This is a genomic window from Nocardioides mangrovi (assembly GCF_020073815.1).
GTDB classification, from domain to species: domain Bacteria; phylum Actinomycetota; class Actinomycetes; order Propionibacteriales; family Nocardioidaceae; genus Nocardioides; species Nocardioides mangrovi.
The window spans coordinates 1-111,998 of record NZ_JAIQZJ010000004.1; the positions used below are offsets into that span (position 1 = coordinate 1).

Annotated in this window: 113 protein-coding genes (1 of these 113 running past the window's edge); 61 read left to right on the forward strand and 52 right to left on the reverse strand. The window is 72.5% G+C overall.

Features of this window, described 5'->3' with window-relative positions; translation table 11 throughout:
- The 8 genes from K8U61_RS08795 to K8U61_RS08835 all read left to right on the forward strand — a co-directional run.
- Positions 1-1,100 (forward strand): formimidoylglutamate deiminase (locus K8U61_RS08795; protein WP_224122632.1); only part of this gene is annotated, 1,100 nt, incomplete at its 5' end.
- A gap of 38 nt (positions 1,101-1,138) precedes the next feature.
- Positions 1,139-2,245, forward strand: coding sequence for an imidazolonepropionase (hutI, locus tag K8U61_RS08800; protein ID WP_224122848.1), 1,107 nt, complete (start codon positions 1,139-1,141; stop codon positions 2,243-2,245).
- Between the two features lie 96 nt (positions 2,246-2,341).
- Entirely contained in the window at positions 2,342-2,491 is a 150-nt protein-coding gene (locus K8U61_RS08805; protein ID WP_224122633.1) for a hypothetical protein, read from the forward strand.
- A gap of 83 nt (positions 2,492-2,574) precedes the next feature.
- Entirely contained in the window at positions 2,575-5,514 is a 2,940-nt protein-coding gene (locus K8U61_RS25250) for a helix-turn-helix transcriptional regulator (protein WP_308043126.1), read from the forward strand.
- 88 nt (positions 5,515-5,602) lie between these two features.
- Entirely contained in the window at positions 5,603-5,872 is a 270-nt protein-coding gene (locus K8U61_RS08820) for a hypothetical protein (protein ID WP_224122634.1), read from the forward strand.
- Positions 5,873-6,985 (forward strand): JmjC domain-containing protein, encoded by a 1,113-nt coding sequence (locus K8U61_RS08825; protein WP_224122635.1) that lies wholly within the window; start codon positions 5,873-5,875, stop codon positions 6,983-6,985. It begins immediately after the preceding gene.
- Positions 6,982-7,893, forward strand: coding sequence for a ferredoxin family protein (locus tag K8U61_RS08830; protein WP_224122636.1), 912 nt, complete (start codon positions 6,982-6,984; stop codon positions 7,891-7,893). The genes K8U61_RS08825 and K8U61_RS08830 overlap by 4 nt, the downstream gene beginning before the upstream one ends.
- Positions 7,890-9,290, forward strand: a complete 1,401-nt coding sequence (locus tag K8U61_RS08835; RefSeq protein ID WP_224122637.1) for an FAD-binding oxidoreductase — start codon at positions 7,890-7,892, stop codon at positions 9,288-9,290. Before K8U61_RS08830 ends, K8U61_RS08835 begins: the two co-directional genes overlap by 4 nt.
- Here the strand turns inward: K8U61_RS08835 and K8U61_RS08840 are convergent.
- Positions 9,287-9,994 (reverse strand): SDR family NAD(P)-dependent oxidoreductase, encoded by a 708-nt coding sequence (locus K8U61_RS08840; RefSeq protein WP_224122638.1) that lies wholly within the window; start codon positions 9,992-9,994, stop codon positions 9,287-9,289. The two genes, K8U61_RS08835 and K8U61_RS08840, sit on opposite strands and share 4 nt — an antisense overlap.
- A gap of 91 nt (positions 9,995-10,085) precedes the next feature.
- Between K8U61_RS08840 and K8U61_RS08845 the strand changes: the two genes are divergently transcribed.
- Genes K8U61_RS08845 through K8U61_RS08855 form a run of 3 tightly spaced genes read left to right on the forward strand, consistent with a single transcriptional unit; the run spans position 10,086 to position 12,963 of the window.
- Positions 10,086-11,450 carry a flavin-containing monooxygenase gene (locus K8U61_RS08845; RefSeq protein WP_224122639.1) on the forward strand — a complete coding sequence of 455 codons (1,365 nt, stop codon included), beginning with the start codon at positions 10,086-10,088 and terminating at the stop codon, positions 11,448-11,450.
- Positions 11,447-12,067, forward strand: a complete 621-nt coding sequence (locus tag K8U61_RS08850; RefSeq protein WP_224122640.1) for a TetR/AcrR family transcriptional regulator — start codon at positions 11,447-11,449, stop codon at positions 12,065-12,067. The genes K8U61_RS08845 and K8U61_RS08850 overlap by 4 nt, the downstream gene beginning before the upstream one ends.
- On the forward strand, positions 12,064-12,963 hold the full coding sequence (locus tag K8U61_RS08855) for an alpha/beta hydrolase (protein WP_224122641.1): 900 nt from the start codon (positions 12,064-12,066) through the stop codon (positions 12,961-12,963). The genes K8U61_RS08850 and K8U61_RS08855 overlap by 4 nt, the downstream gene beginning before the upstream one ends.
- Positions 12,964-12,966: 3 nt before the next feature.
- On the opposite strand, the gene K8U61_RS08860 is transcribed toward K8U61_RS08855, so the two are convergent.
- The 5 genes from K8U61_RS08860 to K8U61_RS08880 form a co-directional block, all read right to left on the reverse strand.
- Positions 12,967-13,626: a class E sortase gene (locus tag K8U61_RS08860; RefSeq protein WP_224122642.1), complete on the reverse strand. Its 660-nt coding sequence runs from the start codon at positions 13,624-13,626 to the stop codon at positions 12,967-12,969.
- The gene (locus K8U61_RS08865) at positions 13,623-14,996 is read right to left on the reverse strand and encodes a hypothetical protein (protein ID WP_224122643.1); all 1,374 of its coding nucleotides are present in this window, start codon (positions 14,994-14,996) and stop codon (positions 13,623-13,625) included. Before K8U61_RS08865 ends, K8U61_RS08860 begins: the two co-directional genes overlap by 4 nt.
- Before the next feature lie 343 nt (positions 14,997-15,339).
- Positions 15,340-16,203: an alpha/beta fold hydrolase gene (locus K8U61_RS08870; protein ID WP_224122644.1), complete on the reverse strand. Its 864-nt coding sequence runs from the start codon at positions 16,201-16,203 to the stop codon at positions 15,340-15,342.
- A gap of 75 nt (positions 16,204-16,278) precedes the next feature.
- Positions 16,279-17,112, reverse strand: coding sequence for an alpha/beta fold hydrolase (locus K8U61_RS08875; RefSeq protein WP_224122645.1), 834 nt, complete (start codon positions 17,110-17,112; stop codon positions 16,279-16,281).
- Positions 17,113-17,256: 144 nt separating this feature from the next.
- Positions 17,257-19,971: a helix-turn-helix transcriptional regulator gene (locus K8U61_RS08880; RefSeq protein WP_224122646.1), complete on the reverse strand. Its 2,715-nt coding sequence runs from the start codon at positions 19,969-19,971 to the stop codon at positions 17,257-17,259.
- 101 nt (positions 19,972-20,072) lie between these two features.
- Here K8U61_RS08880 and K8U61_RS08885 point away from each other — a divergent pair, with 101 nt between their 5' ends.
- A complete protein-coding gene (locus K8U61_RS08885) occupies positions 20,073-21,476 on the forward strand; it encodes a cytochrome P450 (RefSeq protein ID WP_224122647.1) in 1,404 nt (467 codons plus the stop codon).
- On the opposite strand, the gene K8U61_RS08890 is transcribed toward K8U61_RS08885, so the two are convergent.
- On the reverse strand, positions 21,457-21,825 hold the full coding sequence (locus tag K8U61_RS08890) for a VOC family protein (protein ID WP_224122648.1): 369 nt from the start codon (positions 21,823-21,825) through the stop codon (positions 21,457-21,459). The genes K8U61_RS08885 and K8U61_RS08890 overlap by 20 nt on opposite strands.
- A 113-nt stretch (positions 21,826-21,938) precedes the next feature.
- On the opposite strand from K8U61_RS08890, the gene K8U61_RS08895 reads away from it, so the two are divergent.
- The 4 genes from K8U61_RS08895 to K8U61_RS08910 all read left to right on the forward strand — a co-directional run bounded on the left by K8U61_RS08895 (position 21,939) and on the right by K8U61_RS08910 (position 24,915).
- Positions 21,939-23,195, forward strand: coding sequence for an MFS transporter (locus tag K8U61_RS08895; RefSeq protein ID WP_224122649.1), 1,257 nt, complete (start codon positions 21,939-21,941; stop codon positions 23,193-23,195).
- A 61-nt stretch (positions 23,196-23,256) separates the two neighbouring features.
- Positions 23,257-23,652 carry a hypothetical protein gene (locus tag K8U61_RS25420; RefSeq protein WP_224122650.1) on the forward strand — a complete coding sequence of 132 codons (396 nt, stop codon included), beginning with the start codon at positions 23,257-23,259 and terminating at the stop codon, positions 23,650-23,652.
- The gene (locus K8U61_RS08905) at positions 23,649-24,404 is read left to right on the forward strand and encodes a sulfite exporter TauE/SafE family protein (RefSeq protein WP_224122651.1); all 756 of its coding nucleotides are present in this window, start codon (positions 23,649-23,651) and stop codon (positions 24,402-24,404) included. The genes K8U61_RS25420 and K8U61_RS08905 overlap by 4 nt, the downstream gene beginning before the upstream one ends.
- A gap of 91 nt (positions 24,405-24,495) precedes the next feature.
- On the forward strand, positions 24,496-24,915 hold the full coding sequence (locus K8U61_RS08910) for a hypothetical protein (protein ID WP_224122652.1): 420 nt from the start codon (positions 24,496-24,498) through the stop codon (positions 24,913-24,915).
- Here the strand turns inward: K8U61_RS08910 and K8U61_RS08915 are convergent.
- Genes K8U61_RS08915 through K8U61_RS08935 form a run of 5 tightly spaced genes read right to left on the reverse strand, consistent with a single transcriptional unit; the run spans position 24,816 to position 28,528 of the window.
- Positions 24,816-25,442 (reverse strand): DUF1684 domain-containing protein, encoded by a 627-nt coding sequence (locus K8U61_RS08915; RefSeq protein ID WP_224122653.1) that lies wholly within the window; start codon positions 25,440-25,442, stop codon positions 24,816-24,818. The two genes, K8U61_RS08910 and K8U61_RS08915, sit on opposite strands and share 100 nt — an antisense overlap.
- Positions 25,439-26,197, reverse strand: coding sequence for an amino acid ABC transporter ATP-binding protein (locus tag K8U61_RS08920; protein WP_272491953.1), 759 nt, complete (start codon positions 26,195-26,197; stop codon positions 25,439-25,441). The genes K8U61_RS08915 and K8U61_RS08920 overlap by 4 nt, the downstream gene beginning before the upstream one ends.
- Entirely contained in the window at positions 26,194-27,672 is a 1,479-nt protein-coding gene (locus tag K8U61_RS08925; protein ID WP_224122654.1) for an ABC transporter substrate-binding protein/permease, read from the reverse strand. The genes K8U61_RS08920 and K8U61_RS08925 overlap by 4 nt, the downstream gene beginning before the upstream one ends.
- Positions 27,673-27,731: 59 nt before the next feature.
- Positions 27,732-28,019, reverse strand: coding sequence for a DUF1540 domain-containing protein (locus K8U61_RS08930; protein WP_224122655.1), 288 nt, complete (start codon positions 28,017-28,019; stop codon positions 27,732-27,734).
- Positions 28,020-28,072: 53 nt separating this feature from the next.
- Positions 28,073-28,528 carry an anthrone oxygenase family protein gene (locus K8U61_RS08935; protein ID WP_224122656.1) on the reverse strand — a complete coding sequence of 152 codons (456 nt, stop codon included), beginning with the start codon at positions 28,526-28,528 and terminating at the stop codon, positions 28,073-28,075.
- Between the two features lie 86 nt (positions 28,529-28,614).
- Here K8U61_RS08935 and K8U61_RS08940 point away from each other — a divergent pair, with 86 nt between their 5' ends.
- Positions 28,615-29,547, forward strand: coding sequence for an AraC family transcriptional regulator (locus K8U61_RS08940; RefSeq protein ID WP_224122657.1), 933 nt, complete (start codon positions 28,615-28,617; stop codon positions 29,545-29,547).
- Between the two features lie 153 nt (positions 29,548-29,700).
- Here the strand turns inward: K8U61_RS08940 and K8U61_RS08945 are convergent, their stop codons facing one another.
- The 5 genes from K8U61_RS08945 to K8U61_RS08965 all read right to left on the reverse strand — a co-directional run bounded on the left by K8U61_RS08945 (position 29,701) and on the right by K8U61_RS08965 (position 34,969).
- A complete protein-coding gene (locus K8U61_RS08945; protein WP_224122658.1) occupies positions 29,701-30,774 on the reverse strand; it encodes an NAD(P)H-dependent amine dehydrogenase family protein in 1,074 nt (357 codons plus the stop codon).
- 7 nt (positions 30,775-30,781) lie between these two features.
- The gene (locus tag K8U61_RS08950) at positions 30,782-31,939 is read right to left on the reverse strand and encodes a sulfotransferase family protein (RefSeq protein ID WP_224122659.1); all 1,158 of its coding nucleotides are present in this window, start codon (positions 31,937-31,939) and stop codon (positions 30,782-30,784) included.
- Positions 31,940-31,955: 16 nt separating this feature from the next.
- Complete coding sequence (locus K8U61_RS08955; RefSeq protein WP_224122660.1) at positions 31,956-32,795, reverse strand: SDR family oxidoreductase; 840 nt, start codon at positions 32,793-32,795, stop codon at positions 31,956-31,958.
- Positions 32,792-33,946, reverse strand: coding sequence for a DUF1214 domain-containing protein (locus K8U61_RS08960; protein ID WP_224122661.1), 1,155 nt, complete (start codon positions 33,944-33,946; stop codon positions 32,792-32,794). The genes K8U61_RS08955 and K8U61_RS08960 overlap by 4 nt, the downstream gene beginning before the upstream one ends.
- Before the next feature lie 144 nt (positions 33,947-34,090).
- Entirely contained in the window at positions 34,091-34,969 is an 879-nt protein-coding gene (locus tag K8U61_RS08965; protein WP_224122662.1) for a TIGR03619 family F420-dependent LLM class oxidoreductase, read from the reverse strand.
- A 46-nt stretch (positions 34,970-35,015) separates the two neighbouring features.
- Here K8U61_RS08965 and K8U61_RS08970 point away from each other — a divergent pair, with 46 nt between their 5' ends.
- From K8U61_RS08970 to K8U61_RS08980, 3 genes are read left to right on the forward strand one after another with little or no spacing between them, the layout of a single operon-like run.
- Positions 35,016-35,441 (forward strand): nuclear transport factor 2 family protein, encoded by a 426-nt coding sequence (locus K8U61_RS08970; protein ID WP_224122663.1) that lies wholly within the window; start codon positions 35,016-35,018, stop codon positions 35,439-35,441.
- A gap of 9 nt (positions 35,442-35,450) precedes the next feature.
- Positions 35,451-35,933, forward strand: a complete 483-nt coding sequence (locus K8U61_RS08975) for a nitroreductase/quinone reductase family protein (protein WP_224122664.1) — start codon at positions 35,451-35,453, stop codon at positions 35,931-35,933.
- A 45-nt stretch (positions 35,934-35,978) separates the two neighbouring features.
- A complete protein-coding gene (locus K8U61_RS08980; RefSeq protein WP_224122665.1) occupies positions 35,979-36,578 on the forward strand; it encodes a hypothetical protein in 600 nt (199 codons plus the stop codon).
- 10 nt (positions 36,579-36,588) lie between these two features.
- On the opposite strand, the gene K8U61_RS08985 is transcribed toward K8U61_RS08980, so the two are convergent.
- Positions 36,589-36,930 carry a hypothetical protein gene (locus tag K8U61_RS08985; RefSeq protein WP_224122666.1) on the reverse strand — a complete coding sequence of 114 codons (342 nt, stop codon included), beginning with the start codon at positions 36,928-36,930 and terminating at the stop codon, positions 36,589-36,591.
- Between the two features lie 8 nt (positions 36,931-36,938).
- Positions 36,939-37,859, reverse strand: coding sequence for an EamA family transporter (locus K8U61_RS08990; protein WP_224122667.1), 921 nt, complete (start codon positions 37,857-37,859; stop codon positions 36,939-36,941).
- 139 nt (positions 37,860-37,998) lie between these two features.
- Here K8U61_RS08990 and K8U61_RS08995 point away from each other — a divergent pair, with 139 nt between their 5' ends.
- Together K8U61_RS08995 and K8U61_RS09000 are read left to right on the forward strand one after the other, a co-directional pair.
- The gene (locus tag K8U61_RS08995; protein ID WP_224122668.1) at positions 37,999-38,496 is read left to right on the forward strand and encodes a universal stress protein; all 498 of its coding nucleotides are present in this window, start codon (positions 37,999-38,001) and stop codon (positions 38,494-38,496) included.
- Between the two features lie 5 nt (positions 38,497-38,501).
- Positions 38,502-39,008, forward strand: coding sequence for a MarR family winged helix-turn-helix transcriptional regulator (locus K8U61_RS09000; RefSeq protein ID WP_224122669.1), 507 nt, complete (start codon positions 38,502-38,504; stop codon positions 39,006-39,008).
- Here the strand turns inward: K8U61_RS09000 and K8U61_RS09005 are convergent.
- The 5 genes from K8U61_RS09005 to K8U61_RS09025 form a co-directional block, all read right to left on the reverse strand.
- Complete coding sequence (locus K8U61_RS09005; protein WP_224122670.1) at positions 38,996-39,769, reverse strand: hypothetical protein; 774 nt, start codon at positions 39,767-39,769, stop codon at positions 38,996-38,998. The two genes, K8U61_RS09000 and K8U61_RS09005, sit on opposite strands and share 13 nt — an antisense overlap.
- Positions 39,766-41,019 carry a hypothetical protein gene (locus tag K8U61_RS09010; protein WP_224122671.1) on the reverse strand — a complete coding sequence of 418 codons (1,254 nt, stop codon included), beginning with the start codon at positions 41,017-41,019 and terminating at the stop codon, positions 39,766-39,768. Before K8U61_RS09010 ends, K8U61_RS09005 begins: the two co-directional genes overlap by 4 nt.
- Entirely contained in the window at positions 41,016-41,291 is a 276-nt protein-coding gene (locus K8U61_RS09015) for a hypothetical protein (RefSeq protein WP_224122672.1), read from the reverse strand. The genes K8U61_RS09010 and K8U61_RS09015 overlap by 4 nt, the downstream gene beginning before the upstream one ends.
- A complete protein-coding gene (locus K8U61_RS09020; RefSeq protein WP_224122673.1) occupies positions 41,288-41,599 on the reverse strand; it encodes an SAV_915 family protein in 312 nt (103 codons plus the stop codon). Before K8U61_RS09020 ends, K8U61_RS09015 begins: the two co-directional genes overlap by 4 nt.
- A 68-nt stretch (positions 41,600-41,667) precedes the next feature.
- Entirely contained in the window at positions 41,668-42,513 is an 846-nt protein-coding gene (locus K8U61_RS09025) for an aldo/keto reductase (protein WP_224122674.1), read from the reverse strand.
- A 38-nt stretch (positions 42,514-42,551) separates the two neighbouring features.
- Here K8U61_RS09025 and K8U61_RS09030 point away from each other — a divergent pair, with 38 nt between their 5' ends.
- The 8 genes from K8U61_RS09030 (at position 42,552) to K8U61_RS09065 (ending at position 51,934) form a co-directional block, all read left to right on the forward strand.
- On the forward strand, positions 42,552-42,989 hold the full coding sequence (locus K8U61_RS09030) for an NUDIX hydrolase (protein WP_224122675.1): 438 nt from the start codon (positions 42,552-42,554) through the stop codon (positions 42,987-42,989).
- Positions 42,990-43,144: 155 nt separating this feature from the next.
- Positions 43,145-44,998 (forward strand): molecular chaperone DnaK, encoded by a 1,854-nt coding sequence (gene dnaK / locus K8U61_RS09035; protein WP_224122676.1) that lies wholly within the window; start codon positions 43,145-43,147, stop codon positions 44,996-44,998.
- The gene (gene grpE, locus K8U61_RS09040) at positions 44,995-45,540 is read left to right on the forward strand and encodes a nucleotide exchange factor GrpE (RefSeq protein WP_224122677.1); all 546 of its coding nucleotides are present in this window, start codon (positions 44,995-44,997) and stop codon (positions 45,538-45,540) included. The genes dnaK and grpE overlap by 4 nt, the downstream gene beginning before the upstream one ends.
- Before the next feature lie 64 nt (positions 45,541-45,604).
- On the forward strand, positions 45,605-46,795 hold the full coding sequence (gene dnaJ, locus K8U61_RS09045) for a molecular chaperone DnaJ (RefSeq protein WP_224122678.1): 1,191 nt from the start codon (positions 45,605-45,607) through the stop codon (positions 46,793-46,795).
- Between the two features lie 66 nt (positions 46,796-46,861).
- The gene (locus K8U61_RS09050) at positions 46,862-47,305 is read left to right on the forward strand and encodes a heat shock protein transcriptional repressor HspR (RefSeq protein ID WP_224122679.1); all 444 of its coding nucleotides are present in this window, start codon (positions 46,862-46,864) and stop codon (positions 47,303-47,305) included.
- 216 nt (positions 47,306-47,521) lie between these two features.
- Positions 47,522-48,082 (forward strand): hypothetical protein, encoded by a 561-nt coding sequence (locus tag K8U61_RS09055; protein WP_224122680.1) that lies wholly within the window; start codon positions 47,522-47,524, stop codon positions 48,080-48,082.
- A 123-nt stretch (positions 48,083-48,205) separates the two neighbouring features.
- A complete protein-coding gene (clpB, locus tag K8U61_RS09060; protein WP_224122681.1) occupies positions 48,206-50,800 on the forward strand; it encodes an ATP-dependent chaperone ClpB in 2,595 nt (864 codons plus the stop codon).
- 12 nt (positions 50,801-50,812) lie between these two features.
- The gene (locus tag K8U61_RS09065; protein ID WP_224122682.1) at positions 50,813-51,934 is read left to right on the forward strand and encodes a hypothetical protein; all 1,122 of its coding nucleotides are present in this window, start codon (positions 50,813-50,815) and stop codon (positions 51,932-51,934) included.
- On the opposite strand, the gene K8U61_RS09070 is transcribed toward K8U61_RS09065, so the two are convergent.
- Positions 51,823-52,980 carry a pyridoxal phosphate-dependent aminotransferase gene (locus tag K8U61_RS09070; protein WP_224122683.1) on the reverse strand — a complete coding sequence of 386 codons (1,158 nt, stop codon included), beginning with the start codon at positions 52,978-52,980 and terminating at the stop codon, positions 51,823-51,825. The two genes, K8U61_RS09065 and K8U61_RS09070, sit on opposite strands and share 112 nt — an antisense overlap.
- 32 nt (positions 52,981-53,012) lie before the next feature.
- Between K8U61_RS09070 and pyrE the strand changes: the two genes are divergently transcribed.
- The gene (gene pyrE / locus K8U61_RS09075; protein ID WP_224122684.1) at positions 53,013-53,537 is read left to right on the forward strand and encodes an orotate phosphoribosyltransferase; all 525 of its coding nucleotides are present in this window, start codon (positions 53,013-53,015) and stop codon (positions 53,535-53,537) included.
- Between the two features lie 3 nt (positions 53,538-53,540).
- Here pyrE and K8U61_RS09080 read toward each other — a convergent pair whose 3' ends face one another.
- On the reverse strand, positions 53,541-54,281 hold the full coding sequence (locus tag K8U61_RS09080) for a DedA family protein (protein ID WP_224122685.1): 741 nt from the start codon (positions 54,279-54,281) through the stop codon (positions 53,541-53,543).
- A 107-nt stretch (positions 54,282-54,388) separates the two neighbouring features.
- Here K8U61_RS09080 and K8U61_RS09085 point away from each other — a divergent pair, with 107 nt between their 5' ends.
- Positions 54,389-55,027, forward strand: coding sequence for a TrmH family RNA methyltransferase (locus tag K8U61_RS09085; RefSeq protein ID WP_224122850.1), 639 nt, complete (start codon positions 54,389-54,391; stop codon positions 55,025-55,027).
- Between the two features lie 9 nt (positions 55,028-55,036).
- Here K8U61_RS09085 and K8U61_RS09090 read toward each other — a convergent pair whose 3' ends face one another.
- From K8U61_RS09090 to K8U61_RS09120, 7 genes are read right to left on the reverse strand one after another with little or no spacing between them, the layout of a single operon-like run.
- Positions 55,037-55,450 carry an NUDIX hydrolase gene (locus tag K8U61_RS09090; RefSeq protein ID WP_224122686.1) on the reverse strand — a complete coding sequence of 138 codons (414 nt, stop codon included), beginning with the start codon at positions 55,448-55,450 and terminating at the stop codon, positions 55,037-55,039.
- On the reverse strand, positions 55,447-56,166 hold the full coding sequence (locus tag K8U61_RS09095; protein ID WP_224122687.1) for a septum formation family protein: 720 nt from the start codon (positions 56,164-56,166) through the stop codon (positions 55,447-55,449). The genes K8U61_RS09090 and K8U61_RS09095 overlap by 4 nt, the downstream gene beginning before the upstream one ends.
- 39 nt (positions 56,167-56,205) lie before the next feature.
- A complete protein-coding gene (locus K8U61_RS09100) occupies positions 56,206-56,724 on the reverse strand; it encodes a SigE family RNA polymerase sigma factor (protein ID WP_224122688.1) in 519 nt (172 codons plus the stop codon).
- On the reverse strand, positions 56,721-57,548 hold the full coding sequence (locus K8U61_RS09105) for a hypothetical protein (RefSeq protein WP_224122689.1): 828 nt from the start codon (positions 57,546-57,548) through the stop codon (positions 56,721-56,723). Before K8U61_RS09105 ends, K8U61_RS09100 begins: the two co-directional genes overlap by 4 nt.
- 33 nt (positions 57,549-57,581) lie before the next feature.
- On the reverse strand, positions 57,582-58,055 hold the full coding sequence (locus K8U61_RS09110; RefSeq protein ID WP_224122690.1) for an SLOG cluster 4 domain-containing protein: 474 nt from the start codon (positions 58,053-58,055) through the stop codon (positions 57,582-57,584).
- Positions 58,056-58,064: 9 nt separating this feature from the next.
- Positions 58,065-58,559, reverse strand: a complete 495-nt coding sequence (locus K8U61_RS09115) for a SigE family RNA polymerase sigma factor (RefSeq protein WP_224122691.1) — start codon at positions 58,557-58,559, stop codon at positions 58,065-58,067.
- Entirely contained in the window at positions 58,556-59,176 is a 621-nt protein-coding gene (locus K8U61_RS09120; RefSeq protein WP_224122692.1) for a hypothetical protein, read from the reverse strand. The genes K8U61_RS09115 and K8U61_RS09120 overlap by 4 nt, the downstream gene beginning before the upstream one ends.
- Positions 59,177-59,322: 146 nt before the next feature.
- Between K8U61_RS09120 and fbaA the strand changes: the two genes are divergently transcribed.
- On the forward strand, positions 59,323-60,354 hold the full coding sequence (gene fbaA / locus K8U61_RS09125) for a class II fructose-bisphosphate aldolase (protein WP_224122693.1): 1,032 nt from the start codon (positions 59,323-59,325) through the stop codon (positions 60,352-60,354).
- Between the two features lie 69 nt (positions 60,355-60,423).
- On the opposite strand, the gene K8U61_RS09130 is transcribed toward fbaA, so the two are convergent.
- Positions 60,424-61,935, reverse strand: coding sequence for a DHA2 family efflux MFS transporter permease subunit (locus K8U61_RS09130; protein ID WP_224122694.1), 1,512 nt, complete (start codon positions 61,933-61,935; stop codon positions 60,424-60,426).
- A 38-nt stretch (positions 61,936-61,973) separates the two neighbouring features.
- Here K8U61_RS09130 and K8U61_RS09135 point away from each other — a divergent pair, with 38 nt between their 5' ends.
- Positions 61,974-62,402 (forward strand): DUF3151 domain-containing protein, encoded by a 429-nt coding sequence (locus K8U61_RS09135; protein WP_224122695.1) that lies wholly within the window; start codon positions 61,974-61,976, stop codon positions 62,400-62,402.
- On the opposite strand, the gene K8U61_RS09140 is transcribed toward K8U61_RS09135, so the two are convergent.
- Complete coding sequence (locus K8U61_RS09140) at positions 62,375-63,289, reverse strand: LysR substrate-binding domain-containing protein (RefSeq protein WP_224122696.1); 915 nt, start codon at positions 63,287-63,289, stop codon at positions 62,375-62,377. The genes K8U61_RS09135 and K8U61_RS09140 overlap by 28 nt on opposite strands.
- Before the next feature lie 70 nt (positions 63,290-63,359).
- Here K8U61_RS09140 and K8U61_RS09145 point away from each other — a divergent pair, with 70 nt between their 5' ends.
- A complete protein-coding gene (locus K8U61_RS09145; protein WP_224122697.1) occupies positions 63,360-64,313 on the forward strand; it encodes a YeiH family protein in 954 nt (317 codons plus the stop codon).
- On the opposite strand, the gene lysS is transcribed toward K8U61_RS09145, so the two are convergent.
- On the reverse strand, positions 64,303-65,985 hold the full coding sequence (gene lysS / locus K8U61_RS09150; protein ID WP_224122698.1) for a lysine--tRNA ligase: 1,683 nt from the start codon (positions 65,983-65,985) through the stop codon (positions 64,303-64,305). The two genes, K8U61_RS09145 and lysS, sit on opposite strands and share 11 nt — an antisense overlap.
- Before the next feature lie 317 nt (positions 65,986-66,302).
- Here lysS and K8U61_RS09155 point away from each other — a divergent pair, with 317 nt between their 5' ends.
- Positions 66,303-67,292, forward strand: a complete 990-nt coding sequence (locus K8U61_RS09155; RefSeq protein ID WP_224122699.1) for a helix-turn-helix transcriptional regulator — start codon at positions 66,303-66,305, stop codon at positions 67,290-67,292.
- Positions 67,293-67,384: 92 nt separating this feature from the next.
- On the opposite strand, the gene K8U61_RS25425 is transcribed toward K8U61_RS09155, so the two are convergent.
- Positions 67,385-68,296 (reverse strand): diacylglycerol/lipid kinase family protein, encoded by a 912-nt coding sequence (locus K8U61_RS25425; RefSeq protein WP_224122700.1) that lies wholly within the window; start codon positions 68,294-68,296, stop codon positions 67,385-67,387.
- 144 nt (positions 68,297-68,440) lie between these two features.
- On the opposite strand from K8U61_RS25425, the gene K8U61_RS09165 reads away from it, so the two are divergent.
- The 3 genes from K8U61_RS09165 (at position 68,441) to purB (ending at position 72,599) form a co-directional block, all read left to right on the forward strand.
- Positions 68,441-69,739, forward strand: a complete 1,299-nt coding sequence (locus tag K8U61_RS09165; protein ID WP_224122701.1) for an adenylosuccinate synthase — start codon at positions 68,441-68,443, stop codon at positions 69,737-69,739.
- On the forward strand, positions 69,739-71,040 hold the full coding sequence (purD, locus tag K8U61_RS09170; protein WP_224122702.1) for a phosphoribosylamine--glycine ligase: 1,302 nt from the start codon (positions 69,739-69,741) through the stop codon (positions 71,038-71,040). The genes K8U61_RS09165 and purD overlap by 1 nt, the downstream gene beginning before the upstream one ends.
- 131 nt (positions 71,041-71,171) lie before the next feature.
- Complete coding sequence (purB, locus tag K8U61_RS09175; protein WP_224122703.1) at positions 71,172-72,599, forward strand: adenylosuccinate lyase; 1,428 nt, start codon at positions 71,172-71,174, stop codon at positions 72,597-72,599.
- Between the two features lie 6 nt (positions 72,600-72,605).
- Here the strand turns inward: purB and K8U61_RS09180 are convergent, their stop codons facing one another.
- Positions 72,606-74,054, reverse strand: coding sequence for an MFS transporter (locus tag K8U61_RS09180; protein WP_224122704.1), 1,449 nt, complete (start codon positions 74,052-74,054; stop codon positions 72,606-72,608).
- A 32-nt stretch (positions 74,055-74,086) separates the two neighbouring features.
- Here K8U61_RS09180 and K8U61_RS09185 point away from each other — a divergent pair, with 32 nt between their 5' ends.
- Positions 74,087-74,356, forward strand: coding sequence for an acylphosphatase (locus K8U61_RS09185; RefSeq protein WP_224122705.1), 270 nt, complete (start codon positions 74,087-74,089; stop codon positions 74,354-74,356).
- Positions 74,357-74,368: 12 nt separating this feature from the next.
- On the opposite strand, the gene K8U61_RS09190 is transcribed toward K8U61_RS09185, so the two are convergent.
- Positions 74,369-74,986: a hypothetical protein gene (locus K8U61_RS09190; RefSeq protein WP_224122706.1), complete on the reverse strand. Its 618-nt coding sequence runs from the start codon at positions 74,984-74,986 to the stop codon at positions 74,369-74,371.
- A gap of 58 nt (positions 74,987-75,044) precedes the next feature.
- On the opposite strand from K8U61_RS09190, the gene K8U61_RS09195 reads away from it, so the two are divergent.
- The 4 genes from K8U61_RS09195 (at position 75,045) to K8U61_RS09210 (ending at position 78,597) form a co-directional block, all read left to right on the forward strand.
- On the forward strand, positions 75,045-75,623 hold the full coding sequence (locus K8U61_RS09195) for an antibiotic biosynthesis monooxygenase (RefSeq protein WP_224122707.1): 579 nt from the start codon (positions 75,045-75,047) through the stop codon (positions 75,621-75,623).
- Between the two features lie 101 nt (positions 75,624-75,724).
- Positions 75,725-76,609, forward strand: coding sequence for a phosphoribosylaminoimidazolesuccinocarboxamide synthase (locus tag K8U61_RS09200; RefSeq protein WP_224122708.1), 885 nt, complete (start codon positions 75,725-75,727; stop codon positions 76,607-76,609).
- Entirely contained in the window at positions 76,610-77,011 is a 402-nt protein-coding gene (locus tag K8U61_RS09205) for an SRPBCC family protein (RefSeq protein ID WP_224122709.1), read from the forward strand.
- Positions 77,008-78,597: a long-chain-fatty-acid--CoA ligase gene (locus K8U61_RS09210; RefSeq protein WP_224122710.1), complete on the forward strand. Its 1,590-nt coding sequence runs from the start codon at positions 77,008-77,010 to the stop codon at positions 78,595-78,597. The genes K8U61_RS09205 and K8U61_RS09210 overlap by 4 nt, the downstream gene beginning before the upstream one ends.
- Here K8U61_RS09210 and K8U61_RS09215 read toward each other — a convergent pair.
- Together K8U61_RS09215 and K8U61_RS09220 are read right to left on the reverse strand one after the other, a co-directional pair.
- Positions 78,590-79,213, reverse strand: a complete 624-nt coding sequence (locus K8U61_RS09215) for a dihydrofolate reductase family protein (protein WP_224122711.1) — start codon at positions 79,211-79,213, stop codon at positions 78,590-78,592. The two genes, K8U61_RS09210 and K8U61_RS09215, sit on opposite strands and share 8 nt — an antisense overlap.
- A 40-nt stretch (positions 79,214-79,253) precedes the next feature.
- The gene (locus K8U61_RS09220; RefSeq protein WP_224122712.1) at positions 79,254-79,769 is read right to left on the reverse strand and encodes a YflT domain-containing protein; all 516 of its coding nucleotides are present in this window, start codon (positions 79,767-79,769) and stop codon (positions 79,254-79,256) included.
- A 36-nt stretch (positions 79,770-79,805) separates the two neighbouring features.
- Between K8U61_RS09220 and purS the strand changes: the two genes are divergently transcribed.
- The 3 genes from purS to K8U61_RS09235 are packed head-to-tail and all read left to right on the forward strand — an operon-like array spanning position 79,806 to position 81,176.
- Entirely contained in the window at positions 79,806-80,057 is a 252-nt protein-coding gene (gene purS / locus K8U61_RS09225) for a phosphoribosylformylglycinamidine synthase subunit PurS (protein WP_224122713.1), read from the forward strand.
- Positions 80,054-80,722 (forward strand): phosphoribosylformylglycinamidine synthase subunit PurQ, encoded by a 669-nt coding sequence (gene purQ, locus K8U61_RS09230; protein ID WP_224122714.1) that lies wholly within the window; start codon positions 80,054-80,056, stop codon positions 80,720-80,722. Before purS ends, purQ begins: the two co-directional genes overlap by 4 nt.
- Before the next feature lie 10 nt (positions 80,723-80,732).
- Positions 80,733-81,176 (forward strand): DUF3817 domain-containing protein, encoded by a 444-nt coding sequence (locus K8U61_RS09235; RefSeq protein WP_224122715.1) that lies wholly within the window; start codon positions 80,733-80,735, stop codon positions 81,174-81,176.
- Positions 81,177-81,223: 47 nt separating this feature from the next.
- Here K8U61_RS09235 and K8U61_RS09240 read toward each other — a convergent pair whose 3' ends face one another.
- Both K8U61_RS09240 and K8U61_RS09245 read right to left on the reverse strand, forming a co-directional pair.
- A complete protein-coding gene (locus K8U61_RS09240) occupies positions 81,224-82,618 on the reverse strand; it encodes a glycoside hydrolase domain-containing protein (protein ID WP_224122716.1) in 1,395 nt (464 codons plus the stop codon).
- Positions 82,619-82,859: 241 nt separating this feature from the next.
- Positions 82,860-84,320, reverse strand: coding sequence for an MFS transporter (locus K8U61_RS09245; protein ID WP_224122717.1), 1,461 nt, complete (start codon positions 84,318-84,320; stop codon positions 82,860-82,862).
- A 121-nt stretch (positions 84,321-84,441) separates the two neighbouring features.
- Between K8U61_RS09245 and K8U61_RS09250 the strand changes: the two genes are divergently transcribed.
- The 3 genes from K8U61_RS09250 (at position 84,442) to K8U61_RS09260 (ending at position 88,109) form a co-directional block, all read left to right on the forward strand.
- Positions 84,442-84,990: a TetR/AcrR family transcriptional regulator gene (locus K8U61_RS09250; protein ID WP_224122718.1), complete on the forward strand. Its 549-nt coding sequence runs from the start codon at positions 84,442-84,444 to the stop codon at positions 84,988-84,990.
- A 61-nt stretch (positions 84,991-85,051) separates the two neighbouring features.
- Complete coding sequence (gene purL / locus K8U61_RS09255; protein ID WP_224122719.1) at positions 85,052-87,292, forward strand: phosphoribosylformylglycinamidine synthase subunit PurL; 2,241 nt, start codon at positions 85,052-85,054, stop codon at positions 87,290-87,292.
- A 34-nt stretch (positions 87,293-87,326) separates the two neighbouring features.
- Positions 87,327-88,109, forward strand: coding sequence for an alpha/beta hydrolase family protein (locus K8U61_RS09260; RefSeq protein ID WP_224122720.1), 783 nt, complete (start codon positions 87,327-87,329; stop codon positions 88,107-88,109).
- A 70-nt stretch (positions 88,110-88,179) separates the two neighbouring features.
- On the opposite strand, the gene K8U61_RS09265 is transcribed toward K8U61_RS09260, so the two are convergent.
- The gene (locus K8U61_RS09265) at positions 88,180-88,620 is read right to left on the reverse strand and encodes a hypothetical protein (RefSeq protein WP_224122721.1); all 441 of its coding nucleotides are present in this window, start codon (positions 88,618-88,620) and stop codon (positions 88,180-88,182) included.
- 22 nt (positions 88,621-88,642) lie between these two features.
- Positions 88,643-89,203 (reverse strand): helix-turn-helix domain-containing protein, encoded by a 561-nt coding sequence (locus K8U61_RS09270; RefSeq protein ID WP_224122722.1) that lies wholly within the window; start codon positions 89,201-89,203, stop codon positions 88,643-88,645.
- 67 nt (positions 89,204-89,270) lie between these two features.
- On the opposite strand from K8U61_RS09270, the gene K8U61_RS09275 reads away from it, so the two are divergent.
- The 3 genes from K8U61_RS09275 to K8U61_RS09285 are packed head-to-tail and all read left to right on the forward strand — an operon-like array spanning position 89,271 to position 91,877.
- The gene (locus tag K8U61_RS09275; protein WP_224122723.1) at positions 89,271-90,239 is read left to right on the forward strand and encodes an NAD(P)/FAD-dependent oxidoreductase; all 969 of its coding nucleotides are present in this window, start codon (positions 89,271-89,273) and stop codon (positions 90,237-90,239) included.
- Positions 90,236-90,910, forward strand: a complete 675-nt coding sequence (locus tag K8U61_RS09280) for an SAM-dependent methyltransferase (protein WP_224122724.1) — start codon at positions 90,236-90,238, stop codon at positions 90,908-90,910. Before K8U61_RS09275 ends, K8U61_RS09280 begins: the two co-directional genes overlap by 4 nt.
- Before the next feature lie 25 nt (positions 90,911-90,935).
- A complete protein-coding gene (locus tag K8U61_RS09285; RefSeq protein ID WP_224122725.1) occupies positions 90,936-91,877 on the forward strand; it encodes a helix-turn-helix transcriptional regulator in 942 nt (313 codons plus the stop codon).
- A 4-nt stretch (positions 91,878-91,881) separates the two neighbouring features.
- Here the strand turns inward: K8U61_RS09285 and K8U61_RS25255 are convergent, their stop codons facing one another.
- Positions 91,882-93,123 carry a methyl-accepting chemotaxis protein gene (locus K8U61_RS25255; RefSeq protein ID WP_308043131.1) on the reverse strand — a complete coding sequence of 414 codons (1,242 nt, stop codon included), beginning with the start codon at positions 93,121-93,123 and terminating at the stop codon, positions 91,882-91,884.
- Between the two features lie 159 nt (positions 93,124-93,282).
- Positions 93,283-94,521, reverse strand: a complete 1,239-nt coding sequence (locus K8U61_RS09295; RefSeq protein ID WP_224122726.1) for an MFS transporter — start codon at positions 94,519-94,521, stop codon at positions 93,283-93,285.
- An 82-nt stretch (positions 94,522-94,603) separates the two neighbouring features.
- Here K8U61_RS09295 and K8U61_RS09300 point away from each other — a divergent pair, with 82 nt between their 5' ends.
- From K8U61_RS09300 to K8U61_RS09310, 3 genes are read left to right on the forward strand one after another with little or no spacing between them, the layout of a single operon-like run.
- A complete protein-coding gene (locus K8U61_RS09300) occupies positions 94,604-95,170 on the forward strand; it encodes an ArsR/SmtB family transcription factor (protein WP_224122727.1) in 567 nt (188 codons plus the stop codon).
- Positions 95,170-95,505, forward strand: a complete 336-nt coding sequence (locus tag K8U61_RS09305) for a sterol carrier family protein (protein WP_224122728.1) — start codon at positions 95,170-95,172, stop codon at positions 95,503-95,505. The genes K8U61_RS09300 and K8U61_RS09305 overlap by 1 nt, the downstream gene beginning before the upstream one ends.
- A 9-nt stretch (positions 95,506-95,514) precedes the next feature.
- A complete protein-coding gene (locus K8U61_RS09310; protein WP_224122729.1) occupies positions 95,515-96,849 on the forward strand; it encodes a dipeptidase in 1,335 nt (444 codons plus the stop codon).
- A gap of 6 nt (positions 96,850-96,855) precedes the next feature.
- On the opposite strand, the gene K8U61_RS09315 is transcribed toward K8U61_RS09310, so the two are convergent.
- Positions 96,856-98,616 (reverse strand): sensor histidine kinase, encoded by a 1,761-nt coding sequence (locus K8U61_RS09315; protein ID WP_224122730.1) that lies wholly within the window; start codon positions 98,614-98,616, stop codon positions 96,856-96,858.
- Between the two features lie 60 nt (positions 98,617-98,676).
- Here K8U61_RS09315 and K8U61_RS09320 point away from each other — a divergent pair, with 60 nt between their 5' ends.
- Entirely contained in the window at positions 98,677-101,001 is a 2,325-nt protein-coding gene (locus tag K8U61_RS09320; protein WP_224122731.1) for a molybdopterin cofactor-binding domain-containing protein, read from the forward strand.
- Positions 101,002-101,009: 8 nt separating this feature from the next.
- Entirely contained in the window at positions 101,010-101,498 is a 489-nt protein-coding gene (locus K8U61_RS09325; protein ID WP_224122732.1) for a (2Fe-2S)-binding protein, read from the forward strand.
- Positions 101,499-101,519: 21 nt separating this feature from the next.
- On the opposite strand, the gene K8U61_RS09330 is transcribed toward K8U61_RS09325, so the two are convergent.
- A complete protein-coding gene (locus tag K8U61_RS09330; protein WP_224122733.1) occupies positions 101,520-103,295 on the reverse strand; it encodes a sensor histidine kinase in 1,776 nt (591 codons plus the stop codon).
- 100 nt (positions 103,296-103,395) lie between these two features.
- On the opposite strand from K8U61_RS09330, the gene purF reads away from it, so the two are divergent.
- From purF to K8U61_RS09345, 3 genes are all read left to right on the forward strand, one after another.
- Positions 103,396-104,940 (forward strand): amidophosphoribosyltransferase, encoded by a 1,545-nt coding sequence (gene purF, locus K8U61_RS09335; RefSeq protein ID WP_224122734.1) that lies wholly within the window; start codon positions 103,396-103,398, stop codon positions 104,938-104,940.
- Between the two features lie 9 nt (positions 104,941-104,949).
- Positions 104,950-106,014, forward strand: coding sequence for a phosphoribosylformylglycinamidine cyclo-ligase (purM, locus tag K8U61_RS09340; RefSeq protein WP_224122735.1), 1,065 nt, complete (start codon positions 104,950-104,952; stop codon positions 106,012-106,014).
- A 156-nt stretch (positions 106,015-106,170) separates the two neighbouring features.
- Positions 106,171-106,359, forward strand: a complete 189-nt coding sequence (locus K8U61_RS09345; protein WP_224122736.1) for a DUF3073 domain-containing protein — start codon at positions 106,171-106,173, stop codon at positions 106,357-106,359.
- 164 nt (positions 106,360-106,523) lie between these two features.
- Here K8U61_RS09345 and K8U61_RS09350 read toward each other — a convergent pair whose 3' ends face one another.
- The 3 genes from K8U61_RS09350 to K8U61_RS09360 all read right to left on the reverse strand — a co-directional run.
- Complete coding sequence (locus K8U61_RS09350) at positions 106,524-107,597, reverse strand: Glu/Leu/Phe/Val family dehydrogenase (protein ID WP_224122737.1); 1,074 nt, start codon at positions 107,595-107,597, stop codon at positions 106,524-106,526.
- A 79-nt stretch (positions 107,598-107,676) separates the two neighbouring features.
- Complete coding sequence (locus tag K8U61_RS09355; RefSeq protein WP_224122738.1) at positions 107,677-108,924, reverse strand: hypothetical protein; 1,248 nt, start codon at positions 108,922-108,924, stop codon at positions 107,677-107,679.
- A 3-nt stretch (positions 108,925-108,927) separates the two neighbouring features.
- A protein-coding gene (locus tag K8U61_RS09360) for a response regulator (RefSeq protein WP_224122739.1) crosses the window boundary here: on the reverse strand, positions 108,928-111,998 show its 3' portion. It continues 148 nt past the right edge of the window; the window shows 3,071 of its 3,219 coding nt (coding positions 149-3,219); its start codon lies beyond the right edge, outside the window; it ends in the stop codon at positions 108,928-108,930.

The following is a 111,998-nucleotide window of genomic DNA, read 5'->3' on the forward strand; positions in this document are numbered from 1 at the left end:
CCCCCCCCCGCCTCGCCGGCCTCACGATCCCCGGACTGGTCAACGACCACAGCCACGCCTTCCACCGGGCGCTGCGGGGGCGGACCCAGCGGGAGAGGGGGACGTTCTGGACGTGGCGCGAGCAGATGTACGCCGTGGCCGAGCGGCTCACGCCGGAGAGCTACGCCGACCTCGCCCGGGCGACCTTCCGCGAGATGCTGGCCGCCGGCTACACCCGCGTCACGGAGTTCCACTACCTCCATGAGCCGGAACCCGCCATGGGCGAAGCCCTGCGCGCGGCAGCGGCCGAGGCCGGCATCCGGCTCACGCTGCTCGACACCTGCTACGTCAGCAGCGGCTTCGGTGCCCCACCCCAGGGCGTCCAGCTCCGCTACAGCGACGGCACCGCCGAGCGCTGGGCCGAGCGGGTCGGCGCCGGCCCTGCCGCGATCCACTCCGTCCGCGCGGTGCCGCGGGACCAGCTCCACGTCTTCCGCGGCCGCAGCCCGCTGCACGTCCACCTCTCCGAGCAGGTCGCGGAGAACGACGCCTGTCTCGCGGCGTACGGCGTCACCCCGACCCGCCTGCTCCACGAGGAGGGGCTGCTCGGCCCCGGCACCACGGTCGTGCACGCCACGCACCTCACCGACGACGACATCGCGCTGCTGGGCGAGACCCGCACCAACGTCTGCATCACCCCGACCACCGAGCGCGACCTCGCCGACGGCATCGGTCCGGCAAGGGCGCTCGCCGACGCGGGCTGCCGGCTCACGGTCGGCAGCGACAGCCACGCGGTGGTCGACCCGTTCGAGGAGCTGCGGGGGCTGGAGATGGACGAGCGCCTCGCGACCCAGCAGCGCGGTCACTGGAGCGCCGCCGAGCTGCTCGCGATCGGCACCCGCGGTGCGCGGATCGCGGTCGGCGAGCCCGCCGACCTGGTCACCCTCGACACCGCGAGCCCCCGGACCGCGGGCACGGGGGCCGACGAGCACACCGCCGTCTACGCCGCGACCGCGGCCGACGTCACCCACGTCGTGGTCGGCGGCGAGCGGGTCTACGCGAGCGGCGACGACGAGCGGATCGGGCACGAGCTCGACGAGGCCATCGGGAGGATCCTGTGACGTCCACGCTGATCACCAACATCGGCGAGCTCGCCACGATGGACCCCGAGGGGCCGGACCTCATCGAGCAGGCCGCGCTCGTCGTCGACGGCGCGACGGTCGCCTGGGTCGGCCTCGCCGCCGACGCCCCGGCCGCCGACCAGCAGGTCGACGCCGGCGGCCGAGCGGTGATCCCCGGCTTCGTCGACTCCCACTCCCACCTGGTCTTCGCGGGCGACCGCGCGCAGGAGTTCGCGGCCCGGATGACCGGGACGCCGTACGCCGCGGGCGGCATCCGCACCACCGTCGCCGCGACCCGTGCCGCGACCGACGAGCAGCTGACCAGCCACGTCGCCCGCCTGGTCGGCGAGATGCGCCGGCAGGGCACCACGACCGTGGAGATCAAGAGCGGCTACGGGCTGACCGTCCGCGACGAGGCGCGCAGCCTCGCGGTCGCCCGGCAGTTCACCGAGGAGACGACGTACCTCGGCGCCCACGTCGTCCCCGACGGCACCACCCCCGAGGAGTACGTCGAGCTCGTCACCGGCCCGATGCTCGACGCCGCCCGGGACCACGCTCGCTGGATCGACGTCTTCTGCGAGCGCGGCGCCTTCGACGTCGACCAGGCGCGCACGATCCTGCGCGCCGGCGAGGAGCGTGGCCTGCGTGGCCGCCTGCACGCCAACCAGCTCACGTACGGCGAGGGTGTGCGGCTCGCCGCCGAGCTCGGGCTGGCCGCCGTCGACCACTGCACCTTCCTCAGCGACGCGGACGTCGACGCGCTCCGCGACAGCGGCACCATCGCCACCCTGCTCCCCGGCGTCGAGTTCTCGACCAAGCAGCCCTACCCGGACGCCCGACGCCTCCTCGACGCCGGCGTCCGGGTCGCCCTCGCCAGCGACTGCAACCCGGGCTCCTGCTTCACCAGCTCGGTCCCGCTCTGCATCGCCCTCGCCGTCCGCGAGATGGGGATGACGCCGACCGAGGCGCTCCGCGCGGCGACGTACGTCGGCGCCCGGGCCCTCGACCGCGACGACGTCGGCGCGCTGGTGCCCGGCCGGCGGGCCGACCTGGTCGTCCTCGACGCCCCCTCGCACGTGCACCTGGCCTACCGGCCCGGGGTCCCGCTGGTGACCCAGACCTGGGTCGGCGGTCACCTCACCTAAGGCACCGGGCAGCCCTACTTAGGGCACCTCCCCGATGTGCGGGCCTACCTCAGACGGCGAATCTCTTCTCACCACCGAGGAGCTGAGGAGCCCACCATGTACGAGAGCATGATCAACCGCGCAACGGTCCGGTCCGAGATGGACTACCGCCTCGACCGGATCCGCACCGACCTGCACGACCGTCGCGCCCGCCGCGCGCTGACCCGGCGCCCCGTCACGGGCGAGTCCGTCCTCGGCGACCGCTGACGCCCGCGATGGGCACGCTGGCTCCGGATCTCCTGACGGATATTGCGGAGCACCCGACAACCGAACACGCGATCATGGACCCCGTGGCAGCACACACCAACGGGACCCTGGTCGGCCGAGACGCCGAGCTGACGGAGCTGTGCTCCCTGCTCGGCGTCTCTGCGTGGCCGGACCCCGACGGGTCGGCCGATCCGCCCGGGCTGGTGCTCCTCTCCGGCGACGCGGGCGTGGGCAAGACCCGGCTCCTGGTCGAGCTCCGGGACCGGGCCGTCGTCCACGGCTGGCAGGTCTTCGCGGGCCACTGCCTCGACTTCGGTGACAGCGCGCTGCCCTACCTGCCCTTCTCCGAGGTGCTCGGGCGCCTCGCGACGGCCCTGCCCGAGGTGGTGGACCGGGTCGCCACGCAGTTCCCCGCCCTGACCCGGCTCCAGCCGGGCCGCCGGATGATGGGCGCCCGCTCCGAGGAGACCGGCGCCCTCGACCGCGCCGACCTCTTCGAGGCCGTGCACACCCTCCTCGAGGCGGCCGCCGAGTCCGCTCCGCTCCTGCTCGTCATCGAGGACACCCACTGGGCCGACCAGTCGACCCGCGACATGCTCAGCTTCCTCTTCTCCCGGCCGTTCGACGCCCCGGTGGCCGTGGTCGCGTCGTACCGCTCCGACGACCTGCACCGCCGTCACCCCCTCCGCCGCCAGGTCGCCGAGTGGTCGCGCCTGCGCGGCGTCCAGCGGCTGGCGCTCTCCCGGCTGCCCGACGAGGCGGTCCGCGCGCTCATCGCCGAGCTGGTCCCCGGCGGGCTCGCCGAGTCTGAGCTGAGCGACATCGTCGAGCGTGCCGAGGGCAACGCGTTCTTCGTCGAGGAGCTGACCAGTGCGGCCGCCGAGCCCGGCCGGTGGGTGCCGGCCGACCTCGCCGACGTGCTCCTCGTGCGGCTCGACCGGCTCGACGACGCGGCGCGGCAGGTGGTCCGCACCGCCAGCGTCTCCGGGCGCCGGGTCTCCCACGAGATGCTGGCCGCGACCTCCGGCCTCGACGGTGCCGAGCTCGACGAGGGACTGCGCAAGGCCGTCGAGATGAACGTCCTGCTCGCCCAGGAGGAGCGCTACTCCTTCCGCCACGCCCTCCTCGGTGAGGCCGTCTACGACGACCTGCTGCCCGGCGAGCGGGTCCGGCTCCACGCGCAGTACGTCGAGGCGCTCCGCAGCGGGGCCGCCCGGGGCACGGCCGCCGAGCTCGCCCGCCACGCCCGGCTCGCGACCGACCTCGACACCGCGCTGACCGCGAGCATCCAGGCCGGCCGCGAGGCGTGGGACGTCGGCGGCCCCGACGAGGCGGCCTTCCACTACCAGCAGGCGCTCGAGCTGCTCAGCGACCCGCGCCGCTGCGAGCGCTCCGAGGTCGACGTCTCCAAGCTCGCCTCGAGCGCGGCCGAGGCGCTCAGCGAGAGCGGCGACCCGCAGCGCGCGGTGGCGCTGCTGCAGGAGCAGCTCGACCGGCTGCCCGCCGACGCGCCCCCCGAGTGGCGCTCGCGGATGCTCACCGCCCGCGCCGGGATCATGATCGTCGTCGACACCGACGAGGACGTCGCCGAGCTCTCCGCCGAGGCGCTCGCGCTCGCCCCCGAGGGCGAGAACCACTGGCGCGCCCGCGCCCTCACGACCCACGCCCGGGTGCTCGTCGGGATGGGCAGGTACGACGAGGCACAGGTCGTCGGCATGGAGGCGCTGGCGCTCTCCGAGCGGCTCGACCTCCACCAGCTCGCGTCCGAGTCGATCACCACGCTCTCCTCCCTCAAGAAGGCCGGCCCCAAGGAGGGCCTGCGCGCCGCGCTCGTCGACGCGGTCGCCCGCGCCGAGCAGGCCGACGCCGTGCACGCCGAGCTGCGGGCGCGCTTCCTGCTCGGCCGCTCCTTCGAGGACTGGGCGGAGTTCGACGACTCCGAGCGGTGGTTCCGCAGCGCGATGGACCGCGCCGCGCGGACCGGCCTGACCTGGGCGCCGTACGGCCTCGAGTCGCGGGTCCAGCTCACCTGGATCCTGTGGGTGCAGGGTCGCTGGGACGAGGTCCTCGAGCTCACCGACCTCGGCTCGGAGCAGCCCCCGCCGATCCCGCGGGCGCTGCTCGACGCGCTGCGGATGAGCGTCGAGCAGGGCCGCGGCGCCGACGTCCGGATGGCCGCGCGCAAGCTGCGCCGCTTCTGGGCGCGCGAGGGCGCCGTCGCCATCCACTCGGCGGCGCTGGAGATGGTGCAGGCCGGCCGTGAGGGCGACGCCGCCGGAGCGATCGCCGTCTACGACGACGTCGTCGGCGTGCTGGGTCGCACCTGGCACGAGTGGTTCAGCGCCCGGATCCGCTTCGGCGCCGTCGCCGTCGGCGCGGTCGCCCACGCGCTCCCGACCATGTCGGCCGCCGAGCGCGCGGCGTACCTCGCCCACGTCGAGCGGATCAGCGACGACGGCAACATCGTCGTGCAGCGCTACTCCGACCCGTCCGGCCACTGGGGTCCCGAGGGCCGCGCGTGGAAGAAGCGCCTCGACGCCGAGACCCTGCGCGTGCGCTGGCTGGTCGGCGTCGACGCGCCGCCGCAGGACGTCCTGGTCGGCACCTGGGCCGAGACGGTGACCTACTTCGAGGACTTCGGCCACGTCGGCGAACTGGCCCGGGTGCGGACGACGTACGCCGGCATCCTGCGCGCGGTCGGCGACACCGCCGGCGTCCGTGAGCAGGGCGACCTCGCCCGCGCGACCGCCCACGAGCTCGGCGCGCTGCCGCTGCTCGACGAGCTCAAGGCGGTCGGGTCGACCCCGGTCCGGTCGGAGTCGGCCCCCGACTCACTCACCCCGCGCGAGACCGAGATCCTCACGCTGGTGGCCGAGGGACGGTCCAACGGCGAGATCGGCAAGCAGCTCTTCATCAGCGCCAAGACCGTGTCGGTGCACGTCTCCAACATCCTCGGCAAGCTCGACGCCGCCGGTCGCACCGAGGCCGCCGCGATCGCCCGCCGCCGGGGGCTGATCGGCTGACCCGCACTGTGTACGCCGGGGCGCCATGGGTACATGATCGGCACATCACGTACGTGACATCCCCACGCGACCTCAGGAGGACCCGATGGTGCCCGAAGAGCCCCTCAGCGACGACGACATGACCACCACCCCGACCGGGGACGCGGGCGGCCTCGGCGGCGACGCCGACGGCACCGACGGTGACGGCACGGACGGCCACGACGGCGACGCGTCGGACGGCGACGGCACCGATGGTGACGGGACCGACGGCGACTCCTCGGACGGTGACGGCACCGACGGCGACGGCACCGACGGGGACTCCTCGGACGGTGACGGCACCGACGGTGACGGCACCGACGGCGACGGCACCGACGCCTGAGTGTCTGCACTCGACCTGCTGAGCGGTGACGCCCAGACCTTCCTGACCAAGGTCTGGGCGTCACAGGTCCACCTGCACCGCACCGAGCCGGCCGACCTCGTCGACCTGCTCTCGCTCGAGGCCGCCGACGAGCTGCTGACCTCGACGGCGATCCGCACGCCCGCGATCCGGATCGCGAAGGACGGGTCGGTGCTGCCGCAGTCGGCGTACACCCGCTCCGCCACCATCGCCGGCCAGTCCCTCACCGGGCTGGTCGACGCCCGCAAGGCGCTCGATCTCTTCGCGGACGGCGCGACCATCGTCTTCCAGGGCCTGCGCCGCTACTGGGCGCCCCTCACCGAGCTCATCTCGGAGCTCGAGCTGGAGCTGGGCCACCCCTGCCAGGCCAACGCCTACCTCACGCCGCCCGGCGCGCAGGGCTTCGCGGTCCACTCCGACTCCCACGACGTCTTCGTCTTCCAGACCGCGGGCTCCAAGCTCTGGGAGGTCCACGGCGACGACGGTCCCGAGGAGGTCCTGCTCGAGCCCGGCCTGTCGATGTACCTCCCCACCGGCACTCCGCACGCCGCCCGCGCGCAGGAGACGGTGTCGCTGCACGTCACCATCGGCATCAACCAGCTCACCTGGCGCGGCCTCGTCGAGCGCACCGTCGCGCCGGCGCTCCGGGCCGTCACCGACGAGCACCTCCCGGCCGGCTACCTCGACGACCCCGCGCTGCTCGCCGACCAGCTGGCCGACCGGCTCGAGGCGCTCGCGGGCGCCGTCCGCCGCACCGACCCGACCGCCGCCGTCGAGCGGGAGGTACGCCGCTTCCTCACTTCCCGCCCGCCCCGCCTGGCCGGTGGGCTGCACGACGTCCTCGGCACGGTCGAGGCCGACACCCGGCTGCGCCGCCGCCCCGGCCACCCGTGCGTGCTGCTCGACCGCGGCGAGCAGGTCGAGGTGCTGCTCGGCGACCGCTCGATGACCGTTCCGGCGTGGACCCGCCCGGCGCTGGACGAGGTCCGGGTGCGCGCCGACCTCACCCCCGCCGACCTGCCCCTCGACCCGCAGAGCAACCTCGTGCTCTGTCGTCGTCTGGTGCGCGAAGGATTGCTGGCGATCGTCTCGTGACCCCTCCGTCGACGGCCTTCCGTTGCGCGGCCGAGAGCCTGTTGCGCGACGAGCCCGTGGTCGGCAGCGCCACCCACGTCCGTACCTGGCTGCTCCTCGAGCACACCGGACCGTGGGGGAGCACCGCCCTCCTCGACGCCCGGCTGCCCGAGGGCCTCGGCGCCGAGCTGCGCCGGCGTGCGCGCGAGCACCGCGCCAAGATCCTGCTGGTCCGACGCTTCGACGCCAAGCCCGACGGCCACGGCCTCCGCGTCTTCGCCGCCCACGCGCACCCGACCCGGCCGCGCCTCGAGTCCGGCACCGTCGCCGATGCGCGGGACGTGCTCGACCTCGACCTCGGCGCACTCCGCGCCGGGGGGAGCAGCGGGCTCGCGCCGTACGACGGCTCGCTCTTCTGCGTGTGCACCAACGGCCGCCACGATGCGTGCTGCGCCGAGCGCGGCCGGCCGGTCGCGAAGGCGCTCAGCCAGGCGCACCCCGACGAGACCTGGGAGATCTCGCACGTCGGCGGCGACCGCTTCGCGGCCAACATGGTGGTGCTGCCGCACGGCCTCTACTACGGCCGGCTCGACCCGCAGTCCGCGATCTCCGTCGCCGGCTCGCACCTCGCCGGCGAGCTCGACCTCGACCACCTGCGCGGCCGGTCCTCCCACCCGATGCCGGTGCAGGCCGCCGAGCACCACCTGCGCCGCGAGCTCGGGGTGACCCGGATGGCCGATGTCGCGTTGGTCGATCGTTCGAGCAACGGCGACACCACCACCGCCACGTTCGACGTCGCCGGCGCGACGTACGCCGTCCGGGTGCACGCCATCCACGACCCCGCCGGCCCGGCGCTGCTCACCTGCAAGGCGAGCCGGGAGAGCCCGGTTCCCCGATTCGAGCTGGTGTGGTTGCGTAGGTCCTCGTGACCACCGCCACACCCGGCGCTGCCCCGCCCGACCTCGGCGCCCTCGCGGCCGCCCTGCCCGAGGGCGCGCTGGTCGCGGACGCGGACCGGATGGACAAGTACCGCTGGGACCGCGCCCACGACCCGGCCGCCGGGATGCCGCTCGCGGTGGTGCGAGCGACCTGCACCGAGGACGTGCAGGCCGCGGTGCGCTGGGCGGCGGCGTCCGGCGTCGGGGTGATCCCGCGCGGCGCCGGCACCGGACTCTCGGGCGGCGCCACCGCGCAGGCCGGCTGCCTCGTCGTCTCCACCGAGCGGATGACCGCGATCGAGATCGACACCGCCACGCGGACCGCCACCGCCGAGCCGGGCGCCCTCAACATCGCGGTCAAGCGGGCCGCCGCCGAGCAGGGGCTCTGGTACCCGCCCGACCCCTCGTCGTACGAGATCTGCTCGATCGGCGGCAACGTCGCCACCAACGCCGGCGGCCTGTGCTGCGTCAAGTACGGCGTCACCACCGACTACGTCCTCGGTCTCACCGTCGTGCTCGCCGACGGGACGGCGGTCGAGCTCGGCGGGCCGCGTCTCAAGGACGCGGCCGGGCTGTCGCTGACCAAGCTCTTCGTCGGCAGCGAGGGGACGCTCGGCATCGTCACCCGGGTGCTGTTGCGGCTCGTGCCGGCACAGCGCGCGCCCTCGACGCTGGTCGCGACGTTCGGCTCGCTCGACGACGCCATCGACACCGTCGTCGAGGTCAGCCGGCGGCTGCGGCCCTCGATGCTCGAGCTGATGGACCGCGCCTCGATCAACGCCACGGAGGACGCCCTCCGCATGGGGCTCGACCGCGACGCCGAGGCCCTGCTGCTCATGCAGAGCGACGAGCCCGCGCCCCGCGGAGCGGCGGAGATCGCCGAGATGGCCGCGGTGTGCGAGGCCCACCGCGCCCGCGAGGTGGTGACCACCGACGACCCCGAGGAGGCGGCTGCGTTCGTCGCGGCCCGCCGCATGGTGATCACCGCGATCGAGCCGCTCGGCTCGCTGCTGCTCGAGGACGTCGGCGTCCCGCTGCCGCGCCTGGGCGAGCTGGTGCGCGGCATCGAGAAGATCGCCGCCGCCCGCGACGTGCTGATCGCCGTCGTCGCGCACGCCGGCGACGGCAACACCCACCCGCTCGTCGTCTACGACGCCGCGGACGTCGACCAGACCGCCCGCGCGAGCGCGGCGTACGCCGACATCATGGCGCTCGGAATCTCGCTCGGCGGCACCATCACCGGCGAGCACGGCGTCGGCCGGCTCAAGCGCCCGTGGCTCGGCGACCAGCTCGGCCCCGACGCGCTGGCCCTCAACCGCCGGATCAAGGACGCCCTGGACCCCCAGGGCATCCTCAACCCCGGCGCGGTCTTCGACCCCGCGGACTAGCCGAACGCCGCCATCACGTGACCCAGCAGGTCGGGGTAGCGCTTGAGGTGGGCGCCGCCGTTGATGTCGAGCACCTCGCCGGTCACCCACGCGGCGCGAGCCAGGTAGACCGCCGCCTCCGCGATCTCCTCGGGCGTGCCGGCGCGGCCGAGCGGGGTGTTCTGCAGGTAGTCGTCCTCGATGCCCGGGACGTCCATGGCCGGCGCGGTGAGCGGCGTGACGACCAGACCGGGCGCGATCGCGTTGACCCGGATCCCCTTCGGTGCGAGCTCGAGCGCCGCGACCTCGGTGAGCATCGAGAGCCCCGCCTTCGAGGAGCAGTACGGCGCGAGGCCGGGGCCGGGCTGCCGCGCGTTGAGCGAGGTCAGCGAGATGATCGTGCCGCCCGCGCCGAGCCGCCGCCCGGCGTGCTTCATCACCAGGAACGCCCCGGTCAGGCAGACGTCGACGACCCGGCGCCACTCGGCCACGTCGAGGTCGACGATGGCGCCCAGCCCCGAGACACCTGCGCTGTTGACCACGACGTCGAGCCGACCGTGCTCGGCGAGCACCCCGTCGAACATCGCCGCCACCGACGACTCGTCGGTCACGTCGGTCTCCGGCAGGTCCGCGACGACGACCTCCCACCCCTCGTCCGCGAAGCGTGCCGCGATGGCCGCGCCGATCCCCGACGCACCTCCGACGACGACCGCCACCTCAGCCATGTGCCCTCCCTCGGGTTTTGTTGACGCGTGTCAATTCAGGGCATACGGTCCGGCGTAGAACACGTTCCAGTCAAGTCCCCGGGAGGGATTCGTGGCGCGACCGACCACCGCCGTCATCGGCGCCGGCATCAGCGGCCTGACGGCCAGCAAGATGCTCGGCGACTACGGCGTCCCGTACACCACCTTCGAGACCTCCGACCGGGTCGGTGGCAACTGGGCGTTCGGCAACCCCAACGGGCACAGCAGCGCCTACCAGTCGCTGCACATCGACACCTCCAAGCACCAGCTGTCCTTCCGGGACTTCCCGATGCCGGAGGACTACCCCGACTTCCCGCACCACACGCTGATCAAGGACTACCTCGACGCCTACGCCGACACGTTCGGCGTGCGCGAGCACATCGAGTTCCAGAACGGCGTGGTGCACGCCGAGCGGCTCTCCGGCGGCGGCTGGGAGATCCTCGACCAGGCCGGTACGACGCGCCGCTTCGACCTGCTGGTCGTCGGCAACGGCCACCACTGGGACCCGCGGATGGCGGTCTTCCCCGGCGAGTTCACCGGCGAGTCGATCCACTCCCACGCCTACATCGACCCGTGGACCCCGCTGCACCTCATGGACAAGCGGATCCTGGTCGTCGGGATCGGCAACAGCGCGGCCGACATCACCGTCGAGCTCTCGCAGCGGGCGCTGCGCAACCAGGTGACGCTCTCGACCCGCAGCAGCGCCTGGATCGTCCCCAAGCTCGTGGCCGGCAAGGCCGCCGACATGAACTACCGGACCATCCCGCAGCTCCCGCTCTCCTGGCAGCGCAAGGTCGCGCAGTGGGGGCAGCGCTTCACCTACTCCGACCCGACGCTCTACGGCCTCCCGGCGCCCAACCACAAGTTCTTCGAGGCGCACCCCACGCAGTCCGGCGAGCTGCCGCTGCGGCTGAAGTCCGGCGACGTCACGCCGAAGGGCAACGTCGCGCGGCTCGACGGCGAGACCGTGCACTTCGAGGACGGCACGTCCGCCGACTTCGACGTCATCATCTACGCCACGGGCTACAACCTGACCTTCCCGTTCTTCGACCCCGACTTCCTCAGTGCCCCGGACAACCGGATCGATCTCTACAAGCGGATCCTCAAGCCCGGCCTCGACGACCTGCTCTTCGTCGGGTTCGCCCAGTCGACGCCGACGCTCTTCCCCTTCGTGGAGTGCCAGGCCCGGCTCGTGGCGGCGTACGCCGTGGGCGAGTACGCCCCTCCCTCGGAGGCCGAGATGCGCGAGGTGATCAAGGCCGACGACCAGCTCTACATGGGCCACATGCTCGACCGGCCCCGGCACACCCACCAGCTCGACTACTTCGTCTACGAGCACCAGATGCGGACCAAGGAGCTGCCCGCCGGGCGCACGCGCGCCCGCGCCGCCGGCGTGCCGCAGCTGGCGGGCCGGGCCACGGTGGAGCGGGTCGGATGACGCCCCCGGTCAGCGGGGTCAGCAGCGGCGCGACCAAGGGCGACGAGCGGCGTACGGCGCTGCTCGGCGCGCTGGAGGAGCAGCTGCGCAACGGCACCACCCTCGACGAGATCAACATCGCCGACATCTCGCGCAGCGCCGGCGTCACCCGCTCGGCCTTCTACTTCTACTTCGAGAACAAGGCGGCCGCGGTCGCCTCGCTCTACGAGGAGATGATCGCCGAGGGCTTCGGCGCGGCGGATCTCCTCGGCGGCGGTGGCTCGATGCGCGAGCGCACCACGCTGGCGGTCCGAGCGATCTTCGACGGCTGGGGGGAGCGGCGCCACCTGCTGCGGGCGGTGCTCGACGCGCGCGCGGCGAGCCCGGCGGTCCGCGACCAGTGGGACGCCTTCACCAGCTCCTCGATCGACATCACGGCCGAGATCATCGAGGCCGAGCGGGCCGCGGGACGCGCGCCCGCCGGGCCCGATGCCCACACGCTCGCGACCACGCTGCTCGACCTCAACCACCAGACGCTCGATCGGGTCGTCCGGGCCCAGCCGGAGATCGACTGGTCCCACCACTTCGACGCGGTCGTGCACGTCTGGGTGACCGCCATCTACGGGAGCGCCTCATGACGACCGCGGTGAAGTACGACGAGATCGAGTTCGTCTCGGGTGGCGCGACCTGCCACGCGTGGCACTTCACCGGTCAGGGAGCGGCGTACGACGGCGAGACCGGTCGGCCGGTCGTCGTGATGGCGCACGGCCTCGCCGGCACCAAGGACTCCGGCCTCCAACCCTTCGCCGAGGGGCTCGCGGCGGCCGGGCTCGACGTGCTGGCCTTCGACTACCGCGGCTTCGGCGCCTCCGGCGGCGAGCCGCGCCAGACCGTGTCGATGGCCGGGCAGCTCGAGGACTACCGGGCCGCGATGGCCACCGCCGCGCGGCTGCCCGGGGTCGACGCGCACCGGCTGGTGCTCTGGGGCGTCTCGCTCTCCGGCGGCCACGTGATCGCCGCCGCGGTCGGCCGCGACGACGTCGCCGCGGTCGTCTCGCTGACCCCGCTCGTCGACGGCATGGCCGCCGGGCGCCACGCGCTCGCCCACCACAAGCCGTCCTCGATGCTCCGCTCGACCGTGGTCGGCGTGCGGTCCAAGGTCGGCCGCACCCGGATGATGCCGGTCGTCGCCCGGCCCGGCGAGCTCGGCGCCCTCACCCTCGAGGGCTGCCTGGAGGACTACCTCGCCCTTGCCGGTCCCACCTGGCGCAACGAGATCGACGCGGCCGTCGGGTTGGAGCTCGGCAACCACCGCCCGGGCAGGCTTGCCGCCGACGTCGCCGCGCCGATGCTCGTGCAGATCGCCGACTTCGACCGCAGCGCCCCGCCGTACGCCGCCGCGCAGGCCGCGTTCGCCGCCCGGGCTGAGGTCCGTCACTACCCCTGCGACCACTTCGATGTCTGGCCGGGCAAGGAGTGGTTCGAACCGGCGCTCGCGCACCAGCTCACCTTCCTGCAGCACCACCTCGGCTAGGCGTCACCTCGGCGCCGTCGCGACCAGGTGGCCGAAGACCACCGTCCGCTCGTCGGTGTGGAAGAGCTCGGCGCAGGTGACGAGGGTGAGCAGGCGCGCCGCGCCGGCCGGCTGGACGCCGCCGGCGACGGGGTTGTCCGGCCGGGGGTCGACCACCCAGCCCTGGGTGTCGTCGACCTCGAGGTCGTCGGGGTCGGTGTCGACCCGGTAGGTCAGCACCGCGTGTGCGGTCTCGACGATCACCTCGTCGCCGGGCCGCAGCTCGTCGATGTCGCGCAGCGGCTCGCCCTGGGTCACCCGGTGGCCCGCCAGCGCGAAGTTCCCGGCCGCCCCCGGGGCCGCGGAGCCGTCGAAGTGGCCGAGGCCCGAGGCGAGCGCGTCCGGGTCGACGCCCTCGACCACGGGTACGGCGTAGTCCGCGCCGAAGCGGGGCACCCGGACCACCGCGATCGCGTCGCCCGGGACGGGATCGTCCGGCCCGAGGGCCTCGACCGGGGAGGTGCTCGGCCCCCACTGCTGCTCGAGCCGCTCGACGGTCCGGGCCTGCGCCCGGTCGGCCACGACCGTCGTGCCGACGTACTGCCAGGCGACGTACCCGAGCAGGGCGACGCCGGCGGCGACGAGGCCGACCCCGGACGTGATGAGGGTGCGCCGCCGGGTCATGGTCGCGAGGCTCGCCCGCTCCGCAGGCCGAGCAGCGTGAGCGCCCCGCCCGCCACGAGGAGGAGGACGCCGAGCGCCACGACGCCGGCCGGCACGGGGGACCCGACGACCGGCAGCGCTCCGGTGCCCGTGGACTGCCCGCCCTGGGAGCCGCCGCCCCCGCCGTCTCCGCCGTCCCCGCCGCCGCCGGAGTCGGGCTGGCAGTCGACCGTGACGGTCTGGTCGACGACGACCGTGGTGTTGTAGCCGGCGACGACGTGCACGGTCTGGTCCTCGTAGGCCGACAGGTCCACGACGATCGTCGTGGTGTCGCCGCCGTAGAGCGGGGCGGACCGCTGGACGGGCTTGTCGTCGACCCGGATCGTGTAGACGACCGCCGAGTCGGGGTCGCCGGTGTTGGCGAGCACCACGGTCGCCAGCGGCGGCGGGCAGACCGTGCCGGCCACCCGTGCCGACGGCTCCGGCACGGGGGCGACGCAGTCGGGCGTGACCGTGTACGACGCGACCTCCGCGCCATCGAGCTCGAGGCTCACCGTGATCGTCCGGTCCTCGACGTCGGGGAGCGTGATGCTCCGGGTCTCGGTCGCGCCCGGTGCGACGACGACGTCCTGCCCGACCTGGCTGCCGTCGACGAGCAGGGTGACGGTGACCGGAGCTGCTCCGTTGTTGGTCACCTGGAGGTCGCCGACGGCGCTCGCGCCGTCACACCCGGAGCTCGCCTCGATGTCGACGGCCGGTGGCCCGGGCTCGCAGTCGACGGTGACGACGCGCGCCGCGATGACCTCGCCGCCGGAGAGGACCTCGATGGTGGCGGTCGCGTCCTCGCCGGCAGCGGTCAGCGTCACGGAGTCGCTCTCGCCCGGGGCCAGCGGGCCGAGGGTCTGCACGTCGACCCCGTCGACCCGGATCGTGAAGGTCGCGGGCTGGGTCGCGTCGGCATCGTTGTGGACGGTCACCGTGACGGCGGGCGTCGTACCCGTGCACCCCGCGTCGCCGATCGCGGCGCTCGGCAGCGGTCCGACGTCGGGCTCGCTCTCGCAGCCGTTCGCGAGCAGGCCCTGGCCCTCGGCCGTCCAGTTCCGGCCCCGGGGGAGCCCCGGCCTGATCGGCGGGATGATGTCGCCCCAGTGGTCGACGTCGGGTCCGAAGATCGGGCCGGTGTGCGCCGAATGGCCGGCGACGGCGGCCGAGGTCGCGATCGCGATCTGGTCGTAGGGATTGGTGCGCGAGTTCGTGCGGTGGCAGATCGTCACCTTCTGGTCGCGCTGACCGCGCGCAGCGCTGGCGGGCTCGGGCAGCACCGCCAGGCTGGCGATCAGCGTGAGGAACGCGAGGAGTGCCCCGGCGATGATCCGAGAGGTCGACGCCATGACTTCGATCCGAGCACGGTCCCTCGACGGTGGCTTCCCCCGGACCGGGCGAGATTGGCTGGCAGGTCCTCACCTAGGAGCTCGTCGGATCCAGGTCTCCTCGCTTCCCTCGAGCACGAGGGTCGGCCGGGTGAGACGCGAGAAGGACGAGGGTCCTCGCGGCGGTGTTCGCCGCAGCGGTGGCTTCGACGACGGTGGGTGTTGACGTGATGCGGGTCAGTTGACGCGCGTCCTGCGGCCGCGGGTCACTGTGCGCGTCTGCTCCTGACGGTTGGGGATCGCCGGGCGCCCCGCCCCGGCGAGGGCCGGGGGCGGGGGCACGGGGTGGCGAGGTGCTGACCGGCTACGAGGTGCGGGCGGCTCTCTCGATGAGGTCCACGATCGGCTTCGGGGTCTCGAGCATCGCGAGGTGATCGGCGTCGCGCTTCACGATGACGCCGTGGGCGCGCTTCGCCATGGCGACCTGCTCGGCCGGCGGAAGGATCTTGTCCTTGGTGCCGACGAAGAAGAAGCTCTTGATGCTCGCCCATGCGGGCGCCTCAGAGCCAGCCGTGAGGGCGCTCAGGGTGACTGGTTCCTGGCTGGCACCCAGCACCTTGGCCTGCGCAGCGCTCAGCTTGGCGGCGAAGGCGCGCTTGAAGAGCGCGGGCTTGATGTAGGTGTCCACGTCGCCCTCCTCGGCACCCGGGTACTGCACGAAGTTGAAGACGGTGCTCGGGTCGGGCACGGCCAGCGCTGATCCAGGCTTCGCTCCGGTGAGCTGGACGACGCTTTCGTCCTCGTCCGGCGCGTAGGCATCGACGTAGACCAACGCCTGGACGCGCGGGATGTCGTTCGCGGCGTTGGTGATCACGCTGCCGCCGTAGGAGTGCCCGACCAGGACGACCGGACCAGTGGTGGCCTGGTTGACGAAGGCCGCGACAGAGTCGGCATCCTGGCTGAGCCCACGCAGCGGGTTCGGCGCGCTCATCACGGTGTAGCCGTCGTGCTGAAGCTGCTTGGTGACCGGGCCGAAGCTGGAGCTGTCGGCCCAGGCTCCGTGCACGAGGACCACTGTGGGCTTGGGGGAGGTCGCTCGAGTGGAGGTGGTCGAGTGGTGGTCAGCCGTTGAGGCATTCGTCGGTGCGGCGATTCCCAGGGTGGCGACGGCCGTCAGCGCGACGCCGGTGGCCAGCATCGTGCCCAGGCTCAGGGGGCGGATCGTCATGGTTGTTCTCCTTCGTGGCGCTGTCGCGCCGATGGGGTTCGGGACACGTGGTGGGACAGGTGAGAAGTCCGCTGATCAGTGGGCGAGGAAGTCGAGCAGCGCCCTGTTGAACTCGTCAGCGTGCGAGACGTTGATGCCGTGGGGGCCGCCCTCGATGAGGACGAGCCGGCTATCGGCGATGGCCGCGACGGAGCGTCGGCCGCTGACCTGGAAGGGGACCACGGCGTCGGAGTCCCCATGGATGACCAGCGTCGGAACGTCGAACCGTGCGAGGTCGTCGCGGAAGTCGGTGCGGCCGAACTGCGAGGGCCCCACCAGAGTCGCGCGGAGTGAGGCCAGGTTGGCGAGATCTCGACCGTGGAGGCGCTGCGGCTCGCTGACGCTGGGCTGTCCACCGGCGGAATAGAGCAGCGTCAGGAAGTGGTCCACAAAGGCGGCGCGGTCGGCACGAATGCCTGCCTCGAAGTGCGCGATCGTGCCGTCGTCAAGGCCGCCTTCCGGGTTGCCATCAGTGACGTGGAGGAATGGCGTCACCGCACTGGCCAGCACCGCTCGGGCCACGCGAGTGCTCCCGTAGGTCCCGATGTAGCGGGCAACGGCCCCGCCGCCCGCCGAGAAGCCGACCAGGGTCAGCTCGGTCAGGTCCAGCAGAGTGATGAGGGCGTCCAGGTCTGAGGCGATGGTGTCGTAGTCGTGGCCGTCCCACGCAGGCGTGGAGGCACCGAAGCCGCGCCGGTCGTAGGTGATGGCCTGGTAGCCGGCCCCGACGAGGACCTCGACCTGCTTCTCCCAGGACCGACCGCTCAGCGGCCATCCGTGAATCAGGACGACAGGCGCTCCAGCGCCCTGGACGTCGTAGTGGAGCTCGACCGGTGAGCCGTTCTCGCTGGCCACGGTGATCTTCGGCATCGTGCGTCTCGAATCCGTCCCTCATGACGATGGGTGGCTGTGCGAGGGACGTCGGCACGGCCACGGCTGGCCACCAACGATGGCGGTCGCTGACCGCTCTGCCGTCCGTCACATGACGTCACGGTCGACGTACGTGTCGACGACTCAGGAGGGCCGCGGTCCGCCGGTGACTTCACGGGCAAGGGCATCGCGCAACGAGGCACGAGAGGTGACGCCGAGCTTCGGGAAGATCCGATAGAGGTGCGTGCTCACGGTGCGCGGGGAGAGGTAGAGCTGGGCGCCGATCTGCTTGTTGGTCAGTCCTGAGGCGGCGAGCTCGGCAATGTGCAACTCCTGCTGCGTGAGGAGGGCACGACGGTCAGCGGTCTCGTCGCCGGATGCTCCCGTCAGTGAGAGCTCGCGCGACGCCCGCTCCGCCCACGGCGCGCTGCCGAGCCCCTCGAAGGCCTCCACGGCAGGGGACAGGACCACGCGGGCGCGCCGAAGGTCGCCCTGGCGTCGCAGCCACCTGCCGTGCGCCAGGCGGATGCGGGCCAGGTCGAACGGGAAGGACGGCGCGGCCCGGTGACCTGTGGCGACCGTGAACAGTCGATCAGCATCAGCAGTGAGGTCGGTCATCGCCAGTGCGGCGGTGCACAGGAGCTCCATCCGCGGTGACACCGCCGGCAGTCCGTGGTCGAGCGCCCCCTGGGCGTGGCGACGCGCCTCGTCGACGTGACCGGTCGCCAACGCGGCTTCGACGACGTCGACGACGCATCGGTACGACTCGTGGGCATAGCGACCGAACGAGCCGGGTGAGATGACGCCAAGAGCATGGGTCCAGGCATCGTCGTAGGCGCCGATCGCGAGCGCGCCGGCTAGTGCGGCGCATTCCACGTGGTGGAGCAGCACACCGACCCCGCGCGGTCGCGCCCACAGGTCGACCGCCGCTCCCAGCCTGCTGGCACCCGCGACGTCACCGCGTTGGGCGAGCACACGTGCGTAGAAGGCGCGGAAGAGATTCGTGTCCAGCTCCCGTCCGAGACCGGTGTTGAGGTCCATGCCCCGCGCGAACGTGTGCGCGGCCTCGTCCCACCGGCCCCGGACGGTGTCGTCGAGGAGTGTCAGCTGCAGCAGCGTCATCACGTCGGTCCTGGACCCGGCCTCGACCTCCCGCTCGATCATTCGCTCCACGAACGACCGATGCTCTCCGAGCGAGTCGACGAAGTAGGCACACAACGCCAACAGCGTCACGTCCATGGGGGAGTGTTCAGGCCAGGTGAAGGCCTCGGCGACGCGGTCGCGGGCGTCCTCGGCGTGTCGCAGCAGGTCTCCACCGACGTCACGCACCAGGAGAGTGAGGGGTCGAAGTCGGTCGACCTGCTCGTCCAGTGCCTCTTCGGTCTGCTCCCAGAGCAGCGGGTCGGCTGAGTACATGCTGACCGCCAGGAGCAGATCGGCGAGTCGGGACAGGGTCTCGTCGTCGATGTCTCGACCGTGGCGTCGGATCGCACCGAGCACGGAGCGATGCGTCGGTACGACGGCGCCGTCGCGGATCAGTTGAAGGTAGCCGTCGGCGATCACCGTCGGCGGCGATCCGAGGTCGCCGGTCAGCCGGTCGAGCCGGCCAAGCAACGTGTCGGCCTCGTCAAGCAGGCCGGCGAAGGTGGCGAGGTAGGCGGCCTCAGCGAGGCGACGCTCGCGATTGTCAGGGTCTTCGCTCAGTGCTGCGGCGCGGGTGAGGAGCCGCACCGCGACGGCGGCTCCGCCGCGACGGATCGCGTGCTCGGCGCCCTTCTGGATGTCGCCGGCGGCGGCCTCGTCGGGTGATGTCGTTGCGGACGCGAGATGGTGAGCCCGCCGGAGCGGGTCGCCTGTGCGTACGTCGGCCAGTCGCAGATGTGCGGCCCGTCGCTGCTCCGCGGGCGCGGAGCTGACGACAGCGGACCTGACCAGCGGGTGCCGGAACGCCGCTCGACCGACGGCTCCGACGTCGACCAGCCCCGCGACTCGGGCACCATCCAGCCGGTGGACCAGGTCGAACTCGATCTCGTCCGATGCCACGCCGTCGAGGGCGAGGAGGAGCAGCGCGAATCTCTCGTCCTCGGACAGCGTCGCGAGTCGCTGGACGTAGACCTGTTCGAGTCGTCGCGGGAGAGGCAGCTCTCCTCGAGAAGCGGCGCCCGGGCTGGAGGCGAAGGACGCAGGAAGCTCGGTGAGGGCCAGCGGGTTGCCGACGGCCCACCGCAGCACTTCCGCTCTGAGCTCCCTGGCGAGGTCGGGGTGCCGGAAGTCGAGGAGCTCGGCGGAGCTGGCCGGGTCCAGTGCCGGCAGCTCGAGGTGCTCGACGCCACCGAAGTCGAGGTCAGTCGTCTCGCCGGATCGCACACCCTGGAGGAGCGCCACCGGGGCGTCACTGAGCCGTCGGGCGACGAACATCAACACCTCGCCGCTGGCCGAGTCCATCCACTGAGCATCGTCGACCACGACCATGCGCGGCATCTCAGCGCTGGCCTGTACGAGGACGTTGAGGGTCGCGGTGCCGAGTGCGATGACGGAGGGGGCGTCACCGATCCTGTGGCCGAGAATGATCTCGACGGCGTCGCGCTGGTGAGAGGGGAGTCCGTGGGCGTGCACGCCGAGCGGCCGCAGGATGCGCTCGAGGACGGCGTGGGGGAAATCCTGCTCGGCTTCTGCGCACTGGTAGCGGACGACCGACCACCCGTCGGATCGGGCGCGTCGACTGATGTCGTCGAGGAGCGCGGTCTTGCCGACGCCCGCATCACCTTCAACCACCAAGGCCCGTACGTCGCCCCGCAAGACACCCATGAGCTGGTCCAGCTCTGCTGAACGGCCGATCAGACGGCTGGCGGGGCCCACAGCACGAGCATAGGCACCGTCCGGCTGACCGACCGGTGCCGGGCATCTGCCAGACGACTCTTTATTGACGGATTTTCAATAGCGGGCGTACCGTCGCCACCATGACCGCCGTCCGCCCCGATCTCTCCGACGTCAGCGAGCTCACCGCGCGGCGGTTCCGGCGGATGAGCCCGGGCAACCAGACGAAGCTGCCCCCGGTCGACACGACCGGCCTGCCGCCCGGCCCGAAGTGGCCGGTGCTCGTGCAGACGGCGGGGCTGCTGCGCTTCCGGCACAAGTTCCACCCCTACCTGCGCAAGCGGTACGGCGACGTCTTCACCGTGCGGCTCGCGCCCGGGGGCCGGCCGCTGGTGTTCTTCACCCGGCCCGAGCACGCGAAGGAGATCTTCGCGGGCGACCCCGAGGTCTTCCACGCGGGCAAGGCCAACGGCATCCTCGGCCCGATCATGGGGGAGCACTCGCTGCTGCTGCAGGACTCGTCCGAGCACAAGCGCGCCCGCAAGCTGCTGATGCCGGCGTTCAACGGCCACGCGCTCCGCGAGTACCAGAGCCTGGTCACCGAGGTCGCCCAGGCCGAGGTCTCGCACTGGCGGCCGGATCAGGAGTTCCGCTCGCTCGACCGGATGAACGCCCTCACCCTCGAGGTGATCCTCCGCGTCGTCTTCGGCGTCACCGACGAGGAGCGCCTCGCGCAGCTGCGCCCGCGGGTCAACAAGACGGTCAACATCAGCCCCGCGATCCTGCTCGGCTGGGGCTACCCGTGGCTGCAGAAGTTCGGTCCGTGGAAGGCCACTATCACCAACCAGCGCGAGCTCGACGAGCTGATGTACGCCGAGATCCGCGAGCGCCGTACGGCGCCGGACCTGGCCGACCGCACCGACGTCCTCTCCAAGCTCATCGTCCAGGGGGAGGACGGCGATGCCGCCCCCGAGAACCGGCTGAGCGACAGCGAGCTGCGCGACCAGCTCGTCACCCTGCTGCTCGCCGGCCACGAGACCACCGCGACCGCGCTGGCGTGGGCGCTCTACGAGGCCGGCCGCGACCCCGAGCTGCTCGCCCGCTGCCAGCAGGCCGCGACCGACGGCGACGACGACTACCTCGAGGCCGTGATGAAGGAGTCGATGCGGCTCCACCCGGTCATCCCGATGGTGGTCCGCACCCTCATGCAGCCGGCCACGATCGCCGGCTACGACCTGCCGAAGGGCACCACGGTCGGGCCGTCGATCATCATCGCCCACCAGCGCGAGGACAACCACGAGGACCCGTGGACCTTCATGCCGGAGCGGTTCCTCGGCCACAACCCGCCCACCAATACGTGGATCCCCTTCGGCGGCGGGGTGCGCCGCTGCATCGGCGCGGGCTTCGCGCAGATGGAGGGCGTCGCCGTGCTGCGCGAGGTGTTCGCGGCGTACGACGTGACCGCGATCGGCGAGGACGAGCCGAAGGTCCGCAACATCACCTCGGTCCCGCGCCACGGCGCGCGGATCACGGTCTCGCCGCGCTAGCGGGCTGCCACAGCTCGACCCGGTTGCCCGCCGGGTCGGTGACCCAGCCGAACCGGCCGACGCCGTCCATCTCCTCGACCTCCGCGGCGACCTCGGCGCCGCGGTCCCGGAGCTGGGCGAGCATGGCGTCGAGGTCGCGGACGCGGAAGTTGAGCATCGTGCGCTGGTCGGGTGCGCCGAGGTAGTCGCTGTCGCCGGGGAAGGTCGCGACGACGGTCGGACCCGGCTCGGGTCGCCACAGGCCGTGCTCGTCGAGGTCGAGCCCGAGGCACTCGCGGTACCAGGCGCCCAGCGCCTCGGGATCGGCCGCGCGCAGGAAGACTCCGCCGATGCCGAGGACGCGTTCCATGCGCCCAGCGTGCCAGAGCGGCGCGGCGGGTGGAGCGCCGATAACGAGTCGCGGCGGGTCGCCCGGGTGGGCGACCATGTCCGCTTGTGATCGATCGTCTCAAAGCACTGCGCATGGACACCACGCCCCTGCGCGAGTCCCGTGACTTCCGGCTGCTCTTCCTCGCCGGCACGGTCTTCTACTTCGGCGGGATGATCACCTACGTCGCGGTGCCGTTCCAGATCTACCAGCTCACCGGCTCCAACTTCGCCGTCGGCGCGATCGGCCTCGTCGAGCTGGCCCCGATCCTCGTCTTCGGCCTGTACGGCGGCGCGCTCGCCGACCACGTCGACCGACGCAAGCTGCTGATCGCGACGGGTCTCGGGCAGGCGGTCTTCACGGTCGTCCTGGCCTGGAACGCCTTCCGCGGCGAGCCCGACGTCTGGATCATCTTCGTGGTCGCCGTCGCGCTCACCTCGTGCAGCGCGCTGCAGCGCCCGTCGCGCGAGGCGCTGCTGCCGCGCACCGTGACCCATGCGCAGCTGCCGGCCGCCAACGCGCTCTCCAGCTTCGGCATCCAGCTCGGCCTGCTCGCCGGCCCGGCGCTCGGCGGCATCCTGATCGCCTCGATCGGCATCGGCTGGTGCTTCGTCGTCGACATATGCGGGCTCGTCATCGCGTCGTTCCTCTACGTGCTGATGCGCAGCTACCCGCACCGCGAGGAGACCACCCCGCCGAGCCTGGCCGGCATCAAGGAGGGCATGGTCTACGCCTTCCGCCGCCGGGACCTGCTCGGCACCTACTTCGTGGACATCGTGGCGATGATGTTCGCGGCACCCGTCGTCCTCTTCCCGGCGCTGGTCGAGGAGGTCTTCGACCAGCCGCACCTGCTCGGCATGCTCTACACCTCCGAGGTGATCGGCGCGATGGTCGCGACGACGCTCAGCGGCTGGACCGCCCGCGTCCACCACCACGGCCGCGCGATCGTGCTCGCCGCCGCGGCGTTCGGCGCGATGGTCGCGCTCGCCGGCGTGATGCCGAACATCTGGCTGGTCGCGCTCTTCCTCGCCCTCGCCGGCGCCGCCGACATGATCTCCGGCATCTTCCGCGGCACCGTCTGGAGCCAGACCATCCCCGAGTCGATGCGTGGCCGTCTGGCCGGCATCGAGATGCTCTCCTACTCGGTCGGCCCGCTCGCCGGCCAGGTCCGGGCCGGCGTCACCGCCGACCTCTGGTCGGTCCGCGGCGCGATCACCTCCGGCGGCATCGCCTGCGTCGCCGGCGTCGGCGCCACCGCCCTGTGGCTCCGCGACTTCTGGACCTACGACGCCCGCACCGACGAGCACGCCGTCGCCGAGCGCGCCGTCCGCGAGTCCGCCGGCGAGGACTGAGCCAGGAGCCTGAGTACCCGTGCGGATGTGACGACCCGGACGGTCCGCCGAGACTCGGGCGGTGACCTCCTCCCGACTGCGCGCCGCCCGGGTCTTCCTCATGTCGACGGCGCTGATCGCCGGCTACTGGGCCGGTACCGGCTGGTACCTCTCCTCCCCGCGCTGCGAGTCCACGCAGACCAACCCGTGGGCGTGCCTGGGGGAGGCATGGTTGTCGGTGGTCGTGGGACTCCCGATGCTGGCGCTGGTCGTGGCGGTCGTGCTGCTGGGTCGCGGCCTCCTCCACGCCCTGGCCGGCGGGGTCGCCAGCGTTGCTCTCGGCACCGTCGCCGTCTACCAGCTCCTCAGCGCCACGGCGTACGGCGGCTCGGACACGATCGGCTGGGTGCTCACCGCGCCTGCGGTCGGACTGGCCGCCGCGGTCTGGTCGGTCCGCGTGCCAGACTCGCGGGCGTGATCCACGGCGTCGAGGTCTCGGTCTTCCTCGCCGCCGCCGGGGTCGTCGCCGGGATCATCGGCACCGCCGGGGGCATCACGAGTCTCGTGGCCTACCCGGCGCTGCTGGCCGTCGGCGTACCGCCCCTGACCGCCAACGTCACCTGCAGCGTCGCGCTGATCGGCAGCGGCGCCAGCTCGGCCGCGAGCGCCGGTCCCGACGTCGAGGGGCGCGGTACGACGATCCGCACCTGGCTGCCGATCGCGGTGCTGCTCTCCCTCGCGGGCGCGGTCGTCCTGGTGTCCACGCCCGACCGGGTCTTCGACCGGATCGTCCCGTTCCTGGTCGCCGCGGGCGCGCTGGTGCTGCTGCTCCAGCCGCGGATCCGGCGGTGGCAGGAGGCGCGCGACCACGCGTGGAGCCGGCCGACCGTCGTCGCCGGACTGGGCGGGATCGCCTTCTACAACGGCTACTTCGGCGCCGGCAGCGGCATCCTGATGGTCGCGCTGCTGATGCTCACCCGGGAGCCGGTGCTCCACCGCGCGAACGGCATGAAGAACGTCATCCTCCTCGTCAGCGACCTCCTCCCCGGGGCCCTCTTCGCCGTCCTCGGCGCGGTGGCGTGGCGGTCGGCGGTCCCGTTGGGGATCGGCGCCGTCGTCGGCGGGCTCATCGGCCCGGTCGTCGCGCGCCGCGCTCCCACCGACCTCCTGCGCGTGCTGATCGCCTGCTGCGGCTTCGCCCTGGCCGGCTGGTTGCTCGTCAGTGCGTGACTGCTGAACCACGCCGGCGACCGCCGCGTATGCACGGATGACCCAACGTCGGGTCGCCGAGAGGACGGAGGTCGCCATGAGGATGCGAGTGTTGGCCGCGGTGGGAGTGCTGGTCTCGGGGGCGGTCCATCTCAAGCTCTACGTCGACTGGGCGCACGAGAACGACAAGGTCGGGCCGGCGTTCCTGCTGAACGCCATCGCCGGGCTGGTGATCGCGATCCTGCTCCTGACCTGGCAGCACTGGGTCCCGCCGCTGCTGTCCGTGGGCTTCGGCCTGGCCACGCTGGTCGCCTTCCTGACCGCCGCGACGGTCGGCCTGTTCGGGGTCTCGGAGGGCTGGTCGGGCTGGGCCGTGTGGACGGCGCTGATCTCCGAGGTGGTCGCGGTCGTGGCGGGCGGGGTGGTGCTGGCTCAGCGGGCGGGTCGCTCGGGCTCCAGCTCCCCGACGGGCACTGCGACCTCGACCGTGTTCCCGGCCGGCGGCAGTGGGCAGGCCCATGCGGGGTCGTAGGCGCACGACGGCGCGTAGGCGAAGTTGAGGTCGACGACGAGACGGTCGCCGGTGCCGCCGAGGTCGGCGCCCTTGATCGTGTCGAGCAGGTAGCGGCCACCGCCGTAGCCGCCGCCGGGCCGGCCGCTCGAGCCGTCGCGGAGCGGGAGGAAGAGGCCTCCGCCGTACGTCGTGAGGCGCCAGAGGTCGAGGTCGCCGACGCCCGGCAGCGTGACGGTGCCGAGGCGCTCGAAGGGCACCATGCCGTCGGTGCCGGTCTGCACCTCCCAGGTCAGGGGCTCGGCGGGCGCGATGGGCACCTCGAAGCGAAAGGCCGGGTCGTACGGCGCGACGGCCAGCCCGTCGAACGACGACCGGTCCTCGGGCAGCAGGGGACTGGCCGGATGGTGGGCGAAGAGCTCGTCACGCCCCCCGCGCCAGAGGTCGTGGCCGGCCTCGGGCGACGATGCGGCGCGCACCTCGGCGTACAGCCCGGAGACGCGCCGCCGCCAGTCGGCGACGTCGATCGCGGACGAGGCGGCGCTCACCCGGCGTCCAGCATCCGCGCCAGGAAGCGCTGGGTGCGGTCCTCCTGCGGGTCGGTCAGCACCTCGGTGCCGCCGCGCTCGGCGACGACGCCGTTGTCGAGGAAGAGGACCTGGTCGGCGACGTCGCGGGCGAAGCGGACCTCGTGGGTGACGATGACCAGCGTCCAGCTCTCGGCCGCGAGGTCCCGGATCACCGCGAGCACCTCGCCGACCAGCTCGGGGTCGAGTGCCGAGGTGGGCTCGTCGAGCAGCAGCACCTCGGGCTTCAGCGCGAGCGCGCGGGCGATGCCGACGCGCTGCTGCTGGCCACCGGAGAGCTGCGAGGGATAGGAGTCCTCGCGGCCGGCGAGCCCGACCTGCTCCAGCAGCACGCGGGCCTCGGCGGTCGCCTCGTCGACGGGACGCTTCTGCACCTGCACCGGCCCCTCGACGAGGTTGCCGAGGACGGTCTTGTGCGGGAAGAGGTGGTGGGACTGGAAGACCATCCCGCTCTTCGAGCGGAGCGCCTTGACCGCCCGCCGATCGGGTGGCGTGGCGAAGTCGATGGTCGCGTCCGAGATCCGGACGACGCCGGCGTCCGGCGTCTCCAGCACGTTGAGCGAGCGCAGGATCGTGGTCTTCCCGGACCCCGACGGGCCGAGGAGGGCCGTCACGCTCCCGCCGTCGGCGGTGAAGTCGACGCCGGTCAGCACCTCGTGGTCGCCGAAGGACTTGTGCAGGCCCTCGACCTGGATCAGCGGGGTCGCGTCGGTCATGTGGCGTACCTGCTCAGTCGTCGTTCGAGCGGACCCTGCGCCAGGCTGACGAGGTAGCAGACGACCCAGAAGTAGAGGGCCGCCATCGTGTAGAGCGGGAGGTACTCCGTGGTCGCGGCCGCGGTCACCTGGGCCTCGCGGAAGAGCTCCGGCACCAGCACCAGTGAGGCGAGCGCGGAGTCCTTGATCAGCGACAGGAGCGTGTTGCCGAGCGGGGGTACGGCGATCCGCGCCGCCTGCGGCAGGATGATCCGCCGCATCGACTGCCCGTAGTCCATGCCGATCACCGTCGCCGCCTCGTACTGCCCGCGCGGCACCGAGAGGATCGAGGCGCGCACGACCTCGGCGGCGTACCCGCCCACGTTGAGGCTGAGCGCCGCGATGGCGGCCGGGTAGGGATCGAGGTCGAGGCCGATGGACGGCAGCCCGTAGAAGACGATGAACAGCTGCACCAGCATGGGGGTGCCGCGGATGATCGAGATGTAGATGCGGGCGATCCAGTCGAGGACCCGGATCGAGGAGAGCCGCGCGAGGGCGGCCGCGACGGCGAGCACCATGCCGATCACGAAGCTGAAGATCGTGAGCGGGATGTTGCCCTTCACCAGCCCCTTGAACATCGGCCACGCGGTGTCCTTCACGACCTGCCAGGTCGTGCGCGAGTCGGTCGCCTTCACGTCGACGTCCTTCGAGCCGCCCTGGACCGTCACGTCGGCGCCGAAGTACTGGTCCGAGATCTTCGCGAGCGTCCCGTCGTCGGTGAGCGCCTTGATCGCGGCGTCCGCCTCCTGCTGGAGCTCCGGGTCGCTCTTGCGGAAGGCGAGCGCCTGCTCGAGCACCTCGTCACCGGCGTCGCCGGCGATCTTGACCTGGTCGTTGCCGGACGTCGCGAGGTAGTCCAGGACCGCGATGTTGTCGTTGACGATCGCGTCGACCCGACCCTGCTCGACGAGCTGCACGCCGGGCCCGAAGTCCTGGACGTACTGCACCTTCGCGCCGGCGTCCTTGGCGACCTGCGCCCAGTTGCTGCTGGCGGTCTGGGCGGTCGTCCTCCCCTTCAGGTCCGCGAGCGAGGTGATGTCGTCGGTGTCCTTGGCGGTCACGATGACGCCGTGGGAGTAGGTGTACGGCGTGCTGAAGAGGTAGCGCGCCTTGCGCTCGCCAGTGATCGTCACCTGGTTGGCGATGACGTCGATCCGCTTGGAGTCGAGCGCGGGGAAGAGCGAGTCGAAGGGCGCCTCGACGAACCGGAGGTCCCAGCCGGCCTCCTCGCCGATCGCCTTGATCACCTCGATGTCGAAGCCGGTCAGCTCGTTGGTGTCGGGGTCGCGGTAGCTGAAGGGCGGGTAGACGCCCTCGGTCCCCACCCGCACCACGCGCGCGTCGTCCGCCTGCGCCGCGGCCGGTGCGCCGAGCACGGCGGCGTACACCAGCACGAGCAGTGCGGGCAGCACCAGGAGGCGGCGGGTCAGGGGCACCCGTCCCGCGTACCCAGCGCCGTCACCCACGAACCATCACGATGCGTGAGCGCTCGGCATCAGGCCATCGCGAAGGTGAGGCAGTCGGCCGGGTCGTCGCCCGCCCCGATGTCGACGCTGTCGGCGGAGCACTCGAGCTTGTCGTTGTGCCGGCAGTCGCTGCGGTGGCAGGCACCCACCTGGCCGTGCGCGGCGGCGCCGGCCTCGTGGTCGCCCGTGGAGACGAACGTGCCGCAGCTGGTGCCGTCGGTGACGGTGATGGCGCCGGCGTGGCAGTCGTGGTCGTGGTTGTAGCTGCACCCCGCGACGCTGCAGGTGCTGATGATGGGGAGCTGCATCGTGGTCATGCCTCCCACCGTGGACCCGTACGCCGGGACCGTCCAGCCTGCTGAGGCTTACCTCAGCTGCGGAGCGCGGCCCAGGCGAGGCAGCCGAGGGCCGCGGTCGAGGTGAGGGTCCGGGCGATGTTCAGGGCCACCCACGCGGACTCGAAGGCACCACGCGATCCGCCGTCGGCCAAGGCATTGTTGAGCGGCACGTTCCCGGCCGCGGTGATCGCGACCGTGCCGATCGCCAGGGCGAGGCCCGCGATCGCCCAGCCCCGAGCGCCCGACGGCGAGGCCACCACGGCCGCGGCCGCGAGGGCCGGGGCGCCGAGGAAGCTCAGCATGAAGACGGGGTTCACGATCGCCACGTTGACGTGGGTCATCGTCGAGACGAAGGTGCGGTCGTCGACCTTCGCGAGGCCGGGCATCACCCCGCACGCCCAGGTGTAGTAGGTGCCGGCCTGGAGCCCGGCGGCCAAGGTTGCGGCGAGGAGGATCGGGGAGCGCAGCTGCGCGAGGAGCTCGGTCATGGGTCCAGCGAACCGGCATCGAGCGAGACGATCCATCGCCGTACGACGCTCTTCCATACGCGAACGTCCAGAACTACGCTCGAACCGTGGATGGACTCGCGGCCCTGCTCGACGGTCCTCGGGCGCGTGGTGCCTTCCTGCTCCGCTGTCTCATGGAGCCGCCGTGGGCGGTCCGCCTCGAGGACGAGTCACCGCTCACCGTCACGGCCGTCGTCTCCGGGGAGCTCTGGGCGCTGCCCGACGACGGGCCGCCCTTCCGGCTCGGCCCCGGCGACGTCGTCGTCACCACCGGCGCCGACCACTGGACGATCGCGGACGACCCGGGCACGGCGGTCCAGGCGGTCATCCATCCCGGCCAGCACTGCACGACCCCCGACGGCCGGACGCTCGAGGAGGAGATGCACCAGGGTGTGCGCAGCTGGGGCAACAGCGCGACCGGGTCGACCGTGATGCTCACCGGCGCCTACGCGCTCGAGGGCGAGGTCAGCCGCCGCCTGCTGCGGGCGCTGCCCCGCTTCATCGTGCTCACCCAGGACGAGCTCGGGTCGCCGCTGGTGCCGCTGCTGGCCGACGAGATCGTCAAGGACGCGCCCGGCCAGGACGCCGTGCTCGACCGGCTCCTCGACCTGCTGCTGATCGCGGTGCTGCGGGCGTGGTTCGGCCGTCCGGAGGCCTCGCCGCCGTCCTGGTACGTCGGCCAGGCCGACCCCGTCGTCGGTCCCGCCCTCCGCCTGCTCCAGCACCACCCCGAGCACCCGTGGACGGTCTCGTCCCTCGCCGCCGCGGGCGGTGTCTCGCGCGCCGCCTTCGCCCGCCGTTTCAGCGACGTCGTCGGCGAGCCGCCGATGACCTTCCTCACCGGCTGGCGACTCGCTCTCGCCGCCGACCTGCTCCGCGACCCGACCGCCACCCTGGCGACCGTCGCCCGCCAGGTCGGCTACTCCACGCCGTTCGCGCTGAGCACCGCCTTCAAGCGGGAGTACGGCGTGAGCCCGCGGGACCACCGGGCGTCGGCCTGACGGTGGTTGAGGTGCTCCGGAGCGAGGTACGAGCGGAGGAGCCTCGAAACCCCCGCAGCCCGAGGAGCAGCCTCTGGTCCGACGCTGCTGAGAGGCTCGCCGGGTTTCGAGGCTCGGGCCTGGCGGCCCTCACACCTCAACCAGCGACGACCCTCAGCGGATGGTGCCGGCCCCGGGGATCAGCGGCAGGTCGAGGGCGGTGACCCAGCCGGGCGGGAGGTCGTTGACGGCCGGGACGGCGTTGAGGGCGCGCAGGCCGGTGGCGAGGCAGCCCGCGACGGCGGGGGCGCGGCCGGAGCCGTCGGTGAAGCGGAACGCCGTCTCCTGGCTGATCGACGGGGATCCGGCGATGTCGACGCGGTAGACGTCGTCGCCGGTGCCGGCCGGCCAGTCGGGGGCGGCGTCGAGGCCGATCCGGTTGACGTGCTCGAGCGTGATCACCTCGCGACCGTCGTACACGCCGTTGATGGTGAAGCGGATCGCCGCGACGTTGCCGGCCTCGATGACGCCCTTCGCGGTCTTGCGATCGGTCGGCGTCACCCACTTCTCCCAGGTGGTGGTGATGTCGTCGAGCTCGATGCCGGCGGCGTGCGCGATCATCGGCACGGTCGCGCCCCACGCCATGATCAGCAGGTCGGGGATCTCCAGCAGGGGCGTGTACGACGGGGGCCGGCCGATGCCCATCTCGTCCTCGTAGTCGCCCTCGTAGTCGGTGTAGTCGAGCAGCTCCGACGCGCGCACCGAGTCGACCCGCCCGCACAGACCCATCAGGGTCATCGGGAAGAGGTCGTTGGCGAAGCCCGGGTCGATGCCGGTCGTGAAGCAGGACGCGCCGCCCTCGGCGCAGGCCTCCTCGATCGGGGTGATCCAGTTGCCCGGGTTCTGCTTCATCGCCGGCCACACCCAGGGCGTCATCGCGGTCGAGCACACGTCGATCCCGGCCCGCAGGAAGGCGGTGATGACGCGGATGTTGTCGTCGGCGTACTGCGCCGTCGGGCCGTAGTGCACCAGCGCGTCCGGCTCCAGCGCGATCAGCTCGTCGACGGACGTGGTGGTGAGGATGCCCGTCTCCTCGAGGCCCACCAGGGGTCCGACGTCCTGGCCCACGCGCTCCGACCGCGTCACGCCGACGCCGACCAGCTCGAACACCGGGTGGTCGAGGACCTCCGCGATCACCATCGCCCCGACGACGCCGGTGCCCCAGACGACGACTCGCTTCTTGTCCATGTCAGTCCTATCGGTCGAAGGCCGCTCGGACCCGGTCCTCGGAGAGGCCGTAGTCCTTGAGCGTGTAGGTGTGCGACGGCTTCGCCTTGCCCTGCTTGGACTCCTGGTCGATCGCCTCGACCACCGCCTGCACGTCGGGCGTCCAGTCCAGTCCGAACTGGTCGTAGATCCGTCGCGTCACCGCGAGCGGGTCGGAGACCAGGTCCTTGAAGGCGACGTCGATGAACTGGTCCTGGTCGTACGCCGGCCGCGCGTCGTGGAAGGCGTGGAACGCGCGCGACCACAGGTCGAGCTGGGTGTGGCCGATGACGCCACCGACGTACGTGTCGCTGTGCCCCACCGTGGTCTCGGCGGACAGCGAGCACGACGACGCGATGCAGGTGACCGGGTCGCGGTGCGTGTAGACGATCAGCGCGTCCGGGTAGACGGTCATCAGGGCGTCGAGCGCCGTCATGTGCGACGGGTTCTTGAGCACCCAGCGCTTCTCGGGGTCGTTCATCCCGACCAGCTGGAGGTTCTGCTTGTGCCGCGCGTAGGCGTCGGTCCAGTCCTGGCGCTTGAGCCACTCGGTGTAGCGCGGCAGGTTCGCCAGCGCCTCGTAGGAGTTGGACTTGCCGGTCTGGCGCAGCAACCGCCAGCACTCCTCGACCGTGGTCGCGTCCATGTAGTGGATCCCCATGAACTCGGGGTTCTCGACGTGATGCGCGGCGAATCCCGACTGCATCGCCTGGAAGATCGGGTCCGACTCCCAGGTCTCCCGGGGCGGGCGCGGCTGCGGGTACTGCGTCAGCCACATCTCCAGGCCCTGCGCCATCGGGTCCGCGTGCAGGTAGCGGTGCAACGCGGTCGTGCCGGTGCGCGGGAGGCCCATCAGGAAGATCGGCCGTTCGATCGGCACGTCGCGGTGCTCCGGGTGCGCGGTGAACTGCGCCTGCGTCAGCAGCACGCCGACCAGCGCCGACTTCACCTCCGAGCGCTGGAAGTAGTTGCCGCGCGGGGTCAGCCCGGCCTCGGGGGAGCCCAGGTCGTCGACCAGGACGCGCAGACCCTGCTCGTGGACGCCGTCGCCGAAGTCGGACATGCCGGTGGTCCGCACGGCCGCGGCGACGATGTCCTCGTACGACCCGACGTCCGCCCGCTCCCGGGTCATGATGTTGTCGGACATGTGCTGCCTTTCGGCGTCAGCTGTGGAACTCGCCGCAGTCGACGGTCAGCATCTGGCCGGTGACGGCGGAGGCGAGGTCGCTGGCGAGGAAGAGGGTGGCGCGGGCGACCTCCTCGGACGACGCGAGCCGCTGGAGGTCGGTGGGCGCGGCCTTCTCGGCGTAGACCTGCTCGTGGGTCTTCTCCTCGACGGCCGCGAGGAAGTCGAAGTAGCCGCGGTTGACGTCCTCGTAGATGTACGACGGCGCCACGCTGTTGACCCGGATCCCGCGCGGGCCGAGCTCGGTGGCCAGCGACGAGGCGAGGTGCTCGAGCGCGCCCTTGGAGAGCTTGTAGCCGGCGTACTCCGGCTGGCTGGAGAAGGAGACGCAGGAGTTGAGCATGATGATCGACCCCTTCGACTCCGACAGGGCGTCGGCGAAGAGCGCGGAGAGGCGCAGCGGCGCGAAGACGTTGGTCTCGTTGACCTTCGCGAGCTTGCGCGGCTCGATCTGGGTGATCGGGTCCATCGGCGGGATCGTGAAGGCGTTGTTGATGATGCAGTCGACGCGGCCGAAGGCCTCGAGGGTGTTGTCGCGCAGGTTGACCCGCGAGTCCTCGTCGGTCACGTCGGTGACGATGCTGACCACCTTCACGCCGTAGCCCTCGAGCTCGGCCTGGAGCTCGAGCAGCCGCGACTCGGTGCGGCTCGCGATGACCAGGTCAGCCCCCATCTTGGCCGCCTCGACGGCCAGCGCCTTGCCGAGGCCGGGGCCGATGCCGGAGACGACGACGACCTTCCCCCTCAGCAGGGGCACTGCGGTGTAGCGGTCCTCGATCGAGGTGTCGTGGGCCTGTGCGTAGCCGAGCTCGCTCAACTGATCATCCTTCGGGCAACGGAGCGCTGCCGGGCGGCGATCCGCGCGGCGTACTCCTCGGTGGTGAGGGGGGTGAAGTGCGGGACCCGAGACGGTACGTCGGCGAGCGGCACCACCTCGGCGACCGGGCCGTCCTCCGGCCCGAGGTCGCGCTCGAGGCGCTGCCAGCGCAGCATCAGCGCGCCGGTGCGGTGGCCGGTGGTCTCCAGCCAGTTGGCGATCGGCGTGCCGCCCGGCGGCGTCTCCGAGATCACGAAGCGCATCTTGCCGTCGGGGTCGACCTGCGCCTGCGCCTTGGTCAGCGAGGTCTGGTGCGTCTCGTAGTCGGTCGAGGCGTACCAGTCCGAGCCGATCTGGATCGCCTGGTAGGAGCAGTCGGTGCACTCCGGGACGGTGATCACCAGGGCCTGGTCCTCGGCGAGGTCGTAGTGGCCGATCGAGGAGCGCTGCGACTCCAGGCCGCCGGGCGTCGACTGCGGCGCGGTCGGGACGTTGGCCGGCTCCTTGTACTGGAAGAAGTGGGGGAAGGCGAACCAGGTGTGGATCGACCCGACCAGCGAGCGCGCCGCGACCTCGTACTTCTTCGCGAGCGTCCGCTCGCTCAGCGGCGCGGCCGGCTGACCGACCGTGTCGGGGCGCTCGATCCAGAGGGTGCCGCGCTCCTCGGTGTCCCAGTCGTTGAAGACCTCGCGCACGATCAGCGTCTTGGCCCCGGGCTCCGCGACGTAGCGGAACTCGAAGTTCCCGTCGGCGTCCTTCTCCAGCTCGCGGTCGTCGAAGGCCATCATCGAGGCGGCCGCCGAGTCGGCGGAGTAGGTCCCGCCCATCACCTGGAAGGACAGGTCGGCGGCGGTGCCGCGGCGCCCCCGGACGACGTACTCGACGCCCTCCTTGAGGTAGGCGTTGAAGTAGATGGCGTCCGGGTTGTCCAGGCCCTGTCGGGAGAACTGGTGGGTCGGGTTGATGAAGACCGGCCGGTCGAGGTCGTAGTCGAAGGCCATCTGCATGGCCATCCGGATCCGGCCCGAGAGGTAGTCGTAGCCCTCGAGGAGGTCCTGCTCGGTCGTGATGAACGGCGCGGCCTCGATCAGCTTCTCGGCCTCGGCGATGGCGTCCTGGAGGACCTTGGTCATCTCGAGCGATCCGGTCATCGGCCTGACCCGCTGGTTGAGGTGCGAGGGCCGCTAGGCCCGAGCCTCGAAACCCGGTGGGCCGAGAGACTGCCGTGGGCGAGCCTGCTTCGAAGGCTGCGGGGGTTTCGAGGCTCCTGCGCTCCTGCGTCGCTCCGGAGCACCTCAACCACCGACCTTCGCGATGATCTGCTCGGCGTACCGCTCGAGGTGCTCGATCTTCTTGTCGAGGGGCTCGGTGTCGGGACCCTTGATGTAGGGCATCCGGAAGCCGACGATGCAGTCGGTGACGCCCTTGTCCTCCAGGCGCTTGATGCCGTCGAGGGTGTAGGCGTCGTACGAGATCACGTGCACCTCGAAGTCGTCGCGGGTGTCGCCCTCCTCCTCGCGGATCTCGGCGAGGCGGGTGAGGAGCCGGTCGAGCTCCTCGCCGTCGCCGCCGGCGTGCATCCAGCCGTCGCCCTTGAGGACGGCGCGGCGCAGCGCGGCGTCGGCGTGGCCGCCGACCAGCAGCGGGATCGTCTCGGTCGCGCCCGGGCACTGCTTGAGCGCGTCGACGTCGTAGAACTCGCCGTGGTACTCGAAGAACTCGCCCGTGGTCAGGCCGCGCAGGACGTCCATGCACTCGTCCATCCGCTTGCCGCGCTTGGCCCAGTCGACGCCCATCGCGGCGAAGTCCTCGGGCCACGGCGAGATGCCGACGCCGAGGCCGAGGCGGTTGTTCGAGAGGAAGGCCAGCGACGAGGCCTGCTTGGCGACCAGCACCGGCGGGCGGATCGGGAGCTTGAGCACGAACGGCGTGAGCCGCAGCGTGGTCGTCACCGCGAAGAGGTGCGCGCAGAGCACCATCGTCTCGATGAACTCCTTGCCGTCGAGGAACTCCCGGTCACCGGTGTCGGTGTAGGGGTACTTCGAGTCGGAGTCCTTCGGGTAGATGACGCTGTCGGCCACCGTCATGCTGGTGTAGCCGGCGGCTTCCGCGGCCTGCGCCAGGGGCGCGTAGTAGGTCGCCTGCGTCATCGCCTCGGCGTAGCTGAATCGCATGGGCCACACAGTAGAACGTGTTCCAGTTTTGTGCCAGAGTTCCCCTGTGGAGCTCCAGGAGATCAGTGACAGGCTCGAGATCGAGGGCGTCGTCATCCGCTACACGCGCGGCATCGACACCGGCGAGTGGGACCGGCTCGACACCGTCTTCACCCCCGACGCCGCGATCGACTACACCGAGTCCGGCGGCATCGCCGACGCCTACCCCGCCGTGAAGTCCTGGCTGGCCGAGGTGCTGCCGGCGTTCTTCCCCAAGCGGATGCACTCGCTGCACCAGCTCGACATCGCGGTCGACGGCGACGAGGCGACCTGCTCGGCGTACTTCCACAACCCGATGCCGCTCGACGACGGCAAGGGCGGGGAGAAGGTCGTGGAGTTCGGCGGCATCTACCACCACACGCTGACCCGGACGCCCGACGGCTGGCGCAGCCGGAAGCTGCACGAGGAGATCGTCTGGAAGCGTGGGATGTGAGGAGCTGACATGGCGGTGAAGGAGAAGCCCGAGGGCCTCGACTCCCCGGTGACCGCGAAGGTCATCAAGTACGGCGCCAAGGCGCAGGTCGTGGTCTTCAAGCTCACCAACGGCCGGATCGGCTCGAAGTGGCGGATCGGCGCGGGCTGGAAGAAGCCGGTGCCGACGCTGCTGCTCGACCACGTCGGCCGCAAGTCGGGCACGACCTTCACGACGCCGCTGCTCTACCTCGACGACGGCCCGGACCTGGTGATCGTGGCCTCGCAGGGCGGCCTGCCGAAGAACCCGCAGTGGTACCCCAACCTGGTCGCGCAGCCGGACACCGTCGTACGCCTGCGCAAGGAGGGGGTACGCCGCGTCCGCGCCCGCACCGCCGATCCGGAGGAGAAGGCCGCGCTCTGGCCGCGGCTGGTCGACCTCTATGCCGACTTCGAGAGCTACGCCGCCTGGACCGACCGGGAGATCCCCGTGGTGGTGCTCGAGCCGCGCTGAGGCCCGAGTTGGATCCGGCTTGCCCCCTGCGGTGAGAATGGGGCCATGTCCGAGCAGCCGCCCGAGCCGCCCGCCGACCGACCGGAGCGTCCCGACGAGGGGCACCCGATCGCGGCCGGCCTGATCGCGCTCGTCGGCGTCGGCGTGGTCGTCGGCCTGATCCTCGGTCTGGTCGTCTTCGCCGGCACCAAGGTCGTCGGCCTCGGCGGTGACGACAGTGCGAGCGACGCGGGGGACGGCTACACGCTGGTCGTCCCGAAGCCGCAGAAGACCACCGGGTCCTCCGGCCCCGAGATCACGCTCGCGCCGAGCGAGAGCGACGCGACCTCGTCGAGCACCCGCAAGTCGCGGCCGAGCAAGAGCGCCTCGCCCGACCTCGAGATCAGCCTGTCGGCCTCCACGACCAGCGCCGGCCCGATGGAGCCCTTCAACCTCAGCGGCGTCTACCCCGGCGGCGAGGGCGCGATCCTCCAGGTCCAGCGCTTCGAGGGCGGCCGGTGGGCCAACTTCAACGCGACCGGGTCGGTCAGCGGGGAGCAGTTCCAGATCCCGATCCAGACGAGCCAGCCCGGGGTCAACCGCTTCCGCGTGGTCGACACCGACAGCGGCCTGGAGTCCGGCGAGGCCAAGATCACGATCGGCTGAGCGGCGCCGCTCAGCCGCAGTCGGCGGTCGTGTCGGCGGGGTCGTCGGGCACGTGCACGTCGCAGCGCACGACGGTGCCGGCGCGGATGAAGCGCACGTTCTCCGTCGTCGAGCCGGGGGAGAGGCTGAACTGCGAGACCGACTCCGGGCCGTCCTGGGGCTTCATCGCCTTGCCGTCGGTCGAGACCGGGTCGAGCCCCTCGTCGGCGAGCGCCGCGTAGGCGGCGTTGGCCGGGGTCCGGGCGTCCAGGCCCATGGCCCTGCCGAGGACCAGCGGCCCGCCGAGGACCGCGGCCGCGAGCACGACGATGAGCAGGCCGAAGACCCAGCGGTTCAGGGAGGTCGTCTCCATGCGGCCCATCATGCCGCGAGGGTGACCTCGGCCGCGCGCGGGCTCCGGCGCCGGCGTCGTACGGCGGCGATCACGGCCGGCTGGCCGGCCAGCACGCCGCCGAGCACGAGGACCATCCCGAGCGCCTGGCCGAGCCCGAACGCCTCCCCGGCCAGCGCCACGCCGATCACGGTGCCGGCCACCGGGTTGAGCAGGCCGACGAGGGAGACCGCCGCGGCGGGGAGCTCGCGCAGGCCGCGGAACCACACGACGTACGCGAGCACCGTGCCCGCGAGCCCGAGGTAGAGGAAGCCGCCGACCGCCGGCAGGTCGAGCGCCGGTGGGGCACCCTCGACCAGGAGCGCGAGCGGCAGCAGCACCAGGCCGCCGGCGACCAGCTGCCACGCGGTGAAGGTGAGGAGGTCGACCGGGGGCTGCCACCGCTTGACCAGCACGAAGCCGACCGAGGAGAGGGTGACCGCCCCGAACGACGCCGCGACGCCCACCGGGTCGACGGTGACGCCGCCACGCAGGACGAGCAGCGCGACGCCGGTGACGCCGACCGTGGCGCCGACCAGCGACGCGGCGCGCGGTCGCTCCCCGACCAGGGCCCAGGCGACGAGCATGACCAGGATCGGCGCGGTCGCGGTCAGGGTCGCCGCGGTGCCGCCGGGCAGCCGGTAGGCGGCGACGAAGACGAGGGCGAAGAAGGCGCCGATGTTGAGCGTGCCGAGCACGAGCGCGCGCCACCACCAGATGCCGGAGGGGAGTCCCGGCCGGAGGGCGAGGAGCAGCAGGCCGAAGGGCAGCGCCCGCACCATCGCCCCGAAGAGGGGACGGTCGGGCGGCAGGAAGGTCTCGGTGACGTAGTAGCCCGAGCCCCAGGCGATCGGGGCCAGGGCGGCCAGCGCGAGGATGCCGGCACCGCGGAGCGCGCTATTGATTTCCATGGAAGACATAATAGTTTCCATGGCAGATGTATTCCGCACCGCCGGTCGTCGAGCGTCGGCGACGCCGCGAGGTGCGTGCCCGGACGATGGGGACCTCCGACCCGTCAACCGCGGTGACCGCTAGCCCTAGGGTGGTGCCATGGCAGCTGCGCGCACCGTGCTCGTGGGCCACGACGGCTCGCCCACCGCCGACCTGGCCCTCGCCTGGGCCCTCGACTACGCCGGCCGGTTCGACGCCGACGTCCGGGTGATCCGCGGCTGGGTGATGTCGACGGCCCCGCGTCCGGCATCGATGACCGGCGGCTACGTGCCGCCGATCGAGGAGTTCGAGGCCGCCGTGGTCGCCGAGCTCGAGGCCGACGGCGCGCGCGTGGTGGCCGAGCGGGGTGCCGCCGACGTCGACGTGTCCTACGAGGGCTTCCGCGGCGCCGCCGCGAACGGACTCGTCGAGGCCTCGCCCGACGCCGACCTCCTGGTGGTCGGCGCCCGCGGCCTGGGCGGCTTCAGGGGCCTGGCCCTGGGGTCGGTCAGCGACCAGTGCGTCCGGCACGCCGCCTGCCCCGTCGTGGTGATCCGCGACGAGCACTCGGCGGACATCGAGCGCTCCCGCCGGCTGGACCGAGGGCTCGAGGGCTGACCCGGATGGCGACACCCGACCTCGACCACGTCGGTCGGATCATGGCGCAGTGGCGCGAGGAGCGCCCCGACCTCGACCCGTCGCCGCAGGGCGTGATCGGCCGGCTGCACCGGCTCGCCGCCCGGCTCACCGAGGAGCTCGTGGCGGTCTACGGCGAGTTCGGCCTCGGCGAGGGCGAGTTCGACGTGCTGGCGACGCTGCGGCGCACGGGCGCGCCGTACGAGCTGACGCCCGGCGACCTCGCCGCACAGACGATGGTGTCGTCGGGAGCGGTCACCAAGCGGGTCGACCGCTGCCTCGAGCAGGGCTGGGTCACGAGGCGGGTCGGCGACGGCGACGCCCGCGGCCGGGTGATCGCGCTGACCGAGTCCGGCCGCGAGGTCATCGACGCGGCGTTCACCGCCCACATGGCCAACGAGCACCGGCTCGTGGACCTGCTCGATGAGCTGGAGCGGGCGCGCCTCGCGCACCTCCTGGAGAAGTGGGGACGAGCGCTCGATCAGGCCGACTGACCGGCCGGGTGCAGCTCACGCTCGGCCTCGGCCGTCCCCAGGTCGGTCCGCGTCGACGGGTCGCGCGTCCAGCGCTGCATCGCCTCGTAGAGCAGCGCGGTGTGCGGCTCGACGGCCGCCGCGTCGACGAGCAGCAGCCCGGGCTCCAGGTGCGAGCGCGCGGGCCAGGCGCGGGGCAGCTGGCGCCCCTGCCAGCTCGTCGAGCCGACCGCGGCCCGGATCAGCAGGTGCGGGCGACGATCCGACCGGACGACCTCGACCCCGGCGACGTCCGCCCAGTCCAGCGAGGACTCGGTCCGCCAGCCGCGGACGACGATCCGCTGCCGGGTGAGGCTCAGCCAGGCCCCGCGTCGCAGGGCCAGCAGCAGATCGGTCAGGGGGAGGGCGAAGAAGCCCGCGAGCAGGAGCCCCAGCACGCCCCCGGCGATCGCCCCGGCGGCCAGCCCGAGCAGGCCGGCCAGCGCGGTCACGGCCGTCAGCCAGCCGCACACGAAGGCGCCGCCCCGCGCGGGCGACGGGTCGTAGCCGACGACGGTCGCCCCGCCGGCCGTCTGCACGCGCTCGCCGGTCGGCCGGACGCCCCACCACGAGCGCGCGACGATCGGCAGGGTCGCCAGCCAGCAGAGGCCGTAGAGCACGAGCACGAGCCGGACCTGCCAGGCCGCGCCGGTCGCGAGCAGTCCGCCGGCGACCAGGGCGATGCCGAGGAGGACGTTGGTGCCGAGCAGGAGGGCGCGCACGGCGGGGTAGCCGCGACTCATCCGAACACCGAGTGCCACGCGCCGCTGACGCCGTCGCCGATCGCGTCGCCCGCGTCGCCCGCCAGGTCACCCACGGCGCCGACGGTATCGGTCAGCTCGCCCCATCCGTCGGCGACGGCGTCGCCGACGTCGCCGATGCTGTCCACGCCGTTCTCCCACATGGAGTCGATCGCGCCGGAGGTGATGATCCCGACGCCGGTGCCGACGATCGCGCCGGCGACCGCGCCGACCGCGGTGCCCGGCCCCGGCACGATGGAGCCGACGGCCGCCCCGACGGCGGCACCGGCACCCACGCCGGCCAGGAAGCCGCCCACGTTGGAGGTCGTGGCCTGGGCGGCGGACTCGCCGTCCTGCATGTCCTGGTAGATGCCCCAGCCCGTCGCGGCGACGCCGAGGACGAAGAAGCCCTTGCCGACCTTGCTGGCGAGCCGCGACCCCTCGAAGTCGGCCCCCTTGGCCGCGTCGCTCGCCTTGATGTCGAGGTCGTCGGCCTTGCGCAGGGCTTCGTAGTAGTCGTCGGGATCGGTGCCGGTGAAGCGACCGTCGGCGTCGATGTAGGAGCGGGCGATCTGGCGCCAGACCTGGGCATCGTGCTTGAAGGCCTGCTCGGCGTCCTTGAACCACCGCGAGATGCGCACCTGGATGCCGATCTCGGCGGCGCTGGTGAAGAGGTCCTGCAGCATGCTGGTGATGTCGTCGCCCTTGGCCTGCCAGGTCGAGGTGAACGCGTCGATCGCCTGCTGCCAGGACTGGTCGGCGGCGTCGGCGGTGGCCACCGCGGAGTTCCAGGCCGTCACCTTCGCGTTGTAGGCGTCGACGGTGGCGACCGCCCGGTCGTGGGCGTCGGCCTCGGTCGGGGTCGCGTCGGCCGGCAGGGCGCCGACGGAGGGCGGCGCGGTCCCCGGGCCGTGGATCACGGTGCCCGTGACCGTCAGCCCGCCGCTGCTCGCCGTCGCCCGCGCCTCGGCCATCTGTCCCTGGGCCGAGGTCAGCGCCGTCGCGAGCGCATCGGTCTCGGTCGCCATCGTGGTGGCGGCCGAGGTGACACCGTCGGTCGAGGACCCGAGCGTCTTGAGCTCGCGCTGGAAGCCGGCGCTGGCCTCCGACGTCCATGCCGAGCTGGCCTGGGACCGGGCCGAGAAGACCGCGTCGCCGTACGTCGTCCCGCCCGTGGCGAGGGTGTCGCGCAGCCAGCCGGCCACGGCGGAGATGCTGGCGGGGTCCCCGGCGATCTCGGTGTCGCGGATCACGGCGCCGACTCCAGGAGCTCGTCCGCCGCCTCGCTGTCGGTCGTGGCGAGGTCGACGTTGCACGCGTCGGCGACCGAGGCGAGCGAGGCGCCGTCGTCGACGAGCCGGGCGCCGGCCTCGCCGAAGCTGTGCAGCATCGCCCCGAGGATCACGGTGGCCAGGCCCGCGTCCGGGGTCGGGACGCCCTGCCCGCTGCCGTCGAAGGTCGTCGCGGCGGCGGTCAGGTCGGAGGTGACGGCGGCGAGCGCCGCGTGGTCCAGGTGGATGCTCATGCGCGCAGCCCCGCCCGGGACTCCTCGGGGACGTAGAGGTCCATCAGCACGAGGTCGAACGGGGCGTTCTGGTGCAGTCGCGGGAGCTCGGCGGTCGGGAAGGTGAACCAGGGCTGGTCTACGCCGCAGCAGGTCTGCAGGCGGTCGAGCGCCGAGTAGACCAGGAGCGCCTGCCGGCCGTCCTCGGTGCGCTGGTAGCGCACCTCCAGCTCCTCGGGGTGCGGTGTCTGCCGGGTGCACGGCAGGTAGAGGATCGGTGGGTAGTGCGCGGGGTCGCGGCGGTCGGGCACAGTCGCTGCGGCAGCCATGGACTCCTTGTCCCCGACCCCGACCCGGCAGAAACGTGTCGCCGGGTCGGGGCTCGGCTTCCGACGGGTCAGCTCGGGATCCAGTCGAAGGTGTCCGGGTTGGGGCCGGTGCGGCCGGCCTCGCCCTGGTCGAGCGCGGTGATCGTGGCGACCTCCTCGTCGGTGAGGGAGAAGTCGAAGATCGCGAAGTTCTCGCGCATCCGCTCCTCGCGCATCGACTTGGGGAAGACGATGTCGCCGCGCTGCACGTGCCAGCGCAGGGTCACCTGCGACGGCGTGCGGTCGTGCGCCTTCGCGATGTCGACGATCGCGGGGTCGTCGAGGACCTTGCCCTGGGCGATCGGCGACCACGCCTCGACGGCGACGCCGAGCCGCTGGGAGGCGGTCCGGGCGGCGTCGTTGGTGAAGTAGGGGTGCGCCTCGATCTGGTTCACCGCCGGCACGACGCCGGTCTCCTCGACGATCCGGGTGAGGTGGTCGGGCTGGAAGTTCGAGACGCCCACGGACGTCGCGCGCCCGTCGGCCACGAACTCGGTCAGCGTCCGCCAGGTCGACACGAAGTCGCCGCCGTACCGGGTGGGCAGCGGCCAGTGGATCAGGAAGAGGTCGATCCGGTCGAGGTCGAGCCGGGTCAGGGTGGCGTCGAAGGCGCGGCGTGCCTCGTCGGGCTCGTGGAAGGTGTTGTTGAGCTTGCTGGTGATGTAGAGCTCGTCGCGGGCGATGGCCGAGGCCTTGATCGCGGCGCCGACGCCCGCCTCGTTGCCGTACATCTGCGCGGTGTCGATGTGGCGGTAGCCGACCTCGAACGCGGTCTCGGTGGTCGCCTGGGTCTGGTCCGGCGGGACCTGGAAGACCCCGAAGCCGAGCTGGGGGATGGTGGTCTGGTTGTTCAGGGTGACGGTCGGAACGGTCATGCCTACTCCATCTCCGGCACCCGGGTAGAACATTCCCCATGGAGCCCGACGTCCTCGATTTCACCGACTACGACACCCGCCTCGGCGCCTACGCCGTGATCGTCCGCGACGGCCACGTGCTGCTCGCGCTGTGGAACGAGCCGACGGTGCCGACCTGGACGCTGCCCGGCGGCGGTGTCGAGCTGGACGAGTCGCCCGAGCAGGCGGCCGTCCGGGAGGTGCGCGAGGAGACCGGGTACGACGTCGAGCTCGGCGCCCTGCTGGGCGTGGACACGTTCGTGATGACCCCCGAGCAGCGGTTCGAGCCGGTGGGGAGGCGGCCGCAGAAGAACGTGCGGGTGTTCTACGCGGCGACCGTGGTCGGCGGCGAGCTGCGCGACGAGGTCGACGGGTCGACCGACGAGGCGCGATGGATCCCGCTGGCCGACGTACCGGGGCTGGTGCGGGAGCCGATGGTGTCCCGCTACGTCGGCTGAGAAATTCTCGGTCGAGGCGGGAATCAACCCCGCCGTACCTTCGTTCGAGTGAGTGAGCAAAGTTGAGTTGATCAGACTCAACTAATTTGTCAGACTCAGGTCCGCGGCGCACGATGGCCGCGAACGAACCAGACTTTTTCGGAGGTAGCAGGACCATGGCACGTGCGGTCGGTATCGACCTCGGCACGACGAACAGCGTCGTCGCCGTCCTGGAGGGTGGCGAGCCCACCGTCATCGCGAACGCCGAGGGCGCACGGACGACCCCGTCCGTCGTCGCGTTCGCCAAGTCCGGCGAGGTGCTGGTCGGCGAGGTCGCCAAGCGCCAGGCCGTCACCAACGTCGACCGGACCATCAAGTCGGTCAAGCGCCACATGGGCACCGACTGGAAGACCGACATCGACGGCAAGGACTTCACCCCGCAGCAGATCAGCGCGTTCGTCCTGCAGAAGCTCAAGCGCGACGCGGAGGCCTACCTCGGCGAGACCGTCACCGACGCGGTGATCACGGTCCCGGCGTACTTCTCCGACGCGCAGCGCCAGGCCACCAAGGAGGCCGGTGAGATCGCCGGCCTCAACGTCTCGCGCATCGTCAACGAGCCGACCGCGGCCGCGCTGGCCTACGGCCTCGACAAGGGCGACGACCAGACCATCCTCGTCTTCGACCTCGGCGGCGGCACCTTCGACGTGTCGCTCCTCGAGATCGGCGAGGGCGTGGTCGAGGTCAAGGCCACCTCCGGTGACAACCACCTCGGTGGTGACGACTGGGACGCCCGGATCGTCGACTGGATGGTCAAGAAGTTCAAGGACAACAACGGCGTCGACCTCGGCGCCGACAAGATCGCCAAGCAGCGCCTCCAGGAGGCCGCGGAGAAGGCGAAGATCGAGCTCTCCTCCTCGAGCGAGACCACGATCCACCTGCCCTACATCACCCACGGTGAGTCCGGCCCGCTGCACTTCGAGGAGAAGCTGACCCGCAGCGAGTTCCAGAAGCTGACCTCCGACCTGCTCGACCGCACCAAGGCGCCGTTCCAGTCGGTGCTCAAGGACGGCGGCGTCGACGTCAGCAAGATCGACCACGTCGTGCTCGTCGGCGGCTCCACCCGGATGCCCGCCGTCACGGACGTCGTCAAGGAGCTGCTCGGCGGCAAGGAGCCCAACAAGGGCGTCAACCCGGACGAGGTCGTCGCCGTCGGCGCCGCCCTGCAGGCCGGCGTCCTCAAGGGCGAGGTCAAGGACGTGCTGCTCCTCGACGTCACCCCGCTGAGCCTCGGCATCGAGACCAAGGGCGGCGTGATGACCACCCTGATCGAGCGCAACACCACCATCCCGACCAAGCGGTCCGAGATCTTCACGACCGCCGACGACAACCAGCCGTCGGTCGAGATCAAGGTCGCCCAGGGCGAGCGCCAGATGTGGTCGCAGAACCAGCCGCTCGGCAACTTCGAGCTGACCGGCCTGCCGCCGGCCCCGCGCGGCATCCCGAAGATCGAGGTCACCTTCGACATCGACGCCAACGGCATCGTGCACGTGACCGCGAAGGACCAGGCCTCCGGCAAGGAGCAGTCGATGACGATCTCCGGCGGCTCCGCGCTGTCGAAGGACGACATCGACCGGATGGTCAAGGAGGCGGAGCAGTACGCCGAGGAGGACGCCAAGCGGCGCGCCGCGGTCGAGACCCGCAACCAGGCCGACCAGCTGGTCTACACGACCGAGAAGTTCCTCGCCGACAACGCCGAGAAGCTGCCCGAGGACGTGAAGACCGAGGTCCAGGCCGACGTCGACGCGCTCAAGGCGATCCTCGAGAACGCCGACGCGAGCGCCGAGGAGATCCAGGCCGGCGTCACCAAGCTCGGTGAGTCCAGCCAGAAGATGGGTGCCGCGATGTACGCCGCGGCCGAGGCCGACCAGGCCGCCGCGGGTGGCTCGGACGGCTCGACCGGCGAGGCCGACGACGACGTCGTCGACGCCGAGATCGTCGACGAGGACCCGGCTGAGGGCGAGTCCAAGTGACCGAGCCGTCCCAGGACGAGCAGCTCATCCCCGAGCCCGCACCGACGCCGGAGGAGCAGGACACCCCTGCTCCTCCGGCGGAGGGCTCCGTCGCGGACGGGGCGGCCGAGGTCGACGAGACCGACGCACGGGTCGCCGAGCTGACCAACGACCTCCAGCGTCTGCAGGCCGAGTTCGTCAACTACAAGCGCCGCGTCGAGCGGGACCGCGAGCTGATCAAGCAGAACGCGACGTACACCGCGCTCGCGCCGATCGTCGAGGTCCTCGACACCGTCGACCGGGCCCGCGAGCACGGCGACCTGGACCCTGGCTTCCAGGCGGTCGCCGACCAGCTCGAGCGGGTCGTCGCCGGCGTCGGGCTGACCAAGTTCGGCACCGCGGGCGACGCGTTCGACCCGACCATCCACGAGGCACTCTCGCACATCGGCGAGGACCCCGAGGTCGCGGTGACCACCTGCAAGGTGATCGCCAAGGCGGGCTACCGGATCGGCGACCGCGTCGTGCGCGCGGCGCAGGTCCTCGTCGTCGACCCGGCGAGCTGACCACGACCGCCACCACCACGACCACCACGAACCTCAGGAACGAGCACGGGAAGGGAGGTGCGCGATGAGCACCACCGACGGAGTTCGCGCCGACTGGGCGCAGAAGGACTTCTACGCCGAGCTGGGCGTGTCCAAGGACGCGACGGCCGACGAGATCAAGAAGGCCTACCGCAGGCTCGCGCGCGCCAACCACCCGGACTCCAACCCGGGTGACACCGCCAAGCACGACAAGTTCAAGGCGGTCGCCGAGGCCTACGACGTCGTCGGCGACGCCGACAAGCGGAAGAAGTACGACGAGGTCCGCTCGCTCTATGCCTCCGGGGGCTTCCCGGGCGGCTTCGGCGGCGGCTTCGGCGGCCAGGGCGGCCAGGGCGGCCAGGGCATCAACCTGGAGGACCTGCTCCGCGACCGCGGCGGCGCGGGCGGCGGTGGCTTCGGCGACATGTTCGGCGACCTCTTCGGAGGTGGCCGGGCGGGCCGCGGTCGACGTACCCGGGCCCAGAAGGGCGCGGACGTCGAGACGACGGCCACGATCAGCTTCACCGACGCCATCGACGGCGTGACCGTGGCGTTGCGGCTCTCCTCGGAGTCCGCCTGCCCCGACTGCAAGGGCACCGGCGGCAAGCCCGGCACCAAGCCGCACGTGTGTCCCGAGTGCGAGGGCGCCGGCTTCGTCGTGGCGTCGGCCGGCGGCGCGTTCGCGATCAACGAGACCTGCCCGATGTGCGGCGGTCGCCAGCTCGTCTACGACGAGGCCTGCCCGACCTGCCACGGCAGCGGCCGCGGCACCTCGTCGCGGACCATCCAGGCGCGCATCCCCGCCGGCGTGAAGGACGGCCAGCGGATCCGGCTGCGCGGCAAGGGCGGCCCGGGCGACAACGGCGGCCCCGCCGGCGACCTCTACGTCACCGTGAAGGTCTCCGGGCACCGGCTCTTCGGCCGCAAGGACGACAACCTCACCCTGGACGTCCCCGTCTCCTTCGACGAGCTCGTGCTCGGCGCGGAGATCAAGATCCCGACGCTCGGTGGCGCGCCGGTGACCCTCAAGGTCCCGGCCGGCACCCCCAACGGGCGCACCTTCCGGGTGCGGGGACGCGGGGCGACCAAGGCCGACGGCACCAAGGGCGACCTGCTCGCGACCGTCGAGGTCCAGGTGCCGGCGTCGGTCGAGGGTCCGGCCCGCGAGGCGATCGAGGCCTACCGCGCCGCGATGGCCGGCAAGCCGCTCCGCTCGAAGCTCTTCGAGGACGCTTGATGACTGCGCCGTCCCGCCCCATGGCCGGCTGCGCGACGCGCCGCGGGCGGGAAGGCGAGGTCTGACATGCCCGGCCGTCCGCCCTTCGAGCCGCCGTCGCCGGAGGCTGCGGTCTACGTGATCAGCGTGGCCGCCGAGCTGAGCGGCCTGCACCCCCAGACGCTGCGCACCTACGAGCGGATGGGGCTGATCACGCCCGGCCGCACCGGCGGCGGGGGCCGGCGCTACTCCCACCAGGACATCGAGCTGCTCCGGGAGATCTCCGACCTCACCTCGTCCGGCATCGGCATCGAGGGGGTCCGGAGGATCCTCGAGCTCGAGCACCGCGTGCTCGCGCTCGCGCAGCGCAACGAGGAGCTCCAGGCGGAGCTCGCCGCCACCCGCGAGGCGCTGCGCCAGGCGGCCCAGGCCGCCCAGGCGCGGCGTACCGACGGCGCCGGCAACAAGCTGCCGGTGCTGCGCGGCCCCGACCCGGGGCAGTCCGTGGTCGTCTGGCGCCGCGGGCGCTGACCGCGCCACCTGCCCGCGCGAGCGGCGGGTGTCGGATCGGACGCACCGGGTAGGTGTCCGGCCATGGTGGTCTCGGACTCCTCCTCCCTCTCGTCCGCGCTCGCCGAGGCCTTCGTCCGCGCCGACGTCGTGGTCCGACGGGTCGGGGACAGCGACCCGCCCGCCTCCTGGTCGCGGACGCGGTCGCGCAGGTGCGGGCCGAGGTGGTGACGCTCGGTGGCCGCTGACCGGGTCCGCGTGCCGGCGCTGCTCAGCCGCGAGCGGACCATGTGGGTCTCGGTCGCGGCCGCAGTCGTCGGAGCCGTCGCCGTCCTCGCGTACGTCGGCGCCACCCAGCCCGCCAACCTTCCCTTCGTCGTGGCGGTCGCGGTCCTGCTCGTGGTCGCCCTCGTCTTCGTCGCCGGCCGGCGCACCTGGGTCGACCGGGCCCGGGGGGCGGTCGTCCGGGAGATCGTCTTCGTGCCGCGCGGGCCGGTGACCTGGGCCGACGCCGAGCGGGTGGCGTTCACGAGGAACCACGCCGGTGCCCTGCTGCTCGAGGTGCGCGGCGCGGGCCGGCGTACCTCCCTCTACCTACCGCTCCTGGCCGTCGACATCGGCGGCGACCGCTGCCAGGACCCGGCCTTCCTGCGCGTGCTCGCCGACGAGGTCGCGCGGTGGGCACCGTCCCGGGCGAGCGTGGCCGACCAGCTGCGGACGCAGGCCGACCACCTCGACGCGGGCGGCGACGTCCGCTCCTCGCCGCTCGCCCGGCGGCTCTCCACGCGTGGCTCGTGACGCCCAAGGGCTTGCGAAAATTCTCCAAGTTGAGTGGAATGCACTCAACTTTAATGAGGTTGTACGAGTGAGGCCACCAGTCCCCGGTGGCCGACCCGTACGTTCACCAGGAGAATCACGCCCATGAGCCAGTTCGGGGCCGAGAAGTTCACCACCCGGAGCCGGGAGGCGATCGAGAGCGCCCAGCTCGCGGCGACGACCGCGGGCAACACCAACGTCGAGCCCATCCACCTGCTCGTCGCGCTGCTCCTCCAGGAGGAGGGCACCGCGGCCGGGCTGGTCGCCAAGGCGGGGGTCGAGGCCCCCACGCTGGTCCGCGCCGCCGCGGCCGAGCGCGACCGGCTGCCCACCGCGTCCGGTGCGACCGTCCAGCAGCCGACCGGGTCCGCCGCGCTGACCCGCGTGCTCGCCGGCGCGCTCGACCTCGCCGCGAGCATGAAGGACGACTACGTCGCGACCGAGCACCTGCTGATCTCGCTCGCGACCGTCGAGAGCAGCGCCCGCACCGTGCTGACCGACGCCGGCCTGACCGCCGACGGCCTGCGCGAGTCGCTGACCGCGCTGCGCGGCAACCGCCGCGTCACGAGCCAGGACGCGGAGTCGACGTACGAGGCGCTGGAGAAGTACTCCCTCGACCTCACCGCCGCCGCCGAGGAGGGTCGCCTCGACCCGGTCATCGGCCGCGACTCCGAGATCCGCCGCGTCATCCAGGTGCTGTCGCGACGCACCAAGAACAACCCCGTGCTCATCGGCGAGCCCGGCGTCGGCAAGACCGCCGTCGTCGAGGGTCTCGCCCAGCGCGTGGTCGCGGGCGACGTCCCGGACTCCCTCAAGGGCCGCCGGGTGCTGAGCCTCGACCTGGCCGCGATGGTGGCCGGCGCGAAGTACCGCGGCGAGTTCGAGGAGCGGCTCAAGGCCGTCCTCGAGGAGATCAAGGACGCCGGCGGCCAGATCATCACCTTCATCGACGAGCTGCACACCGTCGTCGGTGCCGGCGCGGGCGGCGACTCCGCGATGGACGCCGGCAACATGCTCAAGCCGATGCTGGCCCGCGGCGAGCTGCACATGATCGGCGCGACCACGCTCGACGAGTACCGCGAGCGGATCGAGAAGGACCCGGCGCTGGAGCGCCGCTTCCAGCAGGTCTTCGTCGGCGAGCCCAGCGTCGAGGACACCGTGCAGATCCTGCGCGGCATCCAGGAGAAGTACGAGGCCCACCACGGCGTCCGGATCACCGACGCCGCGCTGGTCGCGGCCGCGACGCTCTCCGACCGCTACATCACCGGCCGCCAGCTCCCCGACAAGGCGATCGACCTCGTCGACGAGGCGGCCTCCCGGCTGCGGATGGAGATCGAGTCCTCCCCGGAGGAGATCGACCAGCTCCGCCGCCAGGTCGACCGGCTGAAGATGGAGGAGTTCGCGCTCGAGAAGGAGAGCGACGACGCCTCCGTCGAACGGCTGGCCGTGCTGCGCCAGGACCTCGCCGACAAGCAGGAGACCCTGCGCGGGCTCGAGGCCCGCTGGGAGCGCGAGAAGACCTCGCTCGAGGGCGAGGGCGAGCTGCGCCGTCAGCTCGACCAGCTGCGCATGGAGGCCGACCGGCACCTGCGCGAGGGCAACCTCGAGGCCGCGAGCCGGATCAACTACGAGTCGATCCCGCAGCTGGAGCAGAAGATCAAGGGCGTCGTGGCCGAGGAGAAGACCGATCTCGCGCCCCTCGTGGGCGAGGAGGTCGGCGCCGAGCAGATCGCCGAGGTCGTCGAGGCCTGGACCGGCATCCCCACCGGCCGGATGCTCGAGGGCGAGACCGCCAAGCTGCTCAAGATGGAGGAGGTCATCGGCGAGCGGCTGATCGGCCAGCACGAGGCGGTCCGCGCCGTCAGCGACGCCGTACGCCGCTCGCGTGCCGGCATCAGCGACCCCAACCGGCCGGCCGGCTCGTTCCTCTTCCTCGGCCCCACCGGCACCGGCAAGACCGAGCTCGCCAAGTCGCTCGCGGACTTCCTCTTCGACGACGAGCGGGCGATCGTCCGCATCGACATGAGCGAGTACTCCGAGAAGCACGCGGTCGCGCGCCTCGTCGGTGCGCCTCCGGGCTACGTCGGGTACGACGAGGGCGGCCAGCTCACCGAGGCGGTCCGCCGCCGGCCCTACTCGGTCGTGCTGCTCGACGAGGTCGAGAAGGCCCACCCCGAGGTCTTCGACATCCTGCTGCAGGTGCTCGACGACGGTCGCCTGACCGACGGCCAGGGCCGCACCGTCGACTTCCGCAACACGCTGCTGATCCTCACCAGCAACCTGGGCTCGAACTTCCTGGTCGACCCGACGCTGGAGCCGGACAAGAAGCGCGAGGCTGTGATGTCGGTGGTCCGCTCCTCCTTCAAGCCGGAGTTCCTCAACCGGCTCGACGAGATCGTCCTCTTCGAGGCGCTCACGAAGGACGAGCTGGCCCACATCGTCGACCTGCAGCTGGCGCTTCTCGAGAAGCGGCTCGCGGTGCGCCGGATCCGGATCGAGGTCAGCGACGAGGCGAAGGCCTGGCTGGCCGACACCGGCTACGACCCGGCGTACGGCGCCCGTCCGCTGCGACGGCTGGTGCAGAGCGCGATCGGCGACCCGCTGGCCCGGATGCTCATCGGCGGCGAGGTCGTCGACGGCGGCCGGGTGGCGGTCGACCGGGCGCTGGACGGCGATGGGCTCGTCCTCAGCATCGCGTGAGTTAATGGCGGCGTGACCGAGACCCGCCCCCGTCCGCGCCAGGTGACCCTGGCCGCGTGGCTGATCATGGGCGGGTCGATCGCGGTCGTGCTGCTCGTCTTCGACCGGCTCACGGGGCTCCAGACGCTGGAGACCCGGGAGTCGGTCGAGTCGTTCCTGTCCGAGCCTCCCGGCTCGGACCTCGGGGTCGGCGTCGACGGCGTGCTGTCGGTGATCCGGACCCTCGGGATGGTCGCGGCCGGCTGCGCGACGGCCGCCGCGATCCTCGGCTACCAGGTCCTCCGCCGCAGCCGGAGCGCCCGGCTCGCGGTCACCGTTCTCGCCGTGCCGCTCTTCGTCGCGGGCATGGTCACCGGCGGCTTCGTCCCGGCGCTGGTGGCCGCCTCGGCGCTGATGCTGTGGCTGCAGCCGGCGCGCGACTGGTTCAGCGACAACCCGCCCGTGCGCGAGGCCCCGGCTCCTCCGGTCGCCCCGCCGATGCCGTCCGTGCCGCCGGCCTTCCGGGCGCCGCCGCCCGGCGCGCAGCCGCCGGCACCGCCGTCGCACCCCGGCCTCCCGCCGCGCGTCTGGCCGGCGCCGTACGCCGGCACCCCCGGCGACGCGTCGGCGCCGCGCCCGTCCGCCGTGGTGTGGTCGTGCGTCCTCACCTGGATCTGCACCGGGGTGACCGCCGCCGGTGCGGGGATCAGTGCGCTCGCCTTCGCGCTCGAGCCGGACCTCATCCTCGACGAGGCCCGGCGGCAGAGCCCCGAGCTCGCCGACCGGGGGATCACCGACACGATGCTGATGACCACCACCTACGTGATGCTCGGCTTCGTCGTCGCGTGGTGCCTCGCCGCGGCCACGCTGGCGGTCCTCACCTTCCGCCGGATCGGCTGGGCCCGCATCGTCCTGGTCGTCTCGGCGTCGGTCACCATCGCGGTCAGCCTGCTCGGGACCGCCATGGGCGGCTTCCTGCTCGTGCTCCCGCTGCTCGCGTCGGTGGTCACGGTGGCGTTCCTGCTGCGCCCCGACGTCCGGGACTACCCCGCCGACAGGTCGGCCGCCGCCAGGCGGCGCAGGCCCTCCTCGATCACCCCGGTGTCCTTGCAGAAGGCCCAGCGCACCAGGTGCCGGCCCGCGTCGGAGTCGTAGAAGCCCTGGGTCGGGATCGCGACGACGCCGGCCCGCTCGGGGAGGGCGAGGCAGAAGGCGGTGCCGTCGGCCCAGCCGAGCGGTGCGATGTCGGTGGTCGCGAAGTAGGTGCCCTCGGGCACCCGCACGTCGAGGCCGATCCCGGCCAGACCGTCGCAGAGCAGGTCGCGGCGGGCGCGCAGGTCGGCGGCGAGCGCCCGCGGGAAGTCCGGCTCCTCGTCGAGGGCGAAGGCCACCGCCGGCTGCAGGGGCGAGCCCGAGGTGAAGGTCAGCCACTGCTTGGCGGCGAGCACGGCGCCGACCAGCGCCGCCGGCCCGGTCGCCCAGCCGACCTTCCAGCCCGTGAACGAGTAGGACTTCCCGGCGCTGGACAGGGTGAGCGTGCGCTCGAACATGCCCGGGAGCGTCGCGAGCGGGACGTGCTCGGCGCCGTCGTAGGTCAGGTGCTCGTAGACCTCGTCGGTGATCACGACGAGGTCGTGCTCGATCGCGACGTCCGCGACGGCCTGGAGCTCGGCCCGCGTGAGCACCGTCCCGGTCGGGTTGTGCGGTGAGTTGAGCAGCACGAAGCGGGTGCGTGGCGTGACGGCTGCCCGCAGCTCGTCGGCGTCCAGCCGGAAGTGTGGAGACCGCAGCGTGACGGGGCGTCGTACGCCGCCCGCCATCTGGATCATCGCGGTGTACGAGTCGTAGTAGGGCTCGAGCACGACCACCTCGTCGCCCGGGTCGACCAGCCCGAGGAGTGCGGCCGCGATCGCCTCGGTGCAGCCGGTGGTCACCACGACCTGGCTGTCGGGGTCGAGCTCGATCCCGTAGTGGCGCAGCTGGTGCCGCGCGACCGCCTGGCGGAGTGCGGGGAGACCGGGGCCGGGGGCGTACTGGTTGGCGCCGCTCTCGAGCGCGTGGACCGCGCGGGCGATGACCTCGGGAGGTCCGTCGACGTCCGGGAAGCCCTGGCCGAGGTTGACCGACTGGGTGCGGACCGCGAGGGCCGACATCTCGGAGAAGACCGTCGGCGGGATGCCCTCGAGGCGGTGCGCGAGCATGGGCCGACAGTAGCGCCGATAGTCTCTGGGTCGTGGACGAGACGCTCGCAGCCGACATCGACGCCCTCTGCCGACTGACCGGGGAGTTCACGCTCCGCTCGGGTCAGCAGGCGACCGAGTACTTCGACAAGTACCTCTTCGAGTCCGACCCGGGCCTGCTGCTCCGGGTCGCCCGCGAGATGGTCGGGCTGCTCCCGTCCGACACCGACCTCCTCGGCGGGCTCGAGCTCGGCGGCGTCCCGATCGCCACGATGGTCAGCAGCCTCACCGGCCGGCCGGCGCTCTTCGTGCGCAAGAAGGCCAAGGAGTACGGCACCTGCAAGCTGGCGGAGGGCCCGGACGTCGCGGGCCGCCGGGTCACGCTCATCGAGGACGTGATCACCACCGGCGGCGCCGTACGCGACGCGACGAACGCGCTGCGTGCCGCCGGGGCGACCGTCGAGGTCGTGGTCTGCGCGATCGACCGCAGCCCGGCAGACCAGAACCCGCTCGCCGACGTCGGCCTCGAGGTCCGCCCGGTCCTCACCAAGGCCGAGCTGGACGCCGTACGCGGCTGACCGTCAGGGCTTCTCGCTGGCCTCGACCCGCGTCGGCAGCTCGAGGTCGGTGGTGATCTTCATTCGGCGGTGCTGGCGACGCTTCTTGATCGCCTCGTAGCCGATCGGGACCACGGTGAAGGCCAGGATCACGATCGTCACGTAGTCGATGTTCTCGCCCAGCCACGGGAACGCGGCGCCGAGGAAGTAGCCGAGCAGGGTGATGCTGACGACCCACAGCCCGGCGCCGATCGCGCTCCAGGTGAAGAAGCGCCGGCGCTCCATGAGGGTGACGCCCGCGACCACGGTGATGTAGGTCCGCACGAACGGCACGAACCGGCCGATCACGAGCGCCTTGCTGCCGTGGCGGTCGAAGAAGGCGCTGGTGCTGTCGAGGTACTTGCGCTTGATGATCGCGCCGTCGCGCTCGTAGAGCGGCGGCCCGATCTTGCGGCCTATCTCGTAGCCGACGACGTTCCCGAGGAACGCCGCCGCGGTGAGCATCAGGATCGCGAGGACCAGCTCCACGGGTTCGTTCTCGATCCCGAGGACGGAGTAGCCGGTGGCGTTGCTGCCCGCGATGAAGAGGCCCAGCGCGAAGAGCAGGGTGTCGCCGGGGAGGAAGGGGAAGAAGAGCCCGCACTCGACGAAGACGATCGCGAGAGCGAGCCAGATGAAGGCGGAACCGTACTCGTGCTGCAGCCACTCGGGATCGAGCCACTTGATGCCGAAGATCAGTGGCTCCACCGGCAGCACTGAGGTCACCCCTTCACGATACCTGCCGGGTCCGCATCGCGAGCCGTGATCCCAGGCCTCGCCCCGGCCGTTCGCCTACCGTTTGGCCCGTGGACCCTCGCGCGCCGTACGACCCGATGCCCCACGGGCCCGCCGAGGTCGGGGTCGGCCCCTGGGTGGGACCGTGGCCGGAGGGGCCGCAGTACGACGCGCAGCTGCTCGCCGAGGGCGACCGGCGCAACGTGGTGGACCGCTACCGCTACTGGACGATGGAGGCGATCGTCGCCGACCTCGACACCCGCCGCCACGACTTCCACGTCGCCATCGAGAACTGGCAGCACGACTTCAACATCGGCACCGTCGTGCGGTCCGCGAACGCGTTCCTGGCCGCCGAGGTGCACATCGTCGGCAACCGGCGGTGGAACCGGCGCGGGGCGATGGTCACCGACCGCTACCAGCACGTCCGGCACCACCCGGACGTCGCGGAGCTCGCGGCGTACCTCCACGACCGCGGCGTCGTCCTCTACGGCGTCGACAACCTGCCGGGGTCGCTGCACCTGGAGACGACCGACCTGCCTCGCCGGGTGTGCTTCCTCTTCGGCCAGGAGGGGCCGGGGCTGTCCGAGGCGGCCCGCGAGGCCTGCGACGCGACGTTCTCGATCGCGCAGTTCGGCTCGACCCGGTCGATCAACGCCTCCGCCGCCGGCGCGATCGCGATGCACTCGTGGATCCGCCAGCACGCCGACCTGTCCGACGACGCCGCGTGGCGGGGCTAGATGCCGGGGTCAGACCTTGCCGCGCAGGGCCGGCAGGACGTGCTCGATGAGGGGAGCCAGGTCGGACGGCAGGTCCGGGGCGGTGAGGTCGAGCCAGCGCAGCTCCTCGATCTCGGCGGCCGGCCGGACCTCGACCGGCACGGCCTCGTCGTGCTCGAAGACGGCCGCGTCGACCAGCCACCCGTCCTCGTTGGCGGCCGCGGCGCGGAAGGTGCCGAGCGCGCGCAGCGTCGCAGGCTCGGCGACCACACCGACCTCCTCGCGGAGCTCCCGGGCGCCGGTCTCGGCCGGGGTCTCGCCGGCGTCGGGCTTCCCGCCCGGGAACATGAAGCGCGTCGTGCCCCGCTTGCGGACGGTCAGCACCCGGCCCGCCGGGTCGCGGACCACGACCGCGCTGACGCGGATCACCCGCGCGTCGGTCACTGCCTGGTCTTGTCGTAGCAGACGACGACGAAGCGCTTGCCCGCGACGTCGTACGCCGACGTCAGCCACCCGGGCCCGGAGACGTGCGCCGGGCACCGGCGGTTGGCCGCCGCGTTCAGGTGCTTCCGGGTCGCCTTGCCGTGGGCGTAGAAGGAGAAGGTCGCGCGCCACCGGTGGGCCTCGGCGCACGTCGTGTAGCCGTTCGTGCGGGTGACGCACCGGGCGACCGAGTCGGGCATGTGCCGGCTCAGGTGGGGGAGCGTGTCCGGCAGCGCGTTGAGGTCGCGGGCGCCCTTGATGCTCACCATGCAGTCGAACCAGCGGGCGCCGTCGGCCTGCTGGGACTTCGTCGGCCAGAACTGCCAGTAGGCGTACTGCGAGCGCTGCCACAGGAGCGTGTCGTTGCCCGTGAGGTCGTGGAAGGCGGAGGCGCAGACCTTGCCCGTGGCCCGGTAGATCTTCGCCTTCGGGGAGTCCCAGTCGAGGCGCCCCGGGAGCTTGCCGACGGCGGCCACGACGGCGGTGTGGTCGCCGGCGCAGTCGACCGGGTCCTCGCCGTGCAGGCTGGTCTTCATCCCCTGCGCGTAGGTGATGTCGAAGCAGTCGCCGACGGCCGGCGCGCCGGCCATCGGGTCGGCGGTCTCCCCGGCGTACGCCGTGGTGGGGAGGGTGAGCGCCGCGAGGGCGGCGCCGATCAGCACGAGGCGACCTAGCACGGTGGTCCCAGCTTTCCGAGAGAGGGCTTGCCGCGGATCCTAGGCTCCGCCCGGCCGGGGCCGGGAATCTGCACCGGCCTCGAGGGTCGAGCGGAGCGCGTCGAGGCCGCGGTGGCTGTGCGACTTCACCGTGCCCTGGCTGATCCGCAGCTCGTGGGCGGTCTCGGCCACCGAGAGGCCCAGCCAGTGCCGGAGCACGACGACCTTGCGCTGCATCACCGGGAGTGCCTGCAGCGCGTCGAAGAGCGCGGACCGCTCCTCGACCGGGAAGGGCTCCCGCGCCGCCCGCTCCACCTCGGGGAGCCCGACCGACTCGCGGCGCCACGGGCGGCGGTGCTCGTCGAGGTTCGCGCGGACGATGATCGTGCGCGTGTAGGCCTCCTCCCTCCCGTCGCGACTGACCCGCGGCCACGCGACGTACAGCTTGGTCAGCGCGGTCTGGGTGAGGTCCTCGGCGCGGTGCCAGTCGCCGCAGACGGCGTAGGCGATGCGGCGCAGGTGGGTGCGTCGGGCCCGGACGAACTCGGGGAACCCCTCGTCCCGCGACATCCGGCTCATCGCAGGCCCTCGCCGGAGGCGTACTGCGCGCGGGCGTAGGTGAGCAGCTCGTCGAAGGTGGCGCCGACGACGTCGCGGGGTGGGGTGGTGATCACGTCGAGCTTGCCGTCGATGACCCGCCAGACGACGAAGTACGACCGGGTCTCGCCCTGGACGGTCACGACCGCGGCACCCGTCGGCGTCCGTGCGGACGCGAACGAGTCACCCAGCCGGGGGTCGTCGGTGCGCTGGACGATCTCGGCGCCGGGCGCCGCGACCACCCGGCCGTCGGCGGCCAGCTCGACGGTCGCCGGCCAGCCGTCGTCACCCGGCACGGCTCCGTCGACCTGGTCGGCGAGCCAGGCGTCGAAGTCGGCCCAGCCGTTGCTGGGGACGCTGGAGCTGTAGCCGAAGCCGCCGCCCTTGAGCTCGGCCAGGATCCACTGACGTTGACCCTCGTAGGTGAGGTCGAGACCGTCGGAGGTCCGGGGCGGCGCGTAGCCGTACGGGTTCTCGACGTGCTCGTGCACGACCACGCCGGCGCGGATCTGGAGCTCGCCGTCGACGTAGCGGATCGGGGTGTCGTCCTCCCAGACCGGCTCGGCGGAGGTCGGCGGGGTGGTCGGGTCGGTCGCGACCACGCCGCGGGTGTCCGGCGAGGTCCCGGAGGTCGCGAGCGCGTACGACGCGCCGAGGACGGCGACCGCTGCGCACGCGGCGACCGCCGCCACGCCCCGGCGGCGCCTCACCGCGCCCCGGCCGGCCGCGAGCTGCTGCTCGAGCGGCGGGTGCGCCGGGCCGTCGCCGAAGGAGCGGTCGATCTCGTCGCGGATGTCGGTGTCCATGTCAGGGATACGCGTTCCGCGGGCGATTGGTTGTCAGGGACGGTCGATCAGCTGTGCCACCGCGGCGACGGCGGCCGCCGCATCGGCGACCACGACACCCACGTCGTCGGGCAGCGGCCACGGGTCGACCAGCACCAGCGGGACGCCGGTGCGGCGCGCGAGCGCGATCTCGCTGAGGGTGCCCCAGCTGCAGCCGACCGCGACCACCGCGTCGGCGGCGCGGACCAGCAGCCCGTTGCGCAGCTCGCCGAGCCCGGTCGGGAGGAGATAGGTGTGCTCGGGCGTCCCGGTCGCCCGGTCGGTGCCGGGCATCAGCCCGATCGAGACGCCGCCGGCGTCCCGGCTGCCGCGGGCGGCCGCCTGCATCACGCCGTCGTGGCCGCCGGTGAGCAGCACCGCCCCGGCCTCGGCGAGCAGGCGGCCGACGTCGGCGGCGTGCGCCAGGTCGGACGGTCGCGCGAGATCGGCGGGGCCGACCACCGCGACGTACCTCCCGGTGAGCGGCATGGGCTCACGCTACGACGACCGCTCCTCCGCCAGGACCGTGCGCAGCGACTCGAGGCCCCGCGAGGTGTGGCTCTTCACGGTGCCGGGGCTGATCCGCAGCTCGGCCGCGGTCTCCTCGACCGACAGGCCGAGCCAGTGCCGGAGCAGGACGGTCCGCCGCTGCATGGGCGGGAGCCGGTGCAGCGCGTCGACCAGCACCGACCGCTCCTCGTACGGCGTGCCCGTCGGCGCCGCCGAGTCCGGTGGCGACGTGGTCGGCCGCTCCCGCCGCCACGGCCGGCGGTGCTCGTCGATGTCGGCGCGCACCAGGATGGTGCGGACGTAGGCCTCCTCGCGCCCCTCGTGGCGCAGCCGCGGCCAGGCCAGGTAGAGCTTGGTGAGCGCGGTCTGCAGGAGGTCCTCGGCCCGGTGCCAGTCGCCGCAGATCGCGTAGGCGATCCGGCGCAGATGCTGCTGCCGGGCCGCGACGAAGGCGACGTACTCCTCCTCGAGGTCGCGCCTCACCGCATCGCCTTGCTGGCGCAGGTGTAGTCCCGCCAGAGACCGCCCAGCCTGGCGCTGTCGACGACCCACTGGTCGAAGGTGCGGGCCGGGTCGGCGCAGGCGAAGTCGAGAGTGACGCCCCCATCGCCCCACGACCAGGTGGCGAGGACCCACGAGACCCGCTCGCCGCGCCGGACCTCCAGGGCGGACGAGGCGCGGTAGGAGTCCGAGAACACGTCGTCGTAGCGACCGGTGACGTCGACGTCGGCATAGCCGCGGGCCAAGCCGCCGTCGGCGCCGACGTGCAGCCAGCTGGTGATCCCGCAGCGTCCCGATCGCATCGGCGCGCACGGGCGCTCCCGCTCCACCGGCAGGGTGGTGCTCGCCCGGACCGGCGTGCCGACGCCGTCCGCCGGCGAGACGCCGCGGTCCGCGTCGGCCGCGAGGCGGGCGCCGCCGAACCCGACGGCGGCGGTCACGACGAGCGCCGCCACCCCGCTCGCACCGGCCGCCACCCGTCGCCGGCGCCGGGCCCGGCGGCCGCGGGCGACGTACTCCCGCGGGTCGCGCAGCGGCGGCTCGCCGGCGAAGGTCCGCTCGACCTCCGCCGCGACCAGCTCCTCGAACCCGGTGCTCATGGCGCTCTCCCGTCTGTGGCCCGACACTCCCAGAACGGAGGGTCGACCGGATCGGTTGTCACGGGCCGAACGGCCTGTCGGAGGACTGACCGGTAGCCACTAGGGTCGGTGGCAGAGAAACGCCGTCGTCTGAGGAGCGCAGCCCGATGCCCATCGTGACCCCTGAGAAGTACGCCGAGATGCTGGACACCGCCAAGGACAACGCGTTCGCGTTCCCGGCGATCAACGTGTCCTCCTCGCAGACCCTGAACGCCGCCCTCCAGGGCTTCGCGGACGCCGGCTCCGACGGCATCATCCAGGTCTCGACCGGCGGCGCGGAGTACCTCTCCGGCCCGTCGGTCAAGGACATGGTCACCGGCTCCGTCGCGTTCGCGGCGTACGCCGCCGAGGTCGCGAAGAGCTACCCCGTCAACATCGCGCTGCACACCGACCACTGCCCCAAGGACAAGCTCGACGGCTTCGTCCGGCCGCTGCTCGCGATCAGCGAGGAGCGCGTCTCGCGCGGCGAGGCGCCGCTCTTCCAGTCGCACATGTGGGACGGCTCCGCCGTACCGCTCGACGAGAACCTCGTCATCGCCGAGGAGCTCCTCGACCGCTGCCTCAAGGCGAAGGTGATCCTCGAGATCGAGGTCGGCGTCGTCGGCGGCGAGGAGGACGGCGTCGAGAACGCCATCAACGACAAGCTCTACTCCACCCCGGCGGACGCCATCGCGACCGCGAAGGCGCTCGGCTACGGCGACCGCGGCTACTACATGACCGCGCTGACCTTCGGCAACGTGCACGGCGTCTACAAGCCGGGCAACGTGAAGCTGCGTCCCGAGGTGCTCAAGGAGGCCCAGGAGGCGGTCGTCGCGGAGTTCGGCCTCGAGGCCGGCTCGAAGCCCTTCCACCTCGTCTTCCACGGCGGCTCGGGCTCGCTGCCCGAGGAGATCGCCGCCGCCGTCGACTACGGCGTGGTGAAGATGAACGTCGACACCGACACCCAGTACGCCTTCACCCGCCCGGTCGCCGCGCACATGTTCGACAACTACGACGGCGTGCTCAAGGTCGACGGCGAGGTCGGCAACAAGAAGGCCTACGACCCGCGTGCCTGGGGCAAGGCCGGCGAGGCCGGCATGGCCGCCCGCGTCGTCGAGGCCTGCCAGAACCTGCGCTCCGCGGGCCAGTCGATCGGCTGAGCCCGCGTCGTACCTGAGGAAATGGTCGGTCCCGCACCGGATCCCGAGCCATTTCGTCAGGTACGACGATCAGTCGGCGGCCGCGGCGGGTGCGGGCTGGGACCGCGGGGCGGCGGCGAAGCCGGCGTGCTGGGGCCGCTCGTAGAACATCACCGCGACCAGGCCGACCGCGTAGACCAGGGCCGGGAGCAGCAACGAGTGCTGCATGGCCTGGGAGAAGAGGTCGGCGGCCTGCGGGTCGGCGATCTGGGCGGCGCCCGCGTCGCCGCTGGCCGACGCGCCGGGCAGGTAGTGCGCCAGCATGCTGTCCATGAGCACCGCGATCGCGGCGGAGCCGATCACGGCGCCGACCTGACGGGTGGCGTTGTAGACGCCCGAGCCGGCACCGGCGAGCTGCATCGGCAGGTTGCGGGTCGCCGTGGCACCGGTCGGGGCCCAGATGAAGGCGTTGCCGATGCCGACCAGCACCTGGAAGACACAGATCTCCCAGATCGCGGCGTCGGGCGTGAGCCGCCAGGTGATGAGCAGCATGCCGACCATGCTGATCGCGAAGCCGAAGCCGAGGATCAGCCGCGGGTGCAGCCGGTCGGTGAGGTCGCCGACCGGCTTGGCCAGCAGGATCGACATCATCGCCATGGGCAGCATCAGCAGCGCCGCGTGGGTCGGGTCGAAGCCGCGCACGGCCTGGGCCCAGAGCATCAGCGGGTAGCCGAACGAGGCGGCGATGAAGCCCATCACGCTGATCGCGACGGTGGAGACCGAGAAGTTGCGGTCGGAGAAGAGGCTCAGCGGCACCAGCGGCTCGCGCTTGTTGGCGCGCTGCCAGAGCACGAACGCGACCATCAGCGCGACGCCGGCGACGATCATCGCGATGATCCAGCCGGCCCAGTCCTGCTGGTGACCCTCCTGGATGCCGAAGGCGAGGAGGAAGAGCGCGACACCCGAGAGCGCGACGCCGAGCCAGTCGAAGACGTGCTCGTGGGTCGGCAGGCTCGGCACCAGCCGCAGCGCCAGGACGAAGCCGACGATGCCGACCGGCACGTTGACGAAGAAGATCCACTCCCAGCCGAGCCCGTCGGTGAGGACACCGCCGAGGATCGGGCCGACGACCATCGCCACGCCGGCGGTCGCACCCCACACCGCCATCGCCTTGCCGCGCGCGTGCGGGGGGAAGATGCGGGTGATGATCGCCATCGTCTGCGGGGTCATGATCGAGGCGCCCAGGCCCTGCACGATGCGGGCCAGGATCAGCGCACCGACCGTGCTGGTGAGCCCGCACCACAGCGACGCGAGCGTGAAGACCGTGAGGCCCGCGAGGTAGAGCCGCTTCGAGCCGAAGCGGTCACCGAGCCGACCGGTGATGAGGACCGGGACGGCGTAGGCGAGCGTGTAGGCGCTGCTGACCCACACGACGTCGTTGACCGACGCGTCGAGGTCCTGGATGAGGGTCGGCGTCGCGACCGTCACGATGGTCAGGTCGACCAGGATCATGAAGAAGCCGAGGACGAGGGCGAAGAGGGCCGGCCACGGCTTCTTCCCACCGACGAGCTCGGGCGTGGAGGTCCCGCTGGTTGTGGTCACGAACTCACCCAACACCCGACCATGGACAATTGCTTCCCATGAGCACCTTCTCTGGCAACGACCTGATGGCCGGGCCGCCGCCGACCCTGCTCCCCGAGGACCCGGCCGCTGCTGACCTCGTGCCCGGCGCTGACGCGATGGACGTCGTACGTCGGCATCCCGCGTCGCCGCTGGCCTGGGCCACGCTGGCCACGCTGGCCGCCGACGCCGAGGACGACCCGGTGACGATCTACGCCTACGCCCGCGTCGGCTACCACCGCAGCCTCGACCTCCTGCGCCGCAACGGCTGGAAGGGCCACGGCCCGGTGCCGTGGGAGCACGAGCCCAACCGTGGCTTCCTCACCTGCCTGGCGCTGCTGGCGCTCGCCGCGCAGGCGATCGGGGAGGACGAGGAGTGGGAGCGGTGCTCGACGTTCCTCCGCGACTCGAGCCAGACCGCCTACGACGAGCTGCTCGTCGGCGACTGAGCCGCGACCCGCACCAGGTCGGCCGCCGGCCCGGCCGGCCGGCGGTCGGGCAGCCACACCGCGCGCAGGGCGCGGCCGAGCTCCAGCTCCGCGACCGGGACGACCACCAGCTGGCCGGTCGCGACCTCGGCGGTCACCGCGAGCTCGCTGAGCACCGCGGCCGCCTCGCCGACGCTCGCGGCCGCCTTCACCGCCGCGGTGCTGGCCAGCTCGAGACGGGAGGTCCCGAGCTCGAGCCCGGCGCGGGCCAGCGCCCGGACCAGGGTCTCGCGGGTCCCGGAGCCCTCCTCGCGCAGCACCAGGTCGCCGGCGACGAGGTCGGCCGGCGCGAGCGGCGTACGCCGGCGAGCCCACGGGTGGTCGGGGCCGACGACCACCACGAGCGCGTCCCGGGCGATCGTCGTCGAGGCCACCGATCGGGGGACCGTCGGCGACTCGACGAACCCCAGGGCGACCTCGCCGCGCACGACCCGGTCGACGACCTCCAGCGAGTTGCCGACCTCGAGGCTGACGTGCAGGTCGGGGTGGGTACGCCGGAAGCGGGCCAGCCACTGCGGGGCGAGGTACTCCGCCACGGTCAGGCTCGCCGCCACGGCAAGGTGCGCCGCCTGCTGCTCGGCCAGGGAGCGAGCGCCGAGGACCACCCGGTCGATGGCGGTGATCGCGTCCCGGGCCCAGGCGACCACGACCTCACCCTCGGTGGTGAGCCGGGACCCGGCCGGCGTGCGGAGCAGCAGCTGCAGCCCGAGCTGTCGCTCCAGGCGGCTCAGCGCGCGGCTGGCGTTGGGCTGGGCGATGCCGACCTCGCGAGCGGCCGCGCCCAGCGACCCGGACGCGGCGACCCGGACCAGGAGGTCGAGCGCGGTCACATCCGGTCGCGAGGTCATGCGTTGATGATATGAGTCCGGGCCGGATCGACGGCTACCGCCGCGCCCGCCGCGCCGCGACGCTGGAGGCATGGTCCGGACCGGTCTCCTCCTCGCCGCCGTCGGCGGTGCCGTCGCCCTGCTCGTGCACGCCGCGGTCGCGCCGCTGAGCGCAACGCTCGTCGCGATCGCCCTGGGGCTGGTCCTCTCGGCGTCGGGGCGGGTGCCGGACGCGGCCCGGCCGGGGCTGCGGGTGGCCACCCGCCAGGTGCTGAGGGCCGGCGTCGCCCTGCTCGGCCTCCAGCTCGTGCTCGGCGACATCCTCGCGCTGGGCTGGCCGATGCTGGTCGTCATCGCGGGCGTGGTCGTGCTCGGCATCTCCGGCACCCTCGCGCTGGGCGCGCGCCTCGGCGTACCGCCCGAGCGGTCGCTGCTGGTCGCCTGCGGCTTCTCCATCTGCGGCGCCGCCGCGGTCGCCGCGGTCGAGGGAGTCCGGCGCTCCAAGGACGAGGACGTCGCCACGGTCGTCTCGCTGGTCGTGGTCTTCGGCAGCGTGGCGATGCTCGTGCTGCCCCTCGGGGCCTTCGCGCTCGGCTTCGACCCGGTGGCCGCGGGCGCCTGGTCGGGGGCCTCGATCCACGAGGTCGGCCAGGTGGTCGTCGCCGGCGGCCTCGTCGGCGGGGCGGCACTCCAGGTCGCGGTCGCGGTCAAGCTCGGCCGGGTGCTGATGCTCGCGCCCGTGCTCGCCGTGATCTCCTACCGGTCGCGCGCCGCCGCGGCCGTGCGGCCGCCGCTCGTCCCGGGCTTCGTGCTCGTCTTCGTCCTGTGCGCGGTGCTGCGCAGCGCCGTACCCGTGCCGCACGTCGCGCTCGACGTGGCCGGGCTCGCCCAGAACGCCGCCCTGGCGGCCGCCATGTTCGCGCTCGGCTGCGGAGTCGACGTCGCCGTGCTCCGGCGGACCGGCCGGCCGCTGCTGGTGCTCGCCGCCGGCGCCACCGCGCTGGTCGCGCTGCTCGGCCTCCCGGCCGCGCTGGTCACGGCGTGAGCAGGCTCCGCACCTTCTCGGGCCCGAGCGCCAGGAACAGCGTGGGCAGCCGCGGGCCGCGGTCGGCGTCGACGAGCAGGTTGTAGAGGAGCCGGAAGAAGTCCTTCTGGTCCTGCTTGACCTGGTCGGTCGGCGGATCGTCGAGGCCGAGGCCGCGGGCGAGCTTGGGCACGCCGTACACCAGCGCGGTCGTGGGCTCCAGCTCGAGCTGGTCCGGCAGCCGGTCGAGCAGCTGGCGCAGCCAGAGCTCCTCGTCCTCGGTGAGCGCGGCCAGGCGAGCGGCGTCGGGCACCTCACGGATCGTGGTGCGGTCGCCGTACTCGCTCATCCAGGTCCACGCCCGGCTGAGCCGGGGCTCCAGCTCCTCGGTGGAGGCGCCGACGATGCGGCTGATCTGGGCCTCGTCGCCGTTGGTGATGTCGGCGACCGACGAGAGCTGGCGGAAGGACTCGACCCGCTGCGGCGTCGGCAGCGTGCCCGCGCTCGCGGTCGCCGAGGCGCGCTCGAAGGCGAGCACCTGCGCGTCGCGCTTGTCGCCGGCGCCGGCCTTGCGACCCAGCGCGTCCCACTCGTCGTAGAGCCGGACGACCTCGGCGCCGAAGTCGATGTTGAAGGCCTGCTTGGGCGCCCGGCGCACGTAGAGCCAGCGCAGGATCGGCGCCTCGAGGATGGTCAGCGCGTCCGCCGCCGTGGGCACGCCGCCCGCCGAGGACGACATCTTCTGCACGCCGGCGAAGCCGACGAACGCATAGGCGACGTAGGAGGGGGCGCGGAAGTCGAAGACGCGCTTCACGAGCTCCTTGCCGACGGTGTACGACGAGCCGGGGGTCGAGTGGTCGAGGCCGCCCGGCTCGAAGTCGACGCCCTCGTAGGCCCAGCGCATCGGCCAGTCGACCTTCCACACCAGCTTGCCCTCGTGCTGCGTCGCGACGTTGGTGACGCCGGTGAATCCGCAGGACGAGCAGGTGTAGGTCAGGTCGGTCGTGGCGTCGTCGTACGCCGTGATCTCGACGGTGTCGCGGCCGCAGTCGCGGCAGTAGGGCTTGTAGGGGAAGCGGGCGAGGTCACCGCCGGCTGGCTCGTCGTCCTCGTCGGCGACCGAGTCGGCCAGCGCCTCGGCCTCCTGCTCGCTCTCGGCGACGGCCTCGGCCTTCTTGGTGCGGTACTTCGCCAGCACCTCCTCGATCACCGCCCGGTGGCGGATCGCGTGGAGGACCTGCTCGGTGTAGGCGCCGGAGCGGTACTGCTCGGTCTGCGACACCTCCTCCATCTCGATGCCCATCTCGGCGAGCGCGGCGCGCAGCGGCGCCTTGAAGTGCTCGGCCCAGCTGTCGTGGCACTCCCACGGGTCGGGGACGGCGGTGAGGGGCCGGCCGATGTGCTCGGCCCAGGACGGGTCGACGCCGGCGGGCACCTTGCGGAAGCGGTCGTAGTCGTCCCAGCTGTGCAGGTGGCGCACGGGGATGCCGCGGCGACGGATCTCCTCGGCGACGAAGTGCGGGGTGATGAACTCCCGGAGGTTGCCCAGGTGGATCGGGCCGGACGGGCTCGCGCCGGAGGCGCACGTGATGACGCGGTCGTCGCCGTGCGTCTCGTGGGCGTGCCGGATCGCGTCGTCGGCGGCCCGGGTGACCCAGTCGTGCGGCTCGCCCTGCTGCGCGCCTCGTGCCATCGGTGCTGCTCCTGCGTGGTGGGGCCGGGGGTACGCCGGCCAACGCTACCGGCCTCCGGGTGCCCGCCTGAAACTCCCCTGACGTGCGGCTGGCATGCGGCTGACGTGCGGCTGACGTGCAGAGAGCGCCGGGGCCACCGCCCAGTGGCGGCCCCGACGCTCTTGCCCTGCGCGTACCCGACACGACCGATCCCCCGATGTGGGTCGTGTGGGCGGCGACGCCCCCCGAGGACGCCGCCGACGCGCGTGGCGGCATCGTGACATTGACCGGTACCGGCCAGCCCTAGACAAGCGGACAGCGGCACTAAGATGCCAGCATGGCGCGCGCGGAGCGGGACACGGTGCTGACGGCGCTCGGCTTCGACCGGGCCACCGCCCAGCTCTACGAGGGGATGCTGCCGCAGTCGGGGCGCGAGCTCGGCTGGGTCGCCGCCGCGGTGCTCCGGACGCCGGACGAGCTGGTGGCGGAGATGGCCCCGCTGGTCGAGCGCGGGATCGTCCGGCTGCAGCAGGGCCGGGTGTACGTCGAGGGCCCGGCCCAGGCGCTGGCCCGGCTGATCGACGAGCAGGGCGCCGCCGTCGCGACCGTCCAGGAGCGGCTCGCGGCCCTCGCCACCGCGGTCCCGCTCGTCGCGGGTGGCGGCGCGAAGCCCGCCGAGGGCGAGGTCGTCGACGTGCGGCCGCTCGACGGCGAGGTCAGCTCGGGCGGTCAGCCGGCCACCCTGATCGGCGCCCTGATCGCCCAGAGCAGCGGCGACCTGCTGTGGTTGCGGCCCGACCAGTGGCGCATCGACCGCGAGCCGGAGATGCTCCGCATCATCCGGGACCTGGTCGCGTCCGGCCGCCGCTCGCTCGCGATCTACCCCTTGCGCGTGATGGCCGACGCGCCGGACGTGGTCCGCCGGCGCGCGGAGGCCGGCGAGGAGATCCGGCTGCTGCCGGACCTGCCGACCCGGATGTTCGTCATCGGCAGCACCCACGCCGTGGTGCCCGAGCCGCTGGGCTACGTCGACGAGCCGCGCCTGCTGGTCCGGCAGGGTGCCGTCGTCGGGGTGATGCGCCTGTGGTTCGAGGAGCTGTGGGGCCGGGCCGCCGTGCCCGCGCTCGACGGTGCGGAGCCGCAGGTCGACCTCCGGCGCTTCCTGCTCGAGCAGCTCGCCACCGGCGCCCGGGACGAGCAGATCGCTCGCAAGCTCGGCATCAGCCTGCGCACCGTCCGTCGCCGGGTCGCCGACCTGATGACCGAGCTCGGGGCCGACTCGCGCTTCCAGGCCGGCATCGAGGCCGCCCGGCGCGGCTGGATCTAGGCCCTAGCTCGGCCCATTCAAGCTTCGGCCGGCAGCGTGGCGCCGCGGCGGAGCCGCACGCAGCGGAGCCGCGTTGCGACGCGCTCGGCCCATCAAGGCAGGAGCATCCGGTAGGCGGCCGGCTCGAGACGCCAGGTCCGTCGGTGCTCAGGTCCGTAGATCTCGCCGTCGGCGCTGCACCAGAACGGGCCGCCGGAGACCGACACCTGCGTGCCCCGGAGGTAGATGACGTCGTCACGCTCGTGGTGGGAGGCGAAGCCGAGACGAACCGCGTAGAGCAGCCTGGCGAGCGGGCCGGTCGACCGCGAGACCATCACGTCGACCCGTCCGTCGCGGGCGTCGGCCTCGGGCACCAGCTCCGTGCCCCCACCGACCGAGGGGCCGTTGCCGACCGCCGCCATCAGGATGGGCTCGTCGAGGTCGACGACCACGACGCCGTCGACCTCGACCCGGACCCGGATGATCGGCGGGTTCCAGGCGGTGAGGGCGGCACCGATCGGGTAGCCGAGCTTGCCGAGGTTGGCCTTGCCGACCCCCACGGAGTGCAAGCGGTCCTTCCAGCGCTGACCGCGCCGACTCGCGTTGGCGCCGGCGCCGATGTGCACGCTGTTCACGACGATCTCGCCGACCTCGTCGACCACCAGGTCCATGGGCCGCGGCTTCTCGCGCAGCACGACCCGAGCCGCGTCCTCGATGTCGAGCGGGATGCCCACGCCCCGGGCGAAGTCGTTGCCGGTGCCCATCGGCAACAGGCCGATGTCGTTCTTGTCGAGCTCGCGGCGACGGTAGAGCGCCGACATCACGGCGTGCAGGCTGCCGTCGCCGCCGGCGACGACGATCCGCCGTGAGCCGGCCCGGTGCAGCACGCCGTCGAGCTCGCCGGGGTTGCTGGTCGCGGCCACCTCCACCGAGCACCTCTCGCGGAGCACGCCGAGCGCGGCGGCGAGCCGCTCCTCGTCCGAGGTGCCGGCCCCGGCGTTCGTGATGACGAGGAGGGGGTCCACGTGGCGGACGATAGCCGAGGACGGGATGCCCCAAACCCCGCTTTGGTAGCGTGTGGCCGCAAGAGCTCCGGTGCGCTTGTGCCGGGGCTTCTTTCATTTCAGGGGTCTCGACAGGCTCGACCACCGACAACGGAGGAACACGCGATGCCGGCGATCGCCATCATCGGTGCCCAGTGGGGCGACGAGGGGAAGGGCAAGGCGACCGACCTCCTCGGCGACCGCGTCGACTACGTCGTGAAGTTCAACGGCGGCAACAACGCGGGCCACACCGTCGTCATCGGACAGCCCGACGGCAGCAGCGAGAAGTACGCCCTCCACCTGCTCCCCAGCGGCATCCTCAGCCCCGGCTGCACCCCGGTCATCGGCAACGGCGTCGTCATCGACCTCGCCGTCCTCTTCCAGGAGCTCGACGCGCTGGTCGAGCGCGGCATCGACGTCAGCCGGCTCAAGGTCAGCGCCAACGCGCACGTGATCGCCGACTACAACCGCACGCTCGACAAGGTGACCGAGCGCTTCCTCGGCTCCCGCCGGATCGGCACCACCGGCCGCGGCATCGGCCCGACGTACGCCGACAAGATGAACCGCGTCGGCATCCGGATCCAGGACATCTTCGACGAGAAGATCCTGCGCCAGAAGGTCGAGGGCGTCCTCGACCTCAAGGGCCAGGTCCTCACCAAGATCTACAACCGCCGCCCCGCGACCGTCGACGAGACCGTCGAGGAGCTCCGCGCGTACGCCGAGCGGCTCGCCCCGATGGTCTGCGACACCGGGCTGGTGCTCAACCAGGCGCTCGACCGCGGCGAGACCGTGCTGCTCGAGGCCGGCCAGGCCACGCTGCTCGACGTCGACCACGGCACCTACCCGTTCGTGACGTCGTCGTCGGCGACCTCCGGCGGCGCGTGCACCGGCTCCGGCATCCCGCCGACCCGCCTCGAGCAGGTGATCGGGATCGTCAAGGCCTACACCACCCGCGTGGGCGAGGGCCCCTTCCCGACCGAGCTCTTCGACGACCACGGCGAGCACCTGCGCAAGGTCGGCGCTGAGTACGGCACCACCACCGGTCGCCCGCGTCGCTGCGGCTGGTACGACGCGGTCATCGCGCGCTACGCCGCCCGCGTCAACGGCGTCACCGACTTCGTCCTCACCAAGCTCGACGTGCTCACCGGCCTGGAGAAGGTCCCGGTCTGCGTGGCCTACGACGTCGACGGCGTGCGCCACGACGAGATGCCGGTCAACCAGAGCGACTTCCACCACGCCGTCCCCATCTACGAGCACCTCGACGGCTGGTGGGAGGACATCTCCGAGGCGCGCACCTTCGCCGACCTCCCGGTCAACGCGCAGCGCTACGTCGAGGCCGTCGAGGAGATGTCCGGCGCGCGGATCTCCGCCGTCGGCGTCGGCCCGTCGCGGGCGGCCACCGTGGTGCGGCACGAGCTGATCTGATGGGCTCGATGAAGGTCCTGGTCGTCGGCACCGGAGGGCGCGAGCACGCGCTCGCCCTGGCGCTGTCCGCCGACCCGGAGGTGGCCGAGGTGCACGCCGCTCCCGGCAACCCCGGCATCGCCGCCGTCGCGACGCTGCACGACGTCGACCCGATGTCGGGCGACGCCGTCGCCGACCTGGCCGCGTCGATCGGCGCCGACCTCGTGGTGGTCGGGCCCGAGGCGCCGCTGGTCGCCGGGGTCGCCGACCCGGTCCGCGAGCGCGGCATCGCCGTCTTCGGACCGTCCGGCGCGGCCGCTCGGCTCGAGGGCTCGAAGGCCTTCTCCAAGTACGTCATGGACGCCGCCGGCGTCCCGACCGCCCGGGCCCGTACCTGCGACAGCGCGGCCGAGGTCGAGGCCGCCCTGGACGACTTCGGCGCGCCGTACGTCGTGAAGGACGATGCGCTCGCCGCCGGCAAGGGCGTCGTCGTCACCCGCGACCGGGCCGAGGCCCTGGCGCACGCGTCCGCGTGCGGGCGGGTCGTGGTCGAGGAGTTCCTCGACGGGCCCGAGGTGTCGGTCTTCGCGATCTGCGACGGCACCACGGCGTACGCCCTCCAGCCCGCCCAGGACTTCAAGCGCATCTTCGACGGCGGCCGCGGCCCCAACACCGGCGGCATGGGCTCCTACACGCCGCTCGGCTGGGCCCGGCCCGACCTCGCCTCGGTGGTCCTGGCGACCGTGGTCGAGCCGACGCTCGCCGAGATGCGGCGGCGCGGGGCGCCCTTCGTCGGCTGTCTCTACGTCGGGCTCGCGCTGACCGAGGCCGGACCGCGGGTGATCGAGTTCAACGTGCGCTTCGGCGACCCGGACGTCCAGCCGGTGCTGGCCGTCCTGGAGTCGCCCTTCGGGCAGCTGCTGATGGCCGCCGCCACCGGTGACCTCGCCTCGGTGCCCGCGCCGGTCTTCGGCGACGGTGCCGCGGTCACCGTGGTGCTGGCCTCGGCCGGCTACCCCGAGTCGTCCTCGAAGGGCGACGTGATCCGCGGCGTCGGCGCCGCCAACGGCGTCCACGACGTCGACGTGATCCACGCCGGCACCGCCATCGTCGACGCCCCCGAGCCGGGCGACCCCGGCCACCAGCACCTCGTGACCGCCGGCGGCCGGGTGCTCGCCGTGCGGGCCCGCGGCTACGACGTCGACGACGCGCGGTCGCGCGCCTACGCCGCCGCCGACCTGATCACCTTCGACGGCCTCCAGCGCCGCTCCGACATCGCCGCCGAGCCGCTCGGCGTCGTCGAGGGCGCCTCGGTCCGCTGACCGCCGAGTCGAGGTTTTCGGGCGGTCGAGTCGCGCTCTTCCGTGGCGACGTACGACGGAAAGCCTCGATCCGACTCGCGGAAACCCTCCACTCAAGACGCGGAAACCCTCCACTCGACGGGCGTGGAAGGATGAGGCACGTGGTCGTCCCCAACGTGCTCGCCTCCCGTTACGCCTCCGCCGAGCTGGCCCAGATCTGGTCGCCGGAGCACAAGATCGTGCTCGAGCGGCAGCTGTGGATCGCGGTGCTCGAGGCCCAGCGCGACCTCGGGATCGAGGTGCCGGACGGCGTGGTCGAGGCCTACCGCGACGTCGTCGAGAAGGTGGACCTCGAGTCCATCGCGGCGCGGGAGCGGGTCACCCGCCACGACGTGAAGGCGCGGATCGAGGAGTTCTCGGCGCTGGCCGGGCACGAGCACATCCACAAGGGCATGACCTCGCGCGACCTCACCGAGAACGTCGAGCAGCTGCAGGTCCGCCAGTCCCTCGCGCTGGTGCGCGACCGCGCGGTCGCCGCGCTGGCCCGGCTGGGTCGGCTGGCCGCGGAGCACGAGGCGACCGTGATGGCCGGCCGGTCCCACAACGTCGCCGCGCAGGCGACGACGCTCGGCAAGCGCTTCGCGACTGTCGCCGACGAGATGCTCGTGTCGCTGGAGCGGGTCGAGGAGCTGCTCGCCCGCTACCCGCTGCGCGGCATCAAGGGCCCGATGGGCACCGCGCAGGACATGCTCGACCTGCTCGACGGCGACGCCGACAAGCTGCGGCAGCTCGAGGAGCGGGTCGCCCACCACCTCGGCTTCGAGCGCACCTTCACCAGCGTCGGCCAGGTCTACCCGCGCAGCCTCGACTTCGACGTCGTCTCCGCCCTGGTCCAGCTGGTGTCCGGCCCGTCCAACCTCGCGACCACGATCCGGCTGATGGCCGGCAACGAGCTCGTCACCGAGGGCTTCAAGGAGGGCCAGGTCGGCTCGTCGGCGATGCCGCACAAGATGAACAGCCGCTCCGCCGAGCGGGTCAACGGCCTCTCGGTCGTGCTCCGCGGCCACCTCTCGATGATCAGCGAGCTGGCCGGCGACCAGTGGAACGAGGGCGACGTCTCCGACTCCGTCGTACGCCGGGTCGCGCTGCCCGACGCGTTCTTCGCCGCCGACGGGCTCTTCGAGACCTTCCTGACCGTGCTCGACGAGTTCGGCGCGTTCCCGGCCGTGATCCAGCGCGAGCTCGACCGCTACCTGCCGTTCCTGGCCACCACGAAGGTGCTGATGGCCGCGGTCCGCAACGGCGTCGGCCGCGAGGCCGCCCACGAGGCGATCAAGGAGGCGGCCGTCGGCACCGCCCTCGACATGCGCCAGGGCCAGGCCGAGAACGACGTCTTCGCACGCCTCGCCGGCGACGACCGGCTCGGCCTCACCGCCGACCAGCTCGCCACGCTCGTCGCCGAGCCGATCACCTTCACCGGTGCGGCCGTCGACCAGGTCGAGACCGTCGTACGCCGGGTCGCCGAGGTGACCGCCCGGCACCCCGCGGCCGCGGCGTACTCGCCCGGCGACATCCTCTAGCCGCCTCTAGACGCCTGGCGCGCGTCGCGAGACCTGCAGCGCCCGGACCGCCATCGCCAACGACAGGCAGACGATCGCGGCGCCGGTGAGCAGCGACCAGCGGAGCGCGGCGTCGTCCGAGGCGGCGTCCGTGACCGCCTCGTAGACGGTGACCAGGACGGCCGCGCCGATCGAGGCGCCGATCCGCTGGCCGGTCTGCAGCGCGCCGCCCGCGGCGCCGCCCATCCGCGGCGGCACCTCCGCGAGGGTCAGGGTCATGTTGGGCGACACCACGGCGCCGGCGCCGAGCCCGGCCACCAGCAGCGGCGGCACGAGCCAGGGCCACAGCGGGTCGCGACCCGGGGCGACCAGCGCGGTCAGGGCGACCCCGCCGATCATCGTCACGAGCGCCGCGACGGTCAGCCGGCGACCGACCTGGGAGACCACTCGCCCGGCCAGCGGCGCGCTGACCGCCGACCCGGCGGCGAAGGGCGTCATCAGCAGCCCGGCCTCCAGCGCCGTGAACCCGCGACCCTCCTGGAGGTAGAGCGAGGTCACCAGCAGCACCCCGGTGAAGCCGGTGAAGTAGAGCGCGCCGACGCCGAGCCCGTTGAGGTAGCCGGGCAGCCCACGCAGCAGCGCGACGTCGAGCAGGGGCGGGTGGCCGTGCCGCGCCGTACGCCGCTCCCACACCACGAACGCCCAGCCGAACAGCAGGACGCCGGGCAGCATGACCAACGGCAGCCGGTCGCCGCCCTCGAGCCGGACGACCGGGTAGAGCAGGCAGAGCACGGTGGCGCCCAGGAGCAGCGCGCCCGGTACGTCGATCCGGGTGTCGGCCGGGTCGGTGCTCGGCAGCCGTGCCGGCACCATCCGCACCACCCCGACCATCGCGAGCAGGCCGATCGGGACGTTGACCAGGAAGAGCCACCGCCACCCGTCGGACTCGCCGGCGACGCCGATGATCAGGCCGCCCAGCACCGGGCCGATCGCCGAGGAGACCGAGACGGTCAGCCCGAACGCGCCGAACGCGCGACCCCGCTCGGAGCCGCGGAAGAGCTGCTGGATGAGGCCGGAGTTCTGCGGGGTGAGCAGCCCAGCGCAGGCGCCCTGGGCCAGCCGGGCGGCGATCACCAGCGCGACGCTCGGCGCCAGGCCGACGGCGGCGCTGGTGACGATGAAGCCGGCGAGGCCGACGAGCATCATCCGGCGGCGGCCGTAGGCGTCGCCGAGCCGCCCCCCGGCCACCAGGGTCAGGCCGAAGGCCAGCGCGTAGCCGGACACGACCCACTGGATGGTGCCGGCCGTGGTGCCCAGGCCCTCGCGCATCGACGGGATCGCGACGTTGACGATCGAGACGTCGAGCAGCGCCATGAAGCCGATGACCAGCGACACGGTGAGGATCCGCCAGCGGCGCGGGTCGGGCTCGTACGCCGGAGCGTCGACGCAGGGGGTGTCGACGGCATGCTCGGTCACGGGTTCACTCGTTCCCCGGGCATGATGGCGTCATGCGAGCCGTCGGCGTGGTGGTGACCGGACGGGTGCAGGGCGTCTCGTTCCGGATGTACGCCGCGGAGGAGGGCCGGCGTCTCGGGCTGACCGGCTGGGTGCGCAACGAGCAGGACGGATCGGTCGCCGCCCACCTCGAGGGGGACGACGACGCCGTCGCGGCGATGCTGGCCTGGTGTCGCACCGGTCCGCCGGCCGCGCGCGTGGAGCACGTCGCGGTCGCCGAGGCGGAGCCGACCGGCGCCACCTCGTTCACCATCACCTACTGACGACCGACCGGCTCAGGCGCGGGCGTGCCCGCCCCAGTTGGCGAGCTTGGTCGCGACGACGTGGAGGTCGGCGCGCAGGGTCTCCTCGTCGCCCGGCGGCAGGATGTCGTCCCACTCCACGGCGTACGAGCCCTTGATCTGCTCGAAGCCCGCCGGACGCGCGAAGAACCACACGTGGAAGTGCGAGGAGCCGTCGCCCCAGCGGTTCACGTGGACCCGGCCGATGTGGTCGAGGCCCTGGATGATCCGCACCAGCCGGTTGCAGATGCGGCCGAAGGTCGAGGCCTGGTCGTCGTCGAAGTCGCCGGCGTCCATGTGCTCGCGCGAGTGGAGCACGACCACCATCGGCAGGCCGGTCGGCTTCTCCTCGCGGGTGAGGATCCAGTCCTCGTCCTCCCAGACGATCCGCTCGGGCGGGACGCCGGCGCACGTGTGGCAGGGCGTGCCGCCGGGGTCGCCGTTGCGAGGGGCTTCGGTGCCGGGGGCCTCGAGGACCTTCGGGCGGACGGCCCCGTCGACCACGGTCCACGGGAAGACGTCCCACGTCGAGAACGAGGACGCGGGCAGGTGCCCGTCGGACTCGGCGGCCGCGATGGCCCGGGCGTGGATCTCCGATGCAGGCTCCGGCATGGCCTCACTCTGCCAGCCGCCGGCACGGCGCGTGGCAGGACCCCGGGAGAATGGCGCCATGAGCGCTCCGGTCACCGTCTCGATCACCCGCACCGTCAGTCCCGGCCACCACGACGAGATGGTGGCCTGGATCCGGGCCGGGTCCGCGCTCGCGGCCCGCTTCGAGGGCTTCCTCGGCTCCGGGTGGGTGCGGCCCGCGACGGACTCGGAGGAGTGGCACATGCTCTACCGCTTCGCCGACGCCGCGTCCCTGGCGACCTGGGAGGCCTCGGACCAGCGCGAGTGGTGGCTCGGGGCCGCGCAGGGCCTGGTGGGGGAGTCGAAGATCGAGCGCCGGACCGGCATCGAGGGCTGGTTCGACCCGCCCACGTCGTACGACGTCGTCGACCTGCGGCCCTCCCCGCCGGCGCCGCCACGGTGGAAGCAGGCGACCGTGATCTTCCTGGTCTTCTACCCGCTGAGCGTGGTGGCCAACTGGGTCGCCGGCCAGCTCGTCCTCGACTGGCCGCTGCCGCTGCGGGTGCTCGCGGTGGTGCTCGTGATGACGCCGATCATGACCTACCTCGCGCTGCCGTGGATCACGAAGCGGATGGAGTGGTGGCTGCAGGGTCGCTCCGCTCCGTGGCGGCGCACCTGACGGAACGGTCGTGGATCCGGGCGATCGGCAGCCATCTCGTCAGGTACGACGAGGCCGCCGTCCGGCTCAGGACGAGAAGGGGATGGCTCTAGAGTTGGCCCGTGGCTGCTCTCAACATCCCGACTGCCCCGGCGATCGAGGGTGCGCGGCCCCTCCACCAGGGCAAGGTGCGCGACCTCTACGAGCTGGAGAACGGCGACCTGCTGATGGTCGCCAGCGACCGGATCTCGATCTTCGACTTCGTGCTCGACACGACCATCCCGGACAAGGGCGAGATCCTCACCCGGATGTCGCTGTGGTGGTTCGAGCAGCTCGCCGACCTGGTGCCCCACCACGTGATCTCCACCGACGTGCCGGCCGCCGTGCGCGGTCGCGCCGTCGTCTGCGAGCGGCTGGCGATGTACCCCGTCGAGTGCGTCGCCCGCGGCTACCTCACCGGCACCGGCCTGATCGACTACACCGCGACCGGCGAGGTCTGCGGCATCGCGCTGCCGACCGGCCTGGTGGACGGCAGCCGGCTGCCGGAGCCGATCTTCACCCCGGCGACCAAGGCCGACCTCGGTGACCACGACGAGAACGTCTCGTACGACGCGGTCGCCGCGACCATCGGCGCCGAGCGGGCCGCCGAGCTGCGCGACCTGACGCTCCAGGTCTACGGCCGCGCCGAGTCGATCGCGCGCGAGCGCGGCATCATCCTGGCCGACACCAAGCTCGAGTTCGGCGCGCGTCCCGACGGCACCACCGTCCTCGGCGACGAGGTGCTCACCCCCGACTCGTCCCGCTTCTGGCCGGCGGCCGAGTGGCAGCCGGGCCGCACCCAGCCGTCGTACGACAAGCAGTTCGTGCGCAACTGGGCGCTCTCGCCCGAGTCCGGGTGGGACCGCGCGTCCGGGGAGGCGCCGCCGCCGCTGCCGCCCGAGATCGTGGAGCGCACCCGCAGCCGCTACGTCGAGGCCTACGAGCGGCTCACCGGAGAGCGCTGGTAGGTGGTCGCCTTCGCCGTGCCGCCCGAGGTCGCCTTCGACTACCTGGCCGACCCGCGCCACCGTGCCGAGTGGCAGTCGAGCCTCGCCCGGGTCGAGGACGTCGACGGCGAGGTGCGCGTCGGCCAGACCTGGACCGATGTCACCAAGCCGGGCCTGCGGCCGCGGATGACCACCACCGAGCTCGACCGGCCGCACCGCTGGACCGAGACCGGCACCTGGCGCGGCTTCGCGGCGACCCTCACGCTCACCTTCGTCGCGACGCCGGGCGGGTGCGAGGTGACGGCGACGATGTCGCTCAACGGCGCGGGTCTGCGCGCTCCCTTGGCCCGGGCGCTCGGCCTGGTCGCGCCGTACGCCGTCCGGGGTGACCTCCGCCACGCTGCCGGTAGGTTGGCGGCATGACGACCTACAACCTGGCGAGCCTCCTCGAGGACAGCACGCAGAAGTTCCCCGACCGCACCGCCGTCGTCCTCGGTGACCGCCGGCTGACCTACGCCGAGGTCGACACCTTCGCCAACATGGTCGCCAACCTGCTGGTCGCGCGCGGCATCCGGCCCGGCGACAAGGTCGCGCTGACCTGCCCCAACCTGCCCTACTTCACGGTCGTCTACTTCGGCATCCTCAAGGCCGGCGCGACGGTCGTCCCCCTCAACGTGCTGCTGAAGGCGCGCGAGGTGGCCTACCACCTGGCCGACTCCGACGCGAAGGCCTACTTCTGCTTCGAGGGCACGCCCGAGCTGCCGATGGGCGAGGCCGGCCACGCCGGCTTCGCCGAGACCGACGGCTGCGAGCACTTCTTCGTGATCACCGCCGACCTCGCCGCGCCCTCCCCGATCGAGGGCACTCCCGAGAATCCTGTGGAGACGATGGCCCAGGCGATGGGCGGCCAGGCCGCGACGTTCGACACCGTCGCGACCGACGAGGACGACACCGCGGTCATCCTCTACACCTCCGGCACCACCGGCCAGCCCAAGGGCGCCGAGCTGCGCCACCGCAACATGCGCGACAACGCGCTGTCCGGCGAGGACCTCTTCGGGGCCAGCGAGGAGCGGCCGGACACCTTCCTCTGCGTGCTGCCGCTCTTCCACTCCTTCGGCCAGACGGTCTGCCAGAACGGCGCCTTCGCCTACGGCGGCACCGTCGTGATGCTGCCGCGCTTCGAGGCGCACGCCGCCCTCCAGCTGATGCTGAGCGAGGAGATCACCTTCTTCGCCGGCGTGCCCACGATGTACTGGGGGCTGCTCGGCGCGCTCGCCGACGGCAACCCCGACGGCACGCCGATCGACGTCCAGACGATCGCTGCCAACCTCCGTGTCGCGGTGGCCGGCGGCTCGGCGCTGCCGGTCGAGGTCCACAAGGAGTTCGAGAAGCGGTTCGGCGTCACCATCCTCGAGGGCTACGGGCTCTCGGAGACCTCGCCCGTCGCGTCGTTCTCGAAGTACGGCGAGCCCGTGCGCGTCGGCTCGATCGGGCTGCCGATCCCCGGCGTCGAGATGAAGCTCATCGAGCCGGACTGGTCCGAGGTCGCCGGTGCCGACGCGATCGGCGAGATCGCGATCAAGGGCCACAACGTGATGAAGGGCTACTACAACCGGCCCGAGGCGACCGACGAGGTGATCCACGACGGGTGGTTCCGCTCCGGCGACCTGGCCCGCCGCGACGAGGACGGCTGGTACTACATCGTCGACCGCTCCAAGGACATGATCATCCGCGGTGGCTACAACGTGTACCCGCGAGAGATCGAGGAGGTCCTGATGACCCACGAGGCCGTCTCGCTGGCCGCGGTCATCGGCGTCCCCCACGAGAGCCACGGCGAGGAGATCAAGGCGTTCGTCATCCTCGCCCCGGGCGCCGCCACCACCCCCGACGACCTGGTCGCGTGGGGCAAGGAGCAGATGGCCAACTACAAGTACCCGCGCGTGGTCGAGGTCGTCGACTCCCTCCCGATGACCTCCACCGGCAAGATCCTCAAGCGCGAGCTCAGCTGACCCGGTAGCGCACGTGCGTGGCCAGCGGTGAGTGCTCGGCCTCGATGATCTCGAGCGTCGGGCTGACGGTGCCGTCGAAGATCCGCTCGCCGCTGCCCAGCAGCACCGGGGCGATGTCGAGGCTCAGCTCGTCGAGCTCGCCCGCGGCGATCGCCTGTCGCACGGCGGACGCACCGCCCGCGATGTCGACGTCCCCGTCGCCGGCCTCGCGGGCCAGCCGGAGCGCCTCGTCGAAGCCGCCGGTGACGAAGTGGAAGGTCGTGCCGCCCTCCATCTCCACCGGCTCGTGCTCGTGGTGGGTGAGCACGAAGACCGGGGCGTGGTACGGCGGCTCCGGGCCCCACCAGCCGCGCCACGCGTCGTTCCCCGCCTCGGTCCAGGTCGCCCACCCGCCGCGCACCGGGCCGTACATGTTGCGGCCCATCACGTAGGCGCCGCGCTTGCGCAGCAGCGACTCGGTCCAGCGCCGGTCGACCTCGTGCTGGGGCTCCTGGCTCGGCAGGTGCCAGCGGTGCACCGCGTGCCCGCCGACCCCGAGCGGGTGGTCGAAGGACTGGTCGGGCCCGGCGGCGTACCCGTCGAGCGACACCGACATGTGGGCGGTCGTGAACGTCATGCGCAGTCCGACCTCGGCGGACGGACCGACTCATCGCCCATCAGGCGAACGGGTTGGGCAGCGCGCCGGGCAGCTTCGCGAGCAGCTCGCGGGCCTGGGCGGCGACCTTGTGCTCGACGAGCACCTCGTACTTCGTCGCCACCACCTGGGTGATGGAGGAGAAGTCGCGCTGGCCGCGGGTGAGGGCGTAGCCGATCAGCGCCCAGACGAGTCCGAAGACCGCGCCGAGGAGCACCGTCGAGAGGATCATCGCCAGCACGTTCTCGTCGACGAAGAACGAGAAGATCAGGCCGATGAAGAGGCCGAGCCAGAGGCCGGACAGGATGCCGCCGACCGCGACCCGGCCCCAGGTGAGCCGCCCGGTGATCCGCTCGACCCGCTTGAGGTCGGTGCCGACGATCATCAGGTGCTGCACGGGGAACTCGTTGTCGGAGAGGAAGTCGACGGTCTTCTGCGCGGCCGCGTAGTCGTCGTAGACCGCCAGCGACTGGGGGAACTCCAGCTTCAGCGGATTCGCGCCGGGGACGGCACCGGGAACGCCTGTGGGCATGCTCATGCAGGACAGTCTGCCGCAGTCTCCTAGACTGGCGCCGTGCCTCGCGTAGTCGTCGACGTCATGCCCAAGCCCGAGATCCTCGACCCCCAGGGCAAGGCCGTGCTCGGCGCGCTGCCACGCCTGGGCTTCGGCGGCGTCACCGACGTCCGCCAGGGCAAGCGGTTCGAGCTGGAGGTGGCCGGCGAGGTCACCCCCGAGGTGCTCGCCGAGGTCGAGAAGATGGCCGAGACGCTGCTCTCCAACCCGGTGATCGAGAACTACACCGTCCGGGTGGAGCAGGACGCATGAAGGTCGGGGTCGTCACCTTCCCCGGCTCGCTCGACGACGTCGACGCCCTGCGCGCGGTCGGCATCGGCGGCAACGAGGCCGTTCCGCTCTGGCACGGCGACCACGACCTCCGCGGGGTCGACGCGGTGATCCTGCCGGGCGGCTTCTCGTACGGCGACTACCTCCGCTGCGGCGCGATCTCCCGCTTCTCCCCGGTCATGGCCGAGGTGATCGAGGCGGCCGGCAGGGGCATGCCCGTGCTGGGCATCTGCAACGGCTTCCAGATCCTCTGCGAGTCCCACCTCCTGCCGGGCGCGCTGATCCGCAACGACCACCGCAAGTTCGTCTGCCGCGACCAGCGCCTGCGCATCGAGAACACCCGCACCCCGTGGACCGCGTCGTACGACGAGGGCGCCGAGGTCACCATCGTCCTCAAGAACGGCGAGGGCGGCTTCGTCGCCGACGAGGCGACCCTCGACCGGCTCGAGGGCGAGGGCCAGGTCGTGGCCCGCTACCTCGAGGTCAACCCCAACGGCTCGATGCGCGACATCGCCGGCATCACCAACGAGCGCGGCAATGTGGTCGGCCTGATGCCGCACCCCGAGCACGCCGTCGAGGACCTCACCGGAGCCGGGACCGACGGTCTCGGCTTCTTCACCAGCCTCCTGGAGACAGCCCAGAAATGAGCAGAGCCGCATGACCCCGCTCAAGACCTTCCGCTTCGTCGCGATCGCCGAGGCGGTCACCTGGGCGCTGCTGCTCACCGGCATGGCGTTCAAGTACTCCGACGTCACCGACCTGGGCGTCCGCGTCTTCGGCATGGTGCACGGCGTCGTGTTCATCGCCTTCGTGCTGACCACGCTGCTGGTCGCCGTGGACCAGCGCTGGTCGGCCCGCCGCTCGGTGCTGACCCTGCTGGCGTCGATCCCGCCGTTCGTCACGATCGTGGCCGACCGCTCCGCCGAGAAGGCGGGTGTCCTCGCGACCGCGTGGCGGCTCACCGCCACCGAGCCGCAGCGCACGCTCGACCGTCCGGTCGCCTGGCTGCTGCGCAACCCGGTCCGCGGAGCGGTCGCCGGCGTGGTCGCCGTCGCCGCACTGACCGGTGTCGCCCTGCTGGTGGGTCCGCCCGCGTCGTAGTTCTCGGGGATCGAGTAGCCCGCGAGGAACGAGCGGGCGTATCGAGATCAGCGCTTGCCGGCCTCGAGCGCCGCCCAGCTCTCATAGCCGACCACGCCGGTCACCGGCAGCTTCACCTTGCGCTGCCAGGCCTTCACCATCGTGGTCGTCTCGGCGCCGAACACGCCGTCGATCGGCATCTTCGCGTCGGAGACCGCGGTCGCCTTGAGCGCCCGCTGCACGCGGCGTACGGCGGACCCGGCCGAGCCGTACTTCAGCACCGGCCGGTCCGCGCCCTCGCTGAGCAGGGAGACCCAGTTGCGCGGCGTCCACACCGACTGGACCTTCAGCCGGTGCTGGGTCTGCCAGGAGTTGATGCCGGCGATCGTCGCCTTGGTGTAGCGACCGCTGATCGGACCGGTGTAGAGGTCCTCCTGCTGGAGCAGGCACTGCAGCGCCTTCACCTTGGGCTTCGCGGGGTGGTAGTCGCCCGATGCCGGCTGGAGCCTCTCGTAGACGCCGTAGCCGATCCGCACCCCCCCGCAGTAGGTCTCCGGGTCGGCGACGGAGCCGCGGCCGACGTCGAGGAAGTTGCGGTCGATGTTGATCGTGACGCCGCCCCAGGTCTCGTCGTGACCACCCTGGTACTGCTTGATCCGCGCGTGCGGCATCCAGCCGTCGGAGCGCAGGTACGACGTGCTCGTGTTGGCGCGGCCGTCCCAGCGGGCGACCCAGATCTGGTCGGGCATCGTGTAGACGTCGGGGCGGTTCACCCGCGCGTTGTCGAGGGCGAGGATCCCGGACCCGGCGCTGGAGTAGACGCCGGAGAGGTAGCCGAGCTCGCGGATCTGCCAGGTCCAGCCGCTGAGGAAGGCCAGCGCGGACTCACGGCACCGGGTGTTGTTGTTGTCGTAGCCCTCGAGGTCGTACCAGAGCGTGCTGCCGGCGGCGATCCCGAGATCGGCCGCGACGCCGACGGTCTTCTTGGCCTCCGCCCGGCCCATGGCGCGGGCCTTCGAGTACTTGCCGTTGGCGCCCGGACGCGGCTTGATCGTCACGTCGTCGCCGTACCGGGGGAAGCGCGGCTGGCAGGACGCCTGCGGGCCGAGGGTGATCGGCAGCAGCCGCCAGCCCTTCTGCAGCTGGGTGCGGATCCACCTCGGCGTGAGGTTCGGCTGGCTGCGGCAGGCCCGGGAGTCGCCGGAGATGTAGATGCCGACGGCGAGGAACGGCGAGCTCTGCAGCCACGTGTTCATGGCCTTCTGGGTCGGCGCCAGGCACTGGTCGAACCCGTAGCCGGTGAAGTCGCCCGGCGTGACGACGGTGCTCGCCTTGGCGCGTGCCTGGGTCCGGGCCTGGGTCGTCGTGCCGGTCCCCTCGGCCGGCGCCGTGGCGCCGAGGACGGCGACGACGGTGGTGGCGAGGGCTCCGACGAGGAGGCGTCGGACGACCGGGCGGGACATGCGGGCTCCTGGGGAAGATCCGGGGAAGGACGGGGTCCGGGATGAGCGGCCCAGTCACCATAACCTCAGAAATCACATGCGTAACACGCTTGCCGGGAACTACACCGCTGTACTTCCGATCGGCCGGTCCGAGCGCGACTCAAGGTCTTCCGCTGCCGCCGGCCGGCATTGCAACTTCCGGACGCACGACAGCCGGCCCCCGGAGGACGGGGACCGGCTGTCGGCTGGGTGCGCAGCGGGATCAGGCCGCCTCGACGACCGCCTCGAGCTCGGGCTCGGGGGCCTGCGCCTCCGCGGGCCGCGGGTTGCGCAGCACCACGGCGGCGACCAGCAGCGCCAGGGCGGCGAAGCCGGCCGAGGTGAGGAATGCCGCCTGCAGGCCCGGGACGAACTGCCCGGGCACGGCGCCCGCGGCGTAGACCGAGACGATCACGGCGACGCCGACGGCGCTGCCGAGCTGCTGCGTGGTCTGCAGCAGGCCGGACGCGGAGCCGGCGTGCTCGGGCTCGACGCCCGCCAGCACCGTCGCGGTGATCGGCATGAACACCAGACCGGTGGACAGGCCCGCGATCAGCATCGGGCCGAAGACCGAGCCGAGGTAGGTGCCGTCGGCGCCCGCGCCGCTCAGCCACGCGTAGCCCACCGTCATCGCCGAGGTGCCGATGAGCAGCATGGTCCGCGGTCCGAGGGTCGTGATCAGCCGCGGGGTGATCCGGGACATCCCGAAGATGCCGAGGCTGAAGGGCAGGAACGCGAAGCCCGAGGCGAGCGGGCCGAAGCCGAGCACGTTCTGGACGTACTGGACGACCAGGAAGAACATCGACAGGTTCGCACCGATGATCAGGGCCATCGAGACCAGCGCGCCGATCCGGCGCCGGTTGCGCACCAGGTGCGGCTGCACCATCGGGTGCGGGTGCCGCGTCTCGGTGCGGGCCAGCAGCACGAGCAGCACCGCGCCGAGGACGAAGCCGCCGATCGTGCGGACCGAGGTCCAGCCGTGCTCCGGGGCGCCGATCAGCGCCCAGACGATGGAGACGGCGCCGACGGTCGCGCTGGCGGCACCGACCAGGTCGAAGCGGCCGGGGCGTCGCGGGGTCTCCGAGACGTTGCGGCGCGCGAGGGCCAGGACGGCGAGGCCGAGCGGCACGTTGATGAAGAGCGTCCAGCGCCACGACCCGACGTCGGTGAGCAGTCCGCCGAGGATCAGGCCGATCGAGGCGCCACCGGAGGAGACGGCGCCGAAGAGCGCGAGGGCGCGGTTGCGAGCGGCCTCGTCGGGCGCGCTCGTGGTGAGGAGGGCGAGGACGCTCGGCGCGGCGAGCGCGGCGCCGACACCCTGGAGGGTGCGGGTCGCGACCAGCTGGCCGGGCGTCTGGGCGAGACCGCCGAGGGCGGAGGCCACCGTGAAGACGGCCAGACCGATCTCGAAGGTCCGGAGGCGGCCGAACACGTCGCCGAGCCGACCGCCCAGGAGGAGCAGGCCGCCGAAGGCGAGGGTGTAGGCGTTGAGGACCCACGACAGGGACGCCGGGCCGAAGCCCAGGTCGGCGTCGATGCGCGGGAGGGCGACGTTCACGACCGTGGCGTCGAGAACGATCATGAGCTGGGCGACCAGGACGATCGCGACGCCGGCGGCTGCGCGGCCGGCGTTCGGCGGAAGCTCGGTCGGCAACCCCCGGTTGTGGGAGGTGGTGAGAGACATGGGTGCTGAGTCCTGTTCTGGCCTCGTGGGCCGAGGTACAGTAGATCCGGAGGATTCCTCCGCTTCGAGATCAACCATACGGAGACAGTCTCCGTTTAGCAAGGCCCAGAGGTGAAATTCCGTGCGAGCAGATGCCCAGCGCAACTACGACAAGATCGTCGAGGTGGCGCGCCAGGTCTTCCGTGAGCGCGGGTACGACGCGTCGCTCGACGACATCGCCAAGCTGGCCGGCGTCGGCCCCGGCACTCTCTACCGCCACTTCCCCAAGCGCGAGAACCTCCTCGACGCCGTGATGCAGTCGTGGGTCGACAAGGTCAACGACACCGCCGACAAGGCGCTCACCTACGAGGGCTCCGACCGCGACCTGCTGGTCAACTGGTTCGTCGACTACGTCGGGCTGATCAGCCAGCACAAGGGCGGCCCCGCCAAGCTCACGTCGGCGATGGGCAACCCCGACTCCCCGATCATGACCAAGTGCCAGGCGCTCTCCCGCGCCAACGGCAAGGTGATCGACCGGCTCCGCGAGGACGGCGCCCTGCGCGACGAGGTCGACACCATCCAGGTCTGCCGCCTGGTCGGCGGCATCGCCACCGTGGCCGACCAGTCCGAGCTGGACACCGCCGCCGTACGCCCCATGCTCGAGGTCGTCGCCGACGGCCTGCTCAAGTAGCCCCCGCCCGCCGCACGACCGCGATGTGAGGCCGTCGGGCGTCCGCCGGTAGATTTGCCGCGTGCTGGACACCGTCGCCGTCGCCGCCGAGGACCCCGACCACGAGCAGCCCTGGGCCGATCTCGGCCTCAAGGCCGACGAGTACCAGCGGATCCGCGAGATCCTCGGTCGTCGCCCGACGTCGAGCGAGCTCGCGATGTACTCCGTCATGTGGAGCGAGCACTGCTCCTACAAGAGCTCCAAGGTGCACCTGAGGCAGTTCTCCGAGATCCCCCAGGAGACGCCGGTCGGCGGGATGCTCGCCGGCATCGGCGAGAACGCCGGGGTGCTCGACATCGGGCAGGGGTACGCCGTCACGTTCAAGATCGAGTCGCACAACCACCCGTCGTACGTCGAGCCCTACCAGGGCGCCGCGACCGGCGTCGGCGGCATCGTCCGCGACATCCTCGCCATGGGTGCCCGCCCGGTCGCGGTGATGGACCCGCTGCGCTTCGGCCCGCTCGACGCCGACGACACCCACCGGGTGCTGCCCGGGATCGTGGCCGGCGTCGGCGGCTACGGCAACTGCCTCGGCCTGCCCAACATCGGCGGCGAGGCCGTCTTCGACGAGTCCTACCTCGGCAACCCGCTCGTCAACGCGCTCTGCGTCGGCGTGCTGCGGCACGAGGACCTCCACCTGGCCAAGGCCTCGGGTGCCGGCAACCAGGTGATCATGTACGGCGCCCGCACCGGCGGCGACGGCATCGGCGGCGCGTCGATCCTGGCCTCGGAGACGTTCGACGAGACCGGGCCGGTCAAGCGGCCCAGCGTCCAGGTCGGCGACCCCTTCATGGAGAAGCTGCTCATCGAGTGCACGCTCGAGCTCTTCGCCGCCGGCATCGTCGCCGGCATCCAGGACTTCGGCGCCGCCGGCATCTCCTGCGCCACCTCCGAGCTCGCGGCCGCGGGCGACGGCGGCATGCACGTCGAGCTCGACCGGGTCCCGCTGCGCGACTCCACGCTGGCGCCGGAGGAGATCCTGATGAGCGAGTCGCAGGAGCGGATGATGGCGGTCGTCGAGCCCGACGACGTCGCCGCCTTCCTGGCGATCTGCGCCAAGTGGGACGTCGAGGCGACCGTGATCGGCGAGGTGACCGACACCGGGCGCCTGGTCATCGACTTCCACGGCGAGACGATCGTCGACGTGGACCCGCGGACCGTCGCTCACGACGGGCCCGTCTACAGCCGGCCGCTCGCCCGCCCGGACTGGCAGGACGACCTGCAGGCCGACGGCGCCGAGACGCTGGCCCGACCCGCGACCGGCGAGGAGCTGCGCGAGACCGTGCTGCGCCTGGTCGCCAGCCCCAACCTGTGCGACAAGTCGTGGATCACCGACCAGTACGACCGCTACGTGCGCGGCAACACGGTGCTCTCCCAGCCGTCCGACAGCGGCATGATCCGGATCGACGAGGAGACCAACCTCGGCGTCGCCCTCGCCACCGACGGCAATGGCCGCTACGCCAAGCTCGACCCGTTCGCCGGCGCCCAGCTGGCGCTCGCGGAGGCCTACCGCAACGTGGCGACCGGAGGCGCTCGGCCGCTGGCCGTCTCGGACTGCCTCAACTTCGGCTCGCCGGAGGACCCGGCGGTGATGTGGCAGTTCGCCGAGGCGTGCCGGGGCCTCAAGGAGGCCTGCCTCGAGCTCGGCGTCCCGGTCACCGGCGGCAACGTCAGCCTCTACAACCAGACCGGCGAGACCGCGATCCTGCCGACCCCGGTGGTGGCGGTCCTCGGGGTGGTCGACGACGTCACGCGGCGCACGCCGTCGGCGTGGTCGGCGCCCGGGGAGCGGGTCTTCCTCCTCGGCGACACCCGCGAGGAGCTGTCCGGCTCGGAGTGGGCGCACGTCGTGCACGGCCACCTCGGCGGCCTGCCGCCGACGCTCGACCTCGAGGCCGAGCGGTCGCTCGCGCAGCTGCTGCACGCCGGCGTCGGCCTGCTGACCTCCGCCCACGACCTCTCCGACGGCGGCCTCGCCCAGGCGCTCGCCGAGGGGTCGATGCGGCACTCGGTCGGCGTCTCGGTGTCGGTCGGCGACGACGCGTTCGTCGCACTCTTCAGCGAGTCCACCGCCCGCGTCCTGGTCACCGTGACCGACGGCGACGCCGAGCGGCTGGTCGAGCTGGCCCAGGAGCACGGCGTCCCGATCACGTCCCTCGGCGTGACCGGCGGCGACGCGCTCTCCGTCGACGGGGTCCTCGACATCCCGCTCGACGAGCTCCGGGCCGCCTGGACCGCGACGCTGCCGGCCGCGCTGGCCTGACCATCCGGCGGACCCGGCGCACCGAACCACCACCGTGCGCCGACGTACGCTCCTCACGCTGCCCGCGGTCCTCGGGCTCGCGGCGGCCTGCTCGAGCGAGGCTCACGACAGCCAGGAGGACCCGCCGATGACGGACGCCGCCCGCCACGTCGCGTACGGCGACGACCCGAGCCAGTTCGGCGAGCTGTCGCTCCCGCACGGGGACCCGGTCGGCACGGCGGTCGTCGTGCACGGCGGCTTCTGGAAGCCGGCGTACGGCATCGAGTACGCCCGGCCCCTGGTCCCGAGCCTGGTCGAGGCCGGGTGGGCGGTGTGGGCGATCGAGTACCGCCGCGGCACCGGGGCCGCCGACACCCTCGCGGACGTGCGGGCCGCGATCGACGCGCGGCCCGACGTCGACGGCCCGGTCGTCGGCATCGGCCACTCCGCCGGCGGCCACCTCGTCACCTGGGCCGCCGGGCACGGCGGCCTCACCCAGGTGATCAGCCAGGCCGGCGTGCTCGACCTCCGGGCGGCGTACGACGAGGGCCTCGGGGGCGGGGCCGTCGAGATGTTCCTCGGTCACCCGCCGGCCGAGGCGGACGCCGACGTCGACCCGATCCAGCAGGTCCCGCTCGACGTCCCCGTCTGGTGCGTGCACGCGACCGGAGACGACACGGTCCCCATCAGCCAGTCGCGCGACTACGTCGCCGCCGCGACGAAGGCCGGGGCGGACGCGACGCTCCTCGAGGTCGACGGCGACCACTTCACCGTCATCGACCCGGACAGCGACGCCTGGGCCCGCACCCTCGAGGTCCTCTACCAGGTCGAGTCGTAGGTTCCCGACACTCGAGTCGTAGGTCGAGGACTGTCCAGAAGGTACGACTCGGGCGTCCGGAACCTACGACTCAACGGACGTGCTCCGCGAGGCGTACGGCGGCGTGCCGCACCAGGTCGGTCATCTCGGGGTCGGTGAGCGCCTCCTCGGGGGCCCGGCCGAGGGTGAGCGCGGCCGGCTGGGTCAGCCATGCCCAGGCGCGCCAGGTGTCCATCCCGGCGCCGAGCAGCAGCTCGAGGACTGGCAGGAGCTCGGTGCGGACGGCGCCGTCGGCGTCGAGCTGGAACGCCGGGACGACGACGGTCTCCTCAACCGGCACCAGGAGCAGCTGGTGCTGCTGGGCGGCCTTGTGCACGGCGTACCGGGTCGCGTCGAGGGAGGTGCCGCGCACCTCGGCGAGCGTCTCGTAGCTGTGCCAGGGGGTCGCGACCAGCTCGGTCCGCAGATGCTCGTGGCGGTCGCGGAGCAGCTGCCCCAGGTCCACGTCGTACCGGCTGTCCCGCTCGCTCACCGCGCCATTCTCGCGCGCCGCGTCAGCGCACGTGCATCCGCTCCCCCTGCGGCCCGTAGAGCGCCAGCACCTCGGTCGGGTGCGGACCCGGGTTGCCGACCCAGTGGGGGGTGCGGGTGTCGAACTCGACGACCTCCCCAGGGCCGAGCAGCAGGTCGCGCTCGGCGAGGACGAGCCGCACCTTGCCGGAGAGCACGTACATCCACTCGTAGCCCTCGTGGGTCGCGAGCTCGCCGACCTCACCAGGCCCCGGAGGGAAGATGATCTTGTAGGCCTGGAGTCCACCGGGGCGGCGGGTGAGCTGGAGGTAGGTCCGGCCGTGCCGCGTGGTCGCCCGCAGCCTCACCCGCGGGTCCCCGGTCTCCGGTGCGTCGACCAGCTCGTCGAGCGGCATCTGGTGGGCGCGCGCGAGTGGCAGCAGCAGCTCGAGGGTCGGCTTGCGCTGACCGGACTCGAGACGCGACAGGGTGCTCACCGAGATGCCGGTCGACTCGGCCAGCTCGGCCAGCGTGGCGCCGCGCTCGATGCGGGCGGCGCGCAGCCGCGGACCCACCGCGTCCAGGACGTCGTCGAACTCGCTCATGCGATCAGTTTGCCATTCCGGCAACTAAACTTGTCAATACGGCGAACGTCGCCGCACACTCGGCGACATGGAGAACACACCCAGCTTCGACGTCATCGTCGTCGGGGGCGGAGCCGCCGGACTCAGCGGAGCGCTGGCCCTCGGCCGCGCCCGTCGCTCGGTCCTGGTGGTCGATGCGGGCGATCCCCGCAACGCGCCGGCGAGCCACGTGCACAACTACCTCGGCCGGGAGGGCACCCCGCCGGCCGAGCTGCTCGCGATCGGCCGGGAGGAGGTCGCGGCGTACGGGGTGGAGGTCCGCCGGGCGCGGGCCACCACGGCCGAGCGGACCGAGGCCGGCTTCGCGCTGAGCCTCGACGACGGGTCGATCGTCACCGCTCGGCGGCTGCTGGTCACCACCGGCCTCACCGACGTGCTGCCCGACGTCGCGGGCCTCGCGGAGCGCTTCGGCGACGACGTGCTGCACTGCCCCTACTGCCACGGATGGGAGGCGCGCGACCGGGCCGTCGGCATCGTCGCGAGCAACCCGTTCGCCGTGCACGGCGCGCTCCTGTGGGGCCAGTGGACCGGCGACGTGACGCTCTTCCTCAACGGTCGCGCGGCTCCCTCGGCCGAGGACGCCGAGAAGCTCGCCGCCAGCGGCGTCACCGTCGTCGACGGCCCGGTCGCCGCGGTCGTCGTCGAGGACGACCGGCTGGTCGGCGTACGCTTGGCCTCGGGAGAGGTCGTCGCCCGTGAGGTGCTGGTCGCGGCGCCGCAGTTCGTCGCCAACTCCGACCTGCTGACCTCCCTCGGCCTCGAGCCGGAGCCGCAGGAGATGTTCGGGGAGGTCTTCGGGTACGCCGTCCCCTCGATCGACCCGACCGGACGCACCGCGGTCCCCGGTGTCTGGGTCGCCGGCAACGTGACCGACCTGCGCGCCCAGGTCATCTCGGCGGCGGCGGGCGGGCTGAACGCCGCTGCCATGATCAACATGGACCTCATCGAGGAGGAGACCGCCGCCGCGGTCGCGAGCTACCGGAGGAAGACGGCATGAGCCACGACCACGACCACGACCACGGCCACGGCGGCCTCGAGCACCAGCAGGAGATCACCCGCGACCACTTCGAGCAGCCGTCGTGGGACGAGCGGTACGGCGGCGAGGGGCGCACCTGGAGCGGTCGGCCCAACGCGGTGCTCGTCGCCGAGGTCGCCGAGCTCCCGCCCGGCCGGGCCGTCGATCTCGGCTGCGGCGAGGGCGGCGACGCGATCTGGCTGGCCGAGCAGGGCTGGCAGGTGACGGCGATCGACTTCTCCGAGGCCGGGCTGCGCAAGGCCGCGGCCCACGCGCAGGAGCGCGGCGTCGCCGACCGGATCGAGTTCCGGCAGGCCGACCTGCGCACCTGGACGCCCGACGGGGAGCAGTGGGACCTGGTGACCTCGTGCTTCCTGCACCTCCTCGACGACGGCATGCTGCGCGCCACCGGCCAGATGGCCGACGCCGTCGCGCCCGGCGGCACGCTGCTGGTCGCGGGCCACCACCCCGACGACGCCCACACCGGCCTGCGCTGGTCGATGCCGGGCGTGCTCTTCACCGCCGACGAGCTCGCGCCCGCCGTCGACCCCGAGCGGTTCACGGTCCGTGCCGAGACCCGGCCGCGCGACGAGACCCGCGACGAGCAGACCCACCACGTCGCCGACGCGCTGCTGGTTGCGGTCAGGAAGTGACCGCTTCCCGGCGTACCGTCGGGACATGTCGACCAGTGCCCGGATGCTGCGGCTGCTCTCGCTGCTGCAGACCCACCGCTACTGGCCGGGCGCCGAGCTCTCGCAGCGGCTCGAGGTCAGTCCCCGCACGCTGCGCCGCGACATCGACCGGCTCCGGGAGCTCGGGTACGCCGTCGACGCCGTCCGCGGCGTGGCCGGCGGCTACCAGCTGCGCGCCGGCGGCGAGCTCCCGCCGCTGCTGCTCGAGGACGAGGAGGCGGTCGCCGTCGCGGTCGCGCTCCGGGCCGCGGCCTCCGGCGGCGAGGACACCTCCCTCCAGGCGCTGACCAAGGTGATCGCGCTGATGCCGCCGCGGCTGCGCCGGCAGATGGACGCGCTGCGCTCGCAGACCGACGGCGTGCCGTGGGCCGGCGCGCCGAGCATCGACGCCGCGACGCTGACCACCCTCGCCCAGGCCTGCCGCGACGACGAGCCGGTCGCGTTCTCCTACGTCGCCCGCGACGGCGGAGACACCCGGCGGCGGGTCGAGCCGCACCGGCTCGTCTCGGTCGGGCGGCGGTGGTACCTCGTCGCCTACGACCGCGACCGGCAGGACTGGCGGTCCTTCCGGGTCGACCGGGTGAGCGCCGTCGAGACCAGCGGCCAGCGCTTCCGGCCGCGCGAGCTCCCGGCCGACGACGCACCGGCCTTCGTGCAGGCCGGGATCCGCTCGATGGCCACCCGGTACGACGTACGCCTGCGTCTCGCGCTGCCGGCCGACGTGGCCGAGGCCGACCTCGGCCGCTGGGCGACGGTGACGCCCGACGGCGAGGGCTGCCGGGTGCGGATGCTCACCGACACCCTCGACTGGCCGCTGATGGTGCTCGCCCGGCTCGACGTCGACTTCACGGTCGAGGCGCCCCCCGAGCTGGCGCGTCTCGTCGCCAGCGCGGGGGAGCGCTTCGGGAGGGCCGTTCCCGTTCGGTAGCGGCTCAGCCCTCGTGCGACGCCAGCTGCGCGACCTCGTCGGTCACCTGCTGGGTCGTCTCGACCACGCCGCGGATCGCGCTGCGGGCCGAGTCGGCGGCGGTCAGCTGGGCCGATGCCGCCGACGAGATGACGGTCTGCGCGGAGCTGACCTCGGCGAAGACCGCCTCGATCTGCTCGGCGTTGACCAGGACGTCGTGGGTGCCGGCGCGGACCTCCGCGACCACGCCCTCGATGAGCTCGGTGGCCCGGGCGGTCTCGCCGGCGAGCTCCTTGACCTCGCCCGCGACGACCGCGAACCCGCGGCCTGCGTCACCGGCGCGCGCGGCCTCGATGGTCGCGTTGAGCGCCAGCAGGTTGGTCTGCTCGGCGATGCCGGTGATGGTGCGCGCGATCGCGGCGATCTGGTTGGCCGACTCCTCGAGCCGGCGCATCACCTGGCTGGACTCGTCGATCCGGGCGGTGGCCGCACTGACCGACGACGCGGCGCCGGTGGCAGCGGTGTCGATGTCGGTCGCGGCGGCGAGCAGGTCGGCCATCACCGTCTCCGACTCGCGTACGCCGGAGCGCAGGCTCTCGCCGGCGGCGTTGAGCCCCTGGAGGCGGGTCTCGAGCTGAGCGGTGCGGAGCTCGCGCGAGGCCAGCTCGGTGCGGGCGAGCTCGGCCACCTTGGCCTGCTCGGCCGCGAGCGCCTCCTGGGCCCGCAGCTGCTCGGCGGCGGTCTGCTCGGCGCGGGCCCGCTCGACGCGGCGGGCGTCGTCGGCCGCCTCGGTGTACTTCCACGACCAGGCCAGCGCCGCGCACTCACCCAGCAGCAGCGTGGCGTGCAGGAGCGCGAACCAGATGGGGTGCGCCTGGGCGCGCGGGTCGGAGAAGACCATGGTCGGCGCCGCGAGGCCCATCCCGACGTGGTGCACGGCGACGATGCCGATCGCGAGGAGGAAGGGGATCCACGACTGGTAGAGCGCGACCAGTGCCACCGTCACGAAGAAGTGCAGGTGGAAGTCGGTCATCCCGCCCGAGATGTGCACGAGGAGGCAGGAGCTCCCGATCAGGCCGGTGCTCACGGCCGCGGCGCGGACGGTCTGCGAGGTCGCGACCCGTCCGACGACGAGCAGGCCGACGATCGCGGCGAGCGCCACGGGCGGCACCCAGCTGCAGTTGCACCCGCCCGGGCCGGACAGGCCGCCCTCCGGGTGCCACCAGAGGGCGAGCGCGCCCAGCAGGGGCAGGTGGAACAGGAGCACCAGGCTCAGGGCATCGTGGCGCGCGCGGAACTGTTCCTCCGAGAGTCGGGCACCGCGAGGCACCCAGGAACGTCCAGCGCCGTGGTCGGCAGACGTCATGTCCTCCTGATCGGCAGCTGCCGCCTCGCCCTGAGGGGTGAGCTGGGACGAGGTCGGTGGTCAGGCGGCGGCGACGTACCGCTGCCAGGCGGCCGGGCGCGGCACCGACCGGACGCTGCGCGAGAGGGTCGGGATCAGCGCGGTGGCGCCGCAGACCAGGCCGAGCACGACGATCGCCGTGGCCCCGCCGAGGCCGGCGAGCAGCGCGCCGGCCAGGAACGGCGCCAGCGGCATCGCCGACATCGACACGAACTGCGAGGTCGACTGCACCCGCCCCTGGAGCTCGACGGGCGTGACGGCGATCCGGTAGGAGCCGATGCCGGCGTTGCCGGCCGGGTTGAGGAAGAGTCCGACCGAGAGGGCCGCCGCGACGACGGCGGGGCTGTTCCACAGCGCCATCGGCACGACGAGGGGAAGGAAGCTCCAGGCGACGGCGATGGTCAGCCAGCCGGTGGGCAGCCGGTCGATGATGCGCGGGGCGGCGAGCGCGCCGAGGATGCCGCAGACGCCGGCGGCGGTCTCGACGAGGCCGATCTGGAAGGCGGGCACGCCGCCCTCGATCATCCGCAGCACCGCCGCGAAGAAGAGCGCGTTGACCGCCAGGTTGGTCAGCGCGGACCACGCGGTGAGGACCCGGAAGAGCGGGTGCCGGGCGATGTAGCCGATGCCCTCGGCCAGGTCGCGGCGCAGGTTCGTGCGGGCCGGGGCGGGCGGGGCCGACAGGTCGGTGCGGATCCGGCCGAGCAGTGCCCACGACACGGCGAAGGTCACCGCGTCGACGGCGAACGGCAGCCAGCGCGCCACGGCGTAGAGGACGCCGCCGAGCGGTGCGCCGACCAGGGAGGCGACGTGCTGGCGCGCCTGGTTCTGGGACAGTGCGGTGGGCAGGTCGTCGGTCGCGACGACCGCGCGGACCGCGGAGATCTCGGCCGGCGCGAACACCCCCGCGGCGACGCCGGTCAGCAGCGCCACGACCAGCAGGTGCGGCACGGTGAGGGCGCCGGCGAGACCCGCGACCACGAGCGAGGCGTAGAGGAGGACGCCGGAGCCGCTGGCCACCCGCATCAGTCGGCGGCGGTGCACGCGGTCGGCGAGCACGCCGGCGGGGAGGAGGGCGCCGGCCATGCCGAGCAGGTAGACCGCCTCGGCGGCGGCCGCGGCCAGCGCGGAGCCGGTCAGCGCGAAGGTCACCAGCGGGAAGACGAAGGTGCTGATCCGGCTGCCCAGCTCGCTGACGGTCTGGCCGACCCACAGCACGGTGAAGTCGTGGTTGCGGAGGAGGTCGCCGTGGCTCGTCATATCCGCAATGTATGTTGCGCAACTTCAATTGCGCAAGAGTTAGTGCGCAACTAGTGGTGCGGGTTTCGTCTAGGCTGGGCGCATGGCGACGTACGACGACCCGCGGATCCTCCGCGCGGTCGCCCACCCCACCCGCAACCGGATCCTCAGCGAGCTGTTCGCGGCGGGGTCGCTCCGAGCGGCCGACATCGCCAAGGTCCTCGACATCCCGGCCAACCAGGCGAGCTTCCACCTGCGCCAGCTGGCCAAGTACGGCCTGGTCGAGGAGGCCCCCGACGAGGCGCGCGACAAGCGCGACCGCGTCTGGCGACTGGCCGACGCCGACGGCATCAGCTTCCGCACCCGCGACCTGCGCGAGCAGCCCGGCGGGGAGGCGGCGTACGCCGTCTTCCAGCGCAACGCCGTGGCCTGGGGTCACCACCTCGTCGACCGGGCGCTGGCCGCGGGGCCGGAGGACTCGAGCGTCCACAAGAGCGTCTCGGAGAACGCGCTCCGGCTGACCAAGGAGGAGGCGGAGCAGGTGATGAACGAGATGGGAGCGGTGATCGAACGCTGGCGCGCCCACACCCAGGGGACGGCCGACGACGACCGGATCACCTACTCGGTCTACCAGCTCATCCAGCCCTACCCGGACCGCGAGGACGCCTGATGCCCGCACGCCTCCGCATCGCCGACCCGGACGCCGTGGCCGACGCCTTCGCCAGCGGCGACCTGCGGGTGCTGACCAAGCACTTCCTGGCCGTCCTCGAGCACCGCGCGCCCGGCCACTCGGTCGAGGTGCGGGTCCCGCCGTACGCCGCGGTGCAGGTGATCCCGGGCGTCCGGCACACCCGGGGCACCCCGCCGGCCGTCATCGAGACCGACGCCGCGACCTGGGTCGCGCTGGCCACCGGTGAGCTGTCCTGGGCCGACGCCGAGGCGGCCGGCCGGGTCCGCGCGAGCGGGGAGCGGGCCGACCTCTCGCCGTACCTGCCGCTCACCTAGGTTGGACCCATGAGCAACGAGCTGCGCAGCAAGGTCCAGGCCGTCCTCCCGAGCGTGCGCAAGGACCTCGAGGACCTGGTCCGGATCCAGTCGGTCAGCGCCGACCCCGACCGCCTCTCCGAGGTGGAGCGGAGCGCGCAGCGCACCGCCGAGCTGTTCGCGGCCGAGGGTGTCGACGTCGAGATCGTGCGCGCGTACGACGGCGCCCCGCCGGCCGTCATCGGGGAGAAGAAGGGCCCCGAGGGCGCGCCGACCGTGCTGCTCTACGCCCACCACGACGTCCAGCCGGAGAACGACCACGCCGACTGGGACTCCCCGCCGTGGGAGCCGACCGAGCGCGACGGCCGCCTCTACGGCCGCGGCGCGGCCGACGACAAGGCGGGGATCATGGCGCACGTCGCCGCCCTGCGGATCTTCGGCGACGACCTCCCGGTGACGGTGCGGCTCTTCATCGAGGGCGAGGAGGAGGTCGGCTCCGACACCCTCGTGGAGCTGCTGGGGCAGCACCAGGAGCGGCTGGCAGCCGACGTCATCGTCATCGCCGACTCGGGCAACTGGGACATCGGCGTCCCCGCGCTCACCACCAGCCTGCGCGGCCTGGTCCGCGTCGACATCGAGGTGCGCACCCTCACCCACGCCGTGCACTCCGGCATGTGGGGCGGGCTCGTGCCCGACTCGCTGATGACGCTGGCCCGGGTGATCGCCAGCCTCCACGACGACGCCGGCGACGTCGCGGTCGAGGGGCTGCACCGCGGTCCGGCCGCGGACGTCGACTACCCGGAGGAGCGGCTGCGCGCCGAGTCCGGTGCGGCCCCCGGCATCGAGTGGATCGGCACCGGCTCGAGCGTCGAGCGGCTGTGGACCAAGCCGTCGCTGAGCATCACCGGGCTGGACGCGCCGAAGGTCGCCGGCGCCAGCAACACCCTGGTGCCCGCCGCCCGTGCGCGGATCTCGCTGCGGGTCGCGCCCGGCGACACCACCGAGAACGCGCTCGCCTGCCTGGTGCGTCACCTCGAGTCGCACGTGCCGTGGGGCGCGACGCTCACCCACACCGTGGTCGACACCGGCGAGGCCACCCAGATCGACGCCACCGGACCGGCGTACGACGCGGCGCGGGCGGCGTTCACCGAGGCCTGGGACGGCACCGCCCCCGTCGACATGGGTGTGGGCGGGTCGATCCCCTTCATCGCGGAGTTCCTCGAGGCGTTCCCGCAGGCCAGCGTGCTGGTCACCGGCGTCGAGGACCCGGACACCCGGGCGCACGGCGCCAACGAGGGGCTGCACCTCGCTGAGTTCGAGCGGGTCGTGCTGGCCGAGGCGCTGCTGCTGCGCAACCTCGGCTGATCCGGGTCAGCCGGCCGGCAGGCTGACCCGGAAGGTGCTGCCGCGGCCGAGGTCGGACTCGAGCTCGATCCGGCCGCCGTGCCGCTCGACGACGCGGCGCACGATCGCCAGCCCGAGCCCGGTGCCGTAGCGAGCGGCGGCCTCGGGGTCGGCCGATCGGAAGAACTCCTCGAAGACGCGCTCCTGGTCGGCGGCGGAGATCCCGATGCCGCTGTCGGTGCAGGTCAGCACGACCTCGCCGGCGAGGACCTCGAGCGAGACGGTCACCGTGCCGTGGTCGGGGGTGTACTTCACGGCGTTGCCGATCAGGTTGGTCGGCAGGTGCTCGAGCTCGTGGGCGACGCCGAGGACGGTCGCGCCGCCCTCGGGCAGGTCGGCGGTCAGCGTGATCCCGCGCTGGGCGGCCGGGCCGGCGCTCAGCTCGACCGCGTCGGCGACGATCGGCGCGAGGTCGAGCGGGAGGACCTCGCCGATGTCGGCGTCGGTGGCGCGGTGCAGCACGAGCAGGTCCTCGACGACCCGGGTCAGCCGGACGGCGCCCCGTTGGATGGCGTCGACGGCCGTCCGGGAGCGGTCGCTGAGCTCGGGCGCCGCGCGGAGCAGCTCGGCGAAGCCGACGACGCTGGTCAACGGCGTACGCAGCTCGTGGGAGACGGTCGCGACCAGCCGGGTCTTGTAGTCCGCGAGCTCCTGGAGCTCCTCGACCAGGCGGTGCTCGCGCTCGAAGGTGCGGGCGTTGGCCAGGACGCGGCCCAGGTCGCGGCCGATGTCGATCGCCGCGGCGGTCTCGCCCTCGCTCCACTCCGCGCCGCCGAAGGCCCGGGTCACCGCCAGGACGCCGAGGGACTCCTCGCCCGCGCCGAGGGGCGCGACCAGGAGCGACTCCGCGCCGCCGCCGGTGCCGGCCAGGAAGCCGAGCACGGTGTCGACGTCGGCCTGGGACAGCGGCTCCGGCGGCCGGCGGTCGGGCGCGAAGACGCCGACGGTCTGGCGCTGCCACCCGGCCTCGCCGTAGCGGACGATGACGTCGATCATCTCGGGCGGCGGCTCGACGGGGTTGTCGTCGACGACGGCCCGCGGGTCCTCGCCGAAGAGGTGGAACCACAGCGACTGACCACGGAAGCCCTCGACGATCGCGCTCCCGCAGTCGGCGAGCACCTCGTCGACCGACATCTTCCCGCTCGCCCGGCGGACGATGTCCGCGGCCGCGCTCGCGAGCCGGACCTGCTCGGCCATCCGCTCGCGCTCGAGGATGGCGGACACCGCGCGGCAGGCCTGGCGGACGTGCATGTCGACCTGGGTGCGCCGCTCGCCGACGGGCACCAGGCCGTCGCGGGGGAGCTCCATGCCGAGGACGCCGAGGAGCTGCTGCTGCTCGCCGTACACCGGCGCGACGAGGAGGTTCTCGGGGTGCCAGGCGCCGGGGTCGACGCCCTGGGGCCGGTCGGAGATCCAGCCCCACTTGTCGACGTCGAGCACCATCCGTTCGTGCGGCACGAACTTCAGCGCACCCCAGTCGTCGGCGACCTCGAGCTGCTCGATCAGTGGGTCGACCGGGGCGAGGGTGTCCATCAGCGCCTCGCGTGCGTCGTCCGGGCCGACGACGCAGAGGACGTGGAGGTAGCCGTCGTCGCGGACGCCGCTGATGCCGACCACGTCGAACCCGGTGGCCTCGCCGAGCGCCTCGATGATGGTCAGCAGGCTCGACCGCGCCTGGTCGTCGGAGCGGCGTGACCCGCGGACCGGGCGCTCGAACTCCTCCGACATGACGCGATCCTAGGGTGAGCAACTTCGTGACCGCGGTCACTCTCCGTCGTTGGGGCTGGTGTGACAGGAGATCTCGCCGCCCCGGCCCGCACCACCCGCCGCTCGTTCCTCGGCTACGTCGTCGCCGGCACCACGCTCGTCGCGGCCGCCGACCTCGGCCTCGGGACGACCGCGCCCGCGGCCGCGGTGCCGGGCACCCCTCAACCCGCCGAGCTCTACGACCTCAACGACATGCTGACCGAGGCGGCGATGCCCACGGCGAACCTGATCGCCGTGACGGTCCACGAGGACGGCACGGCCTCCTTCGCACTGCCCCGGATGGAGGTCGGCCAGGGGATCACCACCTCGACGGCGATGCTGGTCGCCGAGGAGCTCGAGCTCCCGGTCGACCGCGTCCGGGTCACGCTCGCCGACGCCCGGCCCGAGCTGCTCTTCAACCAGCTGACCGGTGGCTCCAACACGACGATCTCGACCTACACGCCGATCCGGGTCGCCGCCGCCGTCGCGAAGGGCGCGCTGCTCGAGGCGGCCGCGGTCCAGCTCGGCGACACCGTCGACCAGCTCCGGGCGAAGGCCGGCGTGATCTCGGCGCCCAGCGGCGCTCGGGTCACCTACGGGGAGCTCGCGCGGGTCGCGGCCGCGCAGAGCACCCGAGCGGTGCGGGTGCAGCTCAAGGAGCGCGAGTCCTTCCGGGTGATCGGCGTCGGCCAGCCGCGCATCGATGCCCGGGACGCGGTCACCGGGCGCAAGAAGTACGCGACCGACCTCCACGTGAAGGGGGCGCTGCCGACGATGGTGTGCCGGGCGCCCACGCTCAACGGCACCCCGAAGCGGCTGCGCAACCGCCGGAAGGTGCTCGCCATGCCCGGGGTGCGCGACGTCGCGATGGTCGACTCCGGCGTCGCCGTCCGCGCGGAGACCTTCGGGCAGTGCATCGACGCCGTCCGGGCCATGCACGTCGACTGGGAGGACGGCCCGGTCGCCGGCATGTCCGACCAGGACGTCGTCGACGAGCTGCGTGGTGCCGAGCTGCCGTTGCCGGCGCTGACCGACCTGCTGGCGGCCAACCCGCTCGCGGAGGTCGTCGACGTGGACGTCCTCTACTACTTCCGGTCCAACTCCGCGATGGACACCAATTCCGCGGTCGCCGACGTCCGCGCCGACCGGGCGACCGTCTGGGCCGGGCTCAAGTCGCCGATCACCGCTCAGGAGCGGATCGCCCAGGAGCTCGGGCTGCCGGTCGACGACGTGACCGTCCACGTCGTCCAGGGCGGCGGCTCCTTCGGCCGGCGGCTCTTCTTCGACGGCGCCCTCGAGGCGGCCCAGATCTCGCGCGCGATGGGCAAGCCGGTGAAGCTGATGTGGCACCGGGCCGACGATGCGCGGGTCGGTCGGGGTCACCCGATGGCGACCAGCAAGGTCCGGGCCGTGCACGCCGGCGGTCAGGTCCTGGCCTTCCAGCAGACGCACACCAGCGTCGAGACCGACTTCCGGCACGGCCTCGGGGAGATCATCACGGCGAGCGCGGCCAGCCTGCCGACCGGGCTGGGCAACCTCGGCTTCAGCGAGACGGTCTTCGAGCTGACCCAGGAGGTGCCCTACGACTTCGGCGTGATCAGCCAGACGCTCACCGAGACCGACGACCGCTTCAACACCGGCAGCATGCGCAACATCTACTCGCCCGACGTCCGCGTCGCCGGCGAGCTCGCCGTCGACCGGCTCGCCGAGGCGATGGGGCAGGACCCGTACGACTTCCGGAGGGCCAACCTGCGCAACGACCGCGTGGTCGCCGCCCTCGACGCCGTGGCGAAGGCCGGGGCCTGGGGGCGCACGATGCCGGAGGGCACCGCCCAGGGCATCGCGATCCACCAGGAGTACAAGGGCTGCAGCGCCTGCCTCGTCGAGATCGACGCCCGCCCCGAGCAGACCGGCCGGGAGATCCGGGACGGGGTCGGCGGGCCGCGGGTGACCAAGGTGGTCTTCGCGATCGACGTCGGCCTGGTGGTCAACCCGCGTGGCCTCGAGGCCCAGATGCAGGGGTGCATCAACGACGGCATCGCGCTCGCGCTGACGTCGAGCATGCACCTGCGCGACGGCCACTTCCTCGAGGCCAGCTGGGACAACTACTTCTACACGCGCCAGTGGAACACCCCGCCCGAGGTCGAGGTGATCGTGATGCCCTCCGACAGCGGCCAGCCCGGCGGAGCCGGCGAGGCCGGGGTCGCGGCGACGTTCGCCGCGGTCGCCTGTGCCTACGCGCGCGCCGTGGGCCAGACCCCGGCGTACTTCCCGATCAACCACCGCGACCCGCTCGAGTTCACCCCCAAGCCGGTGGTCCCGCCCGTCCCGCAGTCGCCGACCAACGGCCTCAAGCTCACCTACTGAGGAGACGCATGCCCCGCCAGACCTTCGTCCTCAACGGCAAGCCCGTGACCGTCGACGTCCACGACGACGTCCGCGTGCTGTGGGTGCTCCGCGACCTGCTCGGGGTGACCGGGCCCAAGTACGGCTGCGGGATCAACGTCTGCAAGGCGTGCACCTCGCACGTCAACGGCCGCGCCTTCAACCCGTGCTCGGTGCGCGTGGGCGATCTCGAGCCGGCCGACGAGGTGACCACGATCGAGGGTCTGGCCGACACGGTCGACGCGGACCTGCATCCGATGCAGCAGGCCTGGCTCGACCGCGACGTCGCCCAGTGCGGCTACTGCCAGCCGGGCCAGATCATGGCCGCGGTCGCGCTGGTCCGGAAGGTTCGGCGCGAGGGCCGGACGATCACCGACGCCGACCTCGACGGGATCCGCAACATCTGCCGGTGTGGCACCTACACCCGGATCCGCGAGGCGATCGCGCAGGGCGAGCGCGGGATGGAGCGCGGGATGTAGCGCGGCCGGTCGAACGCCGGCTCAGGCGGCCGGCAGGGTGACCCGGAAGACGCTGCCGCGGCCGAGCTCGGACTCGACGACGAGCTCGCCCCCGTGGCGCTCCACGATCCGCTGCACGATCGCCAGGCCCAGGCCGGTGCCGGGCTGGGCGACCGCCTCGGGGTTGGACGAGCGGAAGAACTCGGTGCCGAGCCGGTCGAGGTCCTCGGGTGCGATGCCGATCCCGGTGTCGGCGCAGGAGAGCTCGACCCGGTCGGCCCTGCGGGAGAGCGTGACGGTGACCGTGCCGCCCTCGGGGGTGTACTTCACGGCGTTGCTGACCAGGTTGCCGCAGATCCGGTCCAGCTCGTCGGGGTCGCCGAGCGCGAGCACCGGGTCGGTCGGGCTGTCGACGACCAGCGAGATGTCCTTGTGCCTGGCCGCCATGGTGCTGAGGTCGACGACGTCCTCGAGGATCCGGTGGAGGTCGACCGGCACCGAGATCAGGGGCGTGTTCGCGTCGCCGACCTTGGCCAGGAGGAGCAGGTCCTCGATGACCCGGACCATCCGCTGGGCGCCGCGCTCCATGGTCGCGAGCGAGCCCCGCGTCGGACCGGAGAGGTCGGGGGAGGCGTCGAGCATCTCGAGGTGACCGAGCACCGACGTGAGCGGGTTCTTCAGCTCGTGCGCGACCGTCGCGATCAGCTGGCCCTTGTAGGCGTCGAGGGCCTGGAGCTCCTCGACCAGCTCGTGCTCGCGCTCGAAGGTGCGGGCGTTGAGGATCGCGTGGCCCAGGTCGTGGCCGATGTCGAGCGCGGCCGCGGCCTCCGCCTCGGTCCACGCGGGACCGTCCGTCAGCCGGGTCAGCGCGAGGTTGCCGAGGCACTCGGGGCCGGCGCCGAGCGGGATGAACATCAGCGAGCCGACCCCGATCTGTGCGAGGAACTCGAGGATGAGCCCACCCTCGGCGTCGGTGATCGGCGGGAGCCACGGTCGGCCGGGCCCCACGATCGCGACCTGCTGGTCGCGCCAGGCCTCGCGCGCGGCGCCCTCGGCGATCCGGCGCAGCTGCGGGCTGAGCGCGACGTCGAGCCCGTCCGCGGAAAGGATCAGCCCCTGGCCCTCCTCCTCGGAGAAGGTCTGGATCCACATGCCGGCGGCCCGGAAGCCCTCGAGCAGCGCCTCGGTGCTGTCGGCGAAGATCCGCTCCAGACTCAGCTGCGCGGTCGCCTTGCGGACGATCCGGCGGGCGGCCTGCGCCATCCGCACCTGGTCGGCGAGCGCCTCGCGCTCGAGCGCGACCACGACGGCCCGGCCGGCCTGCTCGGCGTAGGTGTTGAGGACCTCGCGCTGCGCCTGCCCGGGCCGGAGCCCGTCGAGCGGGAGGTCCATCGCGAGGGTGCCGCGGAGTGCACCGCTGTCGTCGTACAGCGGCGCGATGAGGAGGTCCATCGGGTCCCACGCGTCCGGAGCGTCGATCGGCTGGATGTCGGGCACCCAGCCCCACGTGTCGCCGGCGCCGGGGTCGAGGCGCTCGTGGGGGACGAAGCGGAGCAGCCCCCAGTCGTCGGCCTTCTCGAGCTCGGCCAGCACCCGCTCGACGGTGGTGCGGGTGCCCTCGAGCTCCGCGCGCGCCTGGTCGTTGCCCGCGATCGCGACCGACTCGAGTGCCCCGTCGCGGACCACGCTGATGGCCGCGATGCCGAACCCGGCGACCTGGGTGACCCCCTCGGCGATGAGCTGGAGCGTGTCGCGGGAGGCAGCGTCGGACCACCGCACCTGCCGTGCGGCTTCGTCGGGGGTGAGGTCCCGAGGCATGGTCCTCGTCTTCGTGGGTGGGTTCGGCGCCATGGTAGGCGGATCCGGCTCCCCGCACCGCGATGGGGGCGAAGCGCGGACGCGGCCCTAGACTCGGAGCGTGCCCTTCGAACGCAGCCCCCGCAAGGGTGGTGACGGTCGGCTCACGGCCGCACTCGACCCGCACGAGCAAGGACCGCAGGACGCCTGCGGCGTCTTCGGCGTCTGGGCGCCCGGAGAGGACGTCGCCAAGCTGACGTACTTCGGTCTCTACGCCCTCCAGCACCGCGGCCAGGAGTCGGCCGGCATCGCGGTGAGCAACGGACGCCAGATCCTGGTCTACAAGGACATGGGCCTGGTCTCGCAGGTCTTCGACGAGACGACCCTCGAGTCGCTCAAGGGCCATCTCGCCATCGGCCACAGCCGCTACTCCACGACCGGCGCCAGCACCTGGCAGAACGCCCAGCCGACCTTCCGGCCGACCGCCGACGGCTCGATCGCGCTCGGCCACAACGGCAACCTGATCAACACCGCCGAGCTCGCCCAGATGGTCACCGACCTGCCCGGGCCCGACGACGAGCTCGAGCTGCACACCCGTCCGGTCGAGGAGTCCACCAACGACACGGGACTGGTCACCGCGCTGCTCGCGCACCACCCCGACACGTCGCTGGAGCAGCGGGCGCTCGAGGTGCTGCCGCAGCTCAAGGGCGCCTTCTGCTTCGTCTGGATGAACGAGGACACCCTCTACGCCGCCCGCGACCCGCAGGGCATCCGCCCGCTGGTGCTCGGTCGCCTCGAGCGCGGCTGGGTGGTCGCGTCCGAGGACGCCGCCCTGGCGACGATCGGCGCGAGCGTCGTCCGCGAGGTCGAGCCCGGTGAGATGCTCGTCATCGACGAGAACGGCCTGCGCTCCCACAAGTTCGCCGAGCCGGAGCCCAAGGGCTGCGTGTTCGAGTACGTCTACCTCGCCCGCCCGGACGCGACGATCAGCGGTCGCAACGTCCACGAGGCGCGCGTCGAGATGGGCCGCCGGCTGGCCCGCGAGTTCCCCGTCGACGCCGACCTGGTGATGCCGGTCCCCGAGTCGGGCACCCCCGCCGCGTCCGGGTACGCCGCGGAGAGCGGCATCCCCTTCGGCCAGGGCTTCGTCAAGAACGCCTACGTCGGCCGCACCTTCATCCAGCCCAGCCAGACGCTGCGCCAGCTCGGCATCCGGCTCAAGCTCAACGCGCTCGAGCACATGATCCGCGGCAAGCGGATCGTGGTCGTCGACGACTCGATCGTCCGCGGCAACACCCAGCGCGCCCAGGTCCGGATGCTCCGCGAGGCCGGTGCGCTCGAGGTCCACGTCCGGATCTCCAGCCCGCCGGTGAAGTGGCCCTGCTTCTACGGCATCGACTTCGCCACCCGCGCGGAGCTGATCGCCAACGGCCTCGACGTCGACGAGATCGCCGCCAGCGTCGGCGCCGACAGCCTCGGCTACATCTCGCTGGAGGGGATGATCGAGGCCACCGGACAGGCGCCGGAGCGGCTCTGCCGGGCCTGCTTCACCGGCGAGTACCCGATCCCGCTGCCCGACGAGAGCATGCTCGGCAAGCACCTCCTCGAGTCCTCGATCCAGGCGCCGACGTACGGCAAGGCGCTGCCGGTCCTCAACAACCCCTAGGAGACCTGGGTGTCCCCCGAGAACGCGTACGCCGCCGCCGGCGTGTCCATCGAGGCCGGCGACAAGGCCGTCGAGCTGATGAAGGTCTGGATCGACAAGGCCCGGCGTCCCGAGATGATCGGTGGGATCGGCGGCTTCGCGGGTCTCTTCGACGCGACCGCGCTCAAGTCCTACGACCGGCCGCTGCTCGCGACCTCGGCCGACGGCGTCGGCACCAAGGTCGCGATCGCGCAGGCGCTCGACAAGCACGACACGATCGGCTTCGACCTGGTCGGCATGCTCGTCGACGACCTGGTCGTCTGCGGCGCCGAGCCGCTCTTCCTCACCGACTACATCGCCACCGGCCGGGTCGTCCCCGAGCGGATCGCGGCGATCGTCAAGGGCATCGCGGAGGCGTGCGTCGAGGCCGGCTGCGCGCTGCTCGGCGGCGAGACCGCGGAGCACCCCGGCCTGCTCGACGCCGACGAGTACGACGTCGCCGGCTCGACGACCGGCGTGGTCGAGGCCGACCGGCTGCTCGGCCCCGGCCGGGTCCGGCCCGGTGACGTCGTCATCGCCATGGAGTCCTCCGGCCTCCACTCCAACGGCTACTCCCTCGTGCGGCACGTGCTGCTCCGCACCGCGGGCTGGGAGCTCGACCGACAGGTCGAGGAGCTCGGCCGCACCCTCGGCGAGGAGCTGCTGGAGCCGACCCGGATCTACGCCAAGGCGTGCCTGGCGCTCGCCGACCGCACCGCGACCCACGCGATGTCGCACGTCACCGGCGGCGGCCTGGCCGCCAACCTCGAGCGGGTGATGCCGGTCGAGCTGGCCGCGACCATCGACCGGACCACCTGGACCCCGCAGCCCGTCTTCGACCTCGTCCGGCGGGTGGGCGACGTACCCCAGCCCGACCTGGAGATGACCCTCAACTGCGGCGTCGGGATGGTGGCCCTGACGGCCGCCGCCGACGCCGACGCGGCCGTCGCGGTCCTCGCCGAGCACGGCGTCCGGGCCTGGGTCGCGGGCGAGGTCCGGGCCGACGCCGAGCGGGGCGGGAAGGTCGAGCTGGTCGGTCAGCACCCGGGGTGGTGAGACCCCCCTGGTCCGCTCGTCCGAGGTGATCTGCGCGAGTTCCGCGATCCGATGTGCGGGAACAGCCAGCCAGCGGGTACGGTTGCCCCACGAGAACTCTGAGAATCAGTCCGGGAGCCTGAGCGCCCCGGCCGAGTGTGCGAGGGGGCTGACCCTATGGGGCGCGGCCGAGCGAAAGCCAAGCAGACGAAGGTCGCCCGCGACCTGAAGTACCGCACTCACGAGACGGACTTCGGGGCGCTGGCCAACGAGCTGCATGGCCAGACGAGCAGCGACGACACCGACAAGCTCGACCCGGACGAGCTCGACAAGTGGTCGGACTACTCCGACTCACGTCGCGACTGACCCTCGCCACCTGATTCGCCGACCCGGTCCGCCGGGCTGCTGGCGCGCGCTGCGGTACGGCGGGTTTCCCCGGCTGCCCGGGGAAACCCGCCCGACACGCCGCTGAGCGACGGCGTGTCCGGCGGGAATCCCCGGCTGCCCGGGGAAACCCGCCGGTGGCGCGATCAGCGCCCCGGGAGCCACATCCCGCGCAGGCGGCCGACCTCGCGCATCCGGCGCTCGGCGAGCCGGTCGGCGGCGATGGCGGGCGGTACGCCGTCGGAGGCGGCGAACTCGAAGACGGCGAGCGTGGTGTCGAGGATGCCGGCGGCGCGCTGCTGCGCGCGCTCGAAGGAGAAGCCCTCGAGCTCGTCGGCGACCTGGATCAGGCCGCCGGCGTTGACGCAGTAGTCGGGGGCGTAGAGGATCCCGCGCTCGGCGAGCGCCTTCTCGACGCCCGGGTGGGCGAGCTGGTTGTTCGCGGCGCCGCAGACGATCCGGGCGCTGAGCGTCTCGACGACCTCGTCGGTGAGCGCGCCGCCCAGCGCGCAGGGCGCGTAGACGTCGAGCGCCGAGGCGACCAGCTCCTCGGTCGAGCCCACGACCCGCACGGACGGGTGCTCGTCGCGCACCCGCTCGAGTGACGGGGCGTGCACGTCGGTGACCACCACCTGCGCACCGTCCTCGACCAGGTGCCGCACCAGGTGGTGACCCACCTTGCCGACACCGGCGACGCCGACCGTCCGGCCCTCCAGGGACGGACCGCCCCAGGCCACGGTCGCGGCCGCGCGCATGCCCTGGAAGACGCCGTACGCCGTGAGCACCGAGCTGTCGCCCGCGCCGCCGTGCGCCACGGTGCGGCCGGTGACGAAGGCGCACTCGCGGGCGATGAGGTCCATGTCCTCCGAGAAGGTGCCGACGTCGCAGGCCGTGTAGTAGCGGCCGCCCAGCGCCTGGACCTGCCGTCCGTAGGCCCGGAGCAGGGGCTCGGACTTGTCGGTGTGCGGGTCGCCGATGATGACGGCCTTGCCACCGCCCAGGTCGAGGCCGGCGAGGGCGGCCTTGTAGGACATCCCGCGGGAGAGGGCGAGCACGTCGGCCAGCGCGTCCGCCGTCGAGGCGTAGGGGTGGAAGCGGGTGCCGCCGAGGGCGGGGCCGAGGGCGGTGGAGTGGACCGCGATGATCGCGCGGAGGCCGCTGGCGGGGTCCTGGGCGAAGACGACCTGCTCGTGGTCGGCGCCGAGGTCGAAGACGGACATGGGTGGTCCTGCTTTCTGTGTGGCCACGGGGTGGGTGGCGGTTGTGGTCGGTGCACGCAGGGGTGGCGCGTGCTCCAGGTCACACAGTAGTGCGGTCGGCGGGCCGCATCAGCACGACCTCGCCGTGGGTGCCGTAGCCCAGCAGGGCACCGCCGTACGGCCGCCCGTCGAAGGTGGCCAGCAGCCAGTCGTCACCGGTCCGGACGAGCGTCGGCCACGGGATGTTGGTGGGGTACGGCGCCGCCAGCTCGCCGGTCTCGCGCATCGCGAGGTCGAAGACGGGGTAGCGCCGGGCCCGCTTGTCGCTCGCCAGCACCCGCCAGGCGCCGTCCAGGTGGGCGAGGGTGCTGCCCTCGCACTCCTTCAGCCCGCCGGCCGCCCCGAGTAGCGACAGCGAGTCGAGCGTCGGCCCGCCGGCCAGGGCCGGGTGGAAGCGGAAGAACCTCGTGGCGCTCACGAAGCCGACCAGCCAGCCCTCGGCCGTCCGGGCCAGGTGCGGGTCCCACGTGCCGACCGACCGGAGCCCGTCGACGGGCAGGGGGAGCGGCGTGGTGTCGAGGAGGTGCACCCCGCTGAGCAGGTCGGCGTCCGTCCGGGCCAGCGTCACGCCCACGCGGGGCCGGTCGCGGTCGAAGTCACCCCAGGTGCTGGTCGCCACGAGCCACGCCGACCCGTCGCGCAGGACGTGGGTGGCGTGGTCGCCGTACCGGCCCGGCCGGCCGGACCGCCGGAAGAAGAGGTCGGAGAGGTGGGTGAGCGCGTACGTCGCCGGGTCGAGCTCCCAGAGCGAGGTGTGCGCGGTGTCGAAGAAGCCGGGCCCGGCGCTGGTCGCGGACAGCACGACCCGGCCGTCCTCGACCCCGTCGACGACCCGGACGTCGCGCAGCCCGAGCTGCCCGAACCGGCCGGCCACCGGTGCGTCCGCCGTGAGCGCCGCCAGCCACGCGCCGGAGCGGGTGTCCAGCCGGTCGCGCAGGTCGTGCCGGCCGCGCGCGGTCCACGCCCCGGCCACCCCGGCCGCCCCGGCCGCCCGGGTGAGGACGGTGAGGTGCGTGCCGGTGAGGGCGAGGCCGACCTCCTCGATCGGTGCGTCCGGGCGAGCGAAGCGGCGGGACCGGTGCCGGGTGGTGCGGCCTCCGGCGGTCACCTCCAGCCAGGCCGCGTCGCCGTCCCACCGACCGACCAGCACGTCCTCCCCCGAACGCAGCGCGACGGTGCCCGGACCGGTGGCGGCGGCGTACGGCGCGACGACCTCGGCGAGCGACGAGCCGGGGACGACCAGGTCGACCGGTCGCCGCCGCGCGGCGACCTCGAACGGCGGGAGCACCGGTCAGGCCCGCTCCGCGGTCGCCTGCTCGAGCGCGGCGACCGCGTGGTCGACCTCGACGGCGAGGACGGCGAGCAGCGGCGTGGTGCCCTCGGTGGTGCCGGCGATGCCGAGGGACTCCAGCCGCTGGGCCGCGGCGGCGACGCGGGGGAGGCCGAGGTTGAGCGCGCTGCCCTTGAGCTGGTGGGCGGAGGTGAGGAGCGCGTTGGCGTTGTCGGCGTCGACGGCGTCGCGGATCGCGGTCATCTGGCCACCGACCCGGTTGAGGAAGGACGCCGCCGTGCGCTGGAAGAAGGACACGCCGTCCTTGACGAGGTCCTCGAGCAGCAGCACCCGCTCGCGGTCGAGCACGCCGCTCGGTGGCTCGGAGTCCGGCGGCGGCAGGACGGGAGCCGGGACGGGTGCCGTGACCGTGCGCGGCTCGACGGGCAGGCCCTCCGGCGCCCAGGTCCGGATCGCGTGCTCGAGCTCGCCGGCGTCGACCGGCTTGGTGAGGTAGTCGTCCATCCCGGCCTCGATGCACCGTTCCCGCTCGCCCTCGAGCGCGGACGCGGTCATCGCGATGATCGGCACCCGCCGTCCGGTGGCCTCGGCACTCCTGATCCTGCGGGTCGCGTCGAAGCCGTCGAGGTTCGGCATCCGGCAGTCCATCAGCACGAGGTCGTAGCCGTGGTCCCCGGCGAGCCGGTCCACCGCCTCGAGCCCGTCGGAGGCGAGGTCGACCGAGACGCCCAGCGACTCGAGCATGCCGGTGGCCACCAGCTGGTTGACCGGGTTGTCCTCGACCACCAGCACCCGGATCCGCAGGTCCGCCGCGTCCACCGGAGGGTCCGCCGCGACCGCGGTCTCCTGCACGCCGAGGACGGCCGCCAGGGTGGCCTGGAGCTCGGCATGCCGCACCGGCTTGCTCAGGCTGGTGTGGATCCCCGCATCCGCCGCCTGCTGCCGGGTGACCGAGTGGTCGGAGCTCAGCAGCACCATCGTGGTCGGCCCGACGGCGCGGTCGGCGCCGATCCGGCGGGCGAGCTCGAGACCGTCGACCTCGGGCATCACCAGGTCGAGGAGCACCACCTCGAAGGGGTGTCCGGACCGGGTGGCCTCGCGCAGCGTCGCGAGGGCCTCGGTCGCCGACGCCACGGCCACCGGCTCCAGGCGCCAGGCGGCGAGCTGCTCCTCGAGGATGAGGCGGTTGGTGTCGTTGTCGTCGACGACGAGGATCCGGCGACCGTGCATCGGGGCCGGTACGTCGGTGGGGCGGGACGATCCAGGGACCAGGCCGAGCCGGGCGGTGAAGGAGAACGTGCTGCCCCGACCCGGCTCGCTGGTGACCCAGAGCTCGCCGCCGAGGGCCTCGACGAGCTGGCGGGAGATGGCCAGCCCCAGGCCGGTGCCGCCGTGCCGCCGGGTGGTCGAGGGGTCGGCCTGGGTGAAGGCCTCGAAGAGCCGCTCGCGCTGGTCGGCCGCGATGCCGACGCCGGTGTCGCGCACGTCGACGCGCAGGACGGCGTCGCGGGGGGTCTGCCGCTCGACCCGCGCCTCGATCACCACCTCGCCGGCGTCGGTGAACTTCACGGCGTTCGAGGCGAGGTTGGTGACCACCTGCCCGAAGCGCACCTGGTCGCCGCGCAGCAGGGTCGGGACGTCGGGGTGGCAGGCCACGACGAGCTCGAGGCCCTTCTCGTGGGCCGGGCGGCCGAGCACGGACGCGACCTGGTCGAAGACGGAGCGGACCTCGAAGTCGGCGACCTCGAGCTCGAGCTTGCCGGACTCGATCTTCGAGAGGTCGAGGATGTCGTTGATGATGCCGAGCAGCGTGAGGCCGGCACCTTGGAGGTTCTCCGCGAGCCGCCGCTGGTGGTCGTCGAGGCTGGTGCGCAGCAGCAGCTCGGTGAGGCCGATGACGCCGTTCATCGGCGTCCGGATCTCGTGCGACATGGTGGCGAGGAACTCCGACTTCAGCCGGGAGGCCTCCATCGCGTCGTCGCGCGCGACGGCCAGCTCGATCGCGGTCTGCTCGCGACCGCCGACCAGTCCCAGCTGGGTCGCGATCTGCTCCATCATCCGGTAGGAGTTCTCGTCCGGCGGCACCTCGTCCGCCAGGAGCTCGACGACGGCGGCGACGCGGCCGCCGACGAGCACCGGCATCGCCACCAGGCTGAAGCCCTCCGCGAGCGTGGCGGGCCGGTCGACGACGATCTCGGCGGCGGCGCGGGCCCGGTCGGCCAGGTCCGGGTCGGCGGTCGGCAGGTCGGCGCCGTTGCGCAGGTCGACCTCCTCGACCCCGCCGGCTCCGTCGTAGAGGAAGCCCGCGACGCCCGCCCACGTGGTGTTCTCGCCGACGCCCTGCCCGGTGATGAGCACGGCCTCGCGCAGGGTCGTCGCGCGGTTGGCGGCGCTCGCCATCTGCTGCAGCAGCAGCAGGCGGCGGCTGGCGGCCTCCGCCGCCTCGTCGGCCAGGTGCAGCGCTGTGGTGTCCTGCGCGGTGCCGTGGAGCCGGACCACCGCGCCGGTGGGATCGAGGTCCGGGATGCCCCGGCCCCGGATCCAGCGGATCTCGCCGTCGGGCCGCACGATCCGGTGGTCGAAGGCGAACTCCGCGCCCTGCAGGCCCGCGTCGATGGCCTCCATGGCGTGGTCGCGGTCGTCGACGTGGATGCGCTCGAGATAGGTGAGGTAGTCGATCTGCTCGGCCTGGGTCACGCCGAAGATGCGGCACATCTCGTCCGACCAGCGCACCACGTCGTTCGGGACGTCCCACTCCCAGCTGCCGAGGTGGGCGACCCGCTGCGCCGTCGCCAGCTGGGCCTCACGCTCGGTGAGCGCCTCGACGAGCTGCTTGCGCTCGGTGTAGGGCGTGACCCGGTGCAGCCACCCCTGCCGCCGGCCGTCGGGCCCGATCATCGGCGAGAAGCTCACCAGCCCCCAGACCGAGCTGCCGTCGGGGCGCACGAAGTGGCTCTCGACGTTCACGCCGCCGGCGCCGGTCGCGATCATCCGCGCGAAGTGCCCGGCGAAGTCGGTGCGGCCCTGCTCGTCGAAGACCTCGTGGACGGGGAGGCCGTGGAGCTCTTCCA

Coding starts and splice junctions, on each gene's coding strand:
- K8U61_RS09015 (WP_224122672.1), bottom strand. CDS start 41,291: ATGAGCATCCACCTGGACCACGCGGCGCTCGCCGCCGTCACCTCCGAC.
- K8U61_RS08895 (WP_224122649.1), top strand. CDS start 21,939: ATGGACACCACGCCCCTGCGCGAGTCCCGTGACTTCCGGCTGCTCTTC.
- K8U61_RS08930 (WP_224122655.1), bottom strand. CDS start 28,019: ATGACCACGATGCAGCTCCCCATCATCAGCACCTGCAGCGTCGCGGGG.
- K8U61_RS09210 (WP_224122710.1), top strand. CDS start 77,008: ATGACGACCTACAACCTGGCGAGCCTCCTCGAGGACAGCACGCAGAAG.
- K8U61_RS09100 (WP_224122688.1), bottom strand. CDS start 56,724: ATGAGCCGGATGTCGCGGGACGAGGGGTTCCCCGAGTTCGTCCGGGCC.
- K8U61_RS09030 (WP_224122675.1), top strand. CDS start 42,552: ATGGAGCCCGACGTCCTCGATTTCACCGACTACGACACCCGCCTCGGC.
- K8U61_RS09240 (WP_224122716.1), bottom strand. CDS start 82,618: ATGTCCCGCCCGGTCGTCCGACGCCTCCTCGTCGGAGCCCTCGCCACC.
- K8U61_RS08920 (WP_272491953.1), bottom strand. CDS start 26,197: ATGACCGACGCGACCCCGCTGATCCAGGTCGAGGGCCTGCACAAGTCC.
- K8U61_RS09005 (WP_224122670.1), bottom strand. CDS start 39,769: ATGAGTCGCGGCTACCCCGCCGTGCGCGCCCTCCTGCTCGGCACCAAC.
- K8U61_RS09270 (WP_224122722.1), bottom strand. CDS start 89,203: ATGAGCGAGTTCGACGACGTCCTGGACGCGGTGGGTCCGCGGCTGCGC.
- K8U61_RS08850 (WP_224122640.1), top strand. CDS start 11,447: ATGACGCCCCCGGTCAGCGGGGTCAGCAGCGGCGCGACCAAGGGCGAC.
- K8U61_RS09220 (WP_224122712.1), bottom strand. CDS start 79,769: ATGAGCATGCCCACAGGCGTTCCCGGTGCCGTCCCCGGCGCGAATCCG.
- K8U61_RS08935 (WP_224122656.1), bottom strand. CDS start 28,528: ATGACCGAGCTCCTCGCGCAGCTGCGCTCCCCGATCCTCCTCGCCGCA.
- K8U61_RS09000 (WP_224122669.1), top strand. CDS start 38,502: ATGGCGACACCCGACCTCGACCACGTCGGTCGGATCATGGCGCAGTGG.
- K8U61_RS09325 (WP_224122732.1), top strand. CDS start 101,010: ATGCCCCGCCAGACCTTCGTCCTCAACGGCAAGCCCGTGACCGTCGAC.
- K8U61_RS08875 (WP_224122645.1), bottom strand. CDS start 17,112: ATGCCGAAGATCACCGTGGCCAGCGAGAACGGCTCACCGGTCGAGCTC.
- K8U61_RS08870 (WP_224122644.1), bottom strand. CDS start 16,203: ATGACGATCCGCCCCCTGAGCCTGGGCACGATGCTGGCCACCGGCGTC.
- K8U61_RS08975 (WP_224122664.1), top strand. CDS start 35,451: ATGGCGGTGAAGGAGAAGCCCGAGGGCCTCGACTCCCCGGTGACCGCG.
- K8U61_RS09120 (WP_224122692.1), bottom strand. CDS start 59,176: ATGAGCACCGGGTTCGAGGAGCTGGTCGCGGCGGAGGTCGAGCGGACC.
- K8U61_RS08950 (WP_224122659.1), bottom strand. CDS start 31,939: ATGTCCGACAACATCATGACCCGGGAGCGGGCGGACGTCGGGTCGTAC.
- K8U61_RS08985 (WP_224122666.1), bottom strand. CDS start 36,930: ATGGAGACGACCTCCCTGAACCGCTGGGTCTTCGGCCTGCTCATCGTC.
- K8U61_RS09025 (WP_224122674.1), bottom strand. CDS start 42,513: ATGACCGTTCCGACCGTCACCCTGAACAACCAGACCACCATCCCCCAG.
- K8U61_RS08960 (WP_224122661.1), bottom strand. CDS start 33,946: ATGACCGGATCGCTCGAGATGACCAAGGTCCTCCAGGACGCCATCGCC.
- purD (WP_224122702.1), top strand. CDS start 69,739: ATGGGCTCGATGAAGGTCCTGGTCGTCGGCACCGGAGGGCGCGAGCAC.
- K8U61_RS08805 (WP_224122633.1), top strand. CDS start 2,342: ATGTACGAGAGCATGATCAACCGCGCAACGGTCCGGTCCGAGATGGAC.
- K8U61_RS09350 (WP_224122737.1), bottom strand. CDS start 107,597: ATGTCCGTCTTCGACCTCGGCGCCGACCACGAGCAGGTCGTCTTCGCC.
- K8U61_RS08965 (WP_224122662.1), bottom strand. CDS start 34,969: ATGCGATTCAGCTACGCCGAGGCGATGACGCAGGCGACCTACTACGCG.
- K8U61_RS08990 (WP_224122667.1), bottom strand. CDS start 37,859: ATGGAAATCAATAGCGCGCTCCGCGGTGCCGGCATCCTCGCGCTGGCC.
- K8U61_RS09295 (WP_224122726.1), bottom strand. CDS start 94,521: ATGACGAGCCACGGCGACCTCCTCCGCAACCACGACTTCACCGTGCTG.
- dnaK (WP_224122676.1), top strand. CDS start 43,145: ATGGCACGTGCGGTCGGTATCGACCTCGGCACGACGAACAGCGTCGTC.
- K8U61_RS08855 (WP_224122641.1), top strand. CDS start 12,064: ATGACGACCGCGGTGAAGTACGACGAGATCGAGTTCGTCTCGGGTGGC.
- K8U61_RS09330 (WP_224122733.1), bottom strand. CDS start 103,295: ATGCCTCGGGACCTCACCCCCGACGAAGCCGCACGGCAGGTGCGGTGG.
- K8U61_RS09165 (WP_224122701.1), top strand. CDS start 68,441: ATGCCGGCGATCGCCATCATCGGTGCCCAGTGGGGCGACGAGGGGAAG.
- K8U61_RS09190 (WP_224122706.1), bottom strand. CDS start 74,986: ATGCCGGAGCCTGCATCGGAGATCCACGCCCGGGCCATCGCGGCCGCC.
- K8U61_RS09070 (WP_224122683.1), bottom strand. CDS start 52,980: ATGCTCGCGCACCGCCTCGAGGGCATCCCGCCGACGGTCTTCTCCGAG.
- K8U61_RS09275 (WP_224122723.1), top strand. CDS start 89,271: ATGGAGAACACACCCAGCTTCGACGTCATCGTCGTCGGGGGCGGAGCC.
- K8U61_RS09235 (WP_224122715.1), top strand. CDS start 80,733: ATGACCCCGCTCAAGACCTTCCGCTTCGTCGCGATCGCCGAGGCGGTC.
- K8U61_RS09285 (WP_224122725.1), top strand. CDS start 90,936: ATGTCGACCAGTGCCCGGATGCTGCGGCTGCTCTCGCTGCTGCAGACC.
- K8U61_RS09245 (WP_224122717.1), bottom strand. CDS start 84,320: ATGTCTCTCACCACCTCCCACAACCGGGGGTTGCCGACCGAGCTTCCG.
- K8U61_RS09315 (WP_224122730.1), bottom strand. CDS start 98,616: ATGTCGGAGGAGTTCGAGCGCCCGGTCCGCGGGTCACGCCGCTCCGAC.
- K8U61_RS08865 (WP_224122643.1), bottom strand. CDS start 14,996: ATGGCGTCGACCTCTCGGATCATCGCCGGGGCACTCCTCGCGTTCCTC.
- K8U61_RS09020 (WP_224122673.1), bottom strand. CDS start 41,599: ATGGCTGCCGCAGCGACTGTGCCCGACCGCCGCGACCCCGCGCACTAC.
- K8U61_RS09310 (WP_224122729.1), top strand. CDS start 95,515: ATGAGCAACGAGCTGCGCAGCAAGGTCCAGGCCGTCCTCCCGAGCGTG.
- K8U61_RS09185 (WP_224122705.1), top strand. CDS start 74,087: ATGCGAGCCGTCGGCGTGGTGGTGACCGGACGGGTGCAGGGCGTCTCG.
- K8U61_RS09140 (WP_224122696.1), bottom strand. CDS start 63,289: ATGACCTCGCGACCGGATGTGACCGCGCTCGACCTCCTGGTCCGGGTC.
- K8U61_RS09155 (WP_224122699.1), top strand. CDS start 66,303: ATGGCGCGCGCGGAGCGGGACACGGTGCTGACGGCGCTCGGCTTCGAC.
- purB (WP_224122703.1), top strand. CDS start 71,172: ATGAGGCACGTGGTCGTCCCCAACGTGCTCGCCTCCCGTTACGCCTCC.
- K8U61_RS09110 (WP_224122690.1), bottom strand. CDS start 58,055: ATGCCGCTCACCGGGAGGTACGTCGCGGTGGTCGGCCCCGCCGATCTC.
- K8U61_RS09195 (WP_224122707.1), top strand. CDS start 75,045: ATGAGCGCTCCGGTCACCGTCTCGATCACCCGCACCGTCAGTCCCGGC.
- K8U61_RS09280 (WP_224122724.1), top strand. CDS start 90,236: ATGAGCCACGACCACGACCACGACCACGGCCACGGCGGCCTCGAGCAC.
- lysS (WP_224122698.1), bottom strand. CDS start 65,985: ATGGCACGAGGCGCGCAGCAGGGCGAGCCGCACGACTGGGTCACCCGG.
- dnaJ (WP_224122678.1), top strand. CDS start 45,605: ATGAGCACCACCGACGGAGTTCGCGCCGACTGGGCGCAGAAGGACTTC.
- K8U61_RS08885 (WP_224122647.1), top strand. CDS start 20,073: ATGACCGCCGTCCGCCCCGATCTCTCCGACGTCAGCGAGCTCACCGCG.
- K8U61_RS08980 (WP_224122665.1), top strand. CDS start 35,979: ATGTCCGAGCAGCCGCCCGAGCCGCCCGCCGACCGACCGGAGCGTCCC.
- hutI (WP_224122848.1), top strand. CDS start 1,139: ATGGACCCCGAGGGGCCGGACCTCATCGAGCAGGCCGCGCTCGTCGTC.
- K8U61_RS08945 (WP_224122658.1), bottom strand. CDS start 30,774: ATGGACAAGAAGCGAGTCGTCGTCTGGGGCACCGGCGTCGTCGGGGCG.
- K8U61_RS09145 (WP_224122697.1), top strand. CDS start 63,360: ATGGTCCGGACCGGTCTCCTCCTCGCCGCCGTCGGCGGTGCCGTCGCC.
- K8U61_RS09215 (WP_224122711.1), bottom strand. CDS start 79,213: ATGACGTTCACGACCGCCCACATGTCGGTGTCGCTCGACGGGTACGCC.
- K8U61_RS08840 (WP_224122638.1), bottom strand. CDS start 9,994: ATGGCTGAGGTGGCGGTCGTCGTCGGAGGTGCGTCGGGGATCGGCGCG.
- K8U61_RS08890 (WP_224122648.1), bottom strand. CDS start 21,825: ATGGAACGCGTCCTCGGCATCGGCGGAGTCTTCCTGCGCGCGGCCGAT.
- K8U61_RS09135 (WP_224122695.1), top strand. CDS start 61,974: ATGAGCACCTTCTCTGGCAACGACCTGATGGCCGGGCCGCCGCCGACC.
- K8U61_RS09050 (WP_224122679.1), top strand. CDS start 46,862: ATGCCCGGCCGTCCGCCCTTCGAGCCGCCGTCGCCGGAGGCTGCGGTC.
- K8U61_RS09085 (WP_224122850.1), top strand. CDS start 54,389: ATGCCCCACGGGCCCGCCGAGGTCGGGGTCGGCCCCTGGGTGGGACCG.
- purQ (WP_224122714.1), top strand. CDS start 80,054: ATGAAGGTCGGGGTCGTCACCTTCCCCGGCTCGCTCGACGACGTCGAC.
- K8U61_RS09105 (WP_224122689.1), bottom strand. CDS start 57,548: ATGGACACCGACATCCGCGACGAGATCGACCGCTCCTTCGGCGACGGC.
- K8U61_RS09305 (WP_224122728.1), top strand. CDS start 95,170: ATGCCCGCACGCCTCCGCATCGCCGACCCGGACGCCGTGGCCGACGCC.
- K8U61_RS09300 (WP_224122727.1), top strand. CDS start 94,604: ATGGCGACGTACGACGACCCGCGGATCCTCCGCGCGGTCGCCCACCCC.
- K8U61_RS08995 (WP_224122668.1), top strand. CDS start 37,999: ATGGCAGCTGCGCGCACCGTGCTCGTGGGCCACGACGGCTCGCCCACC.
- K8U61_RS09345 (WP_224122736.1), top strand. CDS start 106,171: ATGGGGCGCGGCCGAGCGAAAGCCAAGCAGACGAAGGTCGCCCGCGAC.
- K8U61_RS08860 (WP_224122642.1), bottom strand. CDS start 13,626: ATGACCCGGCGGCGCACCCTCATCACGTCCGGGGTCGGCCTCGTCGCC.
- fbaA (WP_224122693.1), top strand. CDS start 59,323: ATGCCCATCGTGACCCCTGAGAAGTACGCCGAGATGCTGGACACCGCC.
- clpB (WP_224122681.1), top strand. CDS start 48,206: ATGAGCCAGTTCGGGGCCGAGAAGTTCACCACCCGGAGCCGGGAGGCG.